The sequence below is a fragment of the uncultured Butyricimonas sp. genome, assembly GCF_959596855.1.
GTDB classification, from domain to species: Bacteria; Bacteroidota; Bacteroidia; order Bacteroidales; family Marinifilaceae; genus Butyricimonas; species Butyricimonas muris.
Window position 1 is genome coordinate 1 of sequence record NZ_CAUFYA010000003.1, and the last position, 115343, is coordinate 115343.

A 115343-nucleotide genomic window follows, 5' to 3' on the forward strand; every position below is an offset into this window, starting at 1 on the left:
TTCCGTCAATACAGTCAAAACCCTTCTCAATCATGGACTGCAACAACTTCGCCGACAATTTCCCGACCCGGCAATATTCCTTTTCATGCAATTCCGACAATCCTGTTTATAAGCAAGATATAACTTTTTCAAAAAAAAACGAAGAAATACATTCACCCATTTTCACTTTTCTACTATTATCTTATAGACAGAAACCAAAGCTATGATGACAATAGAAGAAAAACGTACACGAATACATGACTACCTGACCGGAACCATGGATGAAGAAAAACAGCAAGCATTCAATCATTGGTTAAAGAAAGACGAAGAAGCACAACAGCTCTTCCGGGAAGAAGTTCGAAAATTCAGGCGTGTCGAATGGGCTGAACGGTGGGATCAGGTAAACGACATGCAAGCGGAAAAACGAACCATGCAACGAATCCGCTCCCGAAGATTACAAAGATTACAGGTTCGCTACGCAGCAGCAGCTATCGTATTCATAGCCATCGGGATAACCACATGGTGGTGGTCAACAGCGAAACAGGAAGTCCGTCGTCCGGTAACAATACCTTTGACAAGCCGGCAAATGCCGGTATTAACCCTAAATAACGGGGAAGAAATCATTCTTCCCCTTGGTGATTCCACAACACTGCGTTCCGATGAAATAGATATCCGGCTGACCGATTTCGGGCGACTAGAGTACACGAACAAAACAAATAACGACAAAAAACAGATACGTTACAACAAATTGACAGTCCCTTATGGTTGTGAATTTAACGTAATGTTATCAGACGGTAGCCGAGTGTGGCTGAACGCGGGAAGCTCGTTACGGTATCCCGAAGTTTTTAGTGGCGAAACGCGGGAAGTATTTCTGGAAGGAGAAGGTTATTTTGAAGTAGAACGAGATGAACAAATCCCTTTTATCGTACAGACAAAAGAAATGAATGTACAGGTACTAGGTACAAGTTTCAATATACGTGCCTACGAGGACGATCAAAACGTAATTACCACACTCGTGACAGGCAAGGTCATACAACACTATCCGGGTATCGACACAAGCCTCGTGTTAACACCTTCCCTTCAAGCAGTGTTTAACCCGGAAAGCGGTTCATTGTCGGTTCAAAAAGTGAAAGTTCACACGGTACTCGCTTGGCACAATGGAAGAATCGCCATCAGTGATGCCCGTCTGGAAGACATTTTCAAAGAACTCTCCCGCTGGTATGATTTCGAGGTAATCTACTCGGATCCGTCATTAAAAGATGTTCGCTTTTACTTGCACTCTAATCGCTATGCAGAAATAGAGGGTGTACTGAAACACCTTCAAGCAACTTGCGGTGTACGATTCACTTATGTCGGAAAAACAATTTACGTGTTAGATAAAAAGTAAAGGGATGTCCCCACATCCCCTTACACGTTAGTAACTCCACGATACTAACGAAATGTTAATTAAAATAGTAGAACAAAGTTATGAAACAAAAACCAAAAATTCAACAAACGCTAAGAGAAATGAAATTATTAGCGTTATTTACACTTTTGGGCTTGTGTTCCGTCCGCGCGGTAGCACACGGACAGGAAACACGCATCGATTTACAGATGTCAGGCGTAACCCTGAGCGAAGTATTTCAACAAATCGAAGAGTTGACGGACTACATGTTCGTGTACAAGAGCGAAGACATACGTGCCGCGGGCAAAGTGAACGTGAACGCTCGCCAAATGATGGTAAAAGACGTGCTGGCACATTGCCTGCAAGGAACCGGATTAATATTTTCATTCCAAGATAACGTGATTGCCATCAAGCAAAAACTCGCGGATGAAAAAAAATCCGTGACAATAAAAGGATTTGTAACAGACGGCCAAGCCGTTCCGCTTCCGGGAGTAACCGTGAGAGTCGCCGGAACCACCGTGGGAACCGCCACGAACGTAAACGGTTGGTTCTCGATCACCTTGCCGATGACAAGCGGAGCTCTGGAATTTTCGTTCGTGGGATACCGGAAACAATCCGTGCCTTTTACCGAAAAGACAGACACGATACGCGTCAAACTCGAGGAAGACGTTGCCGATCTGGACGAAGTTGTCGTGCGGGCCTATGGCTCCCAAAACAAACGGGAAATGATCTCGGCCATATCTTCCGTGAAAGCGGATGAAATGAAAGAACTTCCGTCTGCAAGCATCACGAACATGTTGCAGGGACGTCTGGCAGGAGTCAACATTATCCAGCAATCGGGAGCCCCCGGCAGTGCCTCGGTTATCGCCGTGCGAGGCTTCAACTCCCTGCTCGTGGACGGAGCCAGCGACGGGCAACCGCTTTGGGTAGTTGATGGAGTACCCATGCACTCGTTCGTTTCTCCGGTAACAGGAACCAATACACTGGCAGACCTCGACCCGAGCATGATTGAATCCGTCGAAGTATTGAAAGACGCGGCTGCAGCCTCTATCTACGGTTCCCGTGCGGGCAACGGGGTCATTCTGGTAACCACTAAAAAAGGAAAAGCCGGGGCGGCAAAATTCGCTGCCAACATATCCTACACTTGGTCTAAAGTCATGGAATACCCCGTGCAAACCGGGGGACGCATGGATCGTTACCTGCAACTTTTAAACCGAAGAAACCAAACAAACTACTACATGGTATTCGGGGTAAACAGAGGCTTCTACTGGCCTACCTCCTACGAGGAAATCTGGAATAAAGCCGGCGTGTACGACGCTTTTTGGCAAAACGGACAGACGTCAAACGTTCGGGTAGAAATGAACCTGCAGGACAGCTTGGACCCTTACTACAACAATTGCACCAACTGGTGGAAATACGCCTTCCGCACGGGAAAAGTCCTGAATGCCAACATTCAGGCTTCGGGCGGTTCCGACAAATTCCAGTACATGATCGGAGCCGGGATCTATGACGAGAAAGGTATCATGGTCAATAGCGGTTATACCCGGGGCAACCTCATATCCAACACAACCGCTCAACTCACTCAAAGCCTGCGTTTAGACTCTCGTATCTATCTGGCATACGTCGACAGAACCATGAACAAATCGGGCAGCGGAAGCAGCCGCTACGAGAAAATGAGCATCGTCCCCGAACAAATGAAAACTTATGAAGGAGCCAGCGACGAAATCGTCAGTGAATGGCTGGACGCGACCAAGGGCATCAAGGACAGAACTGACGACTACCGGGCTATGGCCAGCCTTTTCCTTGAATACAAATTCCTCAAAGGATTCAGCCTCTCCGCGTCCGGTAGTATAGACTACTCCCAAAACAACATGAACAAATTTACGCCCAGCACTCTGGACGAATCCTATCACGAAAACAAATCCCAAGGAGCTATCATGCGTAACTTAATGATCTCCACGGAAGAACTGTTCAAATACAACCGCAGCTTCAACGAAATCCACAACATTGACATCATGCTCGGTTTAAACATCAACAAAGAACAAAACCATTACATCGGGGGATACGGGAAACGCGGCAGCAGCGACAACGTCAACTACTACGACCCCTCGATCAACTCCCCGATTTACAATTACGGGACAGAACAAAGTCCAAGATGGGAATCAACTACCAGTTATGAATCCGACTTCGAAGAAAAAGTAATGGTCAGCTACTTCGGGCGTATCGGCTACAACTTCAAACAGCGCTACTTGATGGAATTTACCTTTCGCCGCGACGGCTCATCCACATTCGGTGAAGGCAATCGTTGGGCAAACTTTCCCTCCATTGCCTTGGGATGGAGCTTCTCGGAGGAACCATTTATAAAACGCTGGACAGGCAATTGGTTAAACTGGGGAAAACTTCGGGGAAGTTACGGAACCTCCGGACAAATATTCTCGGATGCATACCTCGCCCACGGCTTGATGAGAGCCAACATGACCTCCTTCCAGTTCCGCACGGGCGTGTACACGGGTACACCTGTGGCACCGGACTTGACTTGGGAAAAAACCGAACAATACGACTTGGGATTAGACCTCGATATGTTCAACTACCGCGTCAACCTGAAACTGGACTATTACTACAAATATACCAGTTCATTAATCATGAACGTCGGGTTACCCGGGGGATTCCTTCCCGTGAGCTCCCGCAAAGAAAATGCTATTGCCGTTTCCAACGAAGGTATCGAACTTGAAATACTGGCAGACATCCTGCGCGATCGAGCCGTAACATGGCGCACGAGATTCAACGTGGCTAAAGTATGGAACCGCTTGGAAGACTCTTACAGCGACAAAGACATCTCCATCCTGCGCAACAACCAACAAGACTGGTTTGTCATCGGTCGTCCGCTATTCGGGATGATGGTGTACAAACACAACGGCTTCTATAACTCGGATGATGAAGTACCCGTCTACTACAAGATAAACGGAGACGCCACCTACATCGGCGGAGTCACCAATCGCAGCAAGACAAGCGGCAAAGTCGGGGACTACAACCTAGCGGACTTCGATCATGACGGCTCGGCTGACAAATACAACGCGGGCTCACCCCTCCCTATCGCTTACGGGGGCTGGGTAAACGAACTTAAATGGAAAAACTTCGACATCAACATGTTATTCAGCTTCACGTTAGGCAGAAAAGTCATTCGCACCGCAGGCAACCAACTCTACGCCAATATCCCGCAAGCCTTCTTCGACAGTCGGGACGTGACCTTTTGGACTGCTCCCGGGGACAAGGCGGATTTCCCGAAATACGGCAAAATAATAGAGCCCATGCTGGATAGCAACATCGAAAAAGTACACTCCCTAAGTATGCGTCAATTAACCGTGGGTTACAATTTCGAAGACAACTGGATACGCAAAGCCGGACTCTCCGGTATGCGCTTCTTCATGACCGTGGAAAATCTATTCTGCTGGAGCAACTATTCATACGGCAACCCGGAAACCATCGACGTTTACACGGGATTGGACGACGGCAAATCATACCCTCTGCCGCGAAAATGGACATTAGGTTTAACCCTTAATTTTTAATCTGATGATGAAACAATTCTGTATTATATTAGCCATCGTGTTAGGACTCAACAGTTGCACGGACTTAATCGACGTTCAACCGGAAAACGCGACCACATATACCAACTACTTCCAGACACGCCAAGACGCCGAAGCCCTGTTGACCGAACTGCTGCTTCGCCTGCGCAACGGAGAATCCAACAGGTTAGGTCTGGGCTTGATTATCGACGAAGACAGCCGCTACCAATCCATGCGCAACATGGCAACGGGACTCACGGCTGACGGAAGCTCCGTCTATCGGTTGATCTATCAAGCAAGCCTGATCATCGAAAACGCTCACCGTTTCCAAATCCCGGAAGAAGAACTGAAACCCTACCTGTTACAAGCCTACTTCGCTAACGCCGTCGGGTATTGGCGACTGGCACGGGATTACGGGGAAATGGTTATTCTCCGCTCAACCACGGACTTCACCCCTCTCGCTAAAAGTTCCCAAAAAGAACTCCTTGACGAAGCTGAAAAATGGGCACTGAAAGCAATGGACCTTCCCGTGTACGATGAACTGGCAGGTCTGGATGGCCCGATCATCAAAAACTACGGGAGCAAAGGAGCCGCAGCAGCCTTGTTAGCTCACCTGTACGCTTGGAGAGCCGGCGTGGCAAACGAACCCGAATACTGGGCTAAAGCGGAAGAATACTGCACGATGATTATCGACCAAAAAGTAGGTTCCTACCAGTTGGCCATCAACCCCGAATCAGTCGTGCTGGACGTCATGAAAGGCAATAACCGCGAAAATATCTGGGAACTCGAAAACAACGCACAGGAAAGCAGATACTTAACAAACAACTTCGTCGGCTTCCCCATCATTACCTCCTCCGGCTATGCCCCCGTCGGGGGATACAGTTACGGGTGTAAAATCCACAAAACAACCGTGAACAACATGTATTCCCGGAACGACCAACGCCGTGAAGCCTACTTCTACGGTTTGGATGCCGACTTCCTCTACCTGAAAAATGTAAACGGCAACATCGTGGCAGATACCTCGCGCAAGGATGGCGACAACATCGTGAAGAGCTACGATAACAAAACAATTAAACAAGCCTTCATCTATAAATTCAGGTATCCCTACTTCCATGTCACCGACAACACCCCCGAACCGCAATATCGCGGTCTGAATCAAAACGAAATCGTCTGGCGCCTTGGAGGAATCTACCTGTTGCGTGCGGAATGTCGCGCCCGCCAAAACAAACCCGACGCCGTGGACGACCTCAACCTGATCCGTCGCCGGGCATACGGTAACATGACCGCCTCCGGAGGAATCGTCGATGCGGCCAAAGAGAGCGAATACGCCTATCCCTGTGCCGACGACGTGGAAAAAGGATTGGCAAACAACATTCAGTTAGCCATCTTCCGGGAAAGAGAAAAAGAACTATTCCAAGAGAACCATCGCTTCTACGACATCGTGCGCAACGGCTACTGCTTCTTGCACGATAAAGACAGTTACGACTACATCCGGAAAGAACTGCCCGCCGCCTTCTCGTACTTGACGGACAAAGACATCGAGGACGGGGCTTTATTCTCGGAAGTATCCTCCAACTTCTTCACGAACAACGACCTGATGAGACAGAATCTATTTTGGAACAGATATAACCAATAATCTTACAAGCATGAAACTCAATATATTAATAGTATTAATAATATTCGCGGGAGCAACCTCCTGCACGAAAGACAACTTCTACTACTCCGGGATCAGCGACGGTCGGCATGAAGGCAAAAACATGCTGGAATACATGCAGGCACACCCTTACGACTGGGATTCCACGCGGGTAATGATCCACCACGCCGGCGACGACATGGTCAAATTATTCGAGGGTAAAGACGAGCGGCACAAAGAATTCACTTTCTTCGGGATGACCAACCATTCCATCCGCCGTTATCTACTGCAACACAACCTGAAACAAGTCAGCGATCTGGATGCCGAGTGGTGCCGCACCATCCTCTTGAAGCACTTGATTGACGGTAAACTCTACCGCAAAGAAATCCCCGCGGGCGAACCGGGCTTGTATGAAACCGTCGGTACCGGGGGAACAACCCTCACCACGCTAGCCGGAACCAAAATCTGGACTTACGTCGTGGTAGAAGAAAAAAACGGAGTGGTACAACACGCCTCCCGTCCCATCTACATCCGCTTCGAGGAATCCGGACGGCTGCTGCAAGTTGTTTCCGGGGACATCGAACCGGATAACTGTCTGGTTCACGCCTTGGATTACAGATTCACGATAGGAGAAGAAGAATAAAACATGACAAAAAACAATACTATGAAAAAAATAATACTATTCGCCGGAATACTATTAACGATAGCCCTATCCTGCCACGAGAAAACGGAAGGATACCTCATCACGAAAAACGCCGCCTACGTCCCGGACACCATGTACGTTTACAAAACACCCGATCCCGTGACCGATGCCTTGAGAATACAGAACAAAGCCCCGTGGGTAAGCATTGCCATGCAAGGATACGAGGGAACGGAGGAAATCTATTTCACCATAGAATCCGTCACCTCCCCTCTCGGCACGGAAGCCATTAAAACATTCCGTGACGAAATATCCATCCGGGGCGGCGGAATCTTGGAATATCCCTTGGAAAACAACGCGCAACCGGGAGCCTACACCATATCCGTGCGCCTGACAAACCCGGGATACAGCCAAGTTGTAGAAAACGCGATAACTGTCATCATCGTAGAATAAATCAAATAAAAAATCATGCTAGTAAAAAAGTTTTTAATCTTAATCCTTTGTTGCCTCGGGACATTAACCTCCCGGGCAGAAGGCATCAACTTTTTCAACGGCAACTTGCAAGACGCCTTGAAAAAAGCCAAAAGTGAAAATAAACTCGTGTTCGTGGACTTCATGGCAACGTGGTGCGGCCCGTGCAAGACACTCGCCACCAAAGTATTCCCGGACAAAGAAATCGGCGACTACTTCAACGCCCGTTTCGTGTGCGTGCAAATCGACGTGGATAAGGAAAAAGACCTTGCCCGCAAATACCGGATTCAAGCCATGCCCACCCTCGTGTTCATGGACAACAACGGGAAAGCCGTCACCCGGGTAACGGGAGCCGCCTCCAAAACCCGCTTGCTGCAAAAAGCCAAGGAAGCCACGGGAGAACTCCCCGCTTTCGACGAATTGTGGAACATGCACAAGAAAAACAAAAACGACGTGAACGTCATGCAGCAAATCCTGCATGAAGCGCCTTATATCATACAGGAACGCCGGGGACAAGGTTGGGAAGCCCGAGTCAAGAAAGTATTCGAACAATACATGCAAACCAAACCCCGGGAAGACCTCTTGAATCCCACCGATTTCACCATCATCATGGGATATTCCGAAATGGAGAAAAACAACGAGCACGTGGAATTTGTCATCAGTCACCTGAACGACTACTTGAAAATCATGCCCTTCCGCCGTGTAGCCAACCCGATGTTCAGCTACACCATGAGCCTGATCAACAAACTGGCCAAGGAAAACGACCTCGATTACAAGAAAGAGATCGCACGCGCGGACGGGGACATGAAAGTCATCTTCGATTCGTTACGTCACAGCACGTATTCCCCCGTTGAATTCCTGACAATTTTAGGCGATGCCTACAACGCACTTTACGGTCACAAGGATCAAGCAACCTATGTCCAACTCATTGACAACTATCTCACGCGAACGGGAGACAACGTCATGTTGCAGGAATACCAAAGTTTCATATCCGATTTATTAGCGGCAACCAAAGGGGATTTGAGCGACGACGCTGCCCGTACCGTACTGAAATGGCTGAACGCTTACTTGACTCTCGGTCAAAAAGCCGGAGAACAGCTTCAACCTCAAAATCTATTCTGGTACTACCTGACAAGCGGCGACTGCCTCGTCACTTTAAAGGAAATCACCAAAGCAAAAGAGGCTTACACACAAGCCTACATGCTATCCATGCAATCGGGAAACCCCAACCTGCAAGCCCAAGTAAAACAAAAGTTAGACGCTATAAACGAGAAATAAACAAGCAACACGCGGAACTAACCACCCGCGACGAGCCAGCCAAGTGACAAAACTCCGGCTGGCTCGTTTTATTTTTAATACCGATATTTACGGGTTATCAACCACCACTATTTAGGAACCTTAAGCGTAACTTTACCTATTCCGAATAGCAACAGAATTATCCCCGTATAATCCTGATCCAGATAGACAAAGAGAGGTAGCAATAAACGAACGTTTAATGATAGTGGATTTTACGGCAATCGAAAGATTTTACCTCTGAAAAGGTAATATTGTTAATCTATTGATTTCCATGAAAATGAAAGAATCAACAATATCATTTTCTCTTTGATAGATTTTGATTAATTTTGCATTTAATAAACGTTGGATTAATAAGCTTCAATCAACAAGCTATACCGCTCATATACGGTACTATTGATACTTATAAATCCACTATAATTATAAGGATGCTTTATGCCGAGGGGAAGTAAACATATACATTTTACGAACGGGGAAAGTATTATATTCGACGAATACTTTAGAAGTAATTTCAACAAATTCGTGGCTTTCACCTCTCGTTTTCTCGTTGATACTCAGCAAGGAGAAGACGTGGTACAAGATACATTCGTGCAGATGTGGGAAACGGCAGACCTAACTTTCGAATCGGAACCGGCACTTTCCGCTTACATGTATCGCATGATACGCAACCGTATTTTGAATGACCTGAAACATTTAAAAATACAGGAAAAATACAATGAACGAATGCGCAGGGAAATGGAGAGTGAAAGTTTTCTCGTGAAATCCGTGTGGGATGAAGAAACCCGCCATTTACTTTACAAGGCCATAGACACGCTTACCCCGCAATGCAAAGAAGTGATCCGTTACCACTTGGAAGGGAAAAAGAACCAAGAAATAGCGGAACTTATGGAGATTAGCATCGTGACTGTAAAATCCCACAAAATGGTTGCTTACAGACAACTACGAGAAAGTTTATCCAAAATCATATTCTGTCTTTTCCTCACGTCCCTACACTAATCACGAACAAACCGACCAAGAACAATCAACATATTCCTCTGGTTTTAAGTCGTTTTCAAAATATAATCATACAGAATACATGTTGAAGAAATACATGAATCAATGATGAATCTCGTATCAATTCCGGTGCAGTAGTACTTGAAAAGTTATTTATACCCTTTTAATAAGCTATTAAAACGCTATTATAGTATAGGGTTTTAATAGCGCTTTAATAGGGTTCTAATAGCGTTTTACACGGAAGTGAAGCGGAATTCATATGGAATTCATACAGAATTTATTTAGAAATAATATAGGTTCTCACCTCATCAAATCAATGTTTTCCAACCATAGGACACAGGACAGAAACCGATAGAAATCAATCCATTACACCAAATTCCATATTTTCACATCAACAGCAATACTGGCAATCAATTCATCACGAAACAATAACTATTGAAAAAATATTTCAAAAAAAACTCATACCCTTCCAAAATTTAGTTGTTCTATAGTCAAACGGGAGCATCAGATCAACCTCCCCATGAAAAAAGACCTATGGAGAAACTGGAAAAATATATCAAAATGTGCCGCTTGGCTATCAAACGACGACTTACTCAAACCGACAAACAAGAAGAGGAAAAGTTGGACGCTTGGCTACGGGAGAGCGAGGAAAATCGTGAACTTTACCATTCAACCGATTATATCGATCTGGCAGAACTCAACGATTATTACTCTAAAACAGACGTAGAATATCAATTATCCCGCTTTCACAAAGGCCGTAAACGTACTACACGTTCCATTGTTTGGCGTTGGAGCGCAGCAGCAGCCATCCTTCTGGTGGGAGGTATATCATTATACATGATGAACAAGACGGAACCGGTCATGATTTCGTCCATGAAACCACTCCCCGCAGGGGTGAGCCTCGTGTTGTCGGACGGACGTCAAGTTGACCTCTCGACACCCTATCACCCCGACACCGTCGAGATGGGAACAGCCATCGCCAATATACAGCAAAATACACTCATTTATACCCCATCCGACACGTCACGTGAAGTCAAGTTCAATACATTGATCGTTCCCAGGGGAACCTCCTTTCACCTTGTATTGAGTGACGGCACACGGGTATGGCTGAATGCCGACAGTAAAATCACGTACCCGGTTGCTTTCGCCAGTAACACGCGGGAAGTGCGTTTAGAGGGAGAAGCTTTTTTTGACGTGAAAAAGAACGGGCAGGCACCCTTCACCGTAAATACCGACCGACTGAAAGTGCGTGTACTAGGCACGAAGTTTAACGTGAATACCTTCGCCGATGCCGGCTATGTTTCGGCAGCTTTGGTGGAAGGTGCGGTAGAAGTCTCCGGAATGACAGGAGAACCTTGTCGACTGGTACCGGGACAAGTGGCAATGATCGACACGATCGGTAAAATCCGAATCACGAATACAGAACTAAAAGCCTATACCGCATGGATCGATGATATGTTCTGTTTCAGAAACGCTCCCCTGTCGGAAATTCTGAAACAAGTAGAACGTTACTATAACGTGAAAGTCATTTATGACGCGGGGTACCGGGAAGAATATTACACGGGTGATATCTATCGTAACAAACCGTTACAAACTTTGTTGGATGTACTGGAGATGACCATTCCCGTGAAATTTGAATTGCTTGATCAAGTTGTACATATAAGAAGGAAAGGATAGGTCGGTTGCAGACTAAATCCGTGAGGAAAAAATGTCTAACGCAAAAAGAAGAAAAAGAAGAATACAAACATTACTAAACCTTTATTGACAAAGAAATGAACAAATTGGTAAGTCTGTTTTTTCTGGTGTCGGTGACACTGGGATTAACTTCTCTACCCTCTACGGTAACGGCTCAGGCGCAAAAAATCACACTAAACGTGAGGCATGTGAAGCTGGTCACAGTTTTGGAGGAGATACAAAAACAATCCGGTATTAATTTCATTTACAATGAAAAAATCATCAGCGAGGTGAACGACATCACGCTGGACGTGAAAGACGCCCCGATCGATACCGTGATGACACGTGTACTCAAAGGGACAAATTTACAATATGAAATTCACGAGAAGATTATTGTCATCACCGAGAAAACAGTTCAAAAACAAGTATCCCGTAAAATCAGCGGAGTGGTTCGAGACGAGAAAGGGGAACCCCTGCCGGGAGTGACCGTTTTAATCAAGGGTACTACAGTGGGGAATGCCACGGATATTGACGGACGGTTTTCTATAAATGTCCCGGGAGGAGTAACTCAGTTATTATTCTCATTTATCGGGATGGAAACTCTTGAAATGGATATTCCTAAAGATTCCCAAGAATTAAACATCACGATGAAAACAAAATCCGACGAACTGGATGAAATTGTTGTAACCGGGTTTCAAGTAACAACGAAACGACAAGCCACGGGATCCGTCGCAGTAGTCCCGATGGAAGTATTTGCCAATAAAGCAAACCCAAGTATTGATAATCTACTACAAGGTCAAGTAGCCGGAGTCAGCGTAATGGCTATATCCGGACGCCCGGGAGAAACTTCACGAATTCGGATTCGAGGAACAAACACGTTAAGCGGTGATGCAGAACCTTTATGGGTGATTGACGGGGTTCCGATGCAATGGAATTTCCCGACAAACAAAACCAGCCAAATCAAAACGGGAGATTTTAATGATATTTTCGTGAATGGTATCGGAGGAGTAAACCCGAATGATATTGAAAACATCACGATTCTGAAAGATGCTTCCGCTACCGCAATTTACGGTTCAAGAGCAGCCGGAGGAGTTATCGTGGTGACAACCAAGAAAGGGAAAATCGGGAAAATGCAAGTAAATTACGCCGCCAATATCTCCGTGGGTTTGAAACCGCAACATGACCCCAACTTAATGAATGCTCCCGAGAAACTGGCATGGGAACAAGAATTGTGGGATGAATTTGCCGCAGAGCGTTTCAATTCCGGTGAACAAAGATATCCTGTTGTCGGGATTGTGGGGATGTTAAGAGCCGGCAAATTAGGCAAAAATAACAAGTATTGGGACGAAGAAGGCTTTGAACCCATGTCAAAAGAAGAACAAGATGCTTACATTGCAGAACTGGGAAAACATTCAACGGACTGGTTCAACGAACTATTCAGGAATTCTGTGTCTACAAGCCACCACCTTTCCCTCTCCGGGGGTGCACCCAAAGTCGCGTATTACGCCTCCCTCGGATACACGAAAGATAACGGTTTGGTTAAGAAAACCGGTTATGACCGATACACGTTAAACACCAAACTTTCACTTACTCCCAGTGAGCGTTTAAAGATGGAAATCGGACTCGATCTATCACAACAAAAATACAAAGGATATTCCGGGACAGTGGATCTTTTCCGGTATGCATACTTCGCAAATCCTTATGAATCTCCTTATAACGAGGACGGCAGTTATCGGGCTGATTTCACTTATGGCAATTTGTCCAAAATAAACGGCAGGAATTGGAATAACTTACCACCTAACGGGTTGAACGTTTTAAGAGAATTAAATGAAACTTCCAGTGAAGCGAATAATTTTGCCACAACGGTTCGTTTCAACTTGGAATACACGATTATCGAGGGATTAAAATTTAACGGTTTGTTTTCATACGGTTTCGCGAACTACAAGACCGACAACATAAACGGTCCTGATACATACGCTGCCTATAACGACCGTTTGTCCTTTGATCAAAGCAAGAAAGACAAAACATACGGGTCAATTTATCAAACATCCGCCAATAACACGAATTATTCCGCCCGGGGATACTTGAGTTACACTGCCCGCTTGGGCATAAACCACCAACTGGTGGCGTTCGGAGGTGCAGAGATACGTGGAGATTTGGCGAAAAGTATCTTTGAAAAACGCTACGGTTACGATCCTGTAACAGGAAATTCTTCTATCCCGTTACCATCAAAACCGGTAACAGGCGACAAAATTGACTATTCCCAGATGGAAATATTCGCCCAGATCGTGGACGGTTTATCCGGACAGACGGAGGAGGAAAATCGTTTCGCCTCATTCTTCGCTTCTCTGGACTATAATTTCAAGCAGAAGTACGTGACCAGTTTCTCGTTCCGCACGGACGGGTCAAACAATTTCGGTAACGACCAGCAATTCAATCCCACGTGGTCACTGGGATTTGCATGGCACTTGGGAGAAGAGAATTTCATGCAATCCTTAAGACCTATCGTGAGCCGAATGACTCTCCGTGTAGCGGGGGGGTATACCGGAAATATCAGCAAAACTTACAGTCCCCGTTTGATTATGTCTTATGACAAGGAATACCGCAAGTATGGAAATGAAATGTTACGCATGGGAAGAGTTGCCAACGCCCCGAACCCTAATCTACGCTGGGAAAAGACACGGGACATAAAAGCAGCCCTTGATTTCGGTTTACTGGATGATCGGATCACCGGTCTCGTGGAAGGATATTACCGAAAGAGTAAAGATGTCGTGACAGCCGTGCGGGTATTAAGTTCAACAGGTTTCACGCAACAAGGATATAATACATCCGTGCTCGAAAATAAAGGTCTTGAAGCCACATTGAATTTTTTAATCATGGATACAAAAGACGTAAAAGTACGCCTCTCCGGAAACATCGCTTGGAACCGGAATAAGGTACTTGACTACAAATCCCCGAACGGATACGTGGACGGGAATCTGTGTGAAGGTTTCCCGCTCAATTCTATTTTCGTGGGCAAAGTGGAAGAGATTGATCCTGAAACCGGATTGTACATCTTCAAATTACGTCCGGATGCCATTATCAATAAAGGCTCCGATTTACATGATGCGGATAATTACCTTTTTTACGCCGGAACAAAAAATGCTCCTTACACAGGAGGATTTAACCTGCGATGTGCATACAAAAACCTGTCATTAAGTATCGGTGGAACTTTCGTGCTTGACGCCAAAATCCGGGAAGACTTGAAATCCCCGGCAAGCTACCAAGCATTAACGGGCAGCGGAGAATCGCAACAAACATATTACAACGATTTATACCGAAATCATCTTAACGTGAAAAAAGATGCCACGAACCGCTGGACCAAAACTAACAGGACAGGAGTAAAATACCCCCGGATTATTGACTATCACGGTGAACCGTTAAATCTGAATTATTATAACGTAACCGACACGGAAGTCACCCGGGGAGTTTATCTTGAAAACGTGGCATTTGCCCGAATTCGAGACATCACGCTAGGATACACTTTACCTGAGAACGTGACAAGAAAATTAAGGATCTCGTCATTGAGTTTTGCCTTAACCTTGAATAATTTCTTCACGTTCACGAATTACTCGGGAATAGACCCGGAAACCCCAACGACAACTTATCCTTTGACAAGATCTGTCACTTTTGGATTAAACTTGGGATTTTAATACAAGCTTCAGAACAATTAAATTTCGAGAAAAATGAAAAAGTATAATATATACATCATCGCTTTCCTTACATTCATTTGTTTCTCGTGCAAGGAATATTTGGACGTGAAACCGAAGGGAAAGATATTGCCAAAGACTGCCGAAGAATTTCGGGCAATGCTTGAGCTCCACTTGAATCGTGTCGAAGGAGCCATGGAAAACTACATTCTAGGAGATGCTAAATCTATTCTGGATTACGAAATGTACTCTGATAACCTAGATGCTAAACTGACTTTTTACCCGCAAGGAGGAGCCCTAAAAACCTACGTGGGAGACGGACTGAACGACATCTCTGACGGATATGAATACTTGTACGGGTATATTCGTGATTGTAACATTGTCATTGACAATTTAAATGACGGAAATGAAACATTAGAAAAAAACGTGTTAGGCACGGCATATTGTCTCCGTTCGGTATGTTACTACAATCTGCTGCGCACTTTCTGTGAACCATATGACAAATCTCGCGAAAACGAGTTACTCGGATTACCGCTAGTCGAAAGTTTTGATATGGAAGAACGCCCGTTACGGTCAAGCTGGACAAAAACTTTCGAATTTATAGAAAAAGATCTTTTAGCGGCTATAGATTACAACGTTAAAGATGAAGTTTGGATTTTCACGTCTGACGTGGCAAAAGCCTACTTGGCAAAACTTTATTTCTGGGCCCAGAAATGGGACAAGGTAATTCCCTTGGCACAAGAATTACTTGAAAAATACCCCTTACTGGCAGGACAGGCATACGTGGATATGATTCAAAGTAAAAACGAGAAAAAAGGAAACGTTCTCATCCGTTCTTATACAGTAGGAGGAATGGGAGTATCCGATATGACATACGGTTTCGCGATAGAAGATCGCAAATATCGTCCGGTAAGCAAAGAACTCGTGGAATTATTCACGGACGGAAAACAGGATATCCGTTACGAACTGTCATTTAACAAACAACGTCTGGCTCAAAAAAACGTGTGCGCCAATGTACGAAGTGCAGAGATGTGTCTGATGCTGGCAGAGAGTTACTTGCACCAAGAGGATGAATCCCACGCTTTGGAATATTTGAATTTATTGCGTTCCAAACGTATAGAGAACTATGTAGCCTACACGAAAGACAATTTGCCGGAAATCGGAGACAATGACCTTATCCAAGTTAATGCTACCGGAAAGACGCTATCCAAACTAATGCGAGTGATCCTTTCCGAACGCCGCAAGGAATTGTTCATGGAAGGAGACCGGTGGTTTGAACTAAAACGTAACGGACGACCGGAGTTCTGGGGAACCGCAGAAGGGAAAAAATATATTACCAGTAAATATCTCTACACGGCTCCCCTCCCGAAAAAAGATATAGAATTACTACCCGACCTGATTCAAAATGAAGGGTACGAAGATTAAGTGTACAATCAAAAATAAAGTAATCATGAAAAAAATATTATTTATACTGGCCATATGTTTGTTCTTCGGTTTGACCGGATGCAATGACACGGACGATCTTCCTCCCAAAGAAGGCTTGGTTACTTCCCGGTATATATTGCCGAAAGGTAAGGTACTGACAGAGGCTGACCGAGAAATCATCAAAGAGAGAAAAGAAGAATACAATAACGCAATACGATAGTATTTAACAGAAAAATAAAATATCATGAAAAATATATGGATATTTTTATTGACTCTACTAACATACGGGATGCTCTCTTGTCATGACGATAATAATGACGATGCATCATTGTCTTTCGGTAGATCAATTTATATATTACAGGCGAACGGCGCTCTTGAAGTGGAATTGAGAGCCGATGGTGCCGTGGAGGAACAAACCGTGGTTAAATTCACGGTTGGAGGCTCAGCTGTCAGAGGGGAAGATTACGAACTGAGCGCAGACGAGTTTGTACTGGAAGCCGGACAAGATAGAGCAAAAATACAAATCCAGCCGAAAGAAAATTACAACGAGGACAGGGAAATCCGTTTAGAACTGGAACCCGTGGCGGGATTTCAATTGGGCGATAAAAGAGTTGTCATTATCCCGATTGAAACCAAAGAACAAATGATTATTTCATTCGAGAGAGATTGGCGGGAATTAGAAGACGAACTTATCGTGAAAGTAACCGTGGCCGGAGCCGTCACGGGTAAATACAATTCTACCGAACCTCTTTCAATCCCGTTCGTGATTGGCAACGGGACCACGGCGGAAGCAGGAGTCCATTACGAGATAGAGGGTGACGTGAATGCATTCGTGATAAAGCCGGGCGAAGACAAAGCAGAGATCAAAGTCCGTTATCTACTGGTAGAAGAAGGGCACGACCGACTCGAGTTAGCTCTGACCCTACCGGACGAAAGTTTCTACTTCGGGAACTATAACGAAATGGAAATTCCCATAGTAGGCCCGCTCTCCATGAATAAATTAGCCGGGAAATGGACTTATTCCGCTTTCATGTGTCAAGATTATATGGAAATGCTCGTTGGAGGAGATTTCCCGGACGATCTGACTGCCCTACCCACCAATAATTCCGCGACGGATATTCTGGAATTTGTCACGGAAGACGGAATGGATATGATAAAAGTACACATGACAGGTGATTTACGGAATTATTTCAGGGACACAGAAATCCATATCGGTTCCACAGGGGAGGAATATTTATGGGAAACACTTACCGATCTAGCTTTAGTTACTTCTGTCAGATGTGATAAGGTGAATCTTCATTTCTCACCCAACCAAGTAAAAGAAGAAGAAACCACCATAGGTATGCGTCTCGTGGAAGGCGGTGAGGTATTGGAGATCAGAATACTGCAATATGAGCCTATCGAATTTTTGTATGATACCTACGAAATGTTTGAAGGTGATATGGAAATGTTCCCTCTAGTATTCCGTTTTGCAAAAGTGAAAGAATAACGCAAGACAAACAAATATTTTAGATTATATTGAATAATATGAAACAAATAACGACACAGATTGTTTCGGCGCTACTCTCCGGTTTATTCTTACTTTCTTTTGGAGAGATGAACGCAGCAGACAGGAAAAAGAAAGAAAAGGAAGTAGTAAAAACCAGTAAATATGACAAACTGGTACAGAAAGCCGGGCGCGTAACGGCAAAAGGGGATTTTATCTCCCTGCATAAGGTAGGGGGAAAACTCTATATCGAGTTACCCGTGGTGTACCTTGGACGAGATATGTTACTGGCCTCCACGTTAACCAGTGCCAGCGACAACCTGCTTTGTGAGGTCGGTTACAAGCCGGAAGACCCGCTACACGTGAAATTTACGCGAACAGACAGCTCTATCTACCTGAGGAGGGTTAATACCAAGGCAACCTATAATGAGCGGGAAGAGGGGATGAAGATCGCGTTGGAGCGGAGTCTTACCGATCCGGTATTGAAAAGATTTAAAATCGAAACGTATAATAACGACAGCACCGCCGTGGTGTTCGACGTGACGGATTTCTTTGCCCGTCATAATGATATGTTACCCTCTTTACCCAAGAGTTACGGTGGATTTATCTCTATCAAATCCAGTCCTAACAGCGAGGGAGAAGCCCTGCGGGAAATCAAAGCTTTCGAGGATAACGCCACGATAAAGACGGACTTAGCCTACAAGGTGACCATGACGGTATTCGGTATTTTCACGATACGCGCGGACGAGCCCACGAGTATACAAGTTACCCGTACCCTGCTATTGTTGCCGGAAGAGAAAATGCGTCCCCGTATCGCCGATACCCGTATCGGGATATTCCTGACAGACAAACAACATTTCTCGACGGAACAAGACGAAGTGGGGATTTATTCCATGATCCACCGCTGGCGATTGGAACCGAAAGATGCTGAAGCGTATGCACGGGGAGAATTGGTTGAACCCGTGAAACCGATCGTGTTTTACGTGGATGACGCATTTCCCGAATTGTGGAAACAACCGATAAAGGAAGGAACGGAACGCTGGAATAAGGCTTTCGAGAAAATCGGGTTCAAGAACGCAGTGCGGGCATTGGACTTCCCGAAAGATGACCCGAATTTCGATCCGGATAACTTGAAATATTCCTGTATCCGGTATATACCGTCAACCACAGCCAATGCCATGGGCCCCTCGTGGATAGACCCGACAACCGGAGAGATCGTAAACGCATCGGTACTGGTGTACAACAACGTGATTCAATTGATCAACCAATGGCGTTTTATCCAGACAGCACAAATAGACCCGTCCGTACGCGACAAGAAGATGCCGGATGAGATCGTGAAAGAGTCTATCGCTTACGTGGTAGCACACGAGGTGGGACACTGCCTCGGGTTCATGCACAACATGGCCGCATCGGCTGCCTATCCGGTGGACTCGTTGCGTTCCGTCACGTTCACGCAAAAATACGGGACCACTCCTTCCATCATGGATTACGCGCGCTACAATTACGTGGCACAACCGGGGGATAAAGGCGTGAAACTTACACCTCCCGACTTGGGAATTTATGACGAATTCCTAATCCGCTGGGCATACCAACCGATACCGGAAGCCCGCACGGCACGGGAGGAAGTCCCCGTACTCGAATCATGGCTCGACGAGAAAGCCGGAGACCCGTGCTACCGTTACGGACGGCAACAATTACTGGAACGCTATGACCCGAGTGCTATCGAGGAAGATTTGGGCGATGACCCGATGAAGGCGGGAGATTACGGCATCCGTAACCTGAAATATATTTTATCCCACATGGACGAGTGGATCGCAGATGACCCGGACGGCTCGCACAAGCAACAATTGTTGGAACAGTTGATGGAACAATATTACCGGTATATCACGAACGTGATGTATAACGTGGGTGGTATTTACTTGACTGACGTGAAAGAGGGAACCCCGGGTGACCGTTACCGTTCCGTGCCAAAAGAGGTGCAAAAAGCTTCTTTACAATGGGCGTTGAAACAATTCCGGGATTGCGACTGGCTGTACAATAAACCGTTGAGCAAGAAGTTGACCCTTCGGATCAGCGAGGCGGATGTCGTGAGATCGGTGCTTGCTCAAAGTCTGCTGTCCTCTTATCAACGGGTAATTCTTTCTGCCCACGTGTCGGACGATCCTTACACGTTGAAAGCGTATTTCGACGACTTGTATAACGGGATATGGGAAAATACCATCCGGGGGAAGGCGTTGACGAACGGGGATAAATTGCTGCAAACGAACGCTATCGTGATGATCAATGATGTTGTCGGGAATAGCATGAAAAAGAAAGGGAAATTTTTCCTGACCTCTCTGGACGAGTTGAAGAACTATGGGCTGGACGAATCGGGTATGGTTCGGAAATTCTACAAAACGTTGAAGTCTATGGAACGGGAGCACGGGGACAGCTTCGTTGCCGAACAGCTACGCCTGCACGGCATTGGTTATGGCTATAACTGGCAAGACGAGGTGGATGTAGAAGCGATTGACAATTCCAAGCAGTATTTGTTTACCATGGCAAATAAAGTGAAAACGCTACTTGAAAGTAAAATCCCCACATCGACAGGAGAAACACGGGAACATTACCGGATGTTGTTGTTCTCTCTGAACAGAGCATTAGAGGGGAAATAAAAAACAGATTAAAAGCCTATAAAGTCAAAAGAACTCAGTCTGACTTTATAGGCTTTTTCATTTCAATTATCGAACTTCGTGTAACAACATATCCATCCGTTCCAATACAATTCCTTTTTCTCGCAAACGTTCAGCGCTATTGTGCCCTCCGGCGTACAGCCTGATATTAAAGCCTAGTGCCTCGGCAACTTCCGCGTCATGTAGCGTATCTCCCACCATTAAAGTTTCACGGGGCTCTATCGGATACACGTCCAACATTCTTTCACCTCTGGCAATCTTACCGTCAGCATAGATATTATCTGACCCGCACACACCCTCGAAATAATCGCGGATACCGAAACGTTCCAGCATATCTTCCAATAAGTTTTCCTGCAAAGCCGACAATATATATTGCCGTACACCCATTTCTTTCAATCCCGATAATACAGACACTACCCCCGGAGTCAACACGACATCTTTTGCCAACTCCTCGTAAGTGTCGACAAAATCAAGGGAAACAGTTTCCCAATCATCATGTTTGAAATCGAAACCGATTCCCTCGTAGTAGTCCTTCACCGGAAAACCGAATATGGATTTATATTCCTCCACGGTCAGTTCATTCAACCGTTTTTTTCTCAACATCCGGTTAATCGTATTTACACTAATCTTCACGTCATCCAACAATGTCCCGTTCCAATCCCACACTACGTTTTTATACTTCATATTTTCCCTATATAAAATTAATTTTGATGAAAAGCCTCGATACCCGTCCACCCAAGACGCTCTTTGGCCACGTTTTCAGGAAAAATCCGATAAGTAACTTCCGCTTCACTTCCCAAGGAGCCGTCGGCATTGAATATCTCGACATGCATTTTGGCAACACGGGCATTCTGTTCCACGATACGGGAGCGCATGAAAATTTCGCCCCGGTCCGTGTACACGGTTGAACGATATTTCATATCCAGCGCGATAGTAACTCCCGCACTCTGTACCTTGGCGAAAATGTTCCAGCAGGCAATCTCATCCGCTAAAGTAGCTTGGATTCCTCCATGCAAAACATGAAAAAATCCTTGAAACTCGGGACGGGGAGTCCAGTAACAAGTAATATACTCCCCCTCCTCGTAGAACTCGCATCGCAACCCATGCTCGTTACCGGACGCACAACCGAAACAATTGTATCCCTCGTGTTGCTCGTAGGCGTTATATAATTTTTTCTTTTCCATTTTACAAAAAAAGGGACGTTTAAATGCGTCCCCGGTAATAAATTGTCTAATAATGTTACAAATTACTATGAATCAACTTGGCACAAGTTTCCATTTCCTCTTTCGGGAATTGTTTCTTCGGGTTACTGAAATTCAATTCGTTTCCCTCCACTAATGGAACCAGATGCACGTGAGCATGTGGGACATCCAGCCCTAACACACCAATACCAACGCGCTTGCACGGTACACTTTTCTCGATAGCTTTTGCCACTTTCTTGGCAAATACCATCAAACCCGCTAATTCATCATCTGTCAAGTCGAAGATATAATCTTCTTCTCTTTTCGGCACCACTAACGTGTGCCCTTTTTGCATCGGCGCAATATCCAAAAACGCGTAATAGTTCTCGTCCTCCGCCACCTTGTATGACGGGATCTCACCATTTATAATCTTCGTGAAAATTGAAGCCATGTATTAATTTACGATTTTAGATTTATGATTTTAGATTTCACACACACAAATTCTCTCGCTCATTTTCAATTCTCCATTTTCAATTAGATTGAGATGTCCATGATCTCGAATTCCATCATTCCTGCCGGCACTTGTACTTCAACTTTATCACCCAGCTTTTTGCCGATCAGAGCCTTCGCGATAGGAGTCGTGATGGACAATTTCCCTGCCTTAAAGTCAGCCTCACTCTCGGACACCAACGTGTAAGTCATTGTCGCTTTCGTTTTCACATTCTTGATGGTCACCTTGTTCAAAATCTGTACCTTTGAGGTGTCAATTTGGGATTCGTCGATAATCCGGCAACTGGCAATTGTATCTTGAAGCTGTGCGATTTTTGCCTCAAGCAAACCTTGAGCATCTTTCGCGGCGTCATACTCTGCATTCTCGGAGATATCTCCCTTTTCAATGGCTTCACCGATTGCCTTGGAGATCTTAGGGCGCTCCACGTTTTGCAGATTGTCCAGCTCTTCCTGCAATTTTTTTAGCCCTTCTTTAGTTACATAAGATACCTTCTTTGTCATAGCATATAATATTAAAATCTTAAATTCATATATAAAAAAATAAATGACACTTATCCTCCAATAAGTGCCTTTATCTAGTAAAGAATTCCATAAATTAGAATTCCTCTCCTCTTGCAGACAAATTTATGACCTTTTTTTGAATTAAACAATTTTTCCCCGCAAATATTTTATAAACAAAAAAAACGTCATATATATCTGATAGAATGTCTGTCACCCCGAATGCTCAAGGAAGATATTCCTCACGTATATTCCGCATCGAGGCAAAAAGATTACTCCGTGCATGAGGAGATACGGCTTCCATTTGGTCTATCAATTTACTCACCGCATCCCGATTTGTCGCTTTCTCGTGAGGACAATGCTTCTTTTGTTTCTTGAACTGTCGCATTTCGGCATAGCGCAAAGTCTCGTCATTGGAAAGATAAATCAACGGACGAATCAACGTGAAAGTATTCTTGAACATCTCCAACCGGGGCGGCATACTGCAAATCGTTCCGTTAAAAATCATGCTCATCATAAGGCTTTCCACCGCGTCATCCCGATGATGCCCGAGAGCCAGTTTTTTACAGTCGTATTCCTTGGCAATATCGAAAAGCATTTTACGCCGATGCCACGAACACACGAAACAAGCAGGTTTCTTCGGGTTTACTGTCATATCCAACCGAATTGTCCGATACACGTATTCCACACCCAAGCGTTCACAAAAGGCTCGCAAGTAATCGCTATCCACCTCGTATGACACATCCTCGACGGCAATATGGGCGGCTATCACCGTGTAATCCTGCTTCGGATCCTTTGCCCGCATCGCCAATACCTCCAACAACGCCAAGGAATCTTTTCCCCCGGATATGCCCACGAGTACCCGATCCCCGTCACCAATCAAGCGATAATCATGTATCGCTTTCCCCACCTTCCGGAAAAAATCCCGGGTGAATACTTTATCTTGCTTTTCTTCTGTTATCATCTACTTGTTTATTATCCTACCGCAAAAATAATTAAAATCTTCTCTTTTTTTTGTATGTTTGAAACCTCAATCAAAAATACCACTTATGCTAAAGAAAGTTCCGCACACTTACACTATTGTATTCTCGATTATTATCATCTGTGCTATCCTGACATGGATTATTCCGGGGGGTGAATACGCGCGGAAAACCGTCGATGTAAACGGCGTGGAACGCACGGTTATCGTGAACGATTCATTTCATGAGGTTGCCAAGAGCCCGCAGACATGGCAAGTATTCTCCGCACTCTTCAACGGGTTCGAGAAGCAGGCGGGCATTATCGCGTTTATATTGATCATCGGCGGAGCTTTCTGGATCATGAACAACAGTAAGGCAATTGACGTGGGGATTTTCTCTTTCCTGCGTTCCACGCGAAAACTGGAACACATCGGGATTATACGCAAACTAGGTGTAAACAATATTATTATCACGATGGTCATGCTACTTTTTAGTAGTTTCGGTGCCATATTCGGCATGAGCGAGGAAACACTGGCTTTCGTTATTATCATCGTTCCTTTGGCGATATCCATGGGGTACGATTCCCTCACGGGCGTATGCATGGTGTACGTTGCCGCTCATGTCGGTTTTGCCGGGGCCATTCTCAACCCGTTCACGATAGGCATAGCACAAGGGCTATCCGACTTACCGTTATTTTCCGGGTTTGAATATCGCTTGTTCTGTTGGGCGATTCTCAACGTGATTATGATCGCTTGGGTACTGCGTTACGCGGCAAAGGTGAAAAAGAACCCGAAAGCATCATTAGTCTACAATCTCGACAGCCATTGGCGTAAAGAGAAAGTAGCTACCACCGAAGAAATAGAATATAAAACCTATTCCTCCTCTTGGATGGTTTATCTTTTTATCCTTTCGGGACTTGCCATTTTCTCGTTCTATTTCCCCCGCACCACGTTATCTATCGGAGAACACTCCAGTTTGACCACCTTTGTACTCCCCGTCCTAACCATATTATTCGCGTTGATCGGTTTTTTCTCGCTACGAAAATCCTATCACTTTTTTATATTGACTATTCTGGGCTTCACGATTCTTTTCCTGATCGTGGGAGTCATGGGCTACGGTTGGTATTTACCCGAAATATCCGGATTATTTTTGGCCATGGGTATTTTATCCGGTTTCGCCGCAAAGGAGAATGCCGATAACATTGTAAAACTTTTTATTGCCGGAGTGAAAGATATTCTCTCCGCGGCGTTGGTTGTGGGACTTGCGGGGGGAATTATTATCATCTTACAGGAGGGGCATATCATTGATCCCATTCTTCATTCATTGGCAAATCTCATGAACGAAACGGGGAAGGTACTCTCGTTAGGAGTCATGTATCTCATCCAGACGATGATCAATATCATCATTCCGTCCGGTTCTGCAAAGGCAGCCCTAACCATGCCGATTATGGCACCGTTCTCCGATGTGATCGGGTTATCCAGACAAGCTACCGTTATGGCGTTCCAATTCGGTGACGGCTTTACCAACATGATCACCCCCACTTCCGGGGTTCTGATCGGAGCTTTAGGTATCGCACGTATACCTTATGACGTTTGGGTAAAATTCTTCTGGAAGTTTATCTTATTTTTGATCGTCATCGGGTTTATTTTGCTTATCCCGACCGCCACGATGCAATTGAACGGGTTTTAAAATATACAAAGACTCCACGCGTGCCCACATGGCGGATTCTTCACGAATGAAGCCGGCAAGGTTACGAGTATTCCATTGCCTACCCGTTTGTAGCTTAAATTACCCTTGTATCCCAACAACGAAACCTTTGTCCCTTTTTCCGGCTTTATACTGTAAAGCATAATCCGGGAAGGCGGATTCGGTTCATCCTCGTCATTCAAGTATATGGCATAAATCTTCCCGTTACTCTTGTGCCTCGTGTAACAAATCTTCGCTTCTTTGTACGGGGCTATCGGTCGGGTTTCGTAAATGGCTTCCCCGTTAATTTTCATCCAAGCCCCGAGCTCTTTCATAATCTTTATTCCTTCCGGCGGAATCTCTCCGTTCCCGTCCACTCCCACGTTCAACAGGAAGTTTCCCCCTTTGCTGACAATATCCACAAGGTTATGAACCAACTCACGGGTAGGTTTATATTTGTCTCCCGGCAGATACGACCATTGATTCGCCATGGTCATACAGGTTTCCCACGGGTAATCCCACGGCTTCTCGGGAATCTTCTGTTCCGGGGTACGATAATTCTCGTATTTTCCACCCACCCAACGATCTACCACGATCAATCCGGGCTGATACCCCCGAGCCATATCAACAATCTTGTCCAACCTGATATCTTGTCCCCGGTTCTCGGGTGCAACCCAACCACCGTCTAGCCAAAGAATATCCACGGGACCGTATCCGGTCATCAATTCCTTCACTTGATTAAAAGTAAAATTACAGAACTTTTCCCACATCCACGGGTGTTCCTTGATTTTGTAATTCACGTTCCGGTCGCCATGCTGCCATCGATCCGACCAATAATAAGGACTATTCCAATCCGGTTTCGAGAAATACGCCCCGATCATAAAATCCCGCTCCCCGAAAGCCCGGTATATCTCTTTCAACACATCCGCTTTCTCCGCCGTGTGATAGGGACATTCTTTAGAAGTTATTTTATAATCCGTTTCCCTCGTGTCCCACATACAGAAACCGTCATGATGCTTCGTCGTGAACACGAAATACTTCATTCCCGCTTCCTTTGCCAATTCCGCCCATTTATCCGGGTCGAACTTCACCGGGTTAAACGTCTTTTTCAAATCCACGTAATTCCGGTAATACTCGTCATAAGAAATCGTCGTGTCCCGTTGAATCCAATCCACATCTTCCGAACAAATCGTCCACGATTCACAATATCCTTTCTGACTATACGGTCCCCAGTGCACGAAAAAACCGAACTTCAAATCCTGCCACCGTTCCAATTTTGCTTTCACTGCCGAATCCTGTTCCCAATAATACTCCATTCCCTCGTATTGGGCTTTCAACAAGGTACACCACAGAACGAATACCACGCACAACAATAATCTTCGCATTGTTTCTCTTTTAGCAATTAATATATTTTACACAAACACATACAAAGATAACAAAACAAGAATCATATAAAAAAGGAATTGTTCAAAAAAGGATGGAAACTTAGAGTTCTCCCTTTTTTGAACAATTTCTTTTAACAAGAACACCAATTCTATTCTAATCTATCAGATACCAAAGCTCTTAACTTTTCCCCTCTAAGATTCTTGGCTATAATCCGGTTGTTCTCGTCCAGCACCAGAATGGTCGGTACGGCATCGATGTTATACATTTTTACCACATCACCTTGCCAACCTTTCAAATCCGAAAGGTGCAACCATGTCAGACCGTCTTTTTTAATCGCCTCTTCCCATTTGTCTTTTTTCTCGTCCAAAGAAACACTTACCACGACAAGCCCTTTCTCTTTAAAATCGTTGTATAACTTCACCATATTCGGATTCTCCATTCGGCAGGGGCCGCACCACGAAGCCCAAAAATCGATGATTTTCAATTTTCCCTTTACCTCATACAAGGCAATCTCCTTCCCTTCTGGAGTAGGCAACGTAAAATTCGGAGCCACGGCATCTACTTCCACGCCCTCTAACGCCCGAATACGCGCAGCCATCAATTTCCCCGGCCCCGTGTGTTTTGCCTTATCCGATAATCCGGCATAACACATTTTCAATCCGTTCAAATCCATCCGTTCCATGCCCGCAGTCTGCACATAAGCCGCCAGTACATTGTCTTTATTTCTTTCCACGATAACACCCAAACGTTTTTGAGCGTCTGCCGTTACCTGTTCCAATTTTCCTTTCAACTCGTTCACTGTCCTGAAATGCTTGGCGGCAGAAGCCTCTTCCAATTCCATCTTTACTTTCCGAATCTTTTGATTTTCCTCTGTCACGGCTTCTTGATAGACGTTCAACTCTTTTTGCAACTTTCCTCCCCTAATCACACTCTTTCCGGATTGAAACAATTCCATCTCGTAAGGTGCATCCGTGTCCAAAATAAATACAAAACCACCACCGTAACCAGCCACATAAATCAAAGCTACACGAGGCTCATCCAACTCACCTTCAATCACGAATTTACCACTTACGATATCACCTTGCCCCAAGGTATCCACACGCCCTACCTCTTGTGAAACTACAATCATTTTTCCCTCGGGCATCTCCGGAATTGCTCCGTTAATCGTGAATTTTTTCTTTTCCCCGAAAACAATCCCGGGGAAAAATAAACAACCTAATACAAATAACTTCCACATAATTAATTCAATCTTCTGGTTATCGCCGTGTAAACAACATCTTTAATCACTCCAAACCCCGTAAACACGTGCGAGTCAACATAATCACCTCCCACACTCAATACAACTTCATGCAATTCACCCTGTCCTCCTGCATTTACCACGACACCCAACGTCCTGTAAGGTTCACTTTCATACTGAAAATCCCCCTCCGAATCAGACCTGAATTTCAACCGGGTAATCACATTTCCTGCATCATAAAGTTCCACTTTTTCTTTTGTTACGACATTAAACAAATAAACTTTACTTTCCTCTGTGTATAAAAATTGGTCCATGAAGGCAACCGTTGTGGCAAAACATGTATTTCCGTTAAAACCTAACTTACCTAATTTTTCACGAACTACTTTTATCGGGGACTCATCCGCCTTTGCCGATTTACCTCCTTTACTACTAGCTTCTATTTTCAACAAATAACAAGTATCATTCATCACACCTATTGCCGTAGCACCTTCTTCACTGGAATTTACCGAAATTCCTTTACCCAACCACAATATCTCCATATTATGAGTAACACCTTGTTTATCTACCTCTTGAAGTCCTTCAACAGGAAATGGAGTCAATTTTTCCAGATTATACTCGACAGCCTCTTGAGGATAGATATCTTCACTCACACCAAAATTATAACAACCATTCATTCCATTCAGACGATAGGACATAAATTTTCGATTCACCTTATCCCACACCGTCACGAAACCGGATTGTGACATATAAATCTTATCTATCACATAGTTCTGTACGTTATCCTCTGCCAAACCCGCAAAATAGAATCCACTATCACCCGAATGATAAAATTTTCCGGCATCATCGACAACAATAGCATTCCTCCACAATACATGGGAAACTCCATACGCCAGATTAGTCGGGTTTAATCCCGGAGCGAATAAATTCCGTGAAGCCTTAGCATCTTCCAAGGCAAAAGGAAGCATAAATGATGCAGAATCAGACTGAACCACGTAAAAACGTTCCATATCTCGAGTATAAGAAACTGATCCCGCAAACATCAATGAATTCGCTTTCTGAAACCGCTCCACATCCCAAGTTTCCCGATAAGCATCCAAAGTAATAATCGCATGCGTGGAATCCGGATCCTCCACCGTAGACAATTTCCGATTGTTTTCCTCTCCATTCAACACGAACCACGCATGTACAAAAGGTAATCTTGTTCCCATCGTAAAATCCCGGTAAGTACTAATTCCGGTTTTTGTATCCGTCAATCGGAACTTAACATTATAACTGGATGATTTCCGAACCGGATAAGTAAGTGTTAATTCCTTCGTGAAGACACTATCCATAACATTCTCATTACCTTCACGATAACTCACCACCCACAAATACTCCATATTCTCTTCCCCCTCGACCTCACTCTGAGAAAAAACAGGAGAATAAGTAACAGACAACTCCTCTTGAATCGGTTGCCGATAAGTATACCGGTACGAAGTCCCTTCCGTAACAACCTCTGGCACGGGATCGAAGGTAAGCCCTTCGATCGTGTTTATATCCTTGTAATCGTAGTTTCCTTTATCATCATAACATCCACAAAGAAGCCACGTGACAAAACTCAATATAACTATTATTCTCTTCATCATATTCCTATTTTACAAATTCATAGACATTCTTCTTTGCTTACAATACCGGGAACTGCTCGAACGGCAACGGATTATCCGGATGCTCTGTGTTATATTGATCATAAGCATTTCTCAACAACTGATTTAACCTAACCGCATCCCACTCCGCATACCAGTAGACAAAACTTTCATAGTCTGCAGCACTAAGCACCTCCTGCATAAAAGTATGTTTAGCCATAGAATACTCTCCCAATATAGCTAAATGAGGAGGATAATTCCACCACTGTGGAGCCGGCGGTTCCGGGAACGAAAAATCCACCTCTTCGTCCGGGTGTAAAGCCTTATATTCCACCAACGCTTCATTCAAAGTCTTAAGGTCCTCACTCCAATTAGCATACGGGTTATACAAGGTCTTCAAAATAGTAACCATAAATGCATATTTATCTTCCGTATACTCTCCTACAACATCATCATCCCATTCTCTCGGTTGCGGGTATCGATTAATCAACCGTACACGATATTCATCCTTTTCCGCTGCCCCCAGTTCCAAAGAAGGATCCGAATTCTCCACGTCGAACACGATGCTCACGGTAAATTCTTTCCGCACTTTTGGATTCAACACGTACACCTCTACCGTATCCTTTAACTGTCCGGCACGAAACACATATGAAGGTTCAAACTCCAAAAATGAAACTGCCGTTGGATCTTCTCCCTCTCCGACCTTAGCTTTCAATCGAAACTCCCGATCATAATCTGCGGCACGTCCCATCAAATACAAATTCAACTTCACACCTTTTTTTAACAAAGAATCTCCCGAATACTTGGGCTCCAAATAATAATCGTTATCACCCGGTCCCCACCGCATCGTATCCGTTACGTACTCTTTCATGAAATCAACAGTAACCCTTAAAGCATTCGTGTCATAATTAAATTGCAGCCCATCTCGCTCCAACGAATAACTGATAATCTCTTTCTCCTGACACGATGCAAAAGAGAGCAACAAAAAACCTATATATAATATATACTTTCTCATAACCAATTCTTTACATTTTTAAATCACTCGGCTTCTCCATAAGTTTTCTCGTCATCCGGAACCGGCAGAACATAAGCAGAAAAGTTCTCCACGGGACAACGATAAAACGTACTCCTATTATGTCTTTTCAAGAAATAAAAATACTGTCCTTCCGCGAAAAACTCCTTCCGGTACTCCTTATCCAACACCTCCAACCGTTGTTCCTCCGTCACATCCGTTCCCAAATTATTACTTCTGGAAATACCCCGAGTAGTTCTCACCGTATTAATATATTGCCCACACTCGGACAAAGCCACAGATTCAGCCAAAATATAATACATCTCGGCTAATCGAATCAAAGGTATTTTTTCTCCATACAACCCCTCACCAAGATATTTGCGACACATCAAAAGATTACTAGCCGTATGATTAAAACCATACCCGGAACGATAACGCATATCATTCAAACCGATTCCCTCGTTAATCTCGAACAATCCGTTTGCATTATTTCCCGTAATATAATACTGCACATCATAAGAGGAACCATTCACCCAGTAATTTTTCAATTTCTCCTCCATATCATACATGGCAAGACCAAAAACGGTCTCTCCATATAAAGAAACATCCTGCTGATTATTCCGAACAAGTTCTAAGCCGGATTTTTCAATCACTTCCCGAGCATACTGTGCAGCCAACTCTTTATTTCCCCGATATAGATATACACGTGCCAACATCGCTTTCACCGCAAACTTATTCATACGATGCTTGCGTTGCCCGATAAAAGGCTCTTCAGCCACATGCTCGTAATTCATCGGATCATTTTTCAACAACTCTTCAGCCGCCTGAAGATCTGCAACAATGCGCTTAACAACTTCATTAGCAGCCATCATAGGAGCGCTCTCCGAATCGAACTTGTCCCGGAAAGGGATACATAACTTCGTGGAATCCAACGAATAAATCGGCCCCCACAAACGCAATATATCGAAATAATGGAAAGCCCGTAACCCAAGAGCCTCACCCTTCATCAAATCTCGATAACCTTCCGTCAAAATAACATCCCCGTTCGTTTCAAGATATTGCAGGAAATTATTGATATTCGCTATCTCGTTATACAATTTCAACCAAATATCGGCTATGGCATTTTTAGAACTTGTAGTCTCACCATACTTGTATATTGCCGCACGCTCCTCATCCGTAACAGCTCCCGGGGCATAATTATCATATCGTTGTACCAATTTCTCTACAAAATCGAATGTCATTTGTCTACCATACGATTTTTCAAGAGTCATCATACTATATAAACCCGTCAATGCACTTTTAAAACCATCCTCCGAAGTAAAGAATTTCTCTGCCTCGATATCCGTTTTGGGGTTCACATCTATCCAATCCTGACAGGACGATAAAAACAATGAAACGGTACAAATTGCAACTACTAATATATTTCTCATCTTGTACTCCTCCACATTTTAATTAAACAATACCGACAAGGACACGTTAAACATCCGGGCAAAAGGATAATCCAACCCCCGCTCCGTCTTGATCGAAGAAATTCGTCCTAAATCCTCCATCGTGGCATTCAATGACACACTTGCTATCCGGCAAGCCTGCAAGAACTTAAAATTCTTCGGGTCAAAACGATAACCAACAGACAAAGATGTAAAGGACAACTCATTACGCTTTTGAACGAAACGACTGCTCATCCCCGTTTGCTGGCTGACAATCGACATTGATTTATAACGGGCATTCCGGTTTTCAGGACTCCAACGACTGGATAACGCTCTACGATCCACATTATACGCCGCACTGGAATTTTCAATTTTATCCACCAACGTTTGATTATACCACCATGCTCCCAGTTCGTAAGTACAAGCTAAAGCAACACTCCAATTCTTATACGTGAACGCGGAAGAAATAGCACCTCTCAATTTCGGTTCCTGATCCCCGACAGCAATCTTATCGAGCGGATCCCAAATATAAGTCTTTTCCCCGTTACGAGTCAAAAACACTTCCTGCCCCGTTGCCGGATCTATTCCCAAGGATGGAACAACAAACAACTGTGTCGTGGACTTCCCCTCTTCATAAATAGCTTCCGGAGAACCGTCTTTCTTCTCCAGATTCTTTTGATTCATCGCCTTCATCTCATTCGAAATCTTCTTGATCACGTTTCTGTTATGCGAGCCATTTGCGGAAACACTCCATTGAATCTGCCGCTCATAATCCTGAACAGGCATCACGCTGAACTGAATATCATACCCTTCATTCTCAACCGCACCCACGTTCATCGTCTTTGACGCAAAACCGGTTGAAGGCGCTATATTGTAATCCAACAACAACTCATCCGTGTAATTATTATAATACGAGAATGATGCATTCACCCGACTATTCCACAACCCAATCTCGAGAGCCAAACTCCGGTTCTTCGTCGTGGACCATCCCAAATCCGGATTACCTATTCCTTTCAATTGAGCACCTAAAATATCCGAAGAAGGATACGGGAACAACAAATCGTCGTAAGTATAAGTTTCTTTCGCCTGATACGGGGAATAACTTTGAGAACCCGTGACTCCATACGAACCTCGTACAACCAAATTAGATATTAATGTATTCTGAAACCATTTTTCCCGGTGTATATTCCAACGAGCACCGGCAGCCCAGAAAGGAGCCATACCCGTATTCGCTCCGAATTGGGAAGAAAGGTCACCCCGAACACTAAAATCAACAGCAAAGCGCATATCATACATATAACTCACTTGTCCTATCAAACCTACTGTACGGGAAGTTGATTCGGAACCTCTTACCCGATCATCCATCTCGTAAGCGAACAAAAAGTCAGTCATATTATCATTCGGGAAACCGAATGCTTGTAAATTGACACTGTTATTCTTTGATTCATCCACATTCCAACGCGCAAACAAACTCAACAAATGCTTATCCTTCGTGTAATTATAATTCACGGAAGCATTCACACTCCACGCCACATTATCTCCCGTATTCTTCTCGTACGAACCTTTTTTAGTTAGGTCCTCCTGCGGGATAAAATCAGTATGATTCATCGATTTAAACTTTTCCATACGTGAAATACCTTTTGTTATGGAAGCTCCTATCGACACACGGAAATTTTCCTGTATAGCACACTCTATCGTGAAATTATCCACCACATTAAAATTCTCTGTAAAATCCTTGTATTTAAACAAAGTATTATACAACGGATTTACCACTGTCACGGTTCCACCTCCACCCGGCAATATCTTTTGATCCAAGAAACTCGTGTATCTTCCGTTCTCATCCGTCTTCCGGTAATAAGGATTCAATCTCGTGTACTGGCTAAACGAACCGTACGGAGAATTATCACCCCTCACGTTCGACAATGTTAATTGGTTTTGAATATTCCATTTTTTCCGACGGTATTGAAGTGACAATCCTAACCCCATAGTATTTCGGCCCGATTCCTTCATCACACCCGGCTCTCTCGAATAATTCAAGCTCAAATTATACCTCAATGCCTCGTCACCACCTTCCATAGATAGCGTATGGCGATGTGTTACAGCTGTACGCAAAGGTTCCGATAACCAATACGTGTCTACTCCTCTCTGAATTTCTGCCTTATAATAATTATAATAATTCAATTGACTCGTGGTCGTGAACACCCCGGCCTGTCGCTCGTATTCCAATTTCTCTTTCGCGTTCATCAAATTATAATCCGATAAATCGGGAACGGATATACCCATATTCATGCTATATGATATATTCAACGCACCCGGAAGCGGCTTCTTCGTTTCCACGACAACCACACCATTTGAAGCCTTGGAACCATAAATAGCGGTAGCTGCCGCATCCTTCAAAATTGTGATCGACTCCACCCGCTCCGGATCAATATCCACTATACGCTGCAATGTAGTTTCAAAACCGTCCAACACGAAAAGCGGCATATTCGGGCGTTGTGAATAATCACCCATCATCATCTCCATACTATTCGCATCCACTCCCCCGTTACCCAACTGCACATCTCCCCGTAAACGGAACTCCGGCATTGCATTCGGGTTCGACCCTGCCCGATTATTTTCCAAGATACGGAAACTGGGATCAAACACTTGAAGCGCCTTTAACAAATTATTCGGACTAAGTTTCTTCAACTCGCTTCCCTTTACCGTCACGTAACCACCCGAGAAACTCTCCACCTTACGAGGAGCCATACCCGTCACCACAACATCCTCCAGTTCTGTCTGCTTCTCGGTCAACTTAATCACCACGTTCTCCATATTTCCCGTCACCGGAACAATTTCCTCCTCGTATCCCACGAAAGACACCAACAAGGCAGAAGTCCCCTCCGGCACCTCAATAAAAAACTTCCCGTCAATATCCGTCACAACACCCATTGCTTTGTTTTCCTTGAGAATAATACTCGCCCCGGGCAACGTCTCTTTCGTTGCCGCATCTATTACCGTCCCTCGAATCTTAAAAACGACCACCCCTTGTGCGGACTTCTTGTATTTCAAAACCACGACCCGGTTCATCTGGTATTCCACCTCAACCGACTGATCGCCTAACACAAGCAATAACACGTAGTCCAACGTCCTATCTTTCACATCGAAAGAAACACGCTTATCAACATCAATCTGTGAATGATTATAAAAGAATCTCACCTTCGCCGCCGAAGCCAACGTGTCCAACACCTGATTCAACTTCATATCCTTCACGTTCATAGTAATCTTCGTGTTTTTATACTCTTGTTCCTGTCCAAAAACATTCTGTATAGAGAACAATACACATAAAAAAACACAACAAACCAATTTAATAATTAAATCTCTACAGATCCACTTCTTTTTTTGCATAGTTTTGTATTGTTTTTAGTTTAGAGGCTTTAAATTAAAATCTATTCTAGAGGGGAATATAGTGCGAATATATTTCCCTCTATATTTTAAGCCTATTGCATCACTTGATTCAATATTTTCTTGTACTCTTTTTCCTTATTATACTTCTTCAAATAATCTTTCACCAACTTCTCGACCATATCAAAATCCTTATTTGCTGCCACCGCATCATACAAGAACACGAAAAGCGCCGTATCCCTCAACGCACCCTCGTAAAAAGCTGCCAAATCCTTGTATTGCTCCTCAATAGAAGTCGGTGCCTTATACTCTTTGCCTGCGGCACGGGCTTCCCGTTCTCTCACGTAATCTTTATAAGGCGACAACATACACATGTAAGCCCTATTTCTCAATGAAGCTTTATCATTACGCAACTTATACTCTTTCAATACACTCCAATAATCGGCAGTCATACAATCCTCCAATTTCTTCTTGTGCACTTCGGCACTAGCGTAAGGATAAGTAATCAGATTAGTCAACAGCGTACCCTCGATACTCGATAATACCATATTATACATCTCTGGCGTAATCTCACCCTTTACCTTATCCAAAATAGCTTTTTCATCCTTCAACTCCTGCACGGTAGCCTCGTGGAACTTCTTGGCATCAACTTGTGTCACCAGCATCGCCGGAATATTCGTCTTGTAACGCCGTTCACGCTGTAACATCTCTTTCTCGTATACCTTCGTGTTCACCGCCACTGCCGCTGGAGTTCCCGAGAATTCCACTTTATCATAACTCCGCCCTTTATAAGTAACCTTCAAATGAATAGAATCTCCCGGTTGCAAAAACACCTCGATAAAAGTATTCAGCTTCAATGTAGTAATATCATCCAAATCCACCGTGAATTCCATCAACTGTCCGTCCTTGTACGGAAACTCCATATTAATCCCATCCTTCTCAAGAAAATCAAAATGTACTTTATCTCCCTGATAACCGTATATTTCCGCACTCACTACCGTGGGACGCCCTTTCGCGTTACACGTCCAAGAGAACAACCCACATAAAAATACCGTCAACAACAAATACCTCATACCCTATTATTTATTTAAAACTTCCTTTACCTTCTTGATCAACTCTTCACCTCTAAGATCCAACGCAATAACTTTACCTTGCGGATCAATCAATACGGTATAAGGCACTGCCGTCACGTTACACAATTTCACGGGAGGCGTTCCCCACGATTTCAAATCACTCACTTGAATCCACTTCATTTTATTTTTCTCTACCGCATTTAGCCAAGCATCTCTCTTTTGATCCAAAGATACCCCCACGATTTCAAAATTCTTTCCCTTACACTCCTTGTAAAGTTTCACCACGTTAGGCATTTCCCTCATACATGGTCCACACCACGATGCCCAAAAATCAATCAACACGTATTTCCCTCTCAAGCTACTCAATTTAAATAAATTACCATCCTTATCAGGCAATTTGAAATCCGGCATATCACTTCCCACCTTAAACTCAGCCAATCGAATATATTCATCCAACTGTCTCGTGTAAGGATGCTCGTTCAAACTCGGATCGACCAAGGCTCTCAACTTCTTTAATTCATCCAAAGAAACATTCGCCCGCATCTCCCAAAAAATCATAAAAGGAGCTATTGCCTGATCGGAATAACGTTTTACCAATTCTTCCTGCAACTCCAAATTTCTTCTATTATGAAAATCCGTACGGGCCTTAAAATCTCTGGCCCTCGCCTCATCCGATTGATTCCGGTTCAATAAAATATCAATACAAGCAGCCCGCTTAATACTATCCATATGAAACTTTTGCGTTGCCCTATAAGCACTAAAAATCTCATTATTCGGCGTACCAACCACATCAGAATTCAAAAAAAACTGAGAATTAGCTTTCACGCGAACTGTTCCTCTTTCCACCCAAACAGGAGTAATCGGACTCAAACACTCCGGATCACCACTCTTAACGAAATACATCCTCGGAACGCCACAATCTTTAACGACAAACGTGTATTGATTATCAACGACATCACAACTATCCACAACCCACGACTCCCCATTAATCTCCTTCTCTTCCACCAAATACACCTTCTTACCCTTATAAACTCAATCCAATACACCGCGAATCACGCAATCCTCGCTTATCGTTTCACTCTGCCCGAAAAGCCCGACAAACGACATTATCAAACATCCTAATACTAAAATCCTTTTCATACAAATTGCTTTAACTTCAAATTAAACATGATAAAAATCACCTAACGTATAATTTATTACCCTCCATTCTACACGATAAAGAGGACGTCTCCCCCAATCGCTGAACAAAAGCATCAAAACTTTCTTCTTTATTCACCACGCCCGTGAATATCGACTCTCCCACACTCCCTTCCAGCACAATCTCCACCGCGTACCAACGCTCCAATATCCGAGCTACATCAACCAATTTCTTTCCCCGGAACACGTACTGCCCATCTTTCCAAGCAATGAAATCTCCCGCATCCACCACAGCCATCTCCACGTAATTCCTTTCGCGATCATAACGCAACTGGTCATCCGGCTTCAACTCGTAACACCGCTCCCCCGCGTAAGCTTCCACTTTCCCGCTAACCAAAGTCACTTCCACGAGCCTATCCCCTTTATACGCGTTGACATTAAAAGACGTACCAAGAACCTTAACACGCACCCCGTCCATTTCCACGAAGAAAGGATGACTCTCGTCCCTAGCCACTTCAAAATACATCTCGCCCGAGGCATATACCACCCGCTCGTCGCCACCGAAAGCCACCGGGTAGCGCAACTTGGAACCGGCATTCAACCACACCTTTGTTCCATCCGCCAAAGTGAAACTATAATCACACAAAACCGGAGTTTCCAATGTATTATACACCGTTTCCCCTTTCACCGAATCGGGAACACAATACTCCAAACCACCCGCTTCGTTCTCCCGCACCTGTATCCCTTGCACCTCATCCAAAAGAATACCTTCCCCGTACAATACCATCTCCTGCCCGTTGGAAAGGGTCAACGTGGGAACTCTCCGCCCCGTTACCGCCACTTCTACCCGTTGGTTCTCCTTCGGCATCATCTCTCCCTCTTCCCGGTTAAAATAGAACAAAGCCACCCCTAAAGGCAACAGTAACATCGCCGCATATCGCACCATTCGTCTTACTCTCCGCCTCCGGTCGCCCAAAACTTTCCTCCTCCGCACGAAAAAATCAAAGGCCGTCTGCACGTCAGCTTCCCGGTATTGCCTAATCTTTTCCCGTGCCACCACGTCCGAATAAATTCGGTCAAACAGCATCTTGTTATGCCCCGACGCCCTCTTCCAAGAATCCAACTTCGCTTGCTCATCCCGCGTGCTCTTCCCTGCCAAACTCTTGGATATCAATCTTGATATTTCAAATAATATCTCTTTCTTTGAATCCATAATCTATACTTTATCAATAGACACAAACAGCATTTTCCTGTTCATTCATATATAAAACGCACATCCTTTCCAAAAGGGGGGATGAAAAATAAAAAATAATATACGATTTTATTCGTAACGAACGTTACAACCAAATCAAACTAACCAGACAAATCAAATCAGCATCTTTCAAACGAGAAATCAATTTTCTCTTCCCGTTACTTTTATATTCTTTCACGGTATCCACCGAAATCTCCATCTTTTCAGCTATCTCCGCGATCTTCAACCCTTCAAGAGTCAACATCATTACCATTTTGCATTGAGGCGGTAATGTATCGACGGCAGCCATCAGACGGGCATACACATCCTCCTCCAACACCTTATCCCAAAAGTGTTCTACATCTGTTTGCGAGGACAAAACTTCCTTGTGATATTTATCCCGCACCTTTTGTTTCCTGAAATGGCTGATACATTTATTTTTCAGAGAACTGTACAGGAAATATTTAACCTCGCTCTCCGTTTTAAATTTGTACCCGCTTTCCAACAACGAAATAAACACATCTTGAACCAAGTCCTCCGCCACATCATTATCTTTCACGTAATAATTCGCCAGAGCTTTCAACGCCACGTAATAAATTCGATACAAGTGTTGATAAGCCCGGTTATCTTTCCGTGCCAGCAAATCCAATAATTCCTCTTGATTCAATGCATCATCTCCCATTGACAAAGATAAAAGAGGAAGCGTCCCAAAAACCTCATGGAACGCTTCCCGCTATAATAACTTGAAAATTAATTTTCTTCCGTGTAAGACTCAAGCGGGTCACAAGTACACATCAAGTTACGGTCACCGTAACCGTCGTCTACACGACCTACTTGCGGCCAGAACTTGTTCTCTGCCACCCAAGCCAGCGGGTAAGCCGCTTTGCTACGCGGGTAAGCGTGCGACCATTCATCGGCGGTCAACACCTTGTGCGTGTGAGGTGCGTTCTTCAAAACGTTATCCGTCTTGTCAGCCTTACCCTCGCCCACTTCAATCATCTCTTCACGAATCGTGGTCAATGCCGCGATAAAGCGATCCAGTTCTTCTTTCGGCTCGCTCTCGGTAGGCTCAACCATCAACGTCCCGTGAACAGGGAATGACAAAGTAGGAGCGTGGAACCCGAAGTCCATCAAACGTTTCGCGATATCCAACTCGGAAATACCATACTCTTTGTTGAACATGTTGCAATCCCAAATCATCTCGTGCCCTACACGACCTTGCTTTCCTTTATACAAAATCTTGAAGCCCAACTTCTCGAAAGAAGAAGCCAGATAATTGGCGTTCAAGATAGCCATCTTCGTCACCATCTCCAACCCCTCGGCACCCAACATCAGCAAGTAACCGTAAGTCACGGGCAACATTCCCACCGAACCGTAAGGAGCGGCAGCAACAGCGTGAATACCTTCCTCGCCTCCGGTCTTCACCATCGTGTGCGACGGCAAGAATTTCACGAGGTGAGAAGCCACGCAGATAGGACCTACACCGGGACCGCCACCACCGTGAGGCATAGCAAACGTCTTGTGCAAATTCAAGTGACACACGTCAGCACCAATCGTACCGGGGTTCGTCAAACCGCATTGCCCGTTCATGTTAGCCCCGTCCATGTAGAACAAACCGCCATTCTCGTGAATAATATCCGCCAACTCCTTGATAGACTCCTCAAAAATACCGTGAGTCGACGGGTAAGTAATCATAGCACCCACCAAATTATCACGATGCTCGATAGCCTTCTTGCGGAAATCCTCCACGTCAATATTACCCTCCGGGTCTGTAGCCGTCACGATAATCTTGAAACCCGCCATCGTGCTTGACGCGGGATTAGTTCCGTGCGCAGAAGAGGGAATCAAAATCACGTTCCGATGCCCTTCCCCTCTGGCGATATGATATTGGCGAATCACCATCAACCCCGTGTACTCACCCGCTGCACCGGAATTAGGCTGCAAACTGCATCCTGCAAAACCGGTCACCTTACACAACATATCCTCCGTTTCACGTATCATCTGTTGATACCCCTCTGCTTGAGAAAGCGGAACAAACGGGTGCAAACCGCCAAACTCCGGCCAAGTAATAGGCAACATCTCCACTGCCGCATTCAACTTCATCGTGCAAGAACCCAATGAGATCATGGAAGTAGCCAAAGAGATATCCCTTCTCTCCAGATTCTTCATGTAACGCATCATCGCGGTTTCCGAGTGATAAATATTAAACACGGATTGCGTCAAAATCTCATCCTCACGCAACATCGCCGGTTCCAACACCGTGCGGTCGTCAATAAACTCGACACGCTCGGCTGTCTTCCCTGCCGCCTTGGCAAAGATACCGATCAACGTGTTGATTTCCTCCTCGTTGATTTTCTCGTCAGTAGACAGACCGACCACTTTTCCGCACCCGCAATCACAATAGAACAAGTTTATTTCCTGCTCCAAAGCGGCATCGCGCACCGCCTCTTGAGTTACACCTTCCGGCAACTCGAAACGAAGCGTATCGAAGAATTTCTCCACTTTCAGCTTGTAACCCAACTTCTGGATTTCTTCTGCCAGAGTCACTGCCGCCGAGTGAATATGACGAGCGATACGCTCCAATCCTTCACGCCCGTGGTAAGCGGCATAGAATCCCGCCATCATGGCGTTCAACGCCTTGGCAGTACAGATATTGGAAGAAGCCTTCTCCCGTTTGATATGTTGTTCGCGAGTCTGCAAAGCCAGACGCAAAGCATGATTTCCCTGCGCATCGATCGTCACGCCGATAATACGTCCCACGATATTACGCTTGTACTCCTCTTTCGTCGCCATGTAAGCGGCGTGAGGTCCACCGTAAGACATCGGGATACCGAAACGCTGGGTAGTACCCACTGCCACGTCGGCACCCCATTCTCCCGGGGCGGTCAACAACACGAGACTCATCATATCAGCGACAGCAGTCACCAACGTTCCGTTAGCGTGCGCACGATCGGCAAAAGCCTTATAATCCCGTACTTCCCCGTTAGCGGCAGGGTATTGCACGATAGCACCGAATACATCCGGTGTAAATTCAAAAGTATCATAGTCACCGTAAACCAACTCGATTCCTTGCGGCGCGGAACGGGTAACCAACACGTCCTTCGTCTGCGGGAACACTTGGTTATCCACGAACAATTTATTCGCCCCAGCTTTCTTCATCTCCTTGCTACGCAAACCATACATCATGGTCATAGCCTCGGCAGCAGCCGTAGCCTCGTCCAGCAACGAGCAGTTGGCAATCTCCATCCCGGTCAACTCGACTACCATCGTCTGGAAATTCAACAACGCCTCAAGACGTCCTTGGGAAACCTCCGCTTGATAGGGAGTGTATGACGTGTACCATGCCGGATTTTCCAAAATATTCCGTTGAATCACGGCAGGTGTAATCGTGTCGTAATACCCTTGCCCGATAAACGTCCTGTACAATTTATTTTTTGAAGCTACCGCTTTGATACGAGAGAAAAACTCGAACTCGGTAAGAGGAGCCGGTAAATCCAGCGGATTCTTCAACCGGATTGATTCGGGTACGGTTTGCTCTATCAACTCGTCAAGAGAACTGACACCGACCACCTTGAGCATATCCTCGATATCCTCCGGACGCGGCCCTATGTGTCTCCACAAAAATTTGTCTGTTGCCATCTATTTATTCCTAATTATTAATGATTTATACTCTAAACCATCGTTTCGTCAACGATTGTGTAAAAATAGACATAATTCCGCTTAATACAAAAAAACAAGTAAGAAGTTATAGTATTTTCCCCAACACCCCATCTATCCTGACACACAACTACTATCCAAGTATTGCTCGCTTATTACCCCAAGGACGTTAAATACGAAACAACCGATACATACGCTAAGATTCGATACATGACAAGCAGTCACGAATTTCTCACAAATCACTATTTAAACAATTCCAGCTTGCAATTTCCAAAGTTTTGAATATTCACCATTGCATTTCATCAATTCGTGATGGGAACCTTGTTCTTTAAGTTTCCCATCTTTAAGCAAAAAAATCTCATCGGCATTTTTTATCGTACTAAGGCGATGAGCAATTAATATGATCGTTTTATTTTTACCACGCAAAACCTCTATCATATTTTTGATCATTTCCTCAGATTCTGAATCCAACGCTGATGTTGCCTCATCAAGAATCAATATCTCAGGATTTCGATACAAAGCCCTAGCAATAGCTATCCTTTGACGTTGCCCTCCGGACAACTGCATTCCATTCTCACCAATATATGTTTTAAGTCCTTGTGGCAATCTATCCGCAAAATCAGTTATACCTAAATCTTTACACAGACCATTTAATCGTTCCCAATCAGGCTCCAAATCATCAAGTAAAATATTACCAGCAATTGAACCATTAAATAGGTCTATACGTTGAGGAACAGCTATAATTACAGAACGTAAATCACTAGTACGGACATGCTTTATATTAATACCACCAACAGTAATTTTACCGGAAACAAGAGGGTAAAGATTCTGTATTAATGCTACAATCGTACTTTTACCGCTTCCACTTTCACCAACAATAGCACTGACTTTACCTGCAGGAAATTCAATATTGAAATGTTCGAAAATTATCTCTCGTGAACCATATCGAAACGTAATATCATGAAACACAATACTTCCACATGAAACACGAGAGAACGGGATTTTACATTGCTCATCGTCCTCCTGTTCTCTATCAAAAATTTCAAATAACCGTTCAGCTGCTATCTTTGTTTCTTGAAATACATTATTAACGTTCAACAAAGCAATTACCGGACTCATAAAATATCCTGTCAAAGAGTTGAACGACATTAGTTCCCCCGGTGTGATAACCCCATCAAGAACAAAAGAAGTACCTGACCAAAATAACACCATAGAAAAAAAACCTGAGAATAGCCCTGACGCAGCACCAAGATTTAAATCATACATTCCGGAATTCCAACCCGTACGTGTTAAAGTTACAAATTTCTCTTCTGTTTTTAAATTTGCATAATCTTCAATTCCAAAACGTTTAATAGTTCCGGCAGCATTGATGGTTTCAACGAGCTGGGACTGCATATCTGCCCCTTGTTCCATTATTTTCCGCTTAACCACTTTATTTACCTTGTTGTAAAAATAGTACATTACAAAATATACCGGAATGGAAACCAACATAATTAAAGCCAGTTTCCAATAATACGAAAACATTAAAGAAAATGAAACTAATACGGTAAATACATTTATTACAATTGACAGGAACGTTCCGTTTATAAAAGCATTGATTCGTGCAGCATCAACCATCCTTGAGAGAATTTCACCAGAACGCATCGAATCGAAAAACGATTGTGGCAATTTCAATAAATGTCGATAATACCCAAGCATTAATCGTGTATTCACCTGAATACCGGCATGCATCATCATTTTCGATCTCACGAAATTTATAAACACAGATAGCAATGTCGAAACAGTCAATATCACACAGATCAGATGTAACAGATTAAAATTGCGGTCAGGGATCACATAGTCTATTATTTTCTGAATACAGATTGCTGAAATTAAACCTATTGCCGTATATATTAACGAACCGAACAAAGCTTGAACAAACATCTTTCGATGCGGCTTGAATAAAAACCAAAATCGGGATATTATCGAAACTTTCTCATTTCGCTTCACAAAATCTTCATCAGGGACAAGCAGCAACAACATTCCAGTCCATATACATGAAAATTCTGTGATATTTTGAACGTTAACTTTTCCGACCGCCGGATCCATGATCCAAATTTTATCTTTAGATATTTTATATATGACAACAAAATGTAACAACCTACCATCAACTATAACATGTGCAATTGCTGGTAACGGAATTTTTTTTAGGCTTTGTATATTTACAATCTGCTTGCCTGCTTCCGTCTTATATGCCTTTACCCCTTTCGCCGCGAACCCCAACTTCTGGGCCGCTTCAACCATACCTAGAAAATTTGTGCCATAACGATCCGTATGAGCAATTTGACGGATTCTCGCTACTGGAATCTGAGATTCATAATATGCCGCAACCGAGGCCAAACAAGCGGCAGCACAATCAGTCACATCATGCTGTCTGACACAAACACCACGTTTCATGGCTTCAAATAAATTATTTGTTTACCAGTATCTATATACATTTGGCGGAAATAGCGAACGAACGCTAATGTAATTGTTTTTCGAGATTCATCAAAAATGCTCTCATCCTTAAACGTTCCAACAATACAATTTTTGAAAACATACCCGTTAATTTTTATCGTGTCAAATATCGGCCACTCACCCCCACGACTTTCACTTGTAGTAAACCCTCCGTCTATTATAGATGTAATTTCACCTAATTTTCCATCCAGTTTAGAGTGAAATTTTCCCGCCTCTCGTGAACTCCTAAAATAAGCGTTAATAATCACATCAGCAGAATCAATACCTTCATTTTTAGCATATCCCGTATCAAAAGTGAAGTTTTTGATCCAGTTGGAACCAATTTTCAAATCGACCTTCATTCCTTTATATTTTACAATTTTAAAAGGAATTTGAATCCAATCTTTCAAGCCATCAATAATAAAATTTGTGTTGGAAGTTTTCACCTTGAATTTTTCAAAATCAAACCACCAGTAAAATTGATTGATCACGTCACACCCGATAAAAGACAAACCCACCGTGGTATCAGCTAAAAATTTCACATTTTCTTTAAGCGGCGTATCAAATATTAGACTTGAAACAGGCTCCGTATAGTAGGAAAAATGCTTCTTGGCATATCCCTTCCATACTGCAAGCGCACTATCTCTCCTGTTCACTTTCAACCCGATTTTATTCAAATCCGGATCGGTAATCACAGAACCTCCAGAGCCGGTATCAAACATAAACCAATAATTGACCGAGTCTATCTTAATAGGAACAAGAATACTTCTATTTACACTATCAAATCGAAATTCAAGTTCCAACATCCTGGCATCTTGTGGATGTGAACGATTACAGCACACCATAAGTAGAACCAAAGCCATCATATTAAAGATTCTCATTCCTTTCATAATATTCTATATTACATTTAGTCCGACACCGGCCAACTGCATCGCACTGTTACTTTTTGCCCGGGACGACCATATACAACATGCGGCTGATGCATCCCACACTCCAATACAACATATCCCTGCTCTCCGATTATAGCTTCAAGCTCTACGGTATGATAACCTGTAGGCCCATCATCAACTAATGCAAGAACAGCCGCAACAGCTCCAATAGCTGTAAATATAACTCCAAGTATCGTCCAAGTAATTGGATCGAAACCTCCATTAACTTCAACAAGTTCCCGTTGGTTCATTTCTTCAACCTCGTAGGTTGTCATGTCAAATTTTTTCATAATCAATTTGTTTAAATTAGTACTACTCTATTTTAAAGGATTAACCCAATTTTCAACTTTATCGTAAAGCAAATCAATAATTCTACGTTGATTAACCACAAACCTACAATTCACATTCATTCCTCGCTTCAAATATCCTCTATAACCATTTTTAAGCTCTAGAAAATTTTCATTTACACTACAATATACTTTATAAAACACCCCTTGATAACTCACTATAGGATTCTCAGAAATCTCGATCAATACCCCATTCAACATACCCCATTGATTATAATTATAGGCATCTACCTGAATATTACATGGTAAACCGAGTCTTAACAGACCTACATCCTTTGAAGATACGTTACATTCAATACAAAACTCACTATCAGGCACGATTTCCATCAATTGTTGTCCCGATGATATTTTTAAGCCTTCAACCAATTTACTGGTATTTATACACACCCCACTAATCGGTGAACAAACAGTATATTTATAATCATTTTTCAAATCACTTATCGTGAAAATCGTATCTCCCTGCTTAACTTTTGCATTTTCGTAAATATCATGAATTTGCAACACCCCATCCGCTGGAGCTATTATAACATTTACTACCCCTCTATTTTGAACAGAACCTAAAGTTACGGTACCAACATCAATATATATGTAAAAAAATGACACGAACACCCCCACTAATGTAAAAATAATTGTATTATATAGAATATTTGAGCGTTTATCATGCTCATATATAATCCATTCATATGTCTGATCTACTACATCATATGGAAATATCCTCATAATAATCAAATTAATCTACTGTAAAATTAAATATTAATTTAACAATTCCGATGAATTGTACAAAAAAAAGTCACATTTTAACAATATAACCATACAATTCCGCCGTGGCGAAATTCGCAGCGGCGAAAATAATGTCATTACAGAGAACCCTATGAAATTTTACAACCGAGAGAAACAGCCTGCTTCACGCTCGACGACATGTAAAAAAAGCGGAGAACTTTCATTCTCCGCTTTCTCGCGGGTGGAAGACCGGGTTCGAACCGGCGACCTTCGGAACCACAATCCGACGCTCTAACCAACTGAGCTACATCCACCATTTTGCTTTTGCGCTGCAAAGATAGAACAACTTTCGTTTCTCGCAAAGAAAAAGCTACAAAAATTTTACCGTCGGAACTTAATTTTTCCCGTCTCGATCTCCCGGGCGGCATAGCACAGCTGCTCGTACCACTCCTCCCCGTATTTCGTGATCAAGGCATCTTTCAGGAACACGTACACCGGAACTCCCTCTCGCTCACCTTTTAACCTTGCACATGCACATATCGACCATTGATCGTAATTCATCGCCTCGTAATTCTGGTACTGCTTCACCCGTATCGGGTACAAGTGACACGAGATAGGTTTCCGGAAACTGCTCTCGCCCCGACTCCACGACTTCTCGATAGCACACCAGCAACTTCCACCCTCTTCTATCGCATAGGCACATTCTCGTCCCCCGATAAGCGGAGTCACCAAATCGCCCTCGACATCAATCGTCGAGAAACCTTGCACCTCCACGGCGGCAAGCCCTTCCGGCTTCATGTACGGGCGAATCTTCTCGTAATTCTCCCGAATCCGCTCCGCTTCCCTCTCTTCCAATGGAGCCCCGGAATCCCCTTCCACGCAACAAGCTCCTTTGCATACTGCCAAATCACAACAAAACTTCTTCTCGAAAATATCGAGGCTTATAATCGTATCCCCTATCTGTATCATGTGCTAATTGAAAATTGAAAATGCAAAATTGAAAATGTTTTTTCAAAGTTACAATAATCTCTCCCTTATTTCTCTCGTGTTTAAGTAGAGTTTAGTTAAATAACATGTATTATTATTTTATATTCTTTATACTTGCCTTATACCATCTCCTATTCAACTCCCATTCATCTCCTATTCAAAGCCTATTTTAAAGGTGTGAAAATAGTATTTTAATTGAAATTGAATAAAATTTAATAAGACGAAAATACATCGTATTATCTATTTCAAAAACAATAAAATAATGAAACACACCCGAAACTCTCCTCGAAAAAAGGAGAAAAAACACCCTATCGGTCAACGTACCGACTGAAAATAAACAAGGGAGGCAGTCAACACATACGCTAACTTACCTCCCCTTCCACTAGTTGCAAAAATGGAATTCGATATACTTAAACTAATAAGGATTTACCCGTCATTTCCTTAGGCTGGGGAAGTCCCATGATAGCCAGCACGGTGGGTGCAACATCTGCCAACACTCCATCCCGCAAATGGTCGCATTTCGAATCGGTCACCCAGATACACGGCACGGGGTTCAGCGAGTGTGCCGTGTTGGGCGTCCCATCCTCGTTCACGGCATGGTCGGCATTCCCATGGTCGGCAATAATAAGCACGTCGTAGCCGTTGGCACGGGCGGCAGCGACTGTTTTTCCCACGCACTCATCCACCGTGGCAACAGCTTTTTGTATTGCCTCGTACACACCCGTGTGTCCCACCATGTCACCGTTAGCGTAATTCAAACAAATGAAATCAACCTCTCCTTGGTTTAACACCTCCACGATCTTCTCCGTCACGGCAGGAGCGGACATCTCGGGTTGCAGGTCATAAGTCGCCACTTTTGGAGAAGGCACCAGAATACGGGATTCTCCCTCGAAAGGTTCCTCCCGCCCGCCATTGAGGAAGAAGGTCACGTGCGCGTATTTCTCCGTTTCGGCGATGCGCAATTGCTTCAACCCTTGGGCGGATATATATTCCCCGATCGTGTTCACCACGTTGTCTTTATCGAAAAGGATATGCAATCCCTTAAATTTAGCATCGTAAGGAGTCATCGTGCAATAATGCAACGGCAGGGTTTTCATACCGTATTCCGGCATATCTTCCTGAGTCAACACGATAGTCAACTCCTTTGCCCGGTCGTTGCGGAAGTTAAAGAAGATCACGGCATCCCCCTCTTGTATCGTGCCTAACGGTTTACCCGCCTCGTCAACGCACACGATCGGTTTCACGAACTCGTCGGTTACCCCCGCGTCATAGGAAGCCTGCATGGCTGCCGCGGGATCGGTTGCCGGGGTTCCCACGCCTTTCACGATCAAATCGTAAGCCTCTTTCACGCGTTCCCAACGTTTGTCCCTGTCCATGGCGTAATAGCGCCCGATGATAGAAGCGATCCGCCCGCCGGATTGTTTCGTGTGATTCTCCAATTCCTCGATAAAACCTTTCCCGCTCTTGGGATCGGTGTCGCGTCCGTCCATAAAACAATGAACGAAAGTCTTCTCCACCCCGAACTCTTTTGCCAAATCACAAAGGGCAAAAAGGTGATCTAAAGAGCTATGCACGCCCCCATTGGATACCAAACCCATGAAATGCATCTGCTTCCCGTGCTTGCGAGCGTAAGTGAACGCTTTCACGATCTCCGGATTCTGGGCGATAGAATGGTCACGGCAAGCCCGGTTAATTTTCACCAAGTCTTGATAGACAACCCGTCCCGCACCGATATTCAAATGTCCCACCTCGGAATTTCCCATTTGCCCGTCCGGCAAACCTACATTTTCTCCGCTCGTGTAAAGTAACGAACGAGGATTCCGACTCGTCAATCCCGTGATATTCGGCGTGGGAGTACTCCCGATAGCGTCTGAATGGTCGTGCTTACCAATACCCCAACCATCCAATATCATCAATAATACTTTTTTCATATCTATTTTATTTATTCTTGTTTTCAACTTCTAAACGGAGAGCAAAGTTAAATGATAATATTCAGTTTATCGCCTTATTTTCAGGGAAAATCAACGAAAACGTTTGTCATGACAAAAAAATAATCGATATTTTTATAGTACTATGTATTGCATAATACTATTTTTTATTTATATCTTTGCCATGCAAAACTAAACAAATCAAGATATGAATATCGAGAACACGCAGGCTCAAATGAGAAAAGGGATTCTGGAGTATTGTATCTTGCTGATAATCTCGCAAAGGGACGCTTACGTTCCGGACATCATCAGCAGGTTGAAATCCTCCCGGATGATCGTTGTCGAAGGCACGATATATCCCTTGTTGACCCGTTTAAAAAACACGGGTTTGCTTTCATATCGCTGGGAAGAATCACAACAAGGTCCACCCCGCAAGTATTACAGTATCACGGAAAAAGGACGGGAATTTCTCAAAGAACTGGAAAACTCTTGGAATGAACTGACCTCCGCCGTGGACAGTATCAAGGAAAACCCTAACAACTAAATTTTAAATCATGAAAAAGACTTATACAATCAATCTAAGCGGGAAGATTTTCCACATTGATGATGATGCTCTGGATAAATTGCAAACATACATCAACACGCTCAAGACGCATTACTCCCGTGAAGAAGACGGCAACGAGATCATGGAAGATATCGAGAACCGTATCGGGGAATTGTTCACGGAATACCTGAAAGGACAATACCGGGAAGTGGTTACCATCGACGACGTGGAACAAGTGATTGCCACCATGGGCGCCCCGAATGATATCATAGATGAAGACGAAGAACCACAAAAGCCCGCAACACCAAAGCAAACCAAAAAACTATACCGTGATCCGGACAATCGCGTGTTCGGGGGTGTTGCCGGGGGAATGGCAGCTTACTGGGGTATATCGCCCCTGCTGCTTCGGGTATGTTTTATCATCATGACGTTCTATTACGGGATATTCTTTATCGTGTACATTATCCTGTGGATTGCCGTGCCCAAGGCAAAAACATCCAAGCAAAAACTGGAAATGAAAGGAGAGGACATCAATGTTTCCAATATAGAGCGTTCTATCAAGGAAGAATATCAAGAAGTCAAACACGGCAAAGGTGCCAAATACGCTAACCGTGTCGGCGAAGGCTTCTCGGACGCGATGCTCATCGTGGGGAAGGTGCTCGCTATCATCATCGGGATAGGACTTTTTTGCGGGGGTACATTTTTCTTATTTTGCCTGCTCTCCGCCTTGTTCTTACCTCATTGGTTCCCGTGGGGAGAAAGTTACATGGGAATAACTTACGCGCTCTCGCCCACCAGTCTTATACTGGGCAAAATCGGCATACTTTTCCTTTTTGGAATTCCTATAATCATGATCATTTTCACGGCGATCAAATTGTTGTTCTCCTTCAAGAGCAACAACAAGGCGATCGCCTTTTCTGCCCTAGGCTTATGGCTTGCCAGTCTGACATTGCTTATTATCGTCGCCATCAGCGAGGGAACGACATGGACTCCCCGCACGAACACTTACGAGGAAACTATTCAGCCGGGCAAATGTGAAACGCTCACGATTCAAGTGGATAAACGACATATCGTACCTAAGGACTTCTACCGGAACAGAGGAGTGCTGCAACTGCACGAGGGTAATTTGTTCTCTCCCTACTTTGCCATCCGCCCCTCGCACGGCAACACGGCAAGTATTGTCATCCGGTACTCCACGCACGAGAACAACCCGCAAAAGGAAAACATTACTTTCGATTACAAGTACACCAACGACACGTTACGATTCGACAATTACGCCCAATTGAACAGTAAATGGAGAGCACAGAACGTGGATATCACGGTTTATCTCCCCGAGGGTACAAAAATACGGTTCACCCCGGAAGCGGTGAATCATTTAAGCAAGCGTAGACACGCGGCTTACCCTTTATATTCTGAACTAAACGACCATAAATCATTATTCATCATGCAAGACGGAGAAATTAGACCTCTCCTGTAAAAAGAAGCGGCAGACCTTTATCCCTTTGGTCTGCCGCTCTATCTCGTTCTCAAATTATAAGCACTTATTTAAAATACACATCATCAAGGATACATCTATTTATTATTTTCATAAATTTGCCTACAGAAGAGGTATTTGATCTATAAATCCACTTACAGATTTATAGATTGTGGCGCATGATTTTTGTTAAACACTTTAAACTTTCAATTATGAAAACAAAACTTACGCTCATCTGGATAGGCATTATCACCTTGAATTTCTCGTGCAAAAATGACATGACTACAAGCGAGAAAAATAGAATTAACACGGAAGAATGGATTCCGGCGTACACTAAACTTCCACAACCTGTTAACGTAGATGATAGAACCATGTATTGTTTTCGAGTTGAAAACAGTCGTTCAAATTTAGAAAAATCAGTTCAAGAAGAAATAATTCTTTCCATATACGATAAGGAAAATGTTTTTCCCGAATATTTTGGCGGACAATACCGTTCAGAAGAAAAAACATACGTTTTACTTACAGACACCTCCGAGCAAGTTAAAAAAGAGTACATGGAATTATGCCAAGTTACACCTGACGATGTAATTTTCAAACCTTGTACTTATTCTTTTAACGAACTTCTTCGCTTGTGGCATAAATTAGAAGCAATGCCTACTGTAAAAAATAATAAAGACATTTTCCCGATTTTCATAAGACAAGCGACAAATTGCGTGTTGGTAGTATTTGATGGAGAAAAGGACGAAAGTAAAATCCAATGGTTCAAATCGGAAATCATTGATTCTCCCATGATCAAATTCAATTTTTTACAGGATATAAGGAAAGAAAGTGCAAACAAAGCTGGTACGCCTAAAATGTGTGCCAATAAATTACAAAACGATTATGTCACAACCGGACAAAATTTTTTAACAGAAGATCTCCGCGAAGGAAGAATCGGTTTTAAAGGATATCTCCGATATTCAGGTTCAGAAACACATCAACACGGATTTATTACAGCTGCACACGTTTTCAGATTTGAGAACCTTGATTATTCCCTTTATCAAGCACACAGTTTTGATCTGCCAGAAGAAAATCGTTTTGCAACTTCTGTTTACCTTAATCCAAGATACGATGTCGCTTTTTGTAAACTAGATCCAGGTATTACACTATACACAAACCATAATCCTAAGATTGTTGAAATAAGAGGAGATGAACTTTCAAATATTATCGTACATATTGAAGATAAACAATTATCGGCAAGCACTTATGGCGGAGAACACCCAACAATTAGGATAGATAATTGTCCAGTTCAAGGTGTTGCACTTTGCTATCTCCAGACAGAAACAAGTTTACAACGAGGCGACAGCGGCACCCTTGTAACAGATACAGAAAATAATATCGTGGGAATAGCCCTTGCCATTGAGCCAAATTCTAAATGTTTCTATATAGCCCAAGCTTACAAATTTTGGGGTGCCCTTGATTTAAAACTTAAACCGTAATCAAAACAGTCAAACATGAAAAACAAACTCACGCTCATTTGGATGTGTATTCTTGTCTTATGTGCCTCATGTGAAAACGGGAAAAGCACGATAAGCGAGAAAGATAAATTCAAGATTCCTGAAGATGCATGGACGAAAAAGATTGGAACGTGGATAATGGGATATGAAAGATACTCTTCTCCTAATGAAGTTTGTAGAATTATTCATTGTTATCGCACCCAGTTTTATCCTTTGGGCGAAAAGACAAAACCAACACCACACATCTATCCTGAATATTATGGAGGTATACTTCGTTTAAAAAAAGACAACACGAAAAAGGTCGTTTTTCTCACAGATACGACGAAACAAACCATTGACAAATTCGTCCAATTGTGTCAAATCACATCCGATGACATATCCTATCAACTATGCACCTACTCCCTTAATGAACTCTCGCAAGTAACTACACAATTACGAGAGAATATTGATTCATTAACTAAAACTTTAGGTGTCAGCAGTATTCGTTATTCCGTCAAAGACAATCGAGTTTTTGTGTATTTTCTCGGCAATCGGGATGAACACAAAATACAACGCTTCAAAACAGAAGTATTGGATTCTCCCATGCTTATATTCCGATTCAAATCAGATCCAAGAATTCAGCCAATCAAATCAGAACTAGAATACGTTACAGGCTCCCGTGATATTGTTATTGACGAAAACGGAGAAGGACAACTCGTCTGGACAGAAACGCACCATCACTTTCCTAACAACTAACAAAACAAGGCGGAGTTTTTTGATTCTCCGCCTTGTTTTTTCTATTTCTTGCTATCAATGTCTTTCAACAATTCTTCGACTGCTTTCTTCAACTGCTCGTCTTCACCCTTGATAATCTTTTCGGGCGAATTGGCAATCTTCACATCCGGTTCCAATTGCTGGTTTTCGAGGTAACTTCCGTCAGCCAAGCGATAGCCCACGATAGGAATACCGAAATACAGCGTGGGGTCTTGCAGAAATTCCCATGACACACTGGTCATTGTCCCGGGAACAGGCATTCCCACTACGCGTCCCAAGCCTTGATGCTTGTACACCCAAGGCGTGCCGTGCGCATTCGAGTAGTTCGCCTCGCAAGTCAGCATGATTGACGGTTTATTCCAACGGCGGCTCGGCATGTCACAAGCCTCCCGACCGCGAACCACTTGCGTGAAATATTTCTTACCGCTGAACAGAATTTCGATATCCTCGTGCAGGCGTCCGCCTCCGTTAAAGCGCGTATCGATAACAATACCTTCCCGGTCATTGTATTTACCGAGGATATCGGAATACACGGCGCGGAAACTCGGGTCGTCCATGCTGGAAATATGCACGTATCCCAACCGTCCGCCGGAAAGGCGTTCCACGTCGGCAGCCCGCTGTTTCACCCAACGCCTGTAAAGCAAAGCGTTGAGAGCGGATTTATTAATCGGGATAACAATCTCATCCCAATGGGTTTTCGTCGCGGGGTCATAGACTGACACCAACGTACGCTTGCCCGACTTGTTATTCAGCAAAGGATAATAATCCGCACCCGCTTTCACTTCCTCACCGTCTATTTTCTCGATAATCATCCCGGCTTTCACCTTGGAACGGGCGTTGTCGAAAGGTCCTTTCTCTATCACCTCGTCAATCAGCAAACCGTCTTTCCCGTAATCCGTGTTCAGGAGCAATCCCAGTTCTGCCGTGGCGTCACCCTCCAAACGGGCAAAATAACCGGAACCCGTGTGCGACACGTTCAACTCTCCCAACAATTCGCTCAACATTTCCGAGAAATCGTAGTTGTTATTAATATACGGTAAAAACTTCTCGTACTCCTTCGTCATTTTCGCCCAATCCACGCCGTGCATATCCTTCACGTAAAAACGCTTTGCCTCTTGAAGGCGTACCCGGTTGAACATATACGCCCGCTCTGCCGCCAAGTCCATTTTCATCTCGGCAACGTAAGAAACAGGCGTCCTCTTCTCGGAAGCCAGATTGATTTTTTGCATTCCCCGGCTACCCAACAAGAACAAGTCTTTGCCGTCCTTATCCGTTTCGAGGGAAGCCCAACCGCTGTTCAACTTGTGCATGACACGCGTACTTCTTGCCCGCAGGTCGCTCACCCACAAATCATACCCGCCCTCGAAAGACGACATATAATACAATTTGTCCCCCGCTTTGTTCAAAATAGCATCACCCAGAGAGGATGAATTTGGTGTCAGCCGCATCACCCGGTCTTCAATGCCTTTCAGTTCCACGACAATGTCTTTCTTCTCTTTTTTGTCTGCTTTGGCATCCTCATTTTTATCCTCTTTCTTCTCTTTCGCCCCGGCTGCCGCCAACAGCTTCTCCTCCTCTTTCATCAACTCGTAACTCTCTTTGCTCAAGCGGAATTTGTCGTAAGCCTCCTGATTCATGAAGACAATCATCACATCCTGCAACGAACCCCATGAAGCGTGATTACGCATCCCGTAACGCTCGCTGGCAAAAAGGATGGCATTCCCGTCCAGCACCCAACGGGGATTACTGTCAAAATAACCGCTATTCGTCAAGTTAATCGTTTCGCCACTCCCGTCCGCTTTCACGATAGCGATATCACTATACGGGTCATGCCGGTTACCGATAATCTCCACGGCAAACCATTTGCCGTCGGGCGACCACGTGTAAGTAAAACCGTCACCCGTGCGGTACTGGTATTTATCGTCCGCAACTTGTCTGACCTTCTTGGTCTTCACGTCCATCACCATCAGTTTCGTGCGGTCTTCGATAAACGCCAATTCTTTGCCGTCCGGGGAGAATTGCGGGGCAAAACGCTCTTTTGTCGAAGCGGGCAACAAGGCCTCTTCCTCTATCAACGTCGCGTTGGGGAAATTAGCTTCCCCGTCACGGGCTATCTTGGCAGTGTAGATATTCCAGACTCCATCCCGTTCGCTGGCATAAGCTATCGTCCGGTTGTCCGGGGCGAAACTCAACCATTTCTCCTGCTCCGGGGTATCCGTGACCTGCTTAGTGGTCGTGTAATCGGACGAAGTCACGAACACGTTGCCCCGAATAATCATCGCCACCTGTTTCCCGTCCGGGGATACCGCCGCGCTTGTCGCACCTGAGGTAAAGCGCAAAGAAGCAACATTATTCTTTCCCTCGTCGCCAATAATATCGACTTTCACTTTCTTGGGATTTCCTTGAACATCCTTCACGTATATCTCGCCGTCGTACCCGAAACAAAGACGACCGTTGTCGGCAATACTCAGGAAACGAACCGGATGCGTTTTAAAAGATGTCACCGCTTTCACGTCGGCAGGATTAGCCAGAGGGAAAGAATACACGTTGAAAGAACCACCCCTTTCGCTCAGGAAGTAGACGGTTTGCCGGTCGGGTGACAAGACGGGGGAACGGTCTTCACCCGCACGTTCTATCAGCCGCGTATGTTTACCGCTCTTTATATCATAACGATAAATATCCCGGGTAATCGAAGAGGTATGGTGTTTCCGCCATTCATTCTCCCCACCCTTGCAATCATGATACAAGAACATATCACCGGATTTCGAGAAACAGACCGCTTCCGCCGGGGTTGCCAACACTTGACGGGGACGTCCCCCTTCAACCGGAATGGCATATAGCTCTGTCAACGAGCCACTGGGGAACAGGGCACTTTGTGCCGGGTCTTGAAGTTGCGCCCCGTAAACAATCTCTTTCCCGTCGGGGGTAAAGGTATAAGGTATCTCGCGCGAGGAATTAGTCGTAACCCGACGAGCCTCTCCACCGCGGGCAGGCATCACGAAAATATCGAAATTCCCGAAACGGTCGCTCGTGAAGGCTATCTGCTTCCCGTCAGGCGACCAAACGGGATGGGATTCATGTGCCGGATGAGTGGTCAACTGTCTAGCCTCCCCGCCATCCGAGGACACGACGTAAATATCCCCTTTGTAACTAAACACAATCTGCTTCCCGTCAGGCGAAATCTTCGGGTAACGCATCCAAAGCGGTCCCGCCTGTACAATGAAGCCTGCTAATAAAAAAGTAATGGTCAATACGAATTTATTCATCCTTCATCTATTTTGATTTAAACTTATCTTAATGGATTGATTCGGGTGTCTTTCAACCACGAGAAATGAGCGAAGTCCGCTCCTTGGATAATCGCCAAACCTTTGCCGCTTTTACGAGAATAACAATCCTTTATCTTTACCAGTATATCGTCACCCTCCTGCCACTCGACTTCATCCCGGACAAAATCGGCTACAATCATTCCCCCGTAAAACTCAAGACACGGTATTTCTTTTATTTCTCCCCCGGTGTCCACGACATCCGTGACCTGCCCCTCTTCCAACACCACGTACCCGTTACGCGTTAATTCAAAACCGGGTAACAATATATAATTAGCTGCTATCTTTCTGAGATTCATCTTTTCATTTTCTTGCATTCGGTCTTTCCCGTTTGGGCAAATTGGCTTTGGAAGCCGCCTTCATCATCTCTTCTCTCTGCTTGTATTCCTCTTCCAATTGTTTCTTTTTGTTGTCCCCCACGTACACCCGGTTCAAGCGGGTTTTCGTCACCCAACCGTCAATTTCCTTGGTTTTTACTTTCGCGTTTTTAACATCCTTGGTATCTACAATCTTCACAACCAATTTATTGTACATGGAATCCTTCACGTAGTGTTCCCATTTATATTCCCGACTCCGGATAGTATCATACGTGGAAACAGGGACATCCATCACTTTCAGCGTATCGTTACCGGCAGAAAGAAAATAAGATTCTATCTTGGCACTTCTGCCCTGCACGCGCTTATTCCATTTTAATGTCGTGAAGAAATGATACATGCCGGGGACAATACTATCCACCTCAATCAATATGAATTGATTCCGTTTATCGAAATGCACTGTGTCCGCTTCCACTACCCGCTCCCCGTAAACGATTGAATCTTTCTTGGGCGCCCCGACACGGGTGGAGTCCGGTCGTAGAGTATCGGCAACAATCATCGTGTAGCCCGGGAATAAATTCACCGTGTCATTTTTGGTGAACTGGCTCAACAAGCGCATCTTCTGAGTCTGCCGCCGACTAAGTGTGTCGATAACGGCGTCGTATATCCTGTTGAATTCCGTGGAATTTCTCGTGTAATAATTCAGGCAGGAATCGAAATCCGCACGGGTAATCCCGTATTTCTTGAACAAATCGTTATAGTACAAATAATTATCTTTTTCATTACGACGTTCGAATTTGGCTACTTCCAATGCCCCGTCTGCCATATGCATATCTATCAACAGAGCCGTAAACTGGTTTTTATTTAACGCTACCTCTTTCGAACAGGCGATTACAGAAACGGCAATCATGAATACCCATACAATATGCTTCATATCTCTCTTTATTTTTAGCATTTTCGTCTTAATTTTTCCCGTACCATTTTGTTTAGTTTCGAAGAGAAGAGAAATTCGTTCAGCGCCTTGTTATCAGAGTACATAATGTTCTCGTTTGTACCTTCCCATTCCTTATGTCCCTCGTGGATAAACAAGACTTTCTCCCCGATCTCGAATACCGAGTTCATATCATGCGTGTTGATTACGGTTGTCATATTATACTCGTGCGTAATCTCCGATAACAGGTTATCGATCACGATCGATGTCAAAGGGTCTAACCCGGAATTAGGCTCATCACAGAACAAATACTTCGGCTGCAACACGATAGCTCTCGCTATGGCAACCCGTTTCTTCATACCACCACTGATCTCTGCCGGGTACAAATTTTCCACGTTCTCCAGATTCACGCGCTTCAAACAAAATATAGCGCGTTCTATCTTTTCCTTTTCCGACATCGCGGAGAACAGATTCAGCGGGAACTTCACGTTTTCCAACACGGTTAGCGAGTCAAACAACGCCCCTCCTTGAAACACGACTCCCAACTCTTTCCTGATTTCTTTCAACTGTTTGGAATTCATCACCGTGATATCCCGATTGTCATACAGAATCCTCCCGGCATCAATAGTATGCAGCCCAATCAGAGATTTCAACAACACCGTCTTCCCCGAACCGCTCTTCCCGATAATCATATTTACCTTACCCGGCTCGAACACGGCATTGATATCCGACAATACCTCTTTCTTATCAAATGATTTACATACTCCTTCCGCCTGTATCATTACAACAATATTTTGGTTAATATCACGTTCACAAGCAAAATGGCGATACTACTATCTACCACCGCTTTCGTGCTTGCCTTACCGACTTCCAAGGCTCCGCCTTGCACGCTATACCCGTAAAATGCCGGTATAGAGGTAAATATCACGGCGAAGAACAACGTTTTTATAATGGAATAAGTCACATAATAAGGATTAAACGAGAAATGCAGCCCGTGGATATAGTCATCGTAATTGACAACCCCGGTAGCGATACCCGAAGCGATACCCCCGATAATCCCGATAAAAACACTGAATATATAAAGTATCGGATTCACCACCAATGCCGCCGCGATTTTAGGTCCCACGAGATAAGACACGGTATTCACTCCCATCACTTCCAACGCCTCTATCTGTTCCGTGATCTTCATACTCCCGATCTCGGAAGCGATATTACTCCCGATCTTTCCCGCGAGTATCAAACTCACAATCGTGGAGGAAAACTCCAGTAACAAAGTTTCCCGCGTCAAGTATCCAATCAAGTAACGGGGCAACAAAGGACTGGACATATTGTAGGCCGTCTGCAATGTCAACACGACCCCGATAAAAAAAGAAATAATAGCGACCAACACGATTGAATTCAGTCCCAGTTTTTCCAACTCGTTGACTAATTCCTTCAGGTACACTCTCTTCTTTTCGGGCTTGGTAAAAATTCGCCCCATAAATAATATGTACTCCCCTATCCTGTTTAAAGCTTTCATCGGCATTAACTCCTTATATAAGACCCACCTGAATCTCCTTCTTCAAATTTTATCGTAAAAATAGAAATTATTCACGGATTTATTACTAATTTCGACAACAATAAGATGAAATTTAATTTTAAACTTATAACTAGAAATGAACAAAAACTCGTATTGCGTTATTATGGCCGGAGGATTGGGAAAGCGCTTTTGGCCCGTGAGCACCAAGGCTTGCCCGAAACAATTTTGTGACATTCTGAACGTTGGGAAAAGCTTCCTTCGCCAAACATTCGAACGAGCAAACCAGATCTTTGATACCCAAAACATCTTCATCGTAACGGGTGTAGCCTATGAAGACCTAACCAAAGAACAGATCCCGGAGATTCCAACCGAAAATATCCTCAAAGAACCGTTTGGTAAAAATACCGCCCCGTGTATCGCTTACGCTGCCTACCGGATAGCCCGTATTAACCCGAACGCCAACATGGTTGTTGTCCCTTCCGACCATTTTATCAGTAATGACCTCGTGTATATTGATAATATCCAGAAAGGACTCTCCTTTATCGAGCAATTCGGGGGCTTACTTACAATCGGTATCAAACCCACCAGACCGGAAACTGGGTACGGTTACATTCAGATCAAGAAAAACAAATTCTCCGAATTCATTTCCAAAGTTAAGACTTTCACCGAGAAACCGGATATCGAACTTGCAAAAGTCTTTTTGGAATCCGGGGACTTCCTGTGGAATGCCGGAATATTCGTGTGGAAAGTAAAAGATATTATCGGGGAATTTAAAACTTACTTGGAAGACATTTACCTGCTGTTCGAGCAAGAATACAAGAACGCGGAGAATCCGGATTCACAAGAGAACATATCACATATTTACAGCCAGTGCCGGAATATTTCCATCGACTTCGGCATCATGGAAAAATCTTCGAAAGTATATGTTATGAAAGGGGAATTCGGTTGGTCTGACGTGGGAACATGGCATTCGTTCCACGAAATCAGCCCGAAAGACGAAAACGATAACGTATCCAATAGCGAACACGTGCTATTCACGGATTCCAAAGGGTGTATCGTTAATGTCCCCCGCGACAAGAAAGTGATTATCGAAGGCATCGAGAATATTATCATTGCCGAAAACAAAGACGTACTCATGATTTGTCATCGGGAGCATGAAGACAATATCCGGCATTTTGATGATATGCTGAAACATACAAAAAAGGAGCTTTAGAAAAAGCTCCTTTTTTTATATCTGTACTTTACACGGTAACTTTCACTTCTTCAATCCGCGCACTCTTTACGCTCAATATCTCGTACACGGCATTTTCGATCTCTATTTGTTCTCCTTCTTCAGGAATATCCTCGTTATAATACAGGATTAATCCGGCTAACGTTTCGTATTCCTCGTCTTCCGGCAGTTCCAAATCATACTTTTCATTCAAATAATCCACTTCCAAACGACCGGAAAAGATAAATTCATTCGGACTTAATTGCTCTTCTTTCAAATTCAAACGATCGTGTTCATCCTCTATCTCCCCGAAAATTTCTTCCATGATATCCTCTATCGTCACCATTCCGGCAGTAATCCCAAATTCATCCACGACCACGGCTACACTTTTCTGCTCCTTCGTGAAAAGATTCAACAATCTCAATGCCGACATGGTTTCGGGCACGATCAGGATCTTACTCACCGCTTTCTTCACGGTCTCCGGGTGATGAAACAGTGCCGAGGAATGCACGTAACCAATCACGTTATCAATAGAATCCCGATAAATCAATATCCGGGAAAGCCCTGTTTCCACGAATCGGTTCCGCAACTCGTCCAGACTGCTGTCTATGGGCAAAGCCACGATATCCGGACGCGGCACGATACATTCCCGTAACTTGATTTCCGAGAAATCCAAGGCGTTACGGAACAACTTGATATCATGTTCATCCTCGTTCTCCACGCCGGCAGTTTCCCCCTCCTCTATCAGGTTATTCAAGTCTATCTTGCCGAAAGCACGATTTTCCTCTTTCGCCAATTTACGCCCCGTGAATATCCGCAACAACAGTCCCCCGAACCATACCGAGAAATAAGAAATCGGGAAAAACAGGATATAAAAGATAAATACAGGTATTGCAAAAATACGAAGAAACAAATTCGGACGCAACCGGAACACCGCTTTAGGCAAAAACTCGCCCGATACCAACATAATTAAAGTAGAGATTAAGGTTACCAGTATCAATCTCAATCCCAATGAAATACCATAACTTTCCAAACGAGGATCAAGGTAATCGGACATAAAAATACCATACACGACCATTACCACGTTATTACCCACCAGTATCGTGGTAATATACATTCCTGAATTGGATATAAAAAGGTCTATCACCTTCTGCGTGATACCCTTATTCGATTTATCAATCTCTATAAGCAACTTATTGGATGCCATGAATGCAATCTCCATTCCAGAGAAGAAAGCAGACAACACCAGACAAATTAATATAGCTACTAATACTGACATTTAAGGCTGTTGTTTTTCTACAATTACCCCGGTCACTTTATTAAAGACCGGATTCCGTAACGATTGGTCGGACTTGAATCCGTTGTTTCCCTCGATAATATTCTCGTCTGCCGTTAATCGGGAATAGCGGTCGGAGTAAACGATCTCCTTCTTCATATCCCAATAAAGAAGCTCCGTTTCCAACTTCTCACCCTTATCATTAATCACGACAACATCATCACGCAATTCCCACAGCATCTCCTCTTCCAATTTCTTCGCGTATTTCGAAGTGATGGAACCGATCATCGTTCCGTCTTTCTCGTACAACTCGGCATGAATCCCTTTCGGGAATTCATCATATTTCTTGTTTTCCTCGTTATACTTGTTATAAAGCGGTGTCGTTACCCGATATTTCAGTCGTGCGGAATCGGAATAAAACAATTCCATGTTTTCCCCTGACATTTCGGGTAATCCCGCCCGTGTATTGATAGCGTTGACCTCCTTGATGTCCGTTTTGCACGAGAAAAGCATTACCGCCCCAAAAACAAGGGCGGTAATGCTTCTTATCATTATTCCTAAAGCACGATATCGAAATATCATATATTATTCTTTAAATCTAGCTGTCGTTGTTTCATTAATCCAACCACCAACTTTAACAGTTGCACCTGACGTGATAGAACGGAAGAATGCATCTTCTTTCGACGGGAAGTAAACAGAATACTTGGAAATAAACTCATTCGCCTTTTCTGCAACTGAAGGATCAACTTGTTTTGCCTTAGTAAATTTATCTACGGCAGCCCAGAATACAGTACGTTTCTCAAATTCATCTCCCTCGTAACTGTTGCTGGCAGAAGCATAAGCCAAACCGATAGTCAGATAAGCCTGTCCCAAGTTCGGATTACTCTTCAAAGCTGCCAAAGCATATTTCTTTGCTTGCTGGTAATCTCTTTTGGTAGATAGATACACCTGAGCCAAATTCAAATTATAATCGGCACGATCCGTTTCGTTATCTGTTTTGTCAATTGCTTCTTTCAAGTATTGTTCGAATTTGGGAATATCATTCTTACGATAAAACATAATAGCCAAACCGTAAGCAGCTTCAGCACTCGGCTCCTTGTGATAAATACTTTCCGCGATAGTAGCGTACAACGGTAAATCCGTACAATCTTGCTTTTTCAGCAATTTGTAAATATCTTTCAATACACTCAGACTATCTTTGTTTGCCTCGTACTTTTTAACCAACAAGTCGTTTAAAGTCATGCAGTCTGCCAATCCGGAATCAATAAACATGGCTTCCAGATTTGCCTTACATACCAGATAATCATCACAGCCTTTTTCTCCCGAACTAGCTTGCTTATCCACGAAATCGGCAAAATCAATATACAAGTTGATAAAATCATCCTTTGTCAGTTGATTTTCCTTGGCTAATGCACACGCTACTTGAAATGTCATGTGAACTTGCATAGGAGGAACATCCTTTTCCAACTCGTATGACTTCATCATATTATGGAAAGCATCTTTAATCATGTTTATGTCGCCATTAGCATACTTGAATTGGGCCATACCTTTTTTCCCCAATACAATTCCTTCCTTATTGTTGGGATTATTCTTCATGTATTGGTTACGGCGATCAAAAACCATCATCAAAGTATCCACGTATTCCTTCTTCTTGGTCTTTCTAATCATATACTCCATGATCACCTCACCGCGTACGTAAGTATTCAACTGAAATGCCGGAGCATTCAAGAACACGTATCTCCAAGGAGCTAAAGCCTCCTCGAAATTTTTCTGTTTAAAATATTCTGTGTAAAGAGAGGCATTCAAAATGGTATTCGCGCTATCCAGCCCAAATTTAGACTCCAACGTTTGCGCCTTCGTCCCGATAGTGAATAAACACATTCCTAATGCCAGTACAGCAATTTTTTTCATGGTCATCCCTTTATTTTAAGTTATAGTTCGAATTAGTATTTTTCATCACAGCATGTGTTCCAACTTGAACACGTTTGCAAAATTACCACTATTTTTCAAATACGGAAATCTATCCTTAATTTTTCACTGCCTATTAACCGTTTTTGATATTCTAAAACTCTGTTTAAACCTAAGTTTACCAGTTTATCCTCAAAAAAGACGGATCTATTCAGTGTTTTTTTCAAATATTCACTTCCTCCCCCAGTAATAATCACCACAGCATCGGGATTATCACGGTAAATCTCATCTATATAACCTCTTATTTCAAAAAGTGTACCATTCATCACGCCGTTCAAGATGGCATCATGTGTATTTTTCCCTATATAGCCGTGATTCACATCACATTTCACCAACGGCAGACTCACAGTGAACTCGTTCAAGGCACGGAAACGAATCCCCAACCCCGGGGAAATATTCCCACCTCGAAATTCCCCATCCGCGCTCACGAAATCATACGTGATAGCCGTTCCCGAATCGATAATCAATAATTCCTTTCCCGGAAATAACACGACACCCCCCACGCACCCGGCTATCCGGTCTACGCCTAAAGTCTTCGGCGTATCGTATCCCAATCTGATTGGCAAATCCATTTCCGGCGACATCTCGCAGAAAAAAGTAGAAACACTCTTCAAATGCTCCCGTACTTCTTCGGATATTGCTCCCGTGCTCGACAAGATCATATTCACTTCCTGCCCCCGGTGCAAATAAGCGGACGCCAATTCGTATGCTTCCGGCACGCCCATGCCGCAAACAACCCAATCCCCGTCATCATAAACGGCGTATTTGGTACGCGTATTTCCTATATCAACGATCAGATTCACTAATTTCCCATTTTATAGTTTATCACTTTCAACTTTCATAAACGTACTCCCAAACCTCCCGGATAATCGCCGACACTTTATTAATATCCTTTATATCCGTGAAAATCAGACTCAATTTATCATTCTTTTCACTCATCTTGCAAGGAATAACTTGTTTCTGCACGAATTTAAGCAATTCACTGAAAACCGGCGAAGCATAGAACGGAGAATCTTGATCACTGATAAAATAAACGACCATTTTATTATTCTTCACCATCAGACGCTCTATACCCAAATCGACACATCTCTGACGAATCCGCACAACCTCGACTAACCCGCTAACCTTTGAAGGTATTTCCCCGAACCGATCCCGCATCTCGATCTCGAAACGCTGTAAGGCACTCTCGTCCGTGATATTATCCAACTCCCGGTATAAACGAATCCTCTCGCTCACGTTTTCCACGTAAGTATCCGGTATCAATAAAGCGAAATCCGTATCAATCACGCAATCCGTCGTGAAAGCCGTCGGCTCGTCAGCCTGCTCTTTCTGCAATTCCGGAAATTCCTCATCCCTCAACTCCAACAATGCCTCGTTCAGAATACGCTGGTAAGCCTCGTAACCGATTTCCGCTATAAAACCCGATTGTTCGCCACCCAATATATTTCCTGCCCCGCGGATATCCAAATCCTGCATGGCAATATTGAAGCCGCTTCCCAACCCGCTATAATCCTCGATAGCTTTCAACCGCCTTCGGGCGTCCGCATTCACCAACTCCAAAGGCGGGGCCAACAAGTAGCAAAAGGCCTTCCGGTTAGAACGCCCTACCCGTCCGCGTAATTGATGCAAGTCACTCAACCCATAGTTTTGTGCCTGATTAATAATAATCGTATTTGCATTCGGGATATCTAATCCCGACTCTATAATAGTCGTCGCTATCAACACATCGTAATCCCCCCGGACAAAATCGTGCATCACGGTTTCCAACTCCTCGCCACTCATCTGCCCGTGCCCCACGCAACTTTTAATACCCGGGATCAAACGATGAATCATATATTGTATATCCCGGATATTATCCACCCGGTTATGAATAAAAAAGACCTGTCCGCCACGGCTCACCTCGTACGTTATAGCATCTTTGATAATCTTCTCGTCAAACCGGTGCAATTCCGTCACAATCGGATAGCGGTTAGGCGGCGGAGTCCGTATAATCGACATATCCCGGGCTCCCATCAACGAGAATTGCAACGTACGCGGGATCGGCGTTGCCGTCATGGTAATCGTATCCACGTTCAATTTCAAACGCTTCAACTTCTCTTTCACCGCCACCCCGAACTTCTGCTCCTCGTCCACGACCAACAGTCCAAGGTCTTTAAACTTCACGTCCAGACTTGTAAGACGATGAGTTCCTATAATAATATCCACTTTCCCCGCTTCCAGATCTTTCAAAATCCGTTTGATATCCGCACTCTTCTTCATCCGGCTGATATACTCCACCCGACAAGGCATTCCCTCCAAACGCTTTTTAAAAGTATTGTAATGTTGATAAGCCAACACGGTCGTCGGCACAAGTACCGCCACCTGCTTGCTGTCCGCAACCGCCTTAAATGCCGCCCGGATAGCGACTTCCGTTTTCCCGAAGCCGACATCCCCGCACACCAGACGATCCATAACGTGAGGTTTCTCCATATCCTCCTTCACCGCCTGAATCGCCTTCATCTGGTCGGGAGTTTCCTCGTACATGAAAGAAGCCTCCAGTTCATCCTGCAAAAAACTGTCTTTTGAAAAAGCATAAGCCTCCTCTCTACGACGTTTAGCGTACAAAGCGATCAATTCCCGGGCAATATCCTTCACCCTTGATTTCGTACGCTGTTTCAGCTTATTCCATGCCTCGCCGCCTAATTTACTCACGGCAGGCGGCTCGCCGTCCTTCCCCTTGTATTTGGAAATCTTATGCAAGGAGTGCAGGCTCACGTACAACTCGGCGTTATTCTTGTATACCAAGCGTATTGCCTCCTGCTCCCTACCGTCATTATTTATTTTTGTCAATCCCCCGAACCGTCCGATTCCATGATCTATATGAACCACGTAATCACCGGGATGCAGGTTTTGCAATTCACTGATCGTGATCGCTTCCCGTCCCTTGCGTATCTGGGTGGTCTTCAAACGATATTTCTGGTAACGATCGAAAATCTGGTGTTCCGTGTACACGCATATCTTGACATCGGCATCACTAAATCCCTCGTGTACCGTACCGTCCACCGGGACAAAATTAACCGCGTACCCTTTATCCGAGAATATATCCCTCAATCGCTGCAACTGCATGTCATTCGTCGAACAAAGATAAATGGAATAACCATTCTGTTGCTTATCCGACAAATGTTCCGCCAGCAAATCAAACTGCTTGTTCACCGCGGGTTGCACCTCTGCCTCCAGACGAAGTACATCTCCCCGGAAATAGAGTTCCGGTCCCCATTCGATCACGCTGTTGCTCTCGATCGAGTGAAACAAATCTCCGGCATCAATCAACACATTCCCGGCATCTTCCTCCCTCAACGTGTTAATTCGATCATGAACCAGCAACGAATTTTTCATCCACCACGTGGTATCCTTCCCCAAAAATTCCATCAAACCCACGCTCTCGTCCTTCCCCGTCGCCTCGCTCAAATCGGGAACAATCACCACCCGATCGATCAATTGCTCCGACAACTGCGTTTCCACGTCAAAATAACGAATGCTTTCTACCTCATCCCCGAAAAAATCTATTCGCACGGGACGTTCCTCCGCGAACGAATAGACATCCACGATACTTCCCCGGATTGAAAACTGCCCGGGTTCATACACGAAATCACTCCGCTCAAACCCGTACTCGGAAAGCAAAGATTCAAGAAAAGAAATAGATAATTTCTCCCCCTTGGCAACCGGCATCGACATATCCGCGAGCACGGTCTTACTGACCACTTTTTCAGCCAACGCCTCCGTGTAAGTCACCACCATACTCACCTGCTTTGCCGTTAAAGCATTTAATACTTCCGTACGAACCAGAATAGAATCATTATCCTTATCCTCGAAATTACCGACCCGACGATAGGAAGAAGGCAAGAAACGCACGTTCTCCTCGTCAAAGAAAGTCAACAGGTCATTATAAAAATAGGCTGCCTCCTCCTTATCGTTCATCACGAACAATTGAAGACTCTTCATCTCCTGCTCGACACTAGCGGCAACAAACGAAACAATCGACCCGATCCCGTTTTCCAGTTTTATCTTTATTCCCGGGCGTTCGCTCAAACGCCGGGTAATCTTCCGGACAACAGGATGCGCCTGAAAAAGTTTCAATAACTCCTTTGCTTCCAAATTTCTTCCTCTTTATCAAAAAAACGGCATACCTTTCAGCACACCGTCTTTCTATTTGTCTATATATTCCTTATCATATAATCAACATGGCATCTCCATACGTGCCGAATCTATACTTCTCCTTGACAGCAACATCGTAAGCCTCCATCACATGTTCATATCCCCCGAAAGCGGCTACCATCATCAACAAAGTAGAATAAGGCAAATGGAAATTGGAAATAAACGCATCCGGCACACTGAAATCATACGGCGGAAATATAAATTTATTCGTCCAGCCGTCAAACTCCGTCAACCGTCCTTTCGTCGTCACGCAACTCTCCAGAGTACGCACGACAGTTGTTCCCACGGCACATATTTTATGCTTCTCGTCTTTCGCATCATTCACGATCTTCACGGTTTCCGGCCCCACGATAATTTGCTCCGAGTCCATCTTATGCTTTGTCAAATCCTCGACATCCACTTCCCGGAAATTACCCAAACCTACATGCAACGTGATATAAGCGAAATCAATACCCCTGATCTCCATACGTTTCATCAACTCGCGGCTAAAATGCATCCCAGCAGTGGGAGCGGCAACAGCCCCCTCGTTCTTGGCAAAAATAGTCTGATAGTTCTCGGCATCCTCCGGCTCCACCTTCCGGTTGATAAACCGGGGAAGCGGAGTTTCGCCCAACGCGTACAACTCCTTTTTGAACTCGTCATACTCCCCGTCATACAAAAAACGCAAAGTTCTCCCGCGGGAAGTTGTATTGTCAATCACCTCTGCCACCATACTATCATCTTCCCCGAAGTACAGCTTATTACCGATACGAATCTTCCGCGCCGGATCAACCAGTACATCCCAGATACGTAATTCCGGGTTCAACTCTCTCAACAGGAATACTTCAATCTCCGCACCTGTCTTTTCCTTGTTTCCATATAGCCGAGCCGGGAATACCTTGGAGTCGTTAAACACGAACACGTCTTTTTCATCGAAATGATCAATCACATCCTTGAAAATCTTGTGTTCAATCTTTCCGGTTTTTCGATCCAATACCATTAAACGAGCCTCATCCCGATTCTTAGCCGGATGCAAAGCGATTAACTCCGGCGGCAACTTATATTTAAACTTTGATAGTTTCATGCTGAACAATTTTATATATTAACCAAATCCTGCTAAATTACAAATTTTCTCCTAAAATTCCAATAATTTCATCCATTTTAAATCCGTCTTCCACCCGAAAGTCCCCTACACGAGTCCTTCTTAAAGCGGAAAGATGCGAGCCGCTCCCGCAAGCTTTACCCAAATCGTGTGCCAAAGAACGGATATAAGTCCCCTTGCTGCAAACAATCCGAAGCTCCACTATTGGAAACTCCACTTTCAATATTTCAATCTCCCTCACGGTCACTTTCCGGCTTTTCATTTCAACCTCGTCCCCCCTGCGAGCCATCTCGTAAGCACGGACCCCGTCGACACGAACCGCCGAATAAGAAGGTGGGAATTGTTCTATCTCCCCGACAAACTGACGAACAGCTTGCTCTAGACATTCCCGATCGACATGTGTATACGGAAATTCCGCATCAAAAGATGTTTCCAAATCATAAGAAGGCGTCGTGTGCCCGAAAGTTATTTCCGCCACATACTCCTTCTCCTGCCCCATGTACTCCTCTATATTCTTTGTTTCTCTCCCCACGCAAACAATCACAACTCCCGTCGCCAATGGGTCCAGCGTCCCCGCGTGTCCCACCTTGATTTTCCCGTACCCTTTACGCAGGCAGATGCGAATCTTGTTTACCACATCGAAAGACGTCCAACGCAACGGTTTATCCACCACAAGGACAGCCCCCGCCCGAAAATCATCTCCCTCTCTAAAACGTATATTTCCCCACTCCTTCATTATCCCAATACAATCGTCAATATACCGGCAATCGCGCAATAAATCGCAAACCAGATCAATTTACCCTTCTTCACGATATTGATCATCCAACGGCATGCAATGCATCCCGACACGAAAGCGGCAACAAACCCTACCAGCAAAGAAACCGTGGAGATTCCGCTTTGAGAAGCACTGAATCCGCCTTTCATCAAATCAAGAAATGCCTCTCCCAGAATAGGGATTAACACCATTAAAAAGGAGAATTTCGCCACCGCTTCTTTTTTATTTCCCAACAGGATACCCGTGGCAATCGTCGAACCGGAACGGGATAAACCCGGCAACACGGCACAAGCCTGAGCGATTCCGATCACGAAAGCATCCATAAATGATATTTTCTCCTTCACTCGCGGTTTGGCATAATAAGCAAATGCCAACAACAAAGCGGTCACCAACAACATGCAACCGACAACCAATAACCCGGAACCGAATAGCTCTTCCACGTAATCTTTAAAACAAAAACCCACGATAGCCACCGGAATCATTGAAAGAAAAATCTTCAACACGTAGGCCATCTCATCGTTATACTTGAAAGTAAAGAATCCTTTGAAAAGTATTGAAACCTCTTTCCACAAGACCACAATCGTACTGCAAACCGTTGCCGCGTGCACCGCCACGGCAAACGTCAGATTCTCCTCTCCCTGTAAGCCAAATAAGGCACTAAATATCTGCAAATGTCCGGAACTGCTTACCGGTAAAAATTCTGTCAATCCTTGGATCACTCCAAGAACCAATGCCTGAAACCACTCCATTTATTAATTGAAAATTGAAAATTGAAAATTGAAAATGCACGCACACTCAATACTCAATTTATATTAATACTATTTCTCCTCTTTTTCCTTGGACTTCCGCATGATTGCCCAAAACACGAAACCGAAACCGAACAGCACAACGATCGGGGCTAACGTGATTCTTCTGAAACTAAAGATATCGTAATTAAACGTTTCGGGAGAATCCGCTCCCCCACCCATCATCAACAGGAATCCGACTACAACAATACCGAATCCGATAAGAATCATCTTGTAATTTTCTTTCGGGATAGGGAATCCGTCTTTTTTTTCGTTTAAAATTCTTGCCATATACTTTATTTTAATTTACGCGTACAACGTGTTCAAATCCTTGTTCAAATATCGCCGCACCGAGAACCATGCCGAGAAGAACGACAACAGCACCCCGGAAAGCATCACGAATCCGACCATAACGACAATGACATCCATGTGCATGATATTAATCACTTTACTCACTTTCTCCTGCACGACAAATATAGCTCCCAATAAAATCAGGTTAGCAATCAACGCACCAAAGAATCCCCGCCACATGCTGCCATACACGAAAGGCTTGCAAATAAAGAACGGCGTCGCCCCGACCAATTGCATTGTCTTGATCAACAATCGCTGGGAATACACCGCCAAATGAATCGTGTTACGAATCAACGTGAACGAGATCAACACCAACACAGCACCCACGATCAAAAACAGCAAGGTAATGCGATGAATATTCTCGTTTATACTCTCTATCATGGATTTCTGATAATATACCTCGTGGATAATATCAAACCGGGCTAACCCCTTCTCGATCACAGCCAACGAATCATTATTCGCGTATTCGGGATTCAACCTGATCTCTATTGACGGCAACAAGGGATTTCCTCCCAATATAGCCTCGAAATCTTCCCCCATCTCCTTTTTAAAAGATTTCGCAGCCTGTTCTTTCGTGATATAAGTGGAAGAATAAACAAAAGGACGGGTATCCAAAATCTTCTGCACCCGCTTGATCTCCGCCTCATTCGTGTTGTCTTTCACGATAACGGCAAAGCCGATATTCCGCCTCACGTGATCTGATATTAACCGGGCATTCAACAAAATAAACACAAGCATACCCACCACGATCAGCACTAGAGAAATACTGATCGTGGAAACAAAATATGAACCTTTTCCTCTTTTGCTTCCTGTACCTGACATTGTTTTTGTCTTAAAAACTCGACAAATATAATCATTCTACTCCCGAGAACAATCAATTCAAGAAAAAAATCATCACAACTCTTCATCTCATCCCCGAATAACTCCATGAATAACAGATTTTAAGAAATCAATTAAAAAAATCTGCCGCATTTTCTCCTAAAACCTTTTGCACGTATTAAAAATTGCCCTATATTTGCAATCGCAAAAATGGAAAGCGTTCCTGTCAAATTTTGCAAGCAATTATGCGAAAATAGCTCAGTTGGTAGAGCATAACCTTGCCAAGGTTAGGGTCGCGGGTTCGAGTCCCGTTTTTCGCTCCAAGTTGCTCGAGTGGTGGAATCGGTAGACACGCGGGACTTAAAATCCCGTGGCCATTGCGGCTGTGCGGGTTCAAGTCCCGCCTCGAGTACACGGAATTTTAGAGAGTTAGCATCAATTGCTAACTCTTTTTTTTATACAATCTCTATCTGCTGAACTTCAATAATTCACCACTAAATCATAAATAAAATTAGAAAGGTGTTCAACAACACTTGTCAAACACCTTCTATACACTTATTTTAGTATTCTCACTTATTCTCGAAGACAATCTTGTCATCCTTCACGTCTACCACGATACGGCTGTCCCGCGACACCTCCTCCGCCAATATTTGCTTGGACAACTCATTCAGCAAAGTACGCTGTATCACCCGTTTCACGGGGCGGGCACCGAATTGCGGATCATATCCGGCTTCGGCAAGCCATTCCACGGCTTTATCCGAAATCTCGATAGCGATACCGTTATTCCCCAGCATCTTCTTGACTCCGTTAAACTGCAAACGCACGATATCCACTATCTCGGACTTCTTCAACGGGGCAAACATCACGATCTCGTCAATACGATTCAGAAACTCGGGACGAATCGTCTGCTTCAGCATCTCGTAAACCTCGCGATTTGTCTTCTCTAACACCTCATCCCGGTTATTCTCGTCAATACCTTTCAGTTTATCCTGAATAATATGCGCGCCGATATTTGAAGTCATGATGATAATCGTATTCTTGAAATCGACCACCCGACCTTTATTATCTGTCAAACGACCGTCATCCAACACTTGCAACAAGATATTGAACACGTCCGGGTGCGCCTTCTCGATCTCGTCGAGCAACACCACGGAATACGGTTTCCGCCGAACAGCTTCCGTCAACTGTCCGCCCTCGTCATATCCCACGTATCCGGGAGGCGCCCCGATCAACCGGGACACGGAATGACGTTCTTGGTACTCGGACATATCTATACGGGTCATCAATGACTCGTCGTCAAACAGGAACTCCGCCAATGCCTTCGCCAACTCGGTTTTTCCGACACCCGTCGTTCCCAAAAAGATAAATGAACCGATCGGTCGTTTGGCATCCTGCAACCCGGCACGATTCCGTCGTACCGCATCAGCTAATGCCGCGATCGCCATTTCCTGACCAACCACCCTCTTGTGCAATTCATCCTCCAGATGCAATAACTTCTGCCTTTCACTCTGCATCATGCGGCTCACCGGAATCCCCGTCCATTTAGAAACCACGGCGGCAATATCATCCTCCGTCACCTCTTCCCGGATCAGCGATTCCCCGTGCTTCATATCCGCCAGCTTGGCTTTTACCTCCTCGATTCTCGCCTCCGCCTGCTTGATTTTACCGTAACGCAACTCGGCAACTTTACCGTAATCGCCTTCGCGTTCAGCACGACTAGCCTCGAACTTGTACTGCTCTATCGCATCCTTATTCTTCTGTATCTCGTCAATCAAGGATCGCTCGGACTCCCATTGAGCACGCAATTTCGTGCGTTCTTGGTTCAAATCCGCCAATTCCTTCTGAATCTCGTCCAATTTCTTACTTTTGCCATCCCGCTTGATCGCCTCTTTCTCGATCTCCAACTGCTTGATCTTACGATCCAACTCGTCAATCTCTTCCGGCACGGAATTCATCTCCAACCGCAGACGGGCAGCCGCCTCGTCCACCAAGTCAATCGCCTTGTCGGGCAAAAAACGATCGGAAATATACCTGTGCGACAACTCCACGGAAGCAATAATCGCATCATCCGTGATCCGCACTTTATGGTGATTCTCGTAACGCTCTTTCAAGCCACGCATAATACTGATCGCGCTCATCACGTCCGGTTCGTCAATCATCACCTTCTGGAACCGGCGCTCCAACGCCTTGTCCTGCTCGAAATACTTCTGGTACTCGTTCAGCGTCGTCGCACCTATCGCCCGCAAATCACCTCTTGCCAATGCCGGTTTCAGTATATTCGCCGCATCCATGGCTCCGTCGGATTTTCCCGCGCCGACCAAAGTATGTATCTCGTCGATAAACAGTATAATTTCCCCCTCGGAAGACAACACTTCGTTAACCACGGCTTTCAATCGCTCCTCGAACTCCCCTTTATATTTTGCCCCGGCAATCAAGGCACCCATATCCAAAGAATAAATATTCTTGGATGCCAGATTCGAGGGCACATCCCCGTTCACGATACGTTGCGCCAATCCCTCGGCAATAGCGGTCTTACCCACACCCGGTTCACCAATCAGAATCGGGTTATTCTTCGTTCTCCGCGACAATATCTGCAACACCCGGCGTATCTCGTCATCCCGCCCGATCACCGGGTCGAGTTTCCCGTTTCGGGCACGTTCATTCAAATTGATAGCGTACCTTCCCAAGGCATCGTAATTATCCTCCGCCGATTGGGAATTTACTTTCGACCCCTTCCGCAACTCGTTGATCGCTTCCCGGGTTTCTTTCTCGGTCATACCCGCGTCCTTCAACATACCGGACACAGGATCTTTCACCGACAACAAGCCTAAAAGAATATGCTCCAATGAAACATATTGGTCACCCATCTCTCCCGCCAGCTTCGCGGCTTTCTCCAGCACCTTGTTCGCCTCGTCGGACAAATAGGGGGAACCTCCCGATACCTTCGGGTAAGCATCCACGATACGGTCTAACGCCGCGACAACATTCCGACTATTAATACCCAATTTATTAAAAATAAAAGTGGTGATATTTTCGCCCTTCTCCAGTATCCCCTTCAACAAGTGACCCGTCTCGATCGCCTGTTGACCTTTTTCCTGCGCCAGCTGCACTGCTGCCTGCACCGCCTCTTGCGACTTAATTGTATAATTATTCATGTTCATAGTCTCAATCACTCCTTTCTGCGTTAGAAATTACAAAGTATATACCGAAACTCACGCCCAAAAGTTTCACGATTGAAATATGAAATCAACAAACGTCACATCTCACTGATAATCAAGAAATAAAAGAAGCGTCAGGAATTTTTCCATTTCGAGAAACACTTCCCCGTGAACCCCCACGTCTGTCATTTTGTCTTTAAAAATACTAATTATTATGTCAAAATGTCTTTTCTTTCCACATCCTTAACGTCTCCCCGAAAGGCGGATAAGCAATCCCCCGCTCCGTGATAATCGCCGTGATCAAATCAGCGGAAGTCACGTCAAAAGCCGGGTTATACACCTTCACGCCTTCGGGCGCCATTCTCCGAGCATACCATTTCTCCGTCACCTCCTCGCGAGCACGCTCCTCGATCTCGATCTGTTCACCCGTGGGACATCCCATGTCTATCGTTGAAGTAGGTCCTAACACGTAAAACGGGATATCGTAATATTTCGCCAATACCGCTACCCCCGAAGTACCGATCTTGTTCGCCGTATCACCGTTGGCTGCCACCCGGTCACACCCCACCAGCACGGCCTGTACCCGCCCCTGCTTCATCACCGTTGAAGCCATATTATCACAAATCAAAGTGACATCCACCCCGGCCTTCTGCAACTCGTAAGCCGTCAATCGGGCTCCCTGCAATAGAGGACGAGTTTCATCGGCAAACACGGAAAAGGCATATCCCCGTTCTTGTCCCAAGTAAATCGGCGCCAAAGCCGTCCCGTACTCGGACACCGCCAAATGCCCCGCGTTACAATGCGTGAGCAACCCCATCCCCGGGCGCAGCAACGACAACCCCCACTCCCCAATTCGCTTGCAAGCCACGGCGTCTTCTTCCCGGACAGCCTCTGCCTCCTCCCGCAATACCCGCTTCCAGTCCTTTACCCCTCCTTCCCGATGCCGCAATAACCGGGCTTCCATCCGGTCTAACGCCATAAACAAATTCACCGCCGTGGGACGAGAGGACTCCAGATACTTCTTTACCTTCACGAACTCCCGATAGAAACTCTCGAAATCCGTCACCTCCACTCCCTGCATCAACACGGCAACCCCGTAAGCCGCTGCCACCCCGATAGCCGGGGCTCCCCGTACCTTCAACGAATAAATCGCCTCCCAAATCTCCTCCGCCGTCTTCAACGCCAGATAAACCTCCCGGTTCGGCAAGCACGTCTGATCCAAAATCACCAAAGCGTTTTGCCCGTAATCCGCCCGAACGGTTAGCATCGTAAACAAATTTCCCATATCCAATAGTTTTCCGGATTTCTTTACTTATCAACTTCTTTAAACTTGTCAACAAAGGTATCCAAATTCTGAATCAAATAATCATCTTTTGCCCGGTAAAGGAGATTTCGTTCAGGCTTGAAAAATTGCCGTACACCGATAATAACATTCCTCTCCCCGATTTCAACCAAATGAAACGGTTCATGCACATCTTTCACCCCCGTCACCGTATGTCGTTTTGAAATAAAATAACGAGCATCCTCCTCCTTGGACATATTATCCCTCGTCAACACATAAAATGTCGAATCCGTATCAAAAATCACCCCACATCTACTACTTAATACAAAAGCAGGATAGACAAGCTGCCCGAATTGGTATATATTATCCAATTCCAGCAACACACGCCCACTCCCATCCCATTTCTTATAAAAAATATGATATTTATTATTTTGATAATAATACATGAATCCCTCTGATACCTTATCATGATCATCTTTCGGCCTGTATATCTTATTCGCTAACACCTTATTCACCAAAAAAGAAACTTTCCGGTTCAGAACCTTATCTATTTTCGCCCTGTCCAAAGAAGTTTCAGTATGAGGCCCCCAGTAACGAGTCTCAAATGTAGTATCTCGTTGTTCCCTTAAAACTCTTTCCTTGTTCTTTATTCCATATCCTATCAGTTGAAGCGTTTTCGTCGCGTTATACGTTTTCGCCTCCAAGTTAAACAAAAGGGTATCACCCGTACTTCCTCGTCTGCACTGAAGTTTATACCGGGGAACAATATCGTCCACGTAACTATGTTTAAAACTTAAAATAATCGGCTGTCTATAATCCATTTCTCTTGAAAGTATCTCTACCAACTGACCGATAATTAGAGCCTTAAACCTTTCCTCGTGTCGATTAAAACCAAATTGATACCACACCTCCACGTTCCCGTATTTGTTTGTCATTATCAGATCCGAATGTCCCCAAACCGGCTTCATCACACAAAGTAACAAAATCAGCACAAAACAACCTTTCATTTTACCTCTTTCCATATTATCATTCATCTCACTATAAACATTTTAACTGTAAAGTTATAAATTTTCCTTCACATCTTGATAATTTAAATCATAAAAGGAAAGAGGGAGCCTTTCGACTCCCCCGTTTACCTACATTATTTCACGACCACCGTGAATACCGAATCAAGAGCGTAAGTGTATCCTTCGTTCGACACCCGAATATTAATCACGTACCGCCCGGGTGGTACGGTGTGATTCCACGGCAACTCGATAATGCTTTTTCCTTGCATCGTGAATTGATCGGCAACCTCGGGATGAGCGCTATTTATACTCTTGATGGAGTAGTGAATTGGTGCGGTTCCTTGCACCCCCTCGATGGAAGTGCTTTGCCACGGTATTTGAAACTCTATCTGCCTCGCGTCCCAATCGGGGTCAAGTTCCGCTTTAACGATCATACTGTCCGATTGATACACGGCATCCCTCGTTTCCAAGTACCCGACCGTCACGTCATGACATCCTGCCTGTACCAACAGCAACAGTCCAAAAATCAATACATATACCTCTCTCATAATTTTCAATTTTGCATTTTCAATTATTACAGTTGTGTTCAGAGAAACAAGAAATGTGATTGTAATCTATTGAATAATAGATTTTTGAAGAAGAAGAGTATAACAATGGGTAACGATATAGAAATGAGCAAACTACTTTGGTCTACTGAGTTTTTCCATCGCTTCAAATAACTCTATTACAAAGATATAAATAATAATCTAATTGTGTTGCTGAATAAAATATTTCTTTCTTTGTAAAATACGCTATCATGCTCAAATTTTAAGTGCAAAATGCAATTCGATGAATTTTGATTCACTTTTACACTTAATCATCTCACAAATAGGCATATCTTTGTGAGAAAATAAATGTATTGATATGGTAGAATTACGTAAAATTGAACATGTGTCACCTCATATAATATGTGAATTAGCAAATAACTATAAGATTGCTATAAACTTACGTGACATATTTCCTCATCCATACACTCATGATGATGCCGTTGCTTTTATTGAATTAGCTACAACAAGGGGCATTAGGAGATGTTTTCGGTATCTATGCTGAAAATGAGTTTGTCGGTTGTTGTAGTTTAATCCCTCAAAATGATGTTTATAGAATTAATGCAGAAATAGGATACTGGATTGGCGAACAATATTGGAGAAATGGATATGCAACAGAAGCAGTTAAACAATTAGTTGCAATAGCTTTTAATCAATTAGGTATCAATAGAGTATATGCAAATATTTTTGAATATAATGTCGCATCAATGAGGGTATTAGAGAAAATTGGATTTGAGAAAGAGGCAATTGTTAAATTGTCCGTCATAAAAGAAGGACGAATATTTAATGAATACATATATAGCATTATGAATATATGAAAGATGAAGCAATAAAACATATAATTAGCAGGTGTAATCTAAATGAAATAGTTGATATACTGTCCGATAAATTGAGTGGTTCAGAGTTAAACTCTTTGCTATTGGAGGTGTTTGACAGGCGTACCACAAAAGAAACACCATCTTCCTTATTGAGTAAATACAGTAAAAACAAATTGGCTAAACCTGCACAATTAGATTTTCTGGAATTTAAAGAGGAAGAATTGGAATGCTGTAAAATAATTGCGAATAACAACTATGAATTAATTGAGTTATCTCCTGTTACTCAATTAGGTACAAGTAGTGTAATGGCAACAGTAAATCAAAAAAAAGTTCTTACAGCACTAAGAAACACGGAAGTTCAGTCCGACCCAACAAATGCAATAGCTTTGCATTATGCTTCATTAAAGAAAAGTAATGAACTGTCTGAGAAAACATATAATTTTGGTAATGTATCAAGAGTTATAAGAACTCAGGTTTTCTCAAACCCAAATTTTACACCTCATTTTCCTCTTTTGTGCCTAATTTCGTGCGGTATGGATACGGGTAGTTTTGAATTTGAAAGAACTGAATTACATAAACATTTAGCCATAACACAGAAGGTCTGCAAAGAAGTCTTTGGGTTTGAAAATATATTCTTTGAAATTATACCCTGCAAAGGATATGATGAAAAAAGTCAATTGGTATCAGATACCTTATTTTATAATAAAAATAGCGGTTTGGATATTCGTATTGCCAAATTAGATTCACACAATAATTATTACTACGGCATTAGAATTAAAGCTAAGATTATTATTAATGGGGTAGAACATGAAATAGGTGATGGAGGATTACTTAACTGGACTCAAAACTTATTGGCAAATAAAAAAGAACGTATGCTCACAATGGGGATAGGGATACAATTATTGCACTTATTTAAGAAACACGCAAGAGATTTATCAAGAGCACAAAATCTTCTTTAAAACAAAACCCGCTGATTTTTCGGGGTGTACCCGTCAAGAATAGGGGACAAAACCGCTTCAAAGCCGGTACAAAGCCGGTTCAAAGACGCTCGTGAACGTCTTTGAAACGTCTTTGTATCGAAGGTGAAACGTCTTTGTTCCCTTATTACTCCCTTATCTCCACGTGTTCTCTCTTGATTTACATCGAGTCTTCACGTTATCCCGTCCTGAAAAAGTTTACCGTAAACTTTAGTAAACCTACATCAGCACTATCCAGAATATCTTATTTCATTGAATCTTCTCCAAGTTCACTATTTTCACTCCAAAGAAACATCGCGAAATTTCAAGTGAAAACATTTACGATAGTACCACATCCCGACAATATCAGCCAAGAACCAGCCGACAGGCACCGCCCACCAGATACCCACCACTCCTATTGCCGGAATCGCAGACAAGACATAAGCCAAGACGACACGGGTTCCCAGCGAAATGACCGTTAAGACTACGGACATTCCCGGCTTTCTTATCCCCCGATAGAAACCGTATAACAAGAACAGACAGCCGATGCCACAATAGAAAGCCCCCTCGACACGCAGGTATTGAACCCCGATCGCGATAATCTCGGACTCTGTCGCCGGGACAAAAATAAGCATCAGAGGACGGGCGAAAATGAACACGAGCAAGGAAATAAAAAGACAAAACAACATTGTCGAAATGACCGCCACACGGATTCCCTCCCGGATACGCTTCGTCTTCCCGGCTCCAAAGTTTTGAGCGATGAAAGTTGAAAAAGCATTACCAAAATCCTGAACGGGCATATACGCGAACGAATCAATTTTCACCGCCGCAGCGAATGCCGCCATGACAGCGATCCCGAAACTATTGATTAAACCTTGCACCATCAGAATACCGAAATTCATCACGGATTGCTGCACGCAGGTCAACGAGGAATAAACGGCAATCTCCTTTACTGTCGCCCATTTCATCCGCATATCCTGACGGCGGATTCGAAATTCCGGGAATTTCTTTATCGCGTAAAGACAGAGCCCGACTCCCGACACGGCTTGAGCGACGACGGTAGCCCATGCCGCACCGCGAACACCCCAGCCAAACAAAAGAATAAACAACAAGTCAAGAACAATATTCAACACAACAGCGACAGCCAAGAACCATAACGGCACAACCGAGTTACCGATGGCACGCAACAGGCAAGCATAATAATTATAAATAAAAGTGAAACCTATCCCCCAAAAGATAATCCACAGATATTCCCGCATCAACGGGTACACGTCTTCCGGCACCTGCAACAATCTCATGATAGGATCAATCCAAACAAAAGCGATAATATTCAACAACAAAGTGACAGCCCCTATCAATACCAAGGCAACAAAAGCACTACGTTTCATCGCTTCCTTATTTCCCGAACCGTACTGAAGCGAAAAGACTACCCCGCTTCCCATGCACAACCCTAAAAGTACCGAAGTCAAGAAGATCATCAAGGCGTACGCGGAACCCACCGCCGCCAAAGCGTTTGCCCCGAGGAATTGCCCCACGATCAGGGTATCCGCGATATTATATAATTGTTGTAATAGATTGCCCAGTATCATGGGGACGGCAAACCATAATAATCCAAGAGATATATTGCCGGCTGTCAAATCACGAACCTCTTTTTTTATACCAATTGCCATACTCCCTTCCGAATACCGTTAATACATTTTTTTCAAGTTTCCCACAAAAGAAAAACCCTCTCAATCATTCGATTCAGAGGGTTTTCTTTCGATTTTTTTGTACCCAGGGCGGGAATCGAACCCGCACGTCTTTAAGGGACACTGGATTTTGAGTCCAGCGCGTCTACCAATTCCGCCACCTGGGCTTGAAGACGGGGACAAAAGTAGTGCTTTTCTGTCAAACTCCAAATATTATGACGTTTTTTTTACGAAAAAATGTCATAATATTTTTCAGCCCGGTATACGGCAGGATTCGGTTTTTCGATGAAAACGGGGCAAGATATAGTATAAGTCGATGTATTTTAACTACATTCGCGATAACGATATTTAAACAGATGAAAGCAGTTATTCGATTTATTCTTGCCCTATTATTTCTTGTCCCCGTGATGGCGCACGCGCAGCAAAAGGGAATCGTGAAGGGGCGCATATTTGACAGTAAAAATAATGAACCGGTTCCTTTTGCCAACGTGGTGATCTGGAAAACGACCATAGGGACGGCGGCCGACGAGAACGGGTATTTCCGGATAGAAAATGTGCCGTTAGGATTCAATCGACTGGAAGTGAGCAGTGTCGGGTATAACACGAAGCTATCGGAAGAATTTATGGTTAACACGGCTTCCGAGCGCACGGTGAACGTGGAGCTGGAGGAGAGTTCGGTGAGCCTTGAACAAGTGACAGTGAAAGCCGATCTCTTCCGCAAAACGGCGGTGAGCCCGATGTCTTTGCAGCGCATCGGGATTGCCGAGATCGAGAAGAACCCCGGCGGGAACCGGGATATATCGAAAGTGCTGCAATCCATGCCCGGCGTGCTTTCATCCCCGGCTTTCCGCAATGACTTTATCGTGCGGGGCGGTGGTCCGAGCGAGAATCGTTTCTACTTGGACGACGTGGAATTACCGAACTTGAACCACTTCGCCACGCAAGGGGCTTCCGGTGGCGTGGTCAGTATCGTGAATATTGATTTCGTGAAAGAGGTGAGCTTTTATTCCGGTGCCTTTCCGGCAGACCGGGGAAACTTGATGAGTTCGTTACTCGACTTCAAACAAATATCCGGGAATCCGGATAAAATAAAAGTACGGGGAACTCTGGGGGCTACCGATTTCGGGGTATCGCTCGACGGTCCGCTCGCCCCGAAAACGACCTTTATCATGTCTGCGCGAAGGAGTTATCTCAAGTTCCTGTTCGACATGATCGGGTTGCCTTTTCTCCCGGTGTACAATGACGTACAGTTCAAGACGACAACGAATCTTTCCCCAAAAAGCGAATTGACGATTCTGGGTATCGGGGCTTACGACGTGAATAATTTGAATAAAAACATGAAAGATCCCGACGATGACCAGAAATACCTGCTCGATTATTTGCCGGAAAGCGTGCAATGGAGTTACACGCTGGGTGCCACGTACAAGTATTACGGGAAGCATTGGAATCATCTTTTCGTGCTCAGCCGGAGCACGTTGCAAAACGAGATCGAGAAGTACAGCCGGAACGACAAGAGTCAACCGAAACTGGTGGACTATACCTCGGGAGAAACGGAAAATAAATTCCGCTTCGAGCACAATCGCCTGACGAGGCAAAACGTGAAACTGAATTTCGGGGCAGGCATCGAGTACGCCACCTACAAGAACAAGACACAAAGGGAACTCTACACGCGAGGAGAGTTACAAAACATCCGCTACGACCGGAATTTCGAGTTTTTCAAATGGTCGCTGTTCGGGCAAGCCAGTAAAAGTTTTTTCCTCGAACGCCTTTCCTTGTCGTTCGGGGCACGGGTAGACGGGAACAGTTACACGTCGGGCATGAGCAACCCGTTGAAACAGTTCTCCCCCCGCCTCTCCCTGTCCTACTCGCTCACGCCGGAATGGTTCGTCAACGCGAGTACGGGGCGTTACTATCAATTGCCTTCCTACACGACCATGGGGTACGCGGACGAAAACGGGGAGTTCGTCAATAAACGGAACGGGGTGAAATATATCGCCACGAACCAATACGCGGCGGGAATAGAGTACCGTCCCGGCACCCGGACACAGATCACGCTGGAAGGTTTCTACAAGACCTACGACAAGTATCCCGTGTCGCTCGCCGACAGCATCGTGCTTGCCAACAAGGGGACGGATTACGTTGCCGTGGGTGACGAACCCGTGAAGTCGCTCGGCGAGGGACGGGCATACGGGGTGGAGCTCATGATACGCACACAAGAATTTTTCGGCATCGTGGCTTCTGCCGCCTATACCTATTTTTACTCGGAATTCAAACAGATGGATCACAACTTGCGCCCGACATCCAAGTATATCCCCAGTAGCTGGGACAACCGTCATATCTTTTCGCTCACCGCCACCCGCAAACTGGGGCTTTGGGATGTCGGCATGAAATGGAGGTACACAAATGGGGCTCCCTTCACTCCCTACGACCGAGAAACGAGTTCACTGATCGTAGCGTGGGATGCCAAGAAGCAACCTTATCTCGATTACTCTCGTTTTAATAGCGAACGGGCATCCTCGTTCCATCAACTGGATATTCGGGTTGACCGGAGCTTCTATTTCAAGAAATGGTCGCTTATCTTGTATGCCGACATACAAAATATATACAACCACAAGACGAAAAGCCCCGATCTCCTTGTCCCGGAAGAGGACGCGAACGGAAGCTACCGGGTAGACCCCGATCGTCCGGGGCACTACCTGATGCGATATATAAAAAATGACACGGGGACATTACTTCCCTCTGTTGGCATAATTGTTGATTTCTAAAGTAAAATAAAATATAAGCCGATTATGAAAAACATTATTTTTGATTTAGGAGGAGTGGTAGTCGAATGGAACGGTGAACGAGTAATCGACTCATTTAAAGGGAATCCGATGTTGATCATGAACATCAAAAACAAGGGATTCTTCAAAGACTATTGGACTCAATTCGACAAAGGAATTCTCGGGCGAGAAGAACTCGTGAACAAAGTATCCGTGCTCACCGGAATATCCGCCAAAGAATGTGATGCTTTCGTGGAACACGTGAAACGCTCGCTGGTACCGATTCCCGAAACAGAAGCGTTAATCAGGCTATTGTCCGCGCAAGGCTACAAACTGTATTGTCTATCCAATATGTCGCTCGACTTTTACGAGTATCTCAAGACGCGGGAAGTGTTCAACTATTTCGACGGGCAGATTATCTCGGCGATAGAACACATGGTTAAACCGGACAGGGAGATTTACGAGTTGATATTGAAACGATATCACTTGAAACCGGAAGAATCACTATTCATAGATGATCTTGCCGCGAATGTCAAAGCCGCACAGGCTCTCGGCATTAACACGGTACATTTCTCGGATAAACAGAAAGGGTACAAGGAAATCAGGGAGAGGTTGGGGAAAAAGGTTTCAAATTTTTCTTCCTGATAAAGTAATAAAAACGACAACAGAGCATAATGCCGGTCAGGGTGAGCCCGAGAGGATAACCCGTCCAAACCCCTTCAATACCCCAATCCAGAACGAAGCCGCAAATGTAAGAAACGGGCAAAGCGACCACGAAGTAGCCGATAAAGGAAATGACAGCCATAGAAGTCACATCCGAAACGCCTCGCAGGGCATTGGCAAAGATAATTTGCAGACTGTCGCCGAATTGGTAAAAAACGAGGATCACCATCAACACGGCAACCAAGTCTACCACCTCTCCCGATGAAGTATATACCAGTCCGATATGTCCCCGTACCGACAGGAAGAATATGGAAACGGTCAAAGCCAACAAAGCTAACAAGTGGACTCCCGCCATGGTTGCCCGTTTCACGCTCGCGATATCTCCCCTACCGTAAAAGTTACTTACCCGTATCGAAACCGCGGACCCGACACCATAATACACCATAAATCCAAGGGTGGATATAGAGGCTACCACCTGATGCGCCGCCAAAGCGACCGTGCCCAGCCAACCGATCATTACCCCGCTGATGCTGAATAACGCGGTTTCCATCCCCATTTGCAAACCGACCATGATTCCCATACGATTCAGCACCCGCAAGTCTCCCGAATTATACGCTGTCCGACGATACCCCACCAAATAACGACGATAGGACAAACGCCGGAAAAACAAGACGGCGAACGCGACAAACATGAATACCCGGGATGCCAGCGTGGATATTCCCGCTCCCGTTAAGCCAAGTGCCGGAAGCCCGAAAGTCCCGTAAATCAGAATCGTGTTCCCGATAATATTCAGCACGTTGGCGGAGAGCATGATCCACATGGAAGTCTTCGTGTCCGTGATGCCGTCGGCAAATTGCTTGAAACTGTTGAACATCATCACGAAAACCAACGAGGCTAACTGTAACAGGAAATAAGGCCGAATGAGCGGCAGTAACTCTTCCGGCTGTCCCATGCGATGGACATTCAAGAAAACCACTCCCATGATCAACGAGAGCAACACCCCGATCATCAAATTAGCCAACAGACTGTTGCGCAAAAGACCGCCTACCCGGAACTTATTCCCCCGACCGAAAAATTGCCCGATCAAAGGAGTCAACCCGTATGAGAAACCCAAGCCGAAAAGAATCGGGATATTGAACACGCTATTCACGAACGAGGAAGCCGCCAGATCAGCCGTACTGAAATGTCCCACCATAATATTATCCACCAACCCGACCACGACAACCCCTAGCTGTCCCAACACGATAGGCACGCCTATCTTAACCGTTTCCGAGTAATGCCGCCCGTATTTCTGTAACCAATTGCTCATGCTGTCCGTTTGAAAACACAAAAATAGAGATATATCCCAAAATATTCTAACTTTGCCCCGAATGATTGTTTCAATTTATAAGGCAAGACTCTGACAGGCGATTTTGAAAAAAATATTTAACCGTTGTCACCCGCGGGTGAATATTATTTGTCTCAAATGTAGGGATGGTATGTGAACAATGAAGATTAAAAAGACAAAAAGAGATGGAGGAAGAGACTAACATGCATTTATTCTCGACAGATGAACGTAGCAAACAACTGTTTACCACGTTTTATCCCGCGTTATGTCTTTTTGCCAACCGCATCTTGAATAATTTTGACGAGGCCGAGGATATCGTTCAAAATGTTTTCATTACCTTGTTACACAAAAAGGTGAAAATAAACAAAATAAACTCACTCAAAGCCTACCTTTACAGTTCGGTACATAACGCTTGTATTAATCACTTGAAGCATCAAGCATATATCACTGAAAAAATGAAAGACTTCGAGCAAGAAGTCTATGAAGAAAACAGTTACCTGCTTCAGCGAATCGAAAGCGAGATTATGGAAGAAATATTCAGTACCATCGAGAAACTTCCGGAAGAATGCCGGAAGGTCTTCAAACTAAGCTACATCGACGGTATGGAGGTTTGTAAAGTTGCCGAAACCCTTCAGATCTCAGAAAACACGGTGAAAACCCAACGCCTGAGAGCACGCAAATTCTTGAAAGAAAATTTAAAAGACTTGTTCCCCTTATTAGTCATTATTTTTCCTTGTTTTTAAAAATCTTCGAAAAAATAATACCCTCTGTCACCCGCGGGTTCAATTCTTTTGTCTTAAGGATAAAAGACGCCATAAAATGAGAAAAGAATCCGACATACAGAAAATTTCCGAACTGATCTTGAAACAGATGAGGCAGGAAATCACGGAAGAAGAAAAACTCTTTCTCGCCAATTGGTTGAAACAATCGAATAAAAACCAAGAATTATACGTTCGTATACAAAACGAAAACTATATACTGGAACAATATCGATTGAAACAAACGATTGACACGGACAAGGCATGGAAACACGTGACTTCCTTTCCCCGAAGACGCGTATCCCGCTATTTCGGGTACGCGGCAACCATTCTCCTTCTTCTCGGTACCTATTTTATTTACCGGATAGAAAGCCGCGCGGAAATAAAGCCAAAAGATGTAGTTGCCATGAAACCGATTCAACCGGGAGTGGGCAAAGCCACCCTCATCGTGTCGAACCGGGAAGAGATACAATTGCACAAGAACTGCCAACTTGAATTAACGGATAATTCCGGGACAAAATACCGGAATGATTCTGCCACGTTATATTACCAAACCGGAACACCCGAGAATACAACCGCCCAAACTGATAATATCCATACCTTGGTTATCGGCAGAGGGGGAGAATACAGCGTCATGCTGGCGGACGGGACGAAAGTACATCTAAATTCCGATTCCAAACTCAGGTATCCGGTTACTTTCACGCGATCCGAACGCCGGGTGTATCTCGAGGGAGAAGCCTATTTTGAAGTCAGTCGGGATGAGCGACACCCGTTTATCGTGGAAGGAAAAGATTTTGCCGTACAGGTACTCGGTACAAGTTTCAATATATCCAACTACAAGGATGATGACGTGTCGCGGGTCGTGTTGCTGGAAGGTAGTGTACAAGTTAAAAAAGCAAACAAAAACTATAAACTGAAACCCGACGAAGCCCTCGAAATAAGCGGGGACGACATCAGCATCAAAAAAACAAACGCCAGAAACGCCATATCGTGGAAAAATGATAAATTTTATTTCTCCAACGAACGGCTGGAAGTCGTCATGATGAAATTGGCAAGGTGGTATGATGTGAACCTGTTCTACACGAATCAAACCATTAAAGATTACCACTTCACGGGTTTCATTCCCAAATATGCCGATATCACAAAAGCATTCCGCGTGTTGGAACTGACCACTGATGTAAAATTTGAGGTAAAAGATCGAACAGTGACTATTATGAGGATATAATAATACAAATTAAATAGCTTATTATTAATTATTTATTGATTCGAAACACGAATCAATTCGGGTGTTGTGTGCATAAATCACACGTATGTAAAAACTTAAAAAAATTACCATGAAGTACAAATTGTTATTATTGCTCTGTTTTTTCACAGTAGCGTTCTTAACTGAAACAGAGGCTTCTGCCAGAAAGAAAAAGAAAGAAACGGCAAAAACTCCTGTCAAAAAAGAAAGTGCTTACGACAAGCTCTTTAAAAAAGACCACACACAAGCAAAAGGACTCATCAATTTACATCGGGTCGATAATAAATTGTATTTTGAACTTCCCCTTCAACTTTTGGGAAAAGACATGTTACTGGGATCGACCGTAACGGAAATCAGTGATAACGGGGATGCCATCGTGGGACAAAAACCCAAAGAGCCGTTGCACATACAATTTACCATGATCGATTCCACGATTCAATTAAGGCAAATTTTCAATTACTCGATCACACGCTCTGAAGATAAAAACATTGCCAATGCCATCGAGAAAGCCAACATCGGGGCTATTATCGGGGTTTACAAGGTTGAGGCCTACAACCCGGACAGCACGGCGGTGGTCTTCGATATCACCAAATTGTTCGTGGGTGATAACAAAGACCTCGAACCGATCGATGATTACGGTGCCAATACTTACGGGGGATATCTGGTCAGAAGCAGCCGCTTCCAGCAAGACAAATCTTTCCTCGGGGAAATCAAGGCATTCGAGGATAATGTTCTCGTGAGGAGCCACCTCTCTTACGAGTGTGATATCCGCGGAGGACAGAACTATTACGAATACAAAAAACCGCTTACGGTAGTAGCAACCCGGAGTATCGTACTCTTGCCGGAAATCCCAGCGAGACCCCGTATCGCGGATCCGCGAGTAGGAATATTCCCGACCATTAAAATCCAATACACGAACACCGACAACAAGGCTGTTAATGTTTTTTACGCCAACCGTTGGAGACTGGAACCATCGGACGAGATCGCCTTCAAAAAAGGACAACTCGTGGAACCGAAAAAGCCGATTGTTTTCTACATCGACGATAATTTCCCGGATATGTGGAAAAAATACATCCACATGGCAGTAGAGGACTGGAATCTGGCATTTGAAAAAATCGGTTTTAAAAAAGCTATCATCGCCAAGGATTTCCCGAAAGACGATCCGGAATTTGACCCGGACAACTTGAAATATTCCTGTGTACGTTATGCCCCGACATGGATGGCTAACGCGATGGGACCGTCATGGACAGACCCCAGAACAGGAGAAATCATTAACGCGTCGGTATATATCTATCACAACTTGATCAGCTTACTGTACAACTGGCGCTTTATCCATACCGCCGCGGCTGATCCGGATGTACGTTACAAGATTCTCCCCGAGCAAGTTATGGGTGAGGCCATTCGATACGCGAGCCGTCATGAAGTGGGGCACTGTCTTGGTTTCATGCACAACATGGCAGCCTCGGCTTCCATTCCGGTCGAAAAACTGAGAGATCCCGAATTTACACAAAGGTACGGTACCACGGCATCCATCATGGACTACGCCCGTTTCAATTATGTCGCACAACCCGGCGATAAAGAAAGAGGCGTGAAATTAACCCCGCCGATTCTGGGAGAATACGATTATTTCCTCATCAAATGGAGTTATTCTCCGCTTTTAGACGCCAACTCTCCCGAAGAGGAAACGACAACATTAAACCAATGGGTGCGCGAAAAAGCCGATGACCCGATGTACAGGTACGGCAAACAACAAATCTGGACACATTATGACCCTAGCTCTCTGTCCGAAGATTTAGGCGACGACGCCATGATTGCGTCCGAATACGGTATCAAGAATTTGAAATACATCCTGTCGAACTTGAATAACTGGTTTACCGACAGCGACAAAGACTACAAGCACAGATTCTCTTTGTACAACGAGATAGTACAACAATACGTGAGATACTTGAATCACGTGTATGCCAATATCGGCGGTATTTACCTGACGGAAAGATACGAGGGAGATCCTCGTCCGAGCTATGAAGCCGTGCCGAAAGAGAAACAAAAACGGGCATTACAATTCATGATGGCACAAGTGAGAGATATCGACTGGATCGAAAATAAAGATTTGTTGAAGAATTTCACGCTTATCGGTTCCCCGAGTTCGGACATCCAATCCGAAGTAGTTTCCCGCATCGTGGACGGGGTAAGCAAACTCCCCCTCTGCGTGGCAAAAACAGATAAAGATCCCTATACCCCGGAAGAATACCTGAACGAGATTTATAACTTCGTGTGGGCTACAACACTAAAAGGCGGAAAAACCCAAGTGGCAGATCGTAAGTTACAAGACGCTTTCGTTTCCGCGTTAATCAGCAAAAGTAGCGGTTCCGGTTCCGGCGGCAGCATCATGATCGGGATTACAGACGCCTTCAAAGCGATCGAAGTTCCCGAATATATCAAACAAAAAAGCATCGAGGATTACGGACACGCCGCACTTGAATATGCCGCTCCTCAAGAAGCTAACGACAACGGAGAGGTCAGCGGATTCGGGTTCCTGCAAGCCGTTAATTACACGACTTCGCCTTCCGTGTCACACATCTATTACGGGATGTTGCTAAAAACCAAGAACCTGTTGGAAAAGAACATAAATCATCCCTCGCTGGAAACCAGAAATCATTACCAATTATTGTTGCGTCGGATTGACAAAGCGATGAAATAGCCTGTAACCTTTTTAGTAATGATAAAAAAAATTGATATGAACAAGATAATGACTCTTCTCATCATTTGCTTCTTGATACCGACACTCGGTACGCAAGCCGCAACGAGAAAGAAGAAAGAGAATAAAACAGAACAGAAGAAGCAAAGCGAATACGACAAACTGTTCAATACACCCGCGTGCAAGACGGTAAAGGGCTTGATCACGTTACACAAAATCGACGGCAAGGTCTATTTTGAATTTCCGTTCTCGTTATTCGGGAAGGAAATGTTACTCGGTTCGACCGTCGAGGAGATTAGCGACAACACGGAAGCACTGGTGGGACAGAAGCCGCACAGACCCCTACATATCTACTTCACCAAAATAGACACGAACGTACAAATGCGCTATGTTTACAACGCTTCGGTCACCAACGCCAAGGACAAAAACATTCAAGAAGCCATCGACAAAGGAAATATCGGTGCTATCGCGAAAATGTTCCCGGTCAAATGCTGGAATAATGATAAATCGGCGGTCGTGTTCGACGTGACAGACTTCCTCGTAAGTGATTTATACGAGATCGATCCTTTCGACCCGTACAGCGCAAGTACCTACGGCGGTTGGATTCAGCGTATCACGAACTTCAAAAAAGACCGTTCGTTTATCGGCGATATCATGGCTTTTGAAGACAACGTATCAATCAGCAGTCACCTTTCCTTCGGGGTAACCATGAGAGCCCTCGGCATGTTCGAGTACCAAACGGACAAACCGTTCTCCGCCCTCGTGAAACGCTCCTTAATCCTATTGCCGGAGAAACCGATGCAACCCCGGATTCTAGACCCGCGCATCGGGGTTTTCTACACGGGGAAAATGAAATTCACGAATGACGACAATGGTTCGGACGTCGTTTACTACGCCCACCGCTGGAGAGTTGAACCCAAGGACATGGAAGCCTACAAGAGAGGAGAGCTTGTAGATGTAAAACAACCGATTATCTTCTACATCGACCCGAATTTCCCGCAAATGTGGATGAAATACATCCGCATGGGAGTGGAAGACTGGAACCGTGCTTTCGAAGAAATCGGATTAAAGAATGTCGTACAAACCAAAATGTTCCCCGTTGACGATCCCGAATTTGACCCGAACAATATTAAATACACCTGTATCCGTTATGCTCCCATTCCCGTGGAAAACGCCATGGGTCCCTCTTGGGTAGACCCGAGAAGCGGGGAGATTCTGAACGCTTCCGTGTACATCTATCACAATCTCGTGAGTCTTCTTTACACGTGGAGAATGTTGCAAACGGCAGCCGTAGACCCGAGCGTAAGGCAGATCACCTTGCCGGAAGAGGTCATGGGTGACGCCATCCGCTACGTCGCACGTCATGAAGTGGGACACTGTTTCGGGTTGATGCACAATATGGCATCCTCTAATGCCTTCCCCACGGACTCTTTGCGTTCCGCCACCTTCACGCAGAAATACGGCACGACTCCTTCCATCATGGATTATGCCCGCTTCAATTACGTGGCACAACCGGGGGACTTGGAAAAAGGGGTAAAACTCACACCGCCTATCATCGGACAATATGATTACTACGCCATAAAATGGATTTACAAGCCTATCCCCGAGGCGAAAACCGCAGAAGAGGAAGTTCCGACGCTGGACAGATGGATCAGTGAAAAAGCCGGAGATCCTATTTACAGGTACGGGAAACAGCAAATCATGTCCCGGTATGATCCGAGTGCCTTGGAAGAAGACTTGGGTGACGATGCCATCAAGTCCGCCACCTACGGTTTGAAGAATTTAAGATACGTCATGGAAAACTTGAACGAATGGGTTGCAGCATCGGACACTGACCTCTCTTTCAGAAATCAGATGTATTATGCCATTCTGAATCAATTCAGAACCTACATGGGACACGTCACTCCTATCATCGGTGGTATCTACCTGAACGAGAAATACGAGGGCGATCCGCGACCGACTTACCAGTCCGTACCGAAAGCAGAACAAAAGCGGGCTTTACAATTTCTGTTGCAATTACAGGAAGATATGTCGTGGCTGGATAACAAAGAAATGCTCAAAAATATCCCGATTATCGGTAATCCCGGAGTGCTTTTCCAGCAAACACTGATCAGCAATCTTATCAGCAACGCTTCCGGCTTAGGGCTATGCATCTCGAAATCAGAAGATCCATACACGGAAGAGGAGTACTTGCAGGATATATACGATTACATTTGGAAACCCACACAAAAAGGTGTCACGCTGAAAAGCCGGGAACGGGAAGCACAATTGACTTTCGTGAAGAGCCTAATCAAAGAATCCAAACTGGATGCCGGAAAAGGCAAGGCAAGAGGCAGTATGAATATCACGAATAACTTGACGCTGGATCAATGGCTGGATCAAAAGATGTTCCAACTCTACGGTTATGTCCCGGAACAAGCAAAATTATCTGCCGACAGCCCGAAACCGGTGCAAGGCGTTGGATTCCAAAGACGGGTAAAAGCGGACTTTCCAAGTATCGCGCACGTGTATTACAATGTTTTGATGAAGACCAAACAACAATTGGAAAAAGCCAAAAACACGGGTAATACCGAAACCCGTAATCATTACGCTTTACTACTGCATCAAATCAACCAAGCTCTCAAAAAGAATTGACAAATAACAGGACGAGGGACTCGAAAAACAGTCTCTCGTCCCTATCTAATTTAATTACAAACATAACAATAGCAAACATGGAAAAAGAGTGTCATCTAAAACAGTTGCTATGCAAGGGGCTGCTAATTCTTTGCCTGCAACTTTTCGTTACCTTGTCCATCTCCGGGGAAAACCTGTACGGACAACAGCACAAAGTAGTGACGGTCAACCTGAAAAACGTAACGTTACTCCACGCGCTGGAATATCTGACAAACGTGGTCGGATGCGAGATTCTCTACAATCACGAACAAGTCAGGTCGGATAAAAAGTTTGACTTGGAAATGACAGACAAAACACTGGAAGAGGTTTTGAATAAATGTCTGGAAGGTACAAGCCTGACATACAAGATCGTGGATAACGTGTTCGTGTTGACCAACCGCACCAAAGAAGAGGAGAAAGCGAAAGAGATAAAAGGTGTCGTTGTAGACGTCAAGGGCGACTCCATCCCGGGTGTTACCGTCATGATCAAAGGAACTACTATCGGAACGAGTACCGATGCAAAAGGTCTGTTCAAAATGACCATTCCCGCCAACTTGAAAGATCTTACGCTCGTTTTCACCTATGTCGGCATGGAAACTCAAGAGGTCCAAGCCGGTAACAAGACAACCTTCAGAATTGTTTTGAAAGAAAAAGAGGAAAGTTTGGACGAAGTTATTGTTACGGGATATTCCAACATCAAAAAATCAAGTTTCACGGGAAGTGCCGTACAATTGAAGAAAGAAGATATCTTGAAAGTGTCCAAACGAAACGTTATCGCCGCACTGTCTACCTACGATCCTTCATTACGAATCATCAAAAACAATGAATGGGGTTCCAACCCGAACAAAGTTCCCGAGTTTTACATTCGCGGACGTTCCAGTATCGGGACAAAAGCACTGGATAAACAAGCGTTGGAAAATAACCCGAACACTCCTACTTTCATCATGGACGGCTTCGAAGTAACGGCAGAGAAAGTGTACGACATGGACCCGGAAAGAATTGAAAGTATCACGATCCTCAAAGACGCTGCCGCAACCGCCATGTACGGTTCCCGCGCTGCCAACGGAGTGATTGTAATCACAACGGTAGCCCCCAAGCCGGGTGAGATCCGTGTAGATTATTCCATGGTCGGCACCCTCGCCATTCCCGACCTGTCCGACTATAATCTTATGAATGCGGCAGAAAAACTGGAAGCAGAACGGCTTGCCGGATACTATGACGAACTTTCGGCACAAAACACGTATTACCAGAAACTGGAAGACGTTGCCCGGGGAGTTGACACCTACTGGATCGGTCAACCTCTCCGTAACTCCTTCAGCCACAAACACAGCATATACATTCAAGGTGGTGTGGAAAGTATTCGTTTCGGGCTGGATCTTTCCTACAACAACAATGACGGAGTTATGAAAGGATCTTTCCGGGATAATATGGGAGCCGGACTAACCTTGGATTATAGATATAAGGATCTACAGATTAAAAACTATATAGCCTACAAATCCAACAAATCCAAAGAATCTCCTTACGGGAACTTTGCAGATTACACGAGACAGTTACCCTATAACGAAATGAAAGATTCCTACGGCAATTATAGTAAAACACTCAAATGGGGAGATTTTGATAAAACCAATCCTCTATACGAGGCCACTCTTGGCAACTATGACAGATCGTCCTATAATGAATTACAAGATAATGTAGGTATCAACTGGTATATTATTGACGGACTACAAATAAAAGGTACTTTCGGCGTAACCAAACAATGGACAAAATCTGACGTTTTCGTGGATCCCCTGTCTCAAAAATCCCAAAATTCAAGTGACCCGTACAATTTATTAAGAGGTTCATTAACAAGATCCAGAGGGAATTTCTTAAGTTGGGATCTATCCGTCATGTTAATTTACAACCGTCAATTACATAAACACAATATAAACGCTACATTAACTTATAACGCCAGAGCTCAAGAAACAGATTCGGAAAGAAGCGAATACAGGGGATTCCCTTCCAGCGATCTGGTATCTCCGGCCTATGCAAAAGAAATCTATCAGAAGCCCACTTTCGCGGACAACGCAACCCGGAATATCGGTTTCCTCGCTTCTGTAAACTATGACTACAATAACATATACGCTCTTGACTTGACGTATCGTCTGGATGGTTCCTCGGAATTCGGAGACAAGAAAAGATGGGGTTCTTTCTATTCCGGTGGTGCAGCCATAAACATTCATAATTACGATTTTTTAAAAGGGAACAAAGTCCTCACCCTATTAAAAATCCGAAGTAATTACGGGCAATTAGGTACTGCTAATTTTGCTCCTTACGAGGCATCTACCCGTTATCTAGCCAATCTTGACAATTGGTACAGTTCCGGGTACGGAGTTTCCCTCATCGCTTTAGGAAACCAAAATCTGGTGTGGCAAAAAACAAATTCTTTAGACCTTGGTATCGAATTTGAGCTATTTGACGGACTTTTCTACGCGAAAGCATCGTGGTATAACAAACAGACGGTAGATATGGTAAATGATGTTACTATTCCTTCTTCTGCCGGTTTCAATTCTTACAAAGAAAATCTCGGAAAGCTTGAAAACAAAGGATTTGAAATTGATGTAAGAAGTGATTTTGTCAGAACGAAAGATTGGGCTGCCTCCGTGTTTTTAAATCTTTCGCACAACAAAGGTAAATTGAAAAAGATATCAAACGCATTGCAGGAATACAACGACAAGGTGAACTCACACTATGACGATTATTATTCTACCCCGGACGAAGAATTGATGAAACCCTTGTTAAAATACGAAGAAGGTCAATCACTGACAGCTATCTGGGGAATGCGATCTCTTGGAATCGATCCGACAAACGGAAAGGATATGCTATTGAACAGAGACGGTAGCATCACTTACGACTACACGGCAGAAAACCAAATCGTACTGGGAGATACGGAACCCGATGCGGAAGGTAATTTCGGTTTAAATTTACGTTATAAAGGTTTTACCTTATTCACTTCATTCAAATTCCAATTCGGGGCACAAAGCTACAACTCCACGTTGGTTTCAAAAGTTGAGAATGTCAACCTGCAATATTATAACGCGGATAAACGCGTATTGTATGACCGTTGGCATGAAATCGGGGATATCGCAAAATACAAAAGCATCAAAGATTACAGTGAAACAACAAGACCGGTTTCCCGCTTCGTGCAGGACGATAATTGGCTGGAACTGACTTCACTCACACTAGGATACGATTTCAGCGAGCATGCATGGATGAAAAAAGCCCGTTTAAAAACGTTACGTGTTGAATTCAACATGAATGATTTGATGCATGTTTCTTCAATAAAGCAGGAGAGAGGACTTTCTTATCCTTTCGCTTATAACATGGGATTCTCATTAAAAATCGGACTTTAATCTAATAAAATACATGACCATGAAAAAAATAATATATATCGCCCTTTGCCTAATAGGATTCTCCGGTTGCGACAACTGGCTGGATGTATCGGCTTCAGACCAGATTAAAGAGAGTCAATTGTTTGAAAACGGGAACGGTTTCAGAAGTGCTTTACTAGGCATATACCAGAATCTTTCAACAGAAGATCTTTACGGTAAAAATATGACGTGGGGATTCATGGATTGCCTCGGACAACTATACGATCCAAAAGCAATAACATTAAACGGTGGTGAACTGGTTCAAGCCCAAAATTACGCATTTGAACATAGTGCCGTCAAACCCGTTATTACTATAATATGGGAATCCATGTACAACTGCATAGCGAATTGCAACAACGTAATCACAAACATAGAACACGCAAGCCCATCTATCTTCGAGTATAAAGAAGAAGAAAAGAATATGATCTTGGGAGAGGCTCTAGCCTTACGCGGATTTATGCACTTCGACCTGCTCAGATTGTTTGCCCCGGCGCCCAAGGCAGGAGCTTCCGGAACATATATTCCCTACTGCACCTCGTACCCCGAAATTCGGAGTCCTAAACTTTCGGTAGATGACTTTTTAAAATTAGTTATTGAAGATTTGGAAAAAGCCCAAGACTTGACGGCTAAATTCGACACACTGCCGGATAATATAAAAGCTATACAAGACGCTTTTTATAGAGTAGGGAAAGCAAATTATTTCCAAGAAAGAGGTATTTTCTGGAGTTATCGCGGGACACGCATGAATTACATGAACGTAACCGCGTTACTGGCAAGAGTCTACATGTACTCCGGACAAATTGACAAGGCGTATGAAGAAGCGAAATACTTACTAGATTTCGAAGGATTGGAATATCCGTCATATAGTTCAAGTTATGACGGAAACTCCAAAAGTAGGGAAGATATCATTCTGGCTTTTTTCAACAAAAATGTTACCGAGATATTTAAACCATGGACAGGTGAAAACGGTTATCTGAAAATCCGGAATGTAGAAGATTTATTCGAAGGCGAAACTACCGACCGCCGCTATTCAAAAATGACAACGGAAATAGCCAAAGGTACCCGGATTTCAGCCAAATATGTAGGTTATGAAGACCCTTCTAAAGAAAGAGATAACGGTCCGCTCATTCCCGTCATAAGAAAAGCCGAAATGTATTATATCGCTTGCGAATATTTTTTGCAACACAAAAAAGTGGATGAAGCAAAAGCATTACTGGCCGAATTGCGAGAAGAACGCGGTAACGGAAAACCTCTTCCTGAATTATCCGAAAGTCAATTTATCGAAACGATGCTTTTAGACGCAAGACGAGAGTTAATGAGCGAAGGACAACTTTTCTTCCTGTATAAATATTATAATCTTCCTATTTGGGATGGCAAGACAAACCCGGCAATCACCGCCAAGTTCGTATTACCCGTTCCCGCCAGTGAAAATATCTAATTCATAAAATTACCGATTATGAAAAAATATCTTGTAATACTCATTTGTCTGTTCACGATATGCAGTTGTACAGAAGAAGAATCACCCTATTATGAAGGCGGGCATTACATCTATTTCCGCAACAGCTACACCTCGGATAGTATTGAAATGTCATTCTTTTTCTATCCCGGGCAGGATAAAGTACCCGTGTGGTTAAAACTCGAATCCGGAGGGGATATCTTTACAAAGGATGTACCTGTCAAATTCTCCGTGGATAAAGATTTGTCAACCGCGGCAGAAGAAGATTACGACCTCCCGACAGATGCCGTATTCCACGCCGGACACCAGAAAGATTCCACACAACTATTCTTGAATTACACGCCCAAACTGGATGACAAAAGATTTAAGCTCGTCGTGAATCTGGATGCATCCGACGCTTATACCCCGGGACCGAAACTATACCGGAAAGCCGTAATTATTTTTACAGCCATTCCCTCTCGTCCCGAATGGTGGGATTCTGACATTGAAAAAGTTTATCTCGGCAAGTATTCTGATCTCAAGTACGAAACACTCATGAGCGTCACGAAAGTTTCTGATTGGTCTAATCTTGAATCGCCCGAAAAACGGGCATTGGCACTACAATTCAAATACTACCTGCAAAAGTGCGCGGAAGACCCTGAAATAGGTCCCGTTTTAGATGAAGACGGTCGACCGATGACTGTAACTGTAATTGGATAAATAAAAATAAGACTATGAAAAAGATATATATTTGGATTTTATCATTGTCTGTCCTGATTTTAGGATGTATGGATGATAAAGGTAATTATAGCTATTCAGAACTGAACAAAATCACGATAGATAATATCGCATGGAGCAACAGTATTAACTATGGAGATCCCTTGAACATAACTCCCGAATTATCTTTCTCTCTCGATAGCGTCAATGTAAGTTTAAGTTACGAATGGATTGTCAACGGTGTGGTTATAGATAGTACCTCTCCCGAACTCCATATCGAAAGTTTCAAAGAATTTGTCGGAAACCGGCGTTGTTATTTCCGCGTGGAAGATAACAGCACGGGTATGAAATACACGGCAGAATTCATGGTAAATGTTTCCGGCACATATCAAGCCGGTTGGCTTATATTATCGGAAAAAGATAACAAATCCTACCTCTCCTATGTCAAAGAACAAAAGAAAGAGGATGACGATGGCAATCTTATTGAAATCGTATACGGAGAAGAAACCGATGTCTACAAAAATGTCAACGGAACCGATCTTGGCTCCGAACCGATAAAATTACTCGAACATTGGAGCTCAAACTATTCGTCCATTGGAGAGATCCTAGTGTTACAAAAATCCGGTTCCGTGGAATTAGACGGTAGTGCCCTCACGAAGGCTGTTGACACGGAGCTGGAATTCCTTGGAGAAACATATCCCGCCAATTTCGTACCTAAGGATGCCCTTTATCCCGAAATATGCGGTTACTTGCTTTCCGAAGACGGAAATGTATACAGTCGTCGGAATGATGTCCCAAAAGAATATCATTCGGGACGCTTCATGGCGGAACCAATGCGGGCAAGCGGCGGCATGCGTATCAGCCATTTCATCCCGACCTTATATTTGAATAGCAAATGTATACTCATGTTTGACGAACTCAATCATCGCTATTTAGCCTGCATGGATACGGATTACGAACCCAAATTATGCGGGGAACCCACCGTTATCTCGCATAAAGATTATCCCGACGATTTTTCCGACCTTAATAATATGACACGGGAAATTGTATTTGCGGCAAGCTATGAAAACCCGGATCCTTGGGCTGACTATGAAAACAGCGTATTTTCAATTTTGTATGACAGAACTGAAAACCAATACTATATGCAGAATTTCGGCATAGGTGCTGTATGGTATACAGGAGCAATCAACATCACTCCCGACTACGAAATACCTTTCCCGGACGGAGATATGTTGAACGGAAATAATGTTTTTGCCATTTCCCGGAAAACTCCTTATTTCTTCTTTTCAGCAGGAGCCAATCAAGAGAAATTATACTGGAGAGATATGAATGATAAAACCGGAAAAGCACACCTTTTCGACATTGACTTTGAAGGGCATAGCATCACTTCAATCGCAGTTGCCATGAACGGCGACAGAATAGGCGTCGGTCTGGACAATGGAATATTTTACCTCATTGACGCAACAGATGTAGGAATCTGGAAAAGCAATGTTCTATATAAAACAAAGAACGACATGGGTAAAATAAAACATGTTATCTTTAAAAGCGGAGCAAGAAGCGTATTCATGTGGGGCGAAGAATAGATAAAAACTCTGTCCGTCACCGGCTTTCTTTGTAAACAAGAACCGGCGGCGGACAGCCCTCAATCTTAAATCTAAAATTTAAAATCGTAAATCACATATACCCTTTCTCCTTCAACATCCCCTGTATCTTCATCGCGATCTGCATTCCCCATTGTTGCCCTACTTTCATACTTTCGGACATGATTCCCGGTTGTGCGGCAGCCATTTTCTTACCCACGGGTGTTTCATAGAATTTGATAATACCTTCCAAATCAGCCTGTGTCAAGTGTTTCGAATAAACCGGAGCCAACATACCGACAACATCGTCCATGATGGTTTTCATAATTTCCGCCTCGGCTGTTTTCCAAAATTCCTCGGGTACATTCGGCAATTGTTGCTTCATCATGGCAAACATTTGCGGAACGACCATTTTGAACGTAGCATCACCGCCGGAAACGGTGATCATCTTTTTCAACGTCTCTACATATTCTTTTGAAGGTTGGGTCTGAGGAGCTTTTGCCTCCGCGACACTCCACAAACACAAGGATAACGCGATTAATAACAAAATTCTTTTCATATTCTTTTAATTTTTAAATAGTGTAACAAAGGTATCTTTTTCATATAAAATTCATACCTTGCAGACTGAAAAATAAAGAGCTGACCTATGAAATATGTATTTACACTTGTTGTATCTCTATTATTAGCATGCGGAACGTTATTCGCGAACGGGCCGTTATTACAGAAATTACAGCAAATCAAAGAGATATCCGATATACGGGAATTAAAAGTTCCTCCCTATAGCGAATATTACGAGTTTTGGTACGAACAACCGATCGACCATAACAATCCCGCGAAAGGCACATTCAAACAACGGGTGTTGCTCGGGCATCGGGACTTCAAAGCGCCCATGGTGGCAATCTTGGAAGGATACGGGATATATTCTCCCACCGAAAGCGAGTTATCGCAATTATTCAAGACAAACCAACTCACGATAGAACACCGTTTCTTCAACAACAGCAAGCCCGCCGGGGAAACTCCTTGGTCGGACTTGACGCTGAAACAAGCGGCTACCGACCAACACGAGATCATCCAAAGTTTGCGCCAAAAGGTATACCCCGACACGAGATGGATATCAACCGGTATCAGCAAAGGCGGACAGACCACCGTCTACCACCGTTACTTCTACCCGGAGGACGTGGAAGTCAGCGTACCTTATGTTGCCCCGATTAACCTAGAGAAAGTGGACCCCCGTTTAGAGAAATTCCTTTCTAAACTCGGCGATACCCCGGAAAACAGACATTTGCTCGAAGGTGGCGGTAAAGAAACCAAATGGCAAATCTTCGATTTCCAGAAAAAATGTTTCGAGAACCTCAACAAATTATTACCCATGCTGGAAGAAACGGCACGTTCAAGAGGCTATACATTCGAAAAAGCAGGCGGCACGGAGCGGGCATTGAAATTAATCATCATGGAATTCCCGTTTGCATTCTGGCAATGGGGCAATAACATCAACGATATGCCACAACCGGAAGTGGAAGACTTCGAACAGATATACAATTATCTTGTCCGCATCTCGTCACCGGATTTCTTCAGTGACCAATCCATCAGAGACATCGAGGCCTTCTATTACGCCGCACTGACCGAAACGGGCATGTACGCGTACAACATCAAGCCCTTCAAAAAATATTTCAAAGAAGAAAAGGACAACATAATCACCTTTGACTTCGCTATGCCCAAGGGATACGAGAATACGCCTTTCAACACGAAACAATTACATGACATAAATAACTGGCTACAAACAAAAGCGGAAAATATGCTCTTTATCTACGGGGGAATAGACCCGTGGAGTGCTACCGCCGTTGACTTGAAAAAGAATACCAAGTGTGCCAAATACATAAAAGCGGATATGGATCACAAATGCCGTATCAAAGACTTCGAAAACCTTACTCGCGACGCCATCCTAAAGACCTTGAAAGCATGGATCAAGGGTGTCGAAGTGGAAAATGAAGCGGAAGAAGAAGTCCTATTCTACTAACTGGCGAATAATCGCATCCGTAGCACCCAATTGTTTATTGACAAACTTTAAAGCACTTTGCCCGGCCGCCTCAGCGATAGCCGGGCTATTTATTAACGAGTCGAGCAAGGACGTGAATTGTTCCTTATCCTTGATCGAGAACGCTCCCCCGCAATCAATCAAGTCTACCGCTTCTTTGAATTTATGATACTTGGGACCGAAAATCACCGGGATTCCGTATATCGCAGCTTCCAACGTGTTGTGGATACCCTTACCGAAACCGCCGCCGATATAGGAAATGGAACCATACCGGTATATAGACGACAGCACCCCGATAGTATCGACCACAAGTACTTGACATTTCGTCACATCGGCATTTTCATCCGTGTAACGTGCCACGGGTTTATGACACTTGTTCAGAATATCACGGATATGCCCCTCCCCGATCTCGTGAGGCACGATAATCCATTTAAAGCCCCCTTCCTGTTTATTGATATAATCCATGATAATCTCCTCGTCCCCCGGCCACGTACTCCCGCAAACCACGGCACGGCGGTCATTACAGAACGCTTCCACTTTCTCGATTCGTTTTGCCGCATCCGCGATCTGTTTCACGCGATCAAAACGGGTATCTCCCGTCTGTTGCACGTGGGTAATCCCGATAGAGGCGAGCAACTTAACGGATTCCTCGTCCTGCACGTAAAGGCGGGTAAAGAAACGTAACATCCGGCGGTACAGTCCACCCCACTTTTTGAAAAAAGGCTGCTCCCGGCGGAAGATAGCAGATATCAAATAAGTCGGCACTTCACGTTCGTGCAACTCCCGGAGATAATTATACCAGTACTCGTATTTCACGAACACGGCAGCATCGGGATGCCATATTTCCATAAAGCGACGGGCATTTGCCGGGGTATCCGTCGGCAAATAGAATATATAATCCGCCCCGGGATAATTCTTCCGAATCTCGTAACCTGAGGGGGAGAAAAAAGTCAACAATATCTTCGTGTAAGGCTCTCTCTCTTTCAACTTCTCGATCACCGGACGTCCTTGCTCAAACTCCCCGAGCGAGGAGGCATGAAACCACACCAATCGTCCTTTTTCCCGTCCTGCCGCTTCCATCCGTTTCCATATTCCCTTTCTTCCCTTCACCCACAAAGCCGCCTTCTCGTTAAACAGAGAAGCAATACCAATAGCGCCGCGATAAGCGATAATCCCGAAATTATACCCCAACATATTATTTTAGATTTTAAATTTTAGATTTTAGATTGAATATCAAGAGTATCTTCAATTTAAAATTTAAAATTTACAATTTACAATCTGTTTTCGGCTTCAAAGGTATAAAATTTCTCGCCCAATGGTATAACTTTTGTAAATAACGTTAAGCCGGGAATAATGAACGGGTTATTCCATTAAATTTACTGTCGGTTAAAAAAGAATGTGCCAGTATAACAATAAAATTATCAGGTTATGAAGATCAGATGTTTATTAACGTGTATAGTAAGCCTTGTCATCGTTTTTCCCCTGCAAGCGCAGGTAGGCAAAGAGATGAAAGCGTTCCGTAACAAGGAAGGCATAACCGTGACGATGCTAACCCCATCGCTTTATAAACTGTATAAACAAAGCGATATGTCTATCGCCGCGGAAGAAGCCTTGAATAACATGAAAGAAATCAACGTGATGTACGTTGACAAAAAACGGGCAACCCCTAAAGTAGTCGAAGAAATCAACCAAAGACTAATCCCGATCATGGAAAACGAGTCCAAGTACACTCTCGTACGCAGCCATCAAGGCGTATACGGTCAGGAGCGTCTGTACGTGACACAGAACAACGAGCAGATCACGGCATTAGTATTATGGAACGAAGAAAAAGAACAGCTCTCCGTGATTGAATTAAAGGGAAATATCGACTTGGATAATGTGGATGAGATCGCTGCGGCTCTCAATGTGAAAGGACTTGACAGACTGGCATACATCAACACTCCCGCCGAAGGCAGTTCTTTCGCCGAGAGGATGGGCAACCCGATGGACCTGCTCAAACGGATGGAAGAGAGATTCGGGGTTAAGAGAGATTCGCTCTTCGGCGAAGATCCTTTCGGAACCCTGCGGGAACGATTCGGGAATATGGGCAGCATGGAAGATATGATGAAACGTGCAGAAGAGGCATTCCGCAACATGGGCAGCATGTTCAACGGGATGGACGGCATGTCCGAATCTATTTCCAACGGTCTGGAAGTCATCCGCGAGAACGGTAAAACCCGTATCAAAGTAAACGCTACCAATTCAGAACTCGCGTACTTGATCGACGGGGTAGAATATGCCGCCGACAGCTTGAAAAACGGGATACCGGAGGAGATTGCCAACGTGATTATGGTCACCGAACCGGGCAATGCGAAAAAGTCCCACGTGATCATCAACACGCTGAAAAAATCAGGGCAATTCATCAGCTATTCCAACGGTGTCTTGAAATACAAATACAAAAATCAGGAATTTACGGTCAATCCGGAGAAACTGTCCGAACCGTCATTACTCGTCAACAATCGGCTCACGAGAACATTCAACGTCGACCCGATGCAAATTATTCAAATACGCCCGGCAACGGAAATCGAGCGAAAAATACTTAACGCTCCGTCCGCCCAAGTAGTTATTGTTACAGACGAAATGAATTTCGGGTTCTAACATTTTTTCCTTATTCTCGTATAGCAGTTAGTAGAAAATAGACTAACACAATTTATACACTATGAGACTGGCTGCTATGACGAGGACAGGATGTATCCTGTCATTTATTATTTTCACACTTATAACTTTGGCGGGGAAAGCTGCCCCGCCACAAGTCAACAAACCTTACAAAAGGACTAGCAATGCCCCGAACCTGCAACAGACACTTCCCTCGAACGACGAATGGTGGAAACTGTTCAGAGATCCCATACTCGACACGCTGATTGACAAAGCGGTAATCAAAAACTATGACGTCCGTAACGCAATCCGCAAAATAGAACTGGCTAAAGCCAAATTACGGGTAGACCGGAGTCCTTATTACCCGACCATCTACTTCTCGGGTAGTTACGCGCCGGAAAAGAGCAGTCTTAGCGCCGACAAGAAAAACATCATCGAACGGGTGGGAAGCGCCACGGTCAATTTGAACTGGGAACTCGACGTTTTCGGACGAATCCGTAAAGAAAGTTCCTCACAGAAAGAGTTCTATCTCGCCGCCCAAGAAGACTACCGGGGAGTTATGGTATCACTTGCCGCCCAGTTGTCCACGGCATACGTCAATCTGCGTTGCGCCCAGAAGCAACTCGAAGTGACTCAAAGGAATATCGAATCCCAAAAACAGGTCATGGAACTCACGGAATCCAAACTAAACGTGGGACTCGCATCCCGGCTCGACGTGGCTCAGGCAAAAAGTCTTTACCTGCAAACAAAAGCATCCCTTCCGGGTATCGAATCAACTATCGCGCAACAAATAAACCTGATCGGGGTATTGATCGGGGAACATTCCGTTCAGATTCGGGATTCCCTGTTCAGAACACACCCGCTCCCGGAAAACCCGAGAGCGGCAGCCGTCGGGATTCCCGCGAACCTGATCCGCCAACGACCGGATGTACGTTCGGCAGAAAGAACTATCGACGGACTGGCCGAAGCCGTCGGGGCAAGCCGTGCCGACTGGTGGCCGAAATTTCTCGTGACAGGTTACATCGGTTACGCTTCCGAGAACTTCGAACACTTCACGGACAAGGAAAACATGATATGGCAAATTGCTCCCTCTATCAAGTGGACGATATTCAGCGGTCGTAACCTCGTGGAATCCAAAAAATCAGCACAAATCCAATTGGATGAAGAGATCAACTCGTACAACCAGACCTTGCTCACCGCCTTACAGGAAGTGGACAACGCGCTGGTAACTTACAACAAATCCCTCTCGCAAATCTCCGCCCTGAACGATGCTTACCAGCAATCACAATTAACACTGGATCTGGCGATAGAACAATATAAAAACGGTCTGACAAGCTACCAGAATGTGCTCACGTCACAATTGAGCCTGCTGAATTACGAAAATTCCCTCGTGGAAGCGCGGGCAGCGTCACTCCGTTACTTGATAGAACTCTATCAGGCTCTTGGCGGAGGATGGCCTGTGGAATAATTTTAGATTTAATGATTTTAGATTTTAGATTTCATTTACACGAACTAACATACATATTTATTATGAAAGTATCCAGTTTTATCTTCTTTATTCCGATCATCTTTTTAACGGGCTGTGGGGATTCCAAGCAAAAAAAAGAAACACCTCAGGCTCCCTCGGTGGAGGTCGCTCATCCGGGATTCCGTACCGTGGTTTACACGTTTGAATACCCGGGGTATATGGAAGCGGAACAGACCGTCAATCTGGTTGCCCGCGTATCTGGGTATCTCGATTCGTACAACTTCACCCCCGGTCAGCGGGTATGGGAAGGACAAACTCTTTTCGTGATAGAACCTCAACCTTACAAAGACAAGGTTGCCCAAGCCGAAGCGAATGTAGAAAGTTGCAAATCCAAACTGGCATACGCCAAGGCATCCTACGAACGCATGAAAGAAGCCGTGAAAAATAAGGCTATCAGCGAAATAGACTACCTGCAATCCCAATCGGATTACGGGGAAGCGGTTGCCGCCTACGAGGATGCGCGGGCGCAATTGAGTTCCGCCAATATAGACCTATCCTATTGCACGGTAAAAGCTCCTTTCACGGGACGGATATCCCGTAACATGGTCGATCCCGGTAATATGGTAGGAACCGACGCCAACAATTCGGCACTGGCAACCATATACAAGGACAACCAGATGTACCTTTATTTCAATATGGCATACGCCGATTTCATGCAATTACCCCAAAACAGTCCGTCGGCACTACCCGTCACGATACAAGACGTGAACAATCCCGAAAAAACATGGATTGCCTCTCTCGATTACCGGTCGCCCAACGTCGACCTCTCCACGGGAACCATCACCGTACGGGCAATAGCCAGAAACCCGAACGGGGATTTGTTGAGCGGAATGTACGTGAAAGTTGTCGTACCTTACAAGAGTGTACCGAAAGCCATCGTCATTCCCGAGGCTTCCATCAGTACCAACCAAGGAGGACGTTACATCTACCTCGTCACCCCCGACGATACCGTGGAATTTCGTCAAGTAAAAGTCGGAACCCTAACCCCTGACGGCATGCGGGAAATCATCAGCGGCATCACCACCGAAGACCGCTACGTGACCAAAGCCCTCATCAACATCCGTCCGGGAATGAAAATTAAACCCATTTTAAAATTTTAGATTTTAGATTTACGATTTTAGATTCCAGCCACACGAAACCCAACGTTGCCGACTCCTTAAATCGTAAATCATAAATCTAAAATCATAAATCTAAAATTCAATCTTTATGATGTCCAAGTTTTTCATCAACCGCCCTATATTCGCCACTGTCCTTTCCATCCTTATCGTGGTGGCAGGAGTGATCTCCTTGAGCTCATTACCCGTGGAACAATACCCCACGATCACGCCGCCGACGGTAGTCGTGGAGGCACAATACCCGGGAGCCAACGCCACGACCATAGCGCAGATGGTGGCAACCCCGATTGAACAACAAGTGAACGGGGTGGAAGGGATGTTATACATGTCGTCCACCTCGTCCAGCGCGGGAATATACAAACTCACGGTCACGTTTGAAGTCGGTACCGACCTCGACATGGCAACCATCCTCGTGCAAAACCGGGTAAACATAGCCCAAAGCGCACTCCCGCAGGAAGTCACCAAACTGGGTATCACGACCACGAAAGAATCTACCAACGTGGTCATGTTCCTCACCCTGACCTCGGATAACCCGAGCTATGATGCCCTATACCTCTCCAACTACGCGGAGTTAAACCTCGTCAACGAATTAAGCCGAATCAAAGGGGTGGGAAGTGTCGGTTCCTTCGGTGCCGGCAATTACAGTATGCGCGTATGGCTGGACCCGAATTTACTCGCTATCCGGGATGTCAGTCCGGAAGAAATCATTTCCGCTATCGAAAGCCAGAACATACAGGTAGCCCCCGGCTCAGTAGGTGCACCCCCTTTGGCAAGCCCAGTAGCTTTCCAATATACCCTCGAAACACAAGGATTACTTGTCAATGAAGAAGAATTCGGCAATATCATAATCAAAGCTCTCCCCGGCGGGAAATACCTCCGAGTAAAAGATGTCGCCACGGTGGAACTTGGCAGCCAGTCATACAGTGCCAGTGCCACGTTGAAAGGTGGTGCTGTTGCCGCCATCGCCATTTATCAGCTTCCGGGTGCCAACGCCATCGACGTTTCCCAACGAATCAAAGCACGGGTAAACACCCTCTCGTCCTACCTTCCCGACGGAGTAAACCTCAACATCACTCTCGACACCACGGAATTTATTCACGCCTCCATCAAAGAGATATACAAAACTTTAGGCACCGCATTCCTGCTCGTGCTCATCGTTATATTGCTGTTCTTGCAAAACTGGCGGGCGATGCTGATCCCGTTGATAGCAATCCCCGTCTCGCTTGTCGGAACCTTTGCCTTCATGAACATACTCGGTTTCTCGATCAACACACTAACTCTTTTCGGACTGGTACTCGCCATCGGACTGGTAGTCGACGACGCCATTATCATCGTCGAGAATAGCTACCGACTGATAGAAACCGGGAAATACACCGATATGCGGGCAGCCGTCACCCAAGCCATGAAAGAGGTTTCAGGCGCCATTGTCGGCATTATACTCGTTTTGCTCGCCGTGTTCATTCCCACGGCATTTATCGGGGGAATCACCGGTTCGCTCTACAAACAGTTTGCCCTCACGATTGCCGCCGCTACCGTGATCAGCGGATTCAACGCCCTGACTCTTAGCCCCGCCCTTTGCGCACTATTCTTGAAACCGGCAAAACCATCCCGTTTCTTCCTTTTCAAGGGATTCAATAAATTCTTCGAAAAGACCAGTAACGGGTACATGTGGGTAGTACGGGGCTTTATCCGCAAATCGGCTCTGGCGATGTTTATCTTTATCGTTTTGTCCGTACTTGCCTTCTTGGGCTTCATGTACAGACCGACCACTTTCGTTCCGAACGAAGATCAGGGATATTTCCTCGTCTCCATGCAACTCCCCGACGGGGCTTCCCTCTCCCGCACGGAAGAGGCATCTGCCAAAGCCGGAGCCATATTAAAAGACATCGACGGGGTGCGAACCTATATCACCATCAATGGCTTCTCCATGATGGACAACGCTCAAAGTTCCAACGCGGCATCCATTTTCGTGATGCTCGAAAACTGGGACAAACGTAAAGCAAAAGCCCTCGGAGTCGATGCCATCACTACCCGTTTCAACGAACTCGCTTACGTGGAAATCCCCGAGGCACAGAGTTATGCCGTATCCCCGCCACCCATACCCGGGTTAGGAGAAAGCAGCGGCTTCCAACTCATGCTGGAAGACATCAATAATTACGGTTCAGCAGCCCTGCAACAAGCCACGGATCATCTTGTCGATGCCGGCAACCGATACCCCGGACTTGCCATGCTCCGCTCCACGTTCAGTGCCAGTGTTCCGCAATATTACCTGAACATAGACCGGGACAAAGTGGAATTAATGCAAATCCCCATCGGCGACGTGTTCAGCGCGTTGTCGGCATATATCGGTTCTATCTACGTCAACAACTTCGTGAAATACGGACGTACTTTTCAAGTAAACCTCCAAGGCCTGCCTTCCACCCGTGAAGTCATCGATGATGTGTTGTTCCTCAACGTGAAAAACACACAAGGCAACATGGTTCCATTCTCCGCCTTTACCACCGTGGAACAACGTCTAGGCACAGAATTACTACCCAAGTACAACACCTACGCAGCAGCTTCCATATCCGGCTCGGCAGCAGCGGGATACAGTTCCGGTCAAGCCCTTACCGCCATGGAGCAAGTCGTCAAAGAAGAATTAGGCAACACGTTCGGGTACGAGTGGACAGGCCTGTCCTATCAGGAAGAAAGTGCCGGTTCAACCACCACCGCGATATTCATTCTCGCCATCCTCGTGGCATTCCTTATTCTTGCCGCTCAATACGAGAGTTGGACATCACCTTTCGCCGTTGTCATGGGATTGCCTATTGCCCTTTTGGGCGTTGTCATCGGATGCCTTATAATGAATTTGCCGATCAGCGTCTACACCCAGATCGGTATCATCCTGCTGATTGCCCTCACGGCAAAAAATGCCATCCTAATCGTGGAATTCGCCCGGGACTATCGTGCCGCGGGAAAGCCGATCAGCGAAGCGGCTCTGGAGGCAGGACGGGTACGTCTGCGCCCGATTTTGATGACCTCATTCGCCTTCATCCTCGGTGTATTCCCCTTGATCATTTCCACCGGAGCAGGTGCGGCCAGCCGAATCTCTCTCGGCACCGCAGTATTCTACGGTATGTTAATGACATCCCTCGTCGGCACACTCTTTATGCCCAACTTCTACTACATCATGGAATCCCTGCAAGAATGGTTCAAAAAGAAAAGTTCATGAAGTATTATAGTTTATAAAGTTTATAAAGTTCATAAGGTTTATAAAGTAACGGGTGTCCTTCGGACTATGCTTATCGGCAACTTAAGTTGCCGTAGACAAAGCGCCCCGCAGGGGTCCAATACTTTATAAACCTTATGAACTTTATAAACTTTCAAACTCAATTAGTACACAATCGTCATTTCATTGATCAAGTTCTGGGCATTAGCCATCTTGTCTACAATAAACAACATATATCGCGTATCCAGATTGATACATCTTTGCAAATTTTCCTCGAAATCGATATCACCAGACATAGCTTCAGAGTTCCCGTCGAAAGCGGTACCAATCAACTCACCGTAAGCATTGATCACCGGAGAACCGGAGTTACCACCCGTGATATCGTTATTCGTGATAAAGTTCACAGAAATATTGTCAGCACCGTAGCGACCGAAATTCTTTGCATAATACAAATCTTTCAACTTCTGCGGAACCTCGAACTCTCCGCCTTTCGGACCTTCTTTTTCCATCACACCCGTTAAAGTGGTGTAATAATCATAGAATACGGCATCCTTCGGTTTATAGCTCTTCACGTTACCGTAAGTCAAACGAATCGTGGAATTAGCGTTCGGCGCCCATACTTTGTCGGGTTGCATCTCCATCAATCCTTTCACGAACAGACGGTCACCTTTAGCGATATTCGTCCGCATCTCTTGTGTCAAACCACCCAATTTCTGGTAAGTCTCAAACAAAGAGTTACCCATAACATATCCCGGGTCCTTCTCCAACTTCTTCATATCGGGTTTTGCCAAAAAGGCGTCAAAACGAGCCTGATCGGTAAATATTGATTTCTCTGATACCTCCTTGGCAAACTTATCGTAATTACCCTTGTATTTCTTGTTGATCATTTTGATCACTTCCGGGTGCCATTCTTCAGCTACGTTATCGCTATACATTTTCAGCATTGTAGCGATCAAATTCTTCTCAACATCCTTGTTATAATCCTTGAAAAACTCAGTCGCGTTATCCTTGATTGCATCCAACATACGACCTTTGATCATCTCTGGAGTATCCTCGCTGAAATACGCTTTCAGCGTGTTCGTCACACGAACGGCAAACAACGGACTCTCCGCTCCCTGAAGACCGGCTTCCTGCATATAAGACATAGCCTCGTTGTAAGGATGCATAGCTTCATAACCTTCCTTAATCAAAGTCAAAGCATTACCATATTTAGCTTTACGAGCAGACTCGGCATTCATCCAAGTTGTGAATTCACGCTCGATCTTCTCCTTCTCTCCCATGGTGTTCAAGTTCTTCAAGGCGATATTCTGCTCGTGAGAATATTTCCAGTAATTCGCACACGATGCATATTTAGAAGCGTATTGGATACGGGTTTTCGGATCTGCATCCATTCCTTCTTTCATCACGCGCAATTTCTCCGTACGCACTTTATAACGGATATCGTTCGTTACATCCATCGTTTCTTTCAGACCGAAAGAAGTCAGGAAACGATCCGTCGTTCCGGGGAATCCCATGATCATGGCGAAATCACCGTCCTGTACGCCTTTAGCAGAAACAGGTAAATGATGTTTCGGTTTCAAGGGAATATTATTCTGAGAATAAGGAGCAGGTTCTCCGTCCGGTCCGGTATAAACACGCATCATACAGAAATCGGCAGTATGACGGGGCCATACCCAGTTGTCCGTGTCACCACCGAATTTACCCATGCTCTGTGGCGGAGCTCCCACCAAACGAACATCCTGATAAATCTTGTACACCAACAAAAAGAATTGATTTCCCTCGAACATATCGATAACTTGCGCCTGCAGGTTAGTACCTTTCACGGCTTCCGCCGCAATCTGTTTTGAAACCGCACCAATAACCTCAGCACGTTGTGCCTCTGTCATATCGTCTTTCAAAACGGCATTCACCTTGTCAGTAACATCTTCCATGCGTTGCAAGATAGAAGCCGTGATCCCGGGATTCGGCAACTCATCTTTCATATCATATGCCCAGAAACCGTTAGACAAGTAATCATGCTCCACCGTAGAGTGCTTTTGAATCACACCAAAACCACAATGGTGGTTCGTCAAAACCAATCCCTTGTCGGAAATAATCTCACCCGAACAGAAATGCCAAAACGGGCGTCCGGCGTTACCCAACCCCACGATAGCATCCTTCAACGACGCCTTGTTCACGGAATAAATATCTTCCGCCGTCAATTTACACCCTTGTGCCTGCATCTGCTCAATATTTTTCCCGAGCAGGGACAACAGCCACATACCTTCATCCGCCCGCACGATTGACGTTGAAAGTAAAGCAACTAAAACAATTAAAACTCTCTTCATCTGTTTAAATTTCACGTTTATATATAATCGAATTTAATTCATTCCTCCACCACGAACTCGTGTCCCACCGCCTACTATCCAGCGGCAAACGTTCGCGAATATACAATTTAATTCTCTGATACTTCACGTAACTTCCCGTGATTTAATATTATTATAACATTCAAACACTTCTCTCGACAACATCTCCAACCTTCAATAACCTTGGATTTAATGCAACACACTTGTAATAAAACTAATATGAAATACATAAATTCCATGCAGTATAACGAGAAATAATTCACTTGAACATTACAGGAGTTTTCTTTCCATTGCATTTTTTCATTTAAAAACATACCTTTGTTTCGCAATCTTAAAATCACGAAATTACATGAAGGTATTCAAGTTCGGGGGAGCATCCGTGAAAGATGCCGAAGGAGTTAAAAATCTATCCTCTATAGTCCGCGGGCAACACGGGCAACTCATCGTGGTCGTTTCTGCAATGGGCAAAACGACCAATTTGCTGGAAACACTATGCAATGCTTATTTCCACCGGGATAGTAAAACAGTGGCAATCATGGAAGAATTGAAAAACTTTCACCTCGACATCGTCAACTCGTTATTTCCCCTAAATGCTTCGGTCTACAAAAATCTGGACGAATTATTCACCTCCCTCGAAAACATCTT

General features: G+C 44.4%; 83 protein-coding genes and 4 tRNA genes (1 of these 87 running past the window's edge). 39 read left to right on the forward strand and 48 right to left on the reverse strand.

All coding sequences use genetic code 11. From position 1 onward, the window contains the following. The first annotated feature begins 202 nt into the window (after positions 1-202). From Q5866_RS02065 to Q5866_RS02125, 13 genes are all read left to right on the forward strand, one after another. Positions 203-1366 (forward strand): FecR family protein, encoded by a 1164-nt coding sequence (locus tag Q5866_RS02065; RefSeq protein WP_099291082.1) that lies wholly within the window; start codon positions 203-205, stop codon positions 1364-1366. A gap of 80 nt (positions 1367-1446) precedes the next feature. Beyond that, positions 1447-4929 (forward strand): SusC/RagA family TonB-linked outer membrane protein, encoded by a 3483-nt coding sequence (locus tag Q5866_RS02070; RefSeq protein ID WP_303178469.1) that lies wholly within the window; start codon positions 1447-1449, stop codon positions 4927-4929. Between the two features lie 4 nt (positions 4930-4933). After that, a complete protein-coding gene (locus Q5866_RS02075) occupies positions 4934-6562 on the forward strand; it encodes a RagB/SusD family nutrient uptake outer membrane protein (RefSeq protein ID WP_303178471.1) in 1629 nt (542 codons plus the stop codon). A gap of 10 nt (positions 6563-6572) precedes the next feature. Further along, a complete protein-coding gene (locus tag Q5866_RS02080; protein WP_099291084.1) occupies positions 6573-7202 on the forward strand; it encodes a fasciclin domain-containing protein in 630 nt (209 codons plus the stop codon). Positions 7203-7223: 21 nt separating this feature from the next. Further along, positions 7224-7652 carry a hypothetical protein gene (locus Q5866_RS02085; RefSeq protein WP_227216915.1) on the forward strand — a complete coding sequence of 143 codons (429 nt, stop codon included), beginning with the start codon at positions 7224-7226 and terminating at the stop codon, positions 7650-7652. A gap of 15 nt (positions 7653-7667) precedes the next feature. Further along, entirely contained in the window at positions 7668-8948 is a 1281-nt protein-coding gene (locus Q5866_RS02090) for a thioredoxin family protein (protein WP_227216914.1), read from the forward strand. A gap of 450 nt (positions 8949-9398) precedes the next feature. Beyond that, entirely contained in the window at positions 9399-9959 is a 561-nt protein-coding gene (locus tag Q5866_RS02095) for an RNA polymerase sigma-70 factor (RefSeq protein ID WP_303178476.1), read from the forward strand. Between the two features lie 531 nt (positions 9960-10490). Further along, positions 10491-11633: a FecR family protein gene (locus Q5866_RS02100; protein ID WP_303178478.1), complete on the forward strand. Its 1143-nt coding sequence runs from the start codon at positions 10491-10493 to the stop codon at positions 11631-11633. 95 nt (positions 11634-11728) lie between these two features. Then, positions 11729-15322, forward strand: coding sequence for a SusC/RagA family TonB-linked outer membrane protein (locus Q5866_RS02105; protein WP_303178480.1), 3594 nt, complete (start codon positions 11729-11731; stop codon positions 15320-15322). A 33-nt stretch (positions 15323-15355) separates the two neighbouring features. Next, positions 15356-16744 carry a RagB/SusD family nutrient uptake outer membrane protein gene (locus Q5866_RS02110; protein WP_292269955.1) on the forward strand — a complete coding sequence of 463 codons (1389 nt, stop codon included), beginning with the start codon at positions 15356-15358 and terminating at the stop codon, positions 16742-16744. 25 nt (positions 16745-16769) lie between these two features. Next, complete coding sequence (locus tag Q5866_RS02115; protein WP_186974679.1) at positions 16770-16964, forward strand: hypothetical protein; 195 nt, start codon at positions 16770-16772, stop codon at positions 16962-16964. A 24-nt stretch (positions 16965-16988) separates the two neighbouring features. Next, positions 16989-18233, forward strand: a complete 1245-nt coding sequence (locus Q5866_RS02120; protein WP_292269952.1) for a Calx-beta domain-containing protein — start codon at positions 16989-16991, stop codon at positions 18231-18233. Positions 18234-18271: 38 nt separating this feature from the next. After that, the gene (locus Q5866_RS02125) at positions 18272-20884 is read left to right on the forward strand and encodes a zinc-dependent metalloprotease (RefSeq protein WP_292269950.1); all 2613 of its coding nucleotides are present in this window, start codon (positions 18272-18274) and stop codon (positions 20882-20884) included. Between the two features lie 66 nt (positions 20885-20950). Here the strand turns inward: Q5866_RS02125 and Q5866_RS02130 are convergent, their stop codons facing one another. From Q5866_RS02130 to Q5866_RS02150, 5 genes are all read right to left on the reverse strand, one after another. Next, the gene (locus Q5866_RS02130; protein ID WP_292269947.1) at positions 20951-21586 is read right to left on the reverse strand and encodes an HAD family hydrolase; all 636 of its coding nucleotides are present in this window, start codon (positions 21584-21586) and stop codon (positions 20951-20953) included. A 17-nt stretch (positions 21587-21603) separates the two neighbouring features. After that, positions 21604-22086: a PaaI family thioesterase gene (locus tag Q5866_RS02135; RefSeq protein WP_099291094.1), complete on the reverse strand. Its 483-nt coding sequence runs from the start codon at positions 22084-22086 to the stop codon at positions 21604-21606. A gap of 55 nt (positions 22087-22141) precedes the next feature. Further along, a complete protein-coding gene (locus Q5866_RS02140; protein ID WP_099291095.1) occupies positions 22142-22534 on the reverse strand; it encodes an HIT family protein in 393 nt (130 codons plus the stop codon). Between the two features lie 83 nt (positions 22535-22617). Next, positions 22618-23094, reverse strand: a complete 477-nt coding sequence (greA, locus tag Q5866_RS02145; protein ID WP_099291096.1) for a transcription elongation factor GreA — start codon at positions 23092-23094, stop codon at positions 22618-22620. A gap of 223 nt (positions 23095-23317) precedes the next feature. Next, a complete protein-coding gene (locus Q5866_RS02150) occupies positions 23318-24055 on the reverse strand; it encodes an ATP-binding protein (protein WP_303178488.1) in 738 nt (245 codons plus the stop codon). 85 nt (positions 24056-24140) lie between these two features. Between Q5866_RS02150 and Q5866_RS02155 the strand changes: the two genes are divergently transcribed. Continuing rightward, entirely contained in the window at positions 24141-25739 is a 1599-nt protein-coding gene (locus tag Q5866_RS02155; protein ID WP_303178490.1) for a YfcC family protein, read from the forward strand. Here Q5866_RS02155 and Q5866_RS02160 read toward each other — a convergent pair. The 18 genes from Q5866_RS02160 to gpmI all read right to left on the reverse strand — a co-directional run bounded on the left by Q5866_RS02160 (position 25736) and on the right by gpmI (position 50291). Further along, positions 25736-27121 (reverse strand): alpha-L-fucosidase, encoded by a 1386-nt coding sequence (locus Q5866_RS02160; protein ID WP_303178491.1) that lies wholly within the window; start codon positions 27119-27121, stop codon positions 25736-25738. The genes Q5866_RS02155 and Q5866_RS02160 overlap by 4 nt on opposite strands. A 149-nt stretch (positions 27122-27270) precedes the next feature. Then, positions 27271-28359 carry a TlpA disulfide reductase family protein gene (locus tag Q5866_RS02165; protein ID WP_303178493.1) on the reverse strand — a complete coding sequence of 363 codons (1089 nt, stop codon included), beginning with the start codon at positions 28357-28359 and terminating at the stop codon, positions 27271-27273. A 2-nt stretch (positions 28360-28361) separates the two neighbouring features. Next, positions 28362-29984, reverse strand: a complete 1623-nt coding sequence (locus Q5866_RS02170) for a PKD-like family lipoprotein (protein ID WP_303178495.1) — start codon at positions 29982-29984, stop codon at positions 28362-28364. A 37-nt stretch (positions 29985-30021) separates the two neighbouring features. Beyond that, on the reverse strand, positions 30022-30996 hold the full coding sequence (locus Q5866_RS02175) for a DUF4843 domain-containing protein (RefSeq protein WP_303178497.1): 975 nt from the start codon (positions 30994-30996) through the stop codon (positions 30022-30024). Between the two features lie 23 nt (positions 30997-31019). After that, positions 31020-32423 (reverse strand): RagB/SusD family nutrient uptake outer membrane protein, encoded by a 1404-nt coding sequence (locus Q5866_RS02180; RefSeq protein ID WP_099291103.1) that lies wholly within the window; start codon positions 32421-32423, stop codon positions 31020-31022. Positions 32424-32441: 18 nt separating this feature from the next. Next, positions 32442-35678, reverse strand: a complete 3237-nt coding sequence (locus tag Q5866_RS02185; protein ID WP_303178499.1) for a SusC/RagA family TonB-linked outer membrane protein — start codon at positions 35676-35678, stop codon at positions 32442-32444. A 221-nt stretch (positions 35679-35899) separates the two neighbouring features. Then, a complete protein-coding gene (locus tag Q5866_RS02190) occupies positions 35900-36877 on the reverse strand; it encodes a hypothetical protein (RefSeq protein WP_303178501.1) in 978 nt (325 codons plus the stop codon). 6 nt (positions 36878-36883) lie between these two features. After that, entirely contained in the window at positions 36884-37891 is a 1008-nt protein-coding gene (locus Q5866_RS02195; protein WP_303178503.1) for a TlpA disulfide reductase family protein, read from the reverse strand. A 163-nt stretch (positions 37892-38054) separates the two neighbouring features. After that, a complete protein-coding gene (locus Q5866_RS02200) occupies positions 38055-39227 on the reverse strand; it encodes a FecR family protein (protein ID WP_303178505.1) in 1173 nt (390 codons plus the stop codon). Between the two features lie 124 nt (positions 39228-39351). After that, positions 39352-39927: an RNA polymerase sigma factor gene (locus Q5866_RS02205; protein ID WP_186974696.1), complete on the reverse strand. Its 576-nt coding sequence runs from the start codon at positions 39925-39927 to the stop codon at positions 39352-39354. A 68-nt stretch (positions 39928-39995) separates the two neighbouring features. Next, positions 39996-42884, reverse strand: coding sequence for an aminomethyl-transferring glycine dehydrogenase (gene gcvP, locus Q5866_RS02210; RefSeq protein WP_303178507.1), 2889 nt, complete (start codon positions 42882-42884; stop codon positions 39996-39998). Between the two features lie 264 nt (positions 42885-43148). Next, positions 43149-45338 carry a peptidase domain-containing ABC transporter gene (locus Q5866_RS02215; RefSeq protein WP_303178508.1) on the reverse strand — a complete coding sequence of 730 codons (2190 nt, stop codon included), beginning with the start codon at positions 45336-45338 and terminating at the stop codon, positions 43149-43151. After that, positions 45335-46267 carry a retropepsin-like aspartic protease gene (locus Q5866_RS02220; RefSeq protein ID WP_303178510.1) on the reverse strand — a complete coding sequence of 311 codons (933 nt, stop codon included), beginning with the start codon at positions 46265-46267 and terminating at the stop codon, positions 45335-45337. The genes Q5866_RS02215 and Q5866_RS02220 overlap by 4 nt, the downstream gene beginning before the upstream one ends. 17 nt (positions 46268-46284) lie before the next feature. Next, on the reverse strand, positions 46285-46596 hold the full coding sequence (locus Q5866_RS02225; protein WP_303178511.1) for a class IIb bacteriocin, lactobin A/cerein 7B family: 312 nt from the start codon (positions 46594-46596) through the stop codon (positions 46285-46287). 27 nt (positions 46597-46623) lie between these two features. Continuing rightward, positions 46624-47373, reverse strand: a complete 750-nt coding sequence (locus tag Q5866_RS02230) for an HlyD family efflux transporter periplasmic adaptor subunit (protein ID WP_303178513.1) — start codon at positions 47371-47373, stop codon at positions 46624-46626. Between the two features lie 239 nt (positions 47374-47612). Beyond that, positions 47613-47688, reverse strand: a tRNA-His gene (locus tag Q5866_RS02235). A gap of 66 nt (positions 47689-47754) precedes the next feature. Beyond that, complete coding sequence (locus Q5866_RS02240; protein ID WP_303178514.1) at positions 47755-48342, reverse strand: DUF3109 family protein; 588 nt, start codon at positions 48340-48342, stop codon at positions 47755-47757. A 428-nt stretch (positions 48343-48770) separates the two neighbouring features. Beyond that, positions 48771-50291, reverse strand: a complete 1521-nt coding sequence (gpmI, locus tag Q5866_RS02245; protein ID WP_303178516.1) for a 2,3-bisphosphoglycerate-independent phosphoglycerate mutase — start codon at positions 50289-50291, stop codon at positions 48771-48773. 205 nt (positions 50292-50496) lie between these two features. Here gpmI and Q5866_RS02250 point away from each other — a divergent pair, with 205 nt between their 5' ends. The 4 genes from Q5866_RS02250 to Q5866_RS02265 all read left to right on the forward strand — a co-directional run bounded on the left by Q5866_RS02250 (position 50497) and on the right by Q5866_RS02265 (position 54537). Beyond that, positions 50497-50832: a PadR family transcriptional regulator gene (locus tag Q5866_RS02250; protein ID WP_099291111.1), complete on the forward strand. Its 336-nt coding sequence runs from the start codon at positions 50497-50499 to the stop codon at positions 50830-50832. 10 nt (positions 50833-50842) lie between these two features. Next, positions 50843-52309, forward strand: coding sequence for a PspC domain-containing protein (locus Q5866_RS02255; RefSeq protein ID WP_303178518.1), 1467 nt, complete (start codon positions 50843-50845; stop codon positions 52307-52309). A 209-nt stretch (positions 52310-52518) separates the two neighbouring features. Then, on the forward strand, positions 52519-53784 hold the full coding sequence (locus Q5866_RS02260; protein WP_186974702.1) for a trypsin-like peptidase domain-containing protein: 1266 nt from the start codon (positions 52519-52521) through the stop codon (positions 53782-53784). A 15-nt stretch (positions 53785-53799) separates the two neighbouring features. After that, positions 53800-54537 (forward strand): hypothetical protein, encoded by a 738-nt coding sequence (locus Q5866_RS02265; protein WP_186974703.1) that lies wholly within the window; start codon positions 53800-53802, stop codon positions 54535-54537. Positions 54538-54578: 41 nt separating this feature from the next. Here the strand turns inward: Q5866_RS02265 and Q5866_RS02270 are convergent, their stop codons facing one another. The 5 genes from Q5866_RS02270 to Q5866_RS02290 are packed head-to-tail and all read right to left on the reverse strand — an operon-like array spanning position 54579 to position 60642. After that, positions 54579-57821 carry a S41 family peptidase gene (locus Q5866_RS02270; protein WP_303178520.1) on the reverse strand — a complete coding sequence of 1081 codons (3243 nt, stop codon included), beginning with the start codon at positions 57819-57821 and terminating at the stop codon, positions 54579-54581. 23 nt (positions 57822-57844) lie between these two features. After that, positions 57845-58177 carry a hypothetical protein gene (locus tag Q5866_RS02275; protein ID WP_303178521.1) on the reverse strand — a complete coding sequence of 111 codons (333 nt, stop codon included), beginning with the start codon at positions 58175-58177 and terminating at the stop codon, positions 57845-57847. A gap of 4 nt (positions 58178-58181) precedes the next feature. Further along, positions 58182-59126 (reverse strand): DUF4296 domain-containing protein, encoded by a 945-nt coding sequence (locus Q5866_RS02280; protein WP_303178523.1) that lies wholly within the window; start codon positions 59124-59126, stop codon positions 58182-58184. Positions 59127-59140: 14 nt separating this feature from the next. Further along, on the reverse strand, positions 59141-59905 hold the full coding sequence (locus Q5866_RS02285; RefSeq protein ID WP_303178525.1) for an ABC transporter ATP-binding protein: 765 nt from the start codon (positions 59903-59905) through the stop codon (positions 59141-59143). Next, a complete protein-coding gene (locus Q5866_RS02290; protein WP_099291841.1) occupies positions 59905-60642 on the reverse strand; it encodes an ABC transporter permease in 738 nt (245 codons plus the stop codon). The genes Q5866_RS02285 and Q5866_RS02290 overlap by 1 nt, the downstream gene beginning before the upstream one ends. 136 nt (positions 60643-60778) lie before the next feature. Between Q5866_RS02290 and Q5866_RS02295 the strand changes: the two genes are divergently transcribed. Next, positions 60779-61855, forward strand: a complete 1077-nt coding sequence (locus Q5866_RS02295) for a mannose-1-phosphate guanylyltransferase (RefSeq protein WP_099291116.1) — start codon at positions 60779-60781, stop codon at positions 61853-61855. Positions 61856-61883: 28 nt separating this feature from the next. Here the strand turns inward: Q5866_RS02295 and Q5866_RS02300 are convergent, their stop codons facing one another. From Q5866_RS02300 to Q5866_RS02345, 10 genes are all read right to left on the reverse strand, one after another. Further along, positions 61884-63131 (reverse strand): hemolysin family protein, encoded by a 1248-nt coding sequence (locus Q5866_RS02300; protein ID WP_303178527.1) that lies wholly within the window; start codon positions 63129-63131, stop codon positions 61884-61886. Then, the gene (gene lptC, locus Q5866_RS02305; protein ID WP_303178529.1) at positions 63132-63710 is read right to left on the reverse strand and encodes an LPS export ABC transporter periplasmic protein LptC; all 579 of its coding nucleotides are present in this window, start codon (positions 63708-63710) and stop codon (positions 63132-63134) included. It lies immediately after the preceding gene. 3 nt (positions 63711-63713) lie between these two features. Then, a complete protein-coding gene (locus Q5866_RS02310; protein ID WP_255469384.1) occupies positions 63714-65039 on the reverse strand; it encodes a lipopolysaccharide assembly protein LapB in 1326 nt (441 codons plus the stop codon). 95 nt (positions 65040-65134) lie between these two features. Continuing rightward, positions 65135-65899, reverse strand: coding sequence for a type III pantothenate kinase (locus Q5866_RS02315; protein ID WP_186974711.1), 765 nt, complete (start codon positions 65897-65899; stop codon positions 65135-65137). Between the two features lie 28 nt (positions 65900-65927). Next, the gene (gene mfd, locus Q5866_RS02320) at positions 65928-69230 is read right to left on the reverse strand and encodes a transcription-repair coupling factor (RefSeq protein ID WP_303178531.1); all 3303 of its coding nucleotides are present in this window, start codon (positions 69228-69230) and stop codon (positions 65928-65930) included. Positions 69231-69303: 73 nt separating this feature from the next. Further along, entirely contained in the window at positions 69304-70353 is a 1050-nt protein-coding gene (queA, locus tag Q5866_RS02325) for a tRNA preQ1(34) S-adenosylmethionine ribosyltransferase-isomerase QueA (protein ID WP_186974713.1), read from the reverse strand. Between the two features lie 37 nt (positions 70354-70390). Next, positions 70391-71107 carry a tRNA pseudouridine(55) synthase TruB gene (gene truB / locus Q5866_RS02330; RefSeq protein WP_186974714.1) on the reverse strand — a complete coding sequence of 239 codons (717 nt, stop codon included), beginning with the start codon at positions 71105-71107 and terminating at the stop codon, positions 70391-70393. Next, positions 71107-71895 (reverse strand): undecaprenyl-diphosphate phosphatase, encoded by a 789-nt coding sequence (locus tag Q5866_RS02335; protein WP_099291124.1) that lies wholly within the window; start codon positions 71893-71895, stop codon positions 71107-71109. The genes truB and Q5866_RS02335 overlap by 1 nt, the downstream gene beginning before the upstream one ends. A gap of 69 nt (positions 71896-71964) precedes the next feature. After that, a complete protein-coding gene (locus Q5866_RS02340; RefSeq protein ID WP_099291125.1) occupies positions 71965-72222 on the reverse strand; it encodes a DUF3098 domain-containing protein in 258 nt (85 codons plus the stop codon). 15 nt (positions 72223-72237) lie between these two features. Further along, entirely contained in the window at positions 72238-73104 is an 867-nt protein-coding gene (locus tag Q5866_RS02345; RefSeq protein WP_186974715.1) for an ABC transporter permease, read from the reverse strand. Between the two features lie 244 nt (positions 73105-73348). On the opposite strand from Q5866_RS02345, the gene Q5866_RS02350 reads away from it, so the two are divergent. Further along, positions 73349-73424, forward strand: a tRNA-Gly gene (locus Q5866_RS02350). A 4-nt stretch (positions 73425-73428) separates the two neighbouring features. After that, positions 73429-73513 (forward strand) — tRNA-Leu (locus Q5866_RS02355). A gap of 157 nt (positions 73514-73670) precedes the next feature. Here the strand turns inward: Q5866_RS02355 and clpB are convergent. The 4 genes from clpB to Q5866_RS02375 form a co-directional block, all read right to left on the reverse strand. Then, complete coding sequence (gene clpB / locus Q5866_RS02360; RefSeq protein ID WP_227216884.1) at positions 73671-76262, reverse strand: ATP-dependent chaperone ClpB; 2592 nt, start codon at positions 76260-76262, stop codon at positions 73671-73673. Between the two features lie 214 nt (positions 76263-76476). Next, entirely contained in the window at positions 76477-77544 is a 1068-nt protein-coding gene (mtnA, locus tag Q5866_RS02365) for an S-methyl-5-thioribose-1-phosphate isomerase (protein ID WP_303178536.1), read from the reverse strand. Positions 77545-77567: 23 nt separating this feature from the next. Then, on the reverse strand, positions 77568-78575 hold the full coding sequence (locus Q5866_RS02370; protein ID WP_303178538.1) for a hypothetical protein: 1008 nt from the start codon (positions 78573-78575) through the stop codon (positions 77568-77570). A 107-nt stretch (positions 78576-78682) separates the two neighbouring features. Beyond that, positions 78683-79096 (reverse strand): hypothetical protein, encoded by a 414-nt coding sequence (locus Q5866_RS02375; protein ID WP_303178540.1) that lies wholly within the window; start codon positions 79094-79096, stop codon positions 78683-78685. A gap of 530 nt (positions 79097-79626) precedes the next feature. Between Q5866_RS02375 and Q5866_RS21065 the strand changes: the two genes are divergently transcribed. Next, on the forward strand, positions 79627-79950 hold the full coding sequence (locus Q5866_RS21065; protein WP_227216936.1) for a GNAT family N-acetyltransferase: 324 nt from the start codon (positions 79627-79629) through the stop codon (positions 79948-79950). Then, the gene (locus Q5866_RS02380; protein ID WP_186974720.1) at positions 79947-80909 is read left to right on the forward strand and encodes a hypothetical protein; all 963 of its coding nucleotides are present in this window, start codon (positions 79947-79949) and stop codon (positions 80907-80909) included. Before Q5866_RS21065 ends, Q5866_RS02380 begins: the two co-directional genes overlap by 4 nt. Positions 80910-81205: 296 nt before the next feature. Here the strand turns inward: Q5866_RS02380 and Q5866_RS02385 are convergent, their stop codons facing one another. Both Q5866_RS02385 and Q5866_RS02390 read right to left on the reverse strand, forming a co-directional pair. After that, positions 81206-82576 (reverse strand): MATE family efflux transporter, encoded by a 1371-nt coding sequence (locus Q5866_RS02385; protein WP_227216880.1) that lies wholly within the window; start codon positions 82574-82576, stop codon positions 81206-81208. Positions 82577-82676: 100 nt separating this feature from the next. Further along, positions 82677-82761: transfer RNA gene (locus Q5866_RS02390), tRNA-Leu, on the reverse strand. Between the two features lie 189 nt (positions 82762-82950). Here Q5866_RS02390 and Q5866_RS02395 point away from each other — a divergent pair. Continuing rightward, positions 82951-85359, forward strand: a complete 2409-nt coding sequence (locus tag Q5866_RS02395) for a TonB-dependent receptor (protein WP_303178543.1) — start codon at positions 82951-82953, stop codon at positions 85357-85359. A gap of 24 nt (positions 85360-85383) precedes the next feature. Beyond that, positions 85384-86001 carry an HAD family phosphatase gene (locus tag Q5866_RS02400; RefSeq protein ID WP_227216878.1) on the forward strand — a complete coding sequence of 206 codons (618 nt, stop codon included), beginning with the start codon at positions 85384-85386 and terminating at the stop codon, positions 85999-86001. Here the strand turns inward: Q5866_RS02400 and Q5866_RS02405 are convergent. After that, a complete protein-coding gene (locus Q5866_RS02405; protein ID WP_303178545.1) occupies positions 85958-87328 on the reverse strand; it encodes an MATE family efflux transporter in 1371 nt (456 codons plus the stop codon). The two genes, Q5866_RS02400 and Q5866_RS02405, sit on opposite strands and share 44 nt — an antisense overlap. A 203-nt stretch (positions 87329-87531) precedes the next feature. Between Q5866_RS02405 and Q5866_RS02410 the strand changes: the two genes are divergently transcribed. The 8 genes from Q5866_RS02410 (at position 87532) to Q5866_RS02445 (ending at position 101836) form a co-directional block, all read left to right on the forward strand. Beyond that, entirely contained in the window at positions 87532-88089 is a 558-nt protein-coding gene (locus tag Q5866_RS02410) for an RNA polymerase sigma factor (RefSeq protein WP_099291132.1), read from the forward strand. 76 nt (positions 88090-88165) lie between these two features. Beyond that, a complete protein-coding gene (locus Q5866_RS02415; RefSeq protein WP_303178546.1) occupies positions 88166-89329 on the forward strand; it encodes a FecR family protein in 1164 nt (387 codons plus the stop codon). 109 nt (positions 89330-89438) lie between these two features. Then, positions 89439-92045, forward strand: a complete 2607-nt coding sequence (locus tag Q5866_RS02420; protein ID WP_303178548.1) for a zinc-dependent metalloprotease — start codon at positions 89439-89441, stop codon at positions 92043-92045. Between the two features lie 36 nt (positions 92046-92081). Beyond that, positions 92082-94676 (forward strand): zinc-dependent metalloprotease, encoded by a 2595-nt coding sequence (locus Q5866_RS02425; protein ID WP_303178550.1) that lies wholly within the window; start codon positions 92082-92084, stop codon positions 94674-94676. Between the two features lie 77 nt (positions 94677-94753). Further along, positions 94754-98083 carry a SusC/RagA family TonB-linked outer membrane protein gene (locus Q5866_RS02430; RefSeq protein WP_186974727.1) on the forward strand — a complete coding sequence of 1110 codons (3330 nt, stop codon included), beginning with the start codon at positions 94754-94756 and terminating at the stop codon, positions 98081-98083. 19 nt (positions 98084-98102) lie between these two features. Then, positions 98103-99539: a RagB/SusD family nutrient uptake outer membrane protein gene (locus Q5866_RS02435; protein WP_303178552.1), complete on the forward strand. Its 1437-nt coding sequence runs from the start codon at positions 98103-98105 to the stop codon at positions 99537-99539. A gap of 18 nt (positions 99540-99557) precedes the next feature. Further along, positions 99558-100256, forward strand: a complete 699-nt coding sequence (locus tag Q5866_RS02440; RefSeq protein WP_186974729.1) for a DUF4843 domain-containing protein — start codon at positions 99558-99560, stop codon at positions 100254-100256. A gap of 14 nt (positions 100257-100270) precedes the next feature. After that, a complete protein-coding gene (locus Q5866_RS02445) occupies positions 100271-101836 on the forward strand; it encodes a PKD-like family lipoprotein (protein ID WP_303178554.1) in 1566 nt (521 codons plus the stop codon). Between the two features lie 91 nt (positions 101837-101927). On the opposite strand, the gene Q5866_RS02450 is transcribed toward Q5866_RS02445, so the two are convergent. Continuing rightward, a complete protein-coding gene (locus Q5866_RS02450; protein WP_099291140.1) occupies positions 101928-102392 on the reverse strand; it encodes a DUF2059 domain-containing protein in 465 nt (154 codons plus the stop codon). Positions 102393-102479: 87 nt separating this feature from the next. Between Q5866_RS02450 and Q5866_RS02455 the strand changes: the two genes are divergently transcribed. Then, a complete protein-coding gene (locus Q5866_RS02455; RefSeq protein WP_186974731.1) occupies positions 102480-103850 on the forward strand; it encodes a S28 family serine protease in 1371 nt (456 codons plus the stop codon). On the opposite strand, the gene Q5866_RS02460 is transcribed toward Q5866_RS02455, so the two are convergent. Beyond that, positions 103839-105062 carry a 3-deoxy-D-manno-octulosonic acid transferase gene (locus Q5866_RS02460; protein ID WP_303178557.1) on the reverse strand — a complete coding sequence of 408 codons (1224 nt, stop codon included), beginning with the start codon at positions 105060-105062 and terminating at the stop codon, positions 103839-103841. The genes Q5866_RS02455 and Q5866_RS02460 overlap by 12 nt on opposite strands. A gap of 234 nt (positions 105063-105296) precedes the next feature. Between Q5866_RS02460 and Q5866_RS02465 the strand changes: the two genes are divergently transcribed. The 4 genes from Q5866_RS02465 to Q5866_RS02480 all read left to right on the forward strand — a co-directional run bounded on the left by Q5866_RS02465 (position 105297) and on the right by Q5866_RS02480 (position 112356). Further along, complete coding sequence (locus tag Q5866_RS02465) at positions 105297-106505, forward strand: DUF4252 domain-containing protein (RefSeq protein WP_303178559.1); 1209 nt, start codon at positions 105297-105299, stop codon at positions 106503-106505. Positions 106506-106566: 61 nt separating this feature from the next. Continuing rightward, the gene (locus Q5866_RS02470) at positions 106567-107970 is read left to right on the forward strand and encodes an efflux transporter outer membrane subunit (RefSeq protein WP_186974733.1); all 1404 of its coding nucleotides are present in this window, start codon (positions 106567-106569) and stop codon (positions 107968-107970) included. A 62-nt stretch (positions 107971-108032) separates the two neighbouring features. Then, a complete protein-coding gene (locus Q5866_RS02475; RefSeq protein ID WP_303178562.1) occupies positions 108033-109130 on the forward strand; it encodes an efflux RND transporter periplasmic adaptor subunit in 1098 nt (365 codons plus the stop codon). Between the two features lie 106 nt (positions 109131-109236). Continuing rightward, entirely contained in the window at positions 109237-112356 is a 3120-nt protein-coding gene (locus Q5866_RS02480; protein ID WP_303178564.1) for an efflux RND transporter permease subunit, read from the forward strand. Positions 112357-112517: 161 nt separating this feature from the next. Here the strand turns inward: Q5866_RS02480 and Q5866_RS02485 are convergent, their stop codons facing one another. Then, positions 112518-114680: a S46 family peptidase gene (locus tag Q5866_RS02485; protein ID WP_292264678.1), complete on the reverse strand. Its 2163-nt coding sequence runs from the start codon at positions 114678-114680 to the stop codon at positions 112518-112520. Positions 114681-115047: 367 nt separating this feature from the next. Between Q5866_RS02485 and Q5866_RS02490 the strand changes: the two genes are divergently transcribed. Further along, positions 115048-115343, forward strand: the 5' portion of a protein-coding gene (locus Q5866_RS02490) for an aspartate kinase (protein WP_303178567.1). 988 nt of this gene lie beyond the right edge of the window; 296 of the gene's 1284 nt are visible here — the first part of the coding sequence; it begins with the start codon at positions 115048-115050; its stop codon lies off the right edge, out of view.

Coding starts and splice junctions, on each gene's coding strand:
- Q5866_RS02345 (WP_186974715.1), bottom strand. CDS start 73,104: ATGTCAGGTACAGGAAGCAAAAGAGGAAAAGGTTCATATTTTGTTTCC.
- Q5866_RS02220 (WP_303178510.1), bottom strand. CDS start 46,267: ATGAAAGGAATGAGAATCTTTAATATGATGGCTTTGGTTCTACTTATG.
- Q5866_RS02385 (WP_227216880.1), bottom strand. CDS start 82,576: ATGGCAATTGGTATAAAAAAAGAGGTTCGTGATTTGACAGCCGGCAAT.
- Q5866_RS02230 (WP_303178513.1), bottom strand. CDS start 47,373: ATGAGGATATTTCCATATGATGTAGTAGATCAGACATATGAATGGATT.
- Q5866_RS02165 (WP_303178493.1), bottom strand. CDS start 28,359: ATGTGGAAGTTATTTGTATTAGGTTGTTTATTTTTCCCCGGGATTGTT.
- Q5866_RS02090 (WP_227216914.1), top strand. CDS start 7,668: ATGCTAGTAAAAAAGTTTTTAATCTTAATCCTTTGTTGCCTCGGGACA.
- Q5866_RS02425 (WP_303178550.1), top strand. CDS start 92,082: ATGAACAAGATAATGACTCTTCTCATCATTTGCTTCTTGATACCGACA.
- Q5866_RS02100 (WP_303178478.1), top strand. CDS start 10,491: ATGGAGAAACTGGAAAAATATATCAAAATGTGCCGCTTGGCTATCAAA.
- Q5866_RS02095 (WP_303178476.1), top strand. CDS start 9,399: ATGCCGAGGGGAAGTAAACATATACATTTTACGAACGGGGAAAGTATT.
- Q5866_RS02310 (WP_255469384.1), bottom strand. CDS start 65,039: ATGAAAAAAATTGCTGTACTGGCATTAGGAATGTGTTTATTCACTATC.
- clpB (WP_227216884.1), bottom strand. CDS start 76,262: ATGAACATGAATAATTATACAATTAAGTCGCAAGAGGCGGTGCAGGCA.
- Q5866_RS02480 (WP_303178564.1), top strand. CDS start 109,237: ATGATGTCCAAGTTTTTCATCAACCGCCCTATATTCGCCACTGTCCTT.
- Q5866_RS02110 (WP_292269955.1), top strand. CDS start 15,356: ATGAAAAAGTATAATATATACATCATCGCTTTCCTTACATTCATTTGT.
- Q5866_RS02205 (WP_186974696.1), bottom strand. CDS start 39,927: ATGGGAGATGATGCATTGAATCAAGAGGAATTATTGGATTTGCTGGCA.
- Q5866_RS02215 (WP_303178508.1), bottom strand. CDS start 45,338: ATGAAACGTGGTGTTTGTGTCAGACAGCATGATGTGACTGATTGTGCT.
- Q5866_RS02280 (WP_303178523.1), bottom strand. CDS start 59,126: ATGAAGCATATTGTATGGGTATTCATGATTGCCGTTTCTGTAATCGCC.
- Q5866_RS02200 (WP_303178505.1), bottom strand. CDS start 39,227: ATGGATTCAAAGAAAGAGATATTATTTGAAATATCAAGATTGATATCC.
- greA (WP_099291096.1), bottom strand. CDS start 23,094: ATGACAAAGAAGGTATCTTATGTAACTAAAGAAGGGCTAAAAAAATTG.
- Q5866_RS02155 (WP_303178490.1), top strand. CDS start 24,141: ATGCTAAAGAAAGTTCCGCACACTTACACTATTGTATTCTCGATTATT.
- Q5866_RS02085 (WP_227216915.1), top strand. CDS start 7,224: ATGAAAAAAATAATACTATTCGCCGGAATACTATTAACGATAGCCCTA.
- Q5866_RS02380 (WP_186974720.1), top strand. CDS start 79,947: ATGAAAGATGAAGCAATAAAACATATAATTAGCAGGTGTAATCTAAAT.
- Q5866_RS02180 (WP_099291103.1), bottom strand. CDS start 32,423: ATGAGAAATATATTAGTAGTTGCAATTTGTACCGTTTCATTGTTTTTA.
- Q5866_RS02415 (WP_303178546.1), top strand. CDS start 88,166: ATGAGAAAAGAATCCGACATACAGAAAATTTCCGAACTGATCTTGAAA.
- Q5866_RS02150 (WP_303178488.1), bottom strand. CDS start 24,055: ATGATAACAGAAGAAAAGCAAGATAAAGTATTCACCCGGGATTTTTTC.
- Q5866_RS02225 (WP_303178511.1), bottom strand. CDS start 46,596: ATGAAAAAATTTGACATGACAACCTACGAGGTTGAAGAAATGAACCAA.
- Q5866_RS02450 (WP_099291140.1), bottom strand. CDS start 102,392: ATGAAAAGAATTTTGTTATTAATCGCGTTATCCTTGTGTTTGTGGAGT.
- Q5866_RS02335 (WP_099291124.1), bottom strand. CDS start 71,895: ATGGAGTGGTTTCAGGCATTGGTTCTTGGAGTGATCCAAGGATTGACA.
- Q5866_RS02190 (WP_303178501.1), bottom strand. CDS start 36,877: ATGAGGTATTTGTTGTTGACGGTATTTTTATGTGGGTTGTTCTCTTGG.
- Q5866_RS02445 (WP_303178554.1), top strand. CDS start 100,271: ATGAAAAAGATATATATTTGGATTTTATCATTGTCTGTCCTGATTTTA.
- Q5866_RS02340 (WP_099291125.1), bottom strand. CDS start 72,222: ATGGCAAGAATTTTAAACGAAAAAAAAGACGGATTCCCTATCCCGAAA.
- Q5866_RS02140 (WP_099291095.1), bottom strand. CDS start 22,534: ATGGCTTCAATTTTCACGAAGATTATAAATGGTGAGATCCCGTCATAC.
- gpmI (WP_303178516.1), bottom strand. CDS start 50,291: ATGAAAAAAGTATTATTGATGATATTGGATGGTTGGGGTATTGGTAAG.
- Q5866_RS02065 (WP_099291082.1), top strand. CDS start 203: ATGATGACAATAGAAGAAAAACGTACACGAATACATGACTACCTGACC.
- Q5866_RS02400 (WP_227216878.1), top strand. CDS start 85,384: ATGAAAAACATTATTTTTGATTTAGGAGGAGTGGTAGTCGAATGGAAC.
- Q5866_RS02135 (WP_099291094.1), bottom strand. CDS start 22,086: ATGGAAAAGAAAAAATTATATAACGCCTACGAGCAACACGAGGGATAC.
- Q5866_RS02405 (WP_303178545.1), bottom strand. CDS start 87,328: ATGAGCAATTGGTTACAGAAATACGGGCGGCATTACTCGGAAACGGTT.
- lptC (WP_303178529.1), bottom strand. CDS start 63,710: ATGATATTTCGATATCGTGCTTTAGGAATAATGATAAGAAGCATTACC.
- Q5866_RS02420 (WP_303178548.1), top strand. CDS start 89,439: ATGAAGTACAAATTGTTATTATTGCTCTGTTTTTTCACAGTAGCGTTC.
- Q5866_RS02130 (WP_292269947.1), bottom strand. CDS start 21,586: ATGAAGTATAAAAACGTAGTGTGGGATTGGAACGGGACATTGTTGGAT.
- Q5866_RS02240 (WP_303178514.1), bottom strand. CDS start 48,342: ATGATACAGATAGGGGATACGATTATAAGCCTCGATATTTTCGAGAAG.
- Q5866_RS02485 (WP_292264678.1), bottom strand. CDS start 114,680: ATGAAGAGAGTTTTAATTGTTTTAGTTGCTTTACTTTCAACGTCAATC.
- Q5866_RS02185 (WP_303178499.1), bottom strand. CDS start 35,678: ATGAACGTGAAGGATATGAAGTTGAATCAGGTGTTGGACACGTTGGCT.
- Q5866_RS02300 (WP_303178527.1), bottom strand. CDS start 63,131: ATGTCAGTATTAGTAGCTATATTAATTTGTCTGGTGTTGTCTGCTTTC.
- Q5866_RS02120 (WP_292269952.1), top strand. CDS start 16,989: ATGAAAAATATATGGATATTTTTATTGACTCTACTAACATACGGGATG.
- Q5866_RS02105 (WP_303178480.1), top strand. CDS start 11,729: ATGAACAAATTGGTAAGTCTGTTTTTTCTGGTGTCGGTGACACTGGGA.
- Q5866_RS02080 (WP_099291084.1), top strand. CDS start 6,573: ATGAAACTCAATATATTAATAGTATTAATAATATTCGCGGGAGCAACC.
- Q5866_RS02430 (WP_186974727.1), top strand. CDS start 94,754: ATGGAAAAAGAGTGTCATCTAAAACAGTTGCTATGCAAGGGGCTGCTA.
- Q5866_RS02075 (WP_303178471.1), top strand. CDS start 4,934: ATGATGAAACAATTCTGTATTATATTAGCCATCGTGTTAGGACTCAAC.
- Q5866_RS02125 (WP_292269950.1), top strand. CDS start 18,272: ATGAAACAAATAACGACACAGATTGTTTCGGCGCTACTCTCCGGTTTA.
- queA (WP_186974713.1), bottom strand. CDS start 70,353: ATGAAACTATCAAAGTTTAAATATAAGTTGCCGCCGGAGTTAATCGCT.
- Q5866_RS02175 (WP_303178497.1), bottom strand. CDS start 30,996: ATGAGAAAGTATATATTATATATAGGTTTTTTGTTGCTCTCTTTTGCA.
- mtnA (WP_303178536.1), bottom strand. CDS start 77,544: ATGGGAAATTTGTTTACGATGCTAACCGTTCGGGCGGATTACGGGCAA.
- Q5866_RS02265 (WP_186974703.1), top strand. CDS start 53,800: ATGAAAAACAAACTCACGCTCATTTGGATGTGTATTCTTGTCTTATGT.
- Q5866_RS02455 (WP_186974731.1), top strand. CDS start 102,480: ATGAAATATGTATTTACACTTGTTGTATCTCTATTATTAGCATGCGGA.
- Q5866_RS02460 (WP_303178557.1), bottom strand. CDS start 105,062: ATGTTGGGGTATAATTTCGGGATTATCGCTTATCGCGGCGCTATTGGT.
- Q5866_RS02395 (WP_303178543.1), top strand. CDS start 82,951: ATGAAAGCAGTTATTCGATTTATTCTTGCCCTATTATTTCTTGTCCCC.
- truB (WP_186974714.1), bottom strand. CDS start 71,107: ATGAAGGAGTGGGGAAATATACGTTTTAGAGAGGGAGATGATTTTCGG.
- Q5866_RS02285 (WP_303178525.1), bottom strand. CDS start 59,905: ATGATACAGGCGGAAGGAGTATGTAAATCATTTGATAAGAAAGAGGTA.
- Q5866_RS02270 (WP_303178520.1), bottom strand. CDS start 57,821: ATGAATAAATTCGTATTGACCATTACTTTTTTATTAGCAGGCTTCATT.
- Q5866_RS02115 (WP_186974679.1), top strand. CDS start 16,770: ATGAAAAAAATATTATTTATACTGGCCATATGTTTGTTCTTCGGTTTG.
- Q5866_RS02070 (WP_303178469.1), top strand. CDS start 1,447: ATGAAACAAAAACCAAAAATTCAACAAACGCTAAGAGAAATGAAATTA.
- Q5866_RS02440 (WP_186974729.1), top strand. CDS start 99,558: ATGAAAAAATATCTTGTAATACTCATTTGTCTGTTCACGATATGCAGT.
- Q5866_RS02435 (WP_303178552.1), top strand. CDS start 98,103: ATGAAAAAAATAATATATATCGCCCTTTGCCTAATAGGATTCTCCGGT.
- Q5866_RS02465 (WP_303178559.1), top strand. CDS start 105,297: ATGAAGATCAGATGTTTATTAACGTGTATAGTAAGCCTTGTCATCGTT.
- gcvP (WP_303178507.1), bottom strand. CDS start 42,884: ATGGCAACAGACAAATTTTTGTGGAGACACATAGGGCCGCGTCCGGAG.
- Q5866_RS02475 (WP_303178562.1), top strand. CDS start 108,033: ATGAAAGTATCCAGTTTTATCTTCTTTATTCCGATCATCTTTTTAACG.
- Q5866_RS02170 (WP_303178495.1), bottom strand. CDS start 29,984: ATGATGAAGAGAATAATAGTTATATTGAGTTTTGTCACGTGGCTTCTT.
- Q5866_RS02260 (WP_186974702.1), top strand. CDS start 52,519: ATGAAAACAAAACTTACGCTCATCTGGATAGGCATTATCACCTTGAAT.
- Q5866_RS02295 (WP_099291116.1), top strand. CDS start 60,779: ATGAACAAAAACTCGTATTGCGTTATTATGGCCGGAGGATTGGGAAAG.
- Q5866_RS02375 (WP_303178540.1), bottom strand. CDS start 79,096: ATGAGAGAGGTATATGTATTGATTTTTGGACTGTTGCTGTTGGTACAG.
- Q5866_RS02255 (WP_303178518.1), top strand. CDS start 50,843: ATGAAAAAGACTTATACAATCAATCTAAGCGGGAAGATTTTCCACATT.
- Q5866_RS02250 (WP_099291111.1), top strand. CDS start 50,497: ATGAATATCGAGAACACGCAGGCTCAAATGAGAAAAGGGATTCTGGAG.
- Q5866_RS02275 (WP_303178521.1), bottom strand. CDS start 58,177: ATGAATCTCAGAAAGATAGCAGCTAATTATATATTGTTACCCGGTTTT.
- Q5866_RS02410 (WP_099291132.1), top strand. CDS start 87,532: ATGGAGGAAGAGACTAACATGCATTTATTCTCGACAGATGAACGTAGC.
- Q5866_RS02290 (WP_099291841.1), bottom strand. CDS start 60,642: ATGAAAGCTTTAAACAGGATAGGGGAGTACATATTATTTATGGGGCGA.
- Q5866_RS02370 (WP_303178538.1), bottom strand. CDS start 78,575: ATGAATGATAATATGGAAAGAGGTAAAATGAAAGGTTGTTTTGTGCTG.
- Q5866_RS02470 (WP_186974733.1), top strand. CDS start 106,567: ATGAGACTGGCTGCTATGACGAGGACAGGATGTATCCTGTCATTTATT.
- Q5866_RS02160 (WP_303178491.1), bottom strand. CDS start 27,121: ATGCGAAGATTATTGTTGTGCGTGGTATTCGTTCTGTGGTGTACCTTG.